The sequence below is a fragment of the Clostridium sp. YIM B02506 genome, from assembly GCF_022324845.1.
Taxonomy (GTDB): Bacteria; Bacillota; Clostridia; order Clostridiales; family Clostridiaceae; genus Clostridium_T; species Clostridium_T intestinale.
In genome coordinates, this window is the sequence record NZ_JAKGTG010000001.1 from 57672 (window position 1) to 173014 (window position 115343).

The following is a 115343-nucleotide window of genomic DNA, read 5'->3' on the forward strand; positions in this document are numbered from 1 at the left end:
CTTCTCTATTTCTCCCTCATATTTCCCAAAATGCATTTCTCTAAGTCCTGGGACCTCTACAAGTTCTAAGTCTTTACTTGCTTTATTTTCTCTTATAACAATTTTAGCGGTTTTAATAGCACGTCCTAAATCACTACTGTAAATAGCTTTAAATTCTATATCTCTAAGCCCTAAAGCAGTACTTGTAACTATCTCTTCTCCCTCTTTAGTTAATACTCCATCACACCAACCTTGAACACGTTTAGCTTTATTTATTATAGTTTGTCCATGTCTCATTAAATATAGTACAACTTTATTATTATCCACAATCATTTATAAATTCCTCACAATCTTTATTAAAATTACCCTTATTACACTAACTTTTTCTTATAACAAAGTTTATATACTATTAATTATATATCAATTTTTCTTTTATAAATTTCTTTTTTTGTAAAAGTACCATTAAAATCACTTAACCTCTATTAAGCTTTTTTTATCCTCGTACATATTTTTATCTGCTACTTTAATTAAATCAGTAAGATATTTCCCATCTCTAGGAAAAATTGAATAACCCACACTAATTCCAAGATTTTTGTTAGAATAAATATCGCTTACCCTCTTTTTTATATTTTTAATCATATCGTTTAAAGCATCTATAGTTGTATATGATAAAAGAATTACAAACTCATCCCCACCAATTCTAGATACATGACCTCTTAATCCAACCACATTAGCTATTATCTTAGTGCTTTCATCTATATAATAATCTCCTTCTATATGCCCATATGTATCATTAACCATCTTGGTTCCATCTAAATCACATACTATAACAAAAAAAGGATTTTTCTCTCTTGCAACAGAATCATATATCTTTTCGATTCCATTTCTATTTAAAATACCAGTCATATGATCCGTCATAGCTGACTTTTCTAATTTATTCATCATAGTTTTAGTGAAGTTGCTCCATAGTATAACCCCGATTATGTATATAATTGCCCCTAAGGTAAATCCTCCTTTTACTATCTTATCAATAAGTTCATCGTCAAATATCTTTCTAATAAGATCCAAGAATGTTGCTAATGTTATTAAACTTATCCCTCCTATTAATATTACAAAGGTATAAGACTCAAGCGGCCATTTTTTCTTAGTAAAATATAGCAACTTAATCATATAAAAAAGAAGTATAGCTACAGCCAAAAATATCAATAACTTTCGAAACTCAAACATGATAATTCTCCTAAAATATTAATATACTAAATATTATATATTACCTTCTAATATTATTCATCATATATTATGTTAAGAATTTATCATACTGATTTTATTTTCATCTGTATAAGTCTGCTATCACTTAAACTTAATAGATTTCTTCTATGACATCTTTGCAGTAAATTTTAACTCCCTCCACTCCACTAAGATTATATGCTTTATTTAAATCACTCCCTATTCCAGTACAATCAGCTCCAACCCTGAACCATTCATTTATATTTTCTTTATTAACCCCGCCTGTAGGCATTACTTTTAGGTGAGGAAAGATTGATTTCACCGCCTCAACAAAAGATTTTCCAACAACATTTCCCGGGAATACTTTTATAAACTCTAAACCAAGTTTTCTTGCTTTATTTACCTCTGACATAGTCATAAGTCCAGGTATTATTAAAGTCTTTTTCTCTTTGCAATATTCTATTATCTCCTCATCAAAACATGGCGATACTATAAAGTCAGCTCTATTTTCTATACATACATCAACCTCGTCTTTAGATAAAACAGTTCCTGCTCCTATACATAAATCATTGTATTTTTCTTTTAATTCTCCTATAAGCTTTGGAGCATCTGGTACACTCATAGTTATCTCAATTACTTTAAATCCACCTAAAATAGCACCTTCACTTATTTCTTTTGCTTCTTCATAACTATTAGTTCTTACTACTGCAACCACTTTATTTCCTATTAAAGTTTCATATATTTTATTAAACATGTCTTCCTCCTTAACGTTCTACCTTTTTATTTTTTCCTATGTGAACAAGAACATCTTCATAATATGGTAGTCCTTCATTATCACCTTCAACTCCTACTACCAAAGATCCTACTGCATTTCCGAATCTTATGCTATCCTCAAAAGATTCGCCCTTTATTGTTGAAGTTAAAAATCCTGCAGCAAATCCATCTCCAGCTCCAACTGTATCTACTAAAGCTTTTGGTGCTATTCCATCAACATAAAACAAGTTCTCTCCATCATACCCCATAGCCCCTTTATCTCCTCTTTTTATTACCACCTTAGATATTCCATAACCATAAAATGCCTTTATAGCTTGTTCTAAATCTGTAGTATTTAACAGAAGTTCTACTTCTTCATCACCAACTAAAAGTATATCGACATCGGATAGAATTGAATTTATAAATTCCTTTGCTTCTTCTTTTGTCCACATTTTCAACCTTATATTTGGATCAAAAGATATTAATAGTCCATTCTTTTTAGCTAACCTTATAGCTTCTAAAACTATATTTTGATTGCTTTTCAATATTGAAGGAAAAACTCCTGTTATATGCAGTACTTTACCCTTTTTAAAGTATTCTTCATTTAAATCTTCTGGTTTCATAGTACTTGTAGGAGAATTTTCTCTATAATAAAAGGATCTGCTTGATCCATCTGATAAAACCTCTCTAAAATACACAGAGGTTGGATGTCCATCTACAAGTTTAACCTCTGAAGTATCTACATTATCGGCTCTTACACTTCTTAATATAAACTTCCCAAAATCATCATTGCCAAGACTACTTATCCATCCTGATTTTAACCCTAATCTAGCACATCCTATTGCTACATTTAGCTCCGCTCCTCCAACCTTTTTTTCAAAGGTATTTGTAAATATTATTGGTCCCTTTTTCTCAGGACACATTGCTACCATTCCATCGCCTATTGTTATAATATCCAAAATGATTTTCTCCTTTTTCTCTTATAATATTAACTAAAGAGTGCCAATAAAATTGACACTCTTTAGTTCACTATATTACTTGTCTATTATTCTTCTATCTTTTTCATAAACATATAACTTAATGCAAAAGATGAAGCTAAAGCAATTATCATTCCTAAAACAGCATATATAAAGTATGGTCCTATATAAGCTGGGATACTGAATACACTTGATAAAATATATCCATATAATCTTACTCCAAAGAAGCTTATAAATGCAGATGATATTGAGCTTCCTATTGTTGCAGCTAAAAAGGCTTTTTTGTATTTAGCTAAAACTCCGAATAAAGCAGGCTCAGTAATCCCTAAAAGCCCTGATATACCAGCTGAAACAATAACTGACTTTTCATTATTATTTCTTATTTTAAAGTAAACTGCTAGAGTTGCTCCAACTATAGATAGGTTGGCCATAAACATCATCGGCATTAACATATCATATCCTTGAGTTGCAAAGTTTTTAAGAGCAATTGGTGTCATAGCATGATGCATACCAGTCATAATTGCTATTGGACGAATTGCTCCAACTACAATACCTGCTAATACTGGTGAAATTGCAAATAAACCTTGAACTATCCAAGCTAAGAAATTCCCTAAATGAATACCTATTGGTCCTATTACAGATAAAGCTAAAAATCCTGAAATAAATAATGTTAATGTTGGAGTTACTACAGTTTTTAAAACCGAAGGCATATATTTATCAACATACCTATGAACATAACTCATTACTAAAACAGAGAAAATAATTGGTATAACTGTTCCTGTATAATTGAAAACTGGAATTGGTATTATTCCCATAAAATAAAATGCTGCTATTTCTTTAGCTTTTGCTGCTTCTACCATTGTTGGGAACATTACTGTTGAAGCAATTGCAATTCCTAAATATTGATTTGTTTTAAACATTTTTGCAGCTGAAGCTGCTAAGAAGAATGGTAAAAATGTAAACACTCCACTAGCCATCATATCTATAATTTGAACAGTTGGTGTAGTACCTGAAATAATCTTAAGAGCTACAAGTCCTGCTATAAGACCTTTGATCATACCTGCACCTGCTATCGCTGGAACAATTGGTCCAAAAACTCCAGATACAGTGTTCATAAATACTGTAACTAAATCCTTTTTAACTTTTGGTTCATCTCCAGAGCTTTTTTCATTAGAGGATACTCCTAAGTTATTAGCTAGGATATTATAATACTCATTAACTTTAGTCCCAATTACTATTTGAAATTGTTCCTTATTAAATTGAGCTCCTACAACTCCATCCAATTTTTTGATTTCTTCCACGTTAACCTTACTTCTATCTTTTAGATCGAATCTAAGACGTGTCATACAATGCCATGTATTAATAATATTCTCTTTTCCGCCAACATTAGAAATAATTGCGTTTATTACTTGTTCTTTTTCCATTAAGCATTCTCCTATTCATAGTTTTATAATCTCGTTTACAAGATGAATAATATCACAATTATTTTTAAAAATAAATCAGTCCAAAAAACTATTGCTTTGCACTTAAATCCTTGCAAATACAGACTTTAGGATATATTATTAATTTAATTGGACTGGTTTATTTTTGATAGCATTGATTTTATCAAACCAAATTGACTTTACCTTCTCAGCCATGTTTCAATAGTATTAAAGTATTAATGAAAAGAGGAATTTTAATGACACCAACAATTATTATGAATGTGGAATGTTTTACTTTAAAACCAGATAGACATAATTTAGTAGTGGTTAAAGTTACTACAGATAAAGGAATAACTGGCTATGGTTGTGCAACTTTTCAGCAACGACCAAAAGTAGTTCAACTGATGGTTGAAGAATATCTTAAGCCTATCTTAGTTGGAAAAGATGCAAATAACATTGAAGATTTATGGCATATGATGATGGTTAATTCTTATTGGAGGAATGGACCTGTAACAAACAATGCTGTCTCTGGTGTTGATATGGCACTATGGGATATCAAAGGTAAAATTGCAAATATGCCTTTATATCAACTCTTTGGTGGAAAATCCAGAGATGCTATTCCAGCATATACTCACGCTGTAGCTGACAACATTGAAGATTTATATAAAGAAGTAGACTCTATATTAGCGGAAGGTTATAAGCATATTCGCTGTCAATTAGGTTTTTATGGTGGAAACCCTACTAATCTTCACTGCCCTGAAAATCCTACTCCTGGTTCTTATTATGACCAAGATGATTATATGGATACTACTTTAAAGATGTTTTCTTTATTAAGAGAAAAATATGGAAATAAATTTCACATACTTCATGATATTCATGAAAGACTTTTCCCAAATCAAGCTGTCCAATTTGCTAAAGATGTGGAGAAATTCAAACCATATTTCATTGAGGATATTTTAGCTCCAGATCAAAATGAGTGGCTAGGTCAAATACGTTCTCAAACATCAACACCAATTGCTAGCGGCGAATTATTTAATAACCCAATGGAATGGAAGCATCTAATTGCAGAAAGAAAGATTGACTTTTTAAGATGTCATGTTTCTCAAATTGGAGGAATTACTCCAGCTTTAAAATTAGGTGCATTGTGTGAATCCTTTGGAATAAGAATCGCATGGCATACTCCATCAGACATAACACCAATTGGAATTGCTGTTAATACTCACTTAAATATTCATTTATATAGTGCAGCTATTCAAGAAAATATTCCAATAAACCCGAACACTAGAAGTGTATTCTCAAACATTGTTGAAGCTAGAAATGGATATATTTATCCTCTAGAAACTTCTGGAATTGGAGTAGAATTTAATGAAGAAAATGCAGCGAAATTCCCTATAGAATATAGAATGCATGAATGGACTCAAGCAAGAATTCCTGACGGATCAATTATGACTCCTTAGCAAAAATTAAGACAGCTTTTTATAGCTGTCTTAATGAATGATGTTCTTTATTAAAAGCTGTTATATATGTACATTTATAATCTAAAGCAATATTTTCACTGGCTACAAAAGCTTTCCCATCTGTTAGGATTCCTCTGCTAGAAATTTTCATAGCAGGGGATTTCTTTTTTTGTTGTAGAAGTTCTGCCTGTTCTTTATCTAGAAGAATAGATTCGTAGGTATTAAAGTAGTGAGAAATCTGTAGCTTTTGGTTTTTTACATAGGATTGTATAGATTTTTCAATATCACCTTTAGATAAATTAGGAAACAAGTGCACTGGTAATTTAGAATACTCAATCTGCATTATCTGAAAGTTTATTATTCTAAGACGACAAAAAGACCATATCTCATCACTAGCTTTTAAATCAAAAATCTGCTGATATTCTTTAGTTGGAAGCTGCCTTTCAAAAGAAATAACTTTTGAAGTTATCTTTGAATAATGCGTTTCTGTCAGAGAATTATAGACTAATGGACTGGTTTTAATATTCTTTCCTATAAAAATTCCTGAACCTTGCACAACCTTAACTATCCCCATATTTCTTAAACGATTAATAGCTTCATGAATTGTGTATCTTGAAACATTATACTGTAAAGCTAATTCTCTTTCTGTAGGCAACTTTTTTGTTACAAATTGATCTTGATAAATTTTACTTAGTAAGTCATGTACAATAAACTCTCTCTTATTCATTCTAAGTATTCTCCTAAAAGATATATAAGATTAACCATAATAAAATTATTATAGCCTTTCTGAACTAAAATCTCTATTGCTTCTTTGGTTATCTTAAGATTATTAATTCTTACTTAATTAAAAAGGTCTGTATCAAAATGGTTTTGACTCAGACCTTTTTCTATTTAACTTTTAATTATATTACTTTGCTAAATTATATATATTTATAATATCAGCTTTGTTTAACTTAACAAATTTACCAGTAGTTTCTGTATCTGAGTTAGTACATTTATCTGCCATTTCTTCAATTCTATCATAAGGAATATTCGCATCACTTAAGGTTACTGGTAATCCTATCTTTTTAAAGAATTCAGTCATTCTTCTAATTCCTTCTAATGCAATAGCTTCTGGTGAATCAAATGATAGATCCACATCCCATACTCTTACAGCAAATTGTACGAATTTATTAACATTATGTTTATATACATATTTCATCCATGCTGGGAAAATAATTGATAATCCAGCTCCATGTGCTATATCATATATTGCACTTAGTTCATGTTCAATAGCGTGAGATCCCCAATCTCCTATTCTTCCTGTACTTAACAATCCATTATGAGCAATAGTACCGGCCCACATAATCTCTGCTCTAGCATCATAATTATTTGGATTCTCAAGAACTATTGGTACATTATAAATAATACTTTTTAGTGATGCTTCAATCATTCTATCAGTAAAATCTACATTTTTTACATTAGTAAAATATCTTTCCATCAAATGTGCCATTATATCAGAAGCTCCACTAGCAGTTTGATATGCTGGTAAAGTAAATGTAAGTTCTGGATTTAATATGGAGAACACAGGTCTTAAAAGCTCTGATCCCACTCCCTTTTTGTATAATCCATCTTCATTTGTTATAACAGAACTAGTACTTGATTCTGTTCCTGTTGCAGGTAAAGTTAAAATAATACCCACTGGCAAAGTCTCTTTTACCTTACTTTTACCTAAATAAAAATCCCATACATCTCCTTCATATGGAACTCCAATTGCAATGGCTTTAGCAGTATCTCCAGCACTTCCGCCCCCCACAGATAAAATAAACTTAATATCATTATCTCTACATAATTTTATTCCTTCTCTTACAAGATCCAATCTTGGATTAGGCTTAACTCCAGATAGTTCAACAAACCCTATATCGTTTTCTTTTAAAGAATTTACCACTTTATCGTATAATCCACTTTTCTTTATGCTTCCGCCACCATAAACAAATAAAACATTATCTGCATATTTTTTAATTTCAGCTCCTACAGTATCCTCTGTTTCCCTACCAAATATAATTTTAGTATCATTTTTAAAAGTAAAGTTTTGCATAGTATAAAACCTCCAGCTAAATATTTTATTGTATCTAAGTTTATATTAAGTATATTTGCTTTTTTTATACTGAACAAGAACGCACTTTCCTGTTAGATAGTAACATTTATGATACTTGTAATTTTTAAGTTCCAAGTTTCACTTGATAAAATATAAAAAGATCTATGAATGTTTAAGGGATTGTCAGACTAATAATTAGAATGACAACCCCTTAAAACAATACTATTTATAAGCTTTTTTATAAATCTCTAATATCTCACTTACATTTGTATCTCTTGGATTACCTGGAGTACATGCATCTACAAATGCTGATTCTGAAAGTGCTTTTAAATCCTCTTCTTTAACTCCTATTTCACTTAATACTTTAGGAATTCCTACATCTTCTGAAAGCTTTTTAACTGCATCAATAGCAGCTTTTCTATATTCTTCTTGGGACATAGAATCTACATCCTTAACTCCCATAACTTTAGCTATATCTCTATATTTTTCTCCTGTTGCTTCTGCATTGTATTCCATAACGTATGGAAGTAATACTGCATTGGCAATTCCATGTGGTGTATCATAGAAAGCTCCTAAAGGATGTGCCATTGAGTGAACAATTCCAAGTCCTACGTTACTGAAGCCCATACCTGCTACATATTGACCAAGAGCCATATCTTCTCTACCCTTAGGTTCATTTGCTACAGCACTTCTAAGAGAACGTCCTATTATTTCTATAGCTTTTAAATGAAGAGTATCAGTTAATTCCCAAGCTCCCTTAGTTATATATCCTTCAATAGCATGAGTCAAGGCATCCATACCTGTTGCTGCTGTAAGTCCTTTTGGCATTGATGACATCATTTCAGAATCAACTACAGCTATTACAGGAATATCATGTGGGTCTACACAAACAAATTTACGTTTCTTTTCTTCATCTGTAATAACATAGTTTATTGTAACCTCTGCTGCAGTTCCAGCTGTTGTTGGTACAGCTATAATATCAACACATTTATTTTTAGTTTGAATTGCACCTTCGAGACTTCTTACATCTGCATGCTCAGGATTATTTATAATAATTCCAATTGCCTTTGCAGTATCAATTGAGGAACCTCCACCTATTGCTATTAAATAGTCTGCGCCACTTTCTTTGTACTTTTCTATACCTGTTTTTACAACATTTATAGTTGGATTTGCTTTTACTTCATCAAAGATTTCAAAGTCTAAAGCATTTTCCTTTAATAAGTCAGTTACCTTAGTAGCTACATTAAATTTTATTAAATCCTTATCTGTAACTACCAATGCCTTCTTATAACCTCTTACTTTAACTTCTGTAACAATATTTTCTATTGCTCCTGCTCCTAAGTAGCTTGTCTCGTTTAAGATCATTCTATTTGCCATAAAAATCAATCTCCTCTTATAATTATATTTTTGTTAAATAATTAACTTTTTATATTAAAAAAATCAGGTATTACCCTCAATTAGAATTGAGGGTAATTTAATTATTTAAGATAATCTTCTGAAATACTTACATTAAAATCTCTAGCTAAATCTCTGAAGTTTTGCGAACTTATAGTTTGTCTCTTTCCACCCATAGATAAAACTTTTACTAATATTTCAGCTGATTTTTCTACAGTATCCATAAGCCCAAAAGTCAAGTCTAAATCTTCTCCAGAACAGAATACTCCATGGTGAGCCCATATTACTATATCGTGTTTCTTCATTAATTCACTTGTAGCTTCTGCAATTTCAGCTCCACCTGGAACCATCCATGGCACAACTCCTATTCCACTTGGGAATACTACTGGACACTCTGTAGCCATTTCCCATAGTTCTCTTGTAAATACTACTCCATCAAGAGGTAATACAAATGTCAATGCTATTAAATTTGTAGCATGAGAATGCATTATAACTCTATGTTTACCATTTGTCTCTGCATATTTAACCGAGTGACTCATAAGGTGTGATGGCAATTCACTAGTTGGTCTAGCTCCATTTACAAGTCCCCAAACTATTTTATAGTTTTCTCCAGTTTCATCTATCTTAACTATTCCAACATTAGCTTCTAAATCAATAGCTATGTTTCTTATGAATTTTCCACTTCCAGTTACTAAGAAATATTCATTGGCAAGATTCTTAACTGTTACTCCTATAGGCTTATAAGGTGCATTTTCATCTATAAATCCACTTACACATAAAGCTTCATCCTTAGTTAATCTATAAGTGATGTTTCCACCATTTCTTTCATGCCATCCTTTAAGCCAGGCATCATCTGTTATCTTTTGAAATTCTTTAATAAAGTGCATATCTGATATCCCCATTTTGCATCCCTACTTTCTTTTTGATAGTTCAGTTTGTTCATATTCTTTAACTTCTTTTATCCAGCTTTCAGCTACTGGAACTCCATTTTTCTCACAGTAGTAGTTCCATATATCACCCATTGGATAAGTCTTTATCTCCTCCATTAAAGCTAATCTTTCAGTGAAGTTTCCTTCATCTTGGTATTTCTTTAATAATTCATTAGGTGTAAGCATTGCTGATAATAAGGCTTTTATCATATTTCTTGTACCTATAGTCCATGCTGCAATTCTATTAATACTTGCATCAAAGAAATCAAGACCTATTATTACTCTATCTAAAGCATCGTTTCTCACTATTTCCTTGGCAATTTCTTTTAGTTCATCATCTAAAATTATTACATGGTCACTGTCCCATCTAACTGGTCTGCTTACATGAAGTGCCACTTTTTCATTAAATAAAAGCATAGCTGATAATTTATCTGAAACTACCTCTGTTGGGTGATAGTGTCCTGTATCCATTAAAGACATTATGTTATTTCTAGCTGCAAAGTTTAGATAAAATTCACTTGAACCTACTGTATAAGATTCTGCACCTATTCCAAATACCTTTGATTCAACACAATCTAAATTATATTTTTTATCTACATCTACTCCATAAATCTGCTCCAAAGAATCCTTAAGTCTTGCTCTTGGTCCTAATCTATCACTTGGGATATCCTTGTATCCATCTGGAATCCAAAGATTAGTTAAGCAAGTTTGTCCAAGTTCTTTTCCAAAATACTCTCCTATTTTTCTTGAGGCGATTGAATGTCTTATCCAAAAATCTCTTATTTCTTTATTAGGATGTGATAAAGTTAATCCATCTGAAGCCTTAGGATGAGAGAATATTGTTGGATTAAAATCTAATCCTAATTCTTTTTCTTTAGCCCATTTTACCCAGTTTTCAAAATGCTCTGGTTTAATTTCGTCTCTCTCTACAACTTCTCCATTAGTTTCTGCATATATTGCATGTAAATTAACCTTATGCTTTCCTGGAATTAAAGATAGAGCCTTATCTAAATCAGCTCTTAATTCTTCAGCATTTCTAGCTTTACCTGGATAATTTCCTGTAGCTGCTATTCCTCCAGAAAGTTCACTTTGTGAAACCTCAAAACCAGTTACGTCATCTCCCTGCCAGCAGTGGATAGAAATCTTAACTTTTTCAAGATCTTCTAATACTTTATCAACATTAATACCAAACTTCTCGTAATCCTTTTTTGCTTCTAAATATCTTTCTTTTATATTCATGATATCCTCCTTAAAATTTAACTAGGTTTATATACTTTTATTTCAAATGACTTTAGTATAAGGTCTCTTGCTTCTCCAAGATTATTAACTTTATTAAAACTTAATAATTGAGCTACAATATTTCCTATAGCTGTTGCCTCTACTGGTCCTGCTAGAACTTCTTTATTAGTTTTATCTGCTATCAGTTGATTAAGCAGTTCATTTTGACATCCACCACCAAAAACATTAACCCTTTTATATTGCTTTTCAAATATCTCTTCAAGTTCCTCAATAGATTCTCCATAGCTGACACCTAAACTATTAAATACACAATAAGCTATTTCACCAGGAGTTTTAGGTATCTCTTGATTAGTTTCCTTGCAATACGTTTGTATCTCTGTAATCATATTTTCTGGATTTAAGAATCTATCGTGATTTACATCTATAACTGATTTAAACCTATCAGTTTCCTTAGCTTTTACAACTAACTCTGGGAAAGAATACTCATCTTTGTACATCCTCTTAACTTCTTGAATAATCCAAAGACCCATAATATTTTTTAAGAATCTAAAGCGATAATCAATTCCACCTTCATTTGTAAAATTGTAATTCATAGACTGTGGAACACATATTGGGAATCTGTTCTCAACACCCATAAGTGACCAAGTTCCTGAGCTTAAATAAACACTATCCTCATCATTACATACAGAGGATATAAAAGCAGAACCCGTATCATGAGTTGCAGGTAAAACTACTTCCATATCAAATCCAAATTCCTCAACTAACTCACTTCTTAAATTTCCAAGATTAGTTTTAGGAAGTTTTATCTCTTGGAACATGTCTCTATTTATTCCTAAAGTATCTAATATATTTTCATCCCAGGTTCTATCAAAGGAGTTTACAAGCTGAGTTGAAGTCGCATTTGTATACTCATTAACTTTCTTTCCTGTTAGAAGAAAGTTGAAATAATCAGGTACCATTAAAAATGCTTTAGCCTTTTTAAGATACTCAGGATTTTTCTTTTTAATTGCTATCAGCTGATATATTGTATTAAATCTCTGAAACTGAATTCCTGTATAAAGATAAAGCATGTCCTGAGGAATTACTTTAAAAACCTCTTCCATAATCCCTTCTGTTCTATCATCTCTATAGGCAACTGTATTTCCTAAAATATCTTCATTTTCATCTAACAATACAAAATCCACTGCCCAAGTATCTATTCCTATACTCTTAGGAATTTTTCCTATTTCTTTGCATCTCTTTATTCCGTTTTTTATTTCTAAAAATAACTTTTTTAAATCCCAACAATATTCATCATTAACCTTTTTTATCCCATTGTTAAATCTATAAACTTCTTCTAATTTAAGTTGTCCATCTTCTATAAATCCTAGTATATGCCTTCCACTAGAAGCTCCAATATCAATGGCTAGATGGTATTCCATGAGTTGTCCTCCTTACCTAGTAATCATTTTCACAACTTGATTATATTATTTATGAGAGCTATATTTAATAACTCTATTTGTATAAATTATTAACCTGGTGTGCACATCTATCCTGTAGAAGCGTTCCTCAGCTTCATTAGATTCCTTTTAACTACTACCTGTAGGAGCTTCTTCACAAGCTCCATCAAATCCTTTTAACTTCTAGCAAAAGATTAGATTGACGCTGAAAATCGCGTCCACCGAACAGCAGTGCACCGCTGCGCTTTTCCAATGTTCCACTGCACCTGTGCTTTTGCATAACGATGGTGCGCTTTTTCAACATTGGCAAATAGGACTGCTGGAATGCTTCATTAAATTCCTTTTCTATAAACTCAAAACAAGAAAAATAAACTGTTGCTAGCGGATTTTATCCACTGATGCAACAGTCATTTTACTTTCTATCTCTATATTCTTTTGGGGTAACTCCTCACTTATACTCGAAAATTTTATTTAAATATTGTAAGATTTAATTAATTTACTATATTAATTTTAAATTTATTTCTTTATTAATCAACGATATATCTATATAAATATAGTTATCATCTTCTTTTTCAATTTTATATCCTTTAAGACAATCTTTATATTTCTTATCCAAGATTAGTAAACTTGACTTCAAGTTTTTAGGTGTTTTAACTTGTAATGAAATATATTTTTCATTTCTACTCCAATTACTCATTATATCACCTTTTATAGAACTATATTTACATTCAACAAATCCTATCTCCTCTTCAAAATATGGTTTTATAAATACTTTATCTGCTCCAAAAGCATCTTGAGAAATATTTATTCCACCCAGCCCTTCATAAAACCATTGTATATAAGAACTGTACATTCCATGATTATCTGATCCTTCAGACCAATTTCTATGAACATGTTCACTTAATACACTTTGTCCATCTTTAAGCATACTATAAAAACTATTTTCATCTTTTTTATTTAACCATCTATAAATAATATTTTGATAGTCATACCTCATAAGAACTTCATAAGTCATAAACATTCCAAAAATTCCACAAGTTATATAGTAATTATTATTTATTATTTTATCTACAAACTCCTTTGCAAGTTTTGTTGGTTCATTATCTAAATCAAAAAATAAAGCAAAAACATAACTAGTTTGACTTCTATCCGAATAAGAGCCATCTTCATTCTTATATGTGTCAACAATATATTTCTTTAGTTCATCAACTTTATTAATATATTTAGTATAATCGACTTCATTTCCAAGCAGCTTTGCAAATTTAGCTAGTAGTTCTATATGATGATAATAGAAACAACATGTTGTAAATTCAACTGCTGGTGTAACTTTCCTATAAGAACCTTCTTTCGCTTCTGCACTTCCCCAGTCTCCTAAGCAGCACTTAGACAAGTTTTCTATACCTAAATTACTTAAGTATTCTACTTGCTTCTTTATATAATCATATTCATTTTCTACAATTTTTATATTTCCATAATATTGATATAATTTATCAATTAAATATGAATATGCTAATTGCCATCCTAATGGGCCTGCCCCATCACCTGTTCCATTACTCTTTATTCCCATATACGGAGCTGTTTCTGTAATTCCCCCATTATCTCTTATGTCGTATCTAAAATCTTTTATTATTTTTTCATATAGTGTTTCAGTATCAAACATAAATATCTGAGATGCGGCTAAACATACCATGTCTCCACCATAACCAAATCTTTCTCTTGCGCAATCTTCAAAAACTGACCGTATATTGTTAATTTTTGTATTTTTAGCTGTAGTATATAATTTATTTAAAAACTCACTTGAACATTTAAATGAACCTGATTCTTCTAAGTTAGTATGAACATATATTGCTTTAATATCATTAATATTTTCTTTTTCTATTCCTTTAATTTCTACATATCTAAAAGAATGATAAGTAAACTTATTTACATAGCGAGTTTCATCATCTCCTAACATAACTATGTCCATTTGTATCGCATTTTTAGGCGATGTTGCTCCCCCATCTATCTTAAATTCGTTATTAATTAGTCTTCCTACACCTCCTGCTAAGGTTGTGTCAGCATTTATTGTTCCATCCCCATTTATATTTTCGCCATATATTAATTCAACTTCTTGTCCAATCTTACCGTTCATGCTTATATCAATGAATCCTTCTACAGTTTCTCCAAAGTCTACTAATAGATTATTGCTCTCATTAACTACTATGCTTTTTGCTCTAACTGTTTTTGTAGCTTCAACCTTATTGATAAAACTTGCCTCTAGCTTCCCTCCTGGTGATTTGGTTAAAGTTGCTTTTTTCCATTCTACATTCCCTGAATTTATATTTCTCCAATTCTCATCAAACAATTTATAATCAAATTTTTCTCCCAGATATATATTATTAAATAAGTATGGTCCCTTAGCTACTTCCCAAGTATCATCTGTATATATAACTACTTTTTCATTATCTTTTGTATTTATGTTCAAATCAGCTATTAATTTGGGTTCTCCTATGTCTAATACGTCTCTTAAATTGTATTTACCAAATAACTTCAATGGAGAAGGATTATACCATCCATTGCCTAATTCTACTGAAATTACATTCTCACCTTTATTTAAATAACTGCTAACATCATACACATCATAATAAATACATTTAGAATAGTTAGTCCAATCAGTATTTAGTTCAGCTTTTCCTACTTTCTCTCCATTTAAATAAACATTGTAATACCCTAAGCCTACAATATATAAATAAGCATCATTTACTACATTATTAATAGTAAAGTTCTTTTTTAACAAACAATTTCTATTATCATTATAATATTCAAGTTCATTTATTAATCTTTCTCCATTTGATATCCAGTTACCATTAAACTTACCAAAAATTGCTGTTCTAAAGTTTTTACTGTCACTAAATTTTTCACATTCATTCCACACATTAACTATTACTCTATATTCTGTCTCTGGTTTTAAATCTAGACCTTTTATATATACTACATTATTAAAGGAGTTTACTTTATAACTTTCGTAAATAGTAACCTCATCTTTTTTAATCTTTACTTCATATTCAGTTTGATTTGTATCAACTTCCCAACTTACTATTAGTGAATTTGTATCTATACTTATACATTCATACTGATAATTTATTTTAATATTACTTACTTTCATGTTACCCTCCTCCTTTAAGTCTCTATAAATTTTAATAAGTTCTTGCCTTATATGAATTTAAAATATCACTAAGACAAGAACTATATAGTTTTTTGACTTATATTAAACTTCAATATACTACCTAATAATTTTAAATTTTATTTTCGTATTAATGTATATTATTTATTCTTTAAATCTTTATGCATCTCTATTATTTCAATTGCTAAGTCCTTTATAGTTTCTGCACTAATCAACTGATCCTCAGCATGCATTATTATTAGAGAAAATTCCACCTTTTCTCCGTTTGCTTCTTTTTGAATTAAATCAGCATGTGCATGATGTCCTTGAAGTAAAAATTCTTTTGCTTCCTCTATTTTACTATCCGCTACTTCGTAGTTCTCTTTTCTTGCTTCTCTTATTGCTTCTATAGCCAAAGATTTTCCCATTCCTACATTGCTTATTATTTCAAATGCTACTAATTCCATATTGTTCATTTAATTCTTCCTCCCATTAACATCAAGTACATACTTATAAGCCTATTTTATTAACTGTATCGCTCTTTCTAATACGGCCTCACCGTTCATTGTTCCATAATGCTTCATATCTATTACCTCAACAGGAATTCTTCCATTTACCAAAGACTCAACCTGAGACTTTTGAAATCTAACCTGCGGTCCTAGTAAAACAATATCTACTGTATCTACCACTTTTGAACATTCCGAAACTGATAGAGCATCAATATTTACTTCTATGTCTTTTTTCTTCGCTGCATCTTTCATTTTATTTACTAGAAGGCTTGTTGACATACCTGCTGCGCATACTAATAATATATTTTTCACTACTTTTCCTCCTTAATACCTAGCTGTTGCTATTACGCAACAGCTTTTTTCTTCTTTGTTTTATTTAATAAAAATTAAATTCCCTGTTTCAATATCTCTTCTATAACTTTTAAAAAATCTCCATATATATTCTGCTTCTGGCTTGTAATTCCAGTGGGCTAAATCCTTAATAGCAGCTAATTCCATGACTACTCCATTTTTGTTTGATAAGGTTCCAGTATACATATCCTTATCCCCTAACTTAATCCAACCTTGATTATCTAGCTTAATTCCATAATATTCATTCTCAGTCATATTCATTTCATTTACATTTAGTCCATTTATTTTTTGATAAGATTGTAGTGCACTAAAAATGTGTACATTTTTATCTTCATTCCAAACCTGATTTCCAAATAAATATGCTGTTCCATATTTACTACTTCCATCAACAGGAATCATTTGAAAGAAATCATGATCTCCACACATATATAGTAATGGTACTTCGCCCCCAGAATAGTTATTAGCGACTTCTGTAACCTGATCTGCAAATACATTAACTCCAGAAGCCACTCCTACTCCTGCAAATATTTTGCTATGCTTTAACCCCAATAAGAAGGATTCTGCACCACCAATTGAAAGTCCATTTACATAAATCCTAGATGGATCAATTTGAGGATATTTAACTTGTAAATCTTTAACTAAATTTATAACACCCTCTTCTTCTAGACCATCAACCTTAAAGAAATTAACATCTTTTTGCTGCCATTCAGGAGCTACAACTATAAAGTTTTCTTTTGCAGCTAATTCAGGCCATCCTGTTGTATCACCTTGTAGTCTTGGATCATTTTGGTTTCCATGTAAAGAAACTACTAAAGGAACACTATTATTTTCGCTAGATTTAACAGTGTTAGGTACATACTCAAACCAAGTATATTTTCCATCCATTCCTGATACACTTTTGTCAATTTCTTGGTTATACGTTATTCCTAACTCTTCAAAAATAGGCGCTTCAATTAAATCATAATTTTCTGTAGCACTTCTAGCACTAACCATATAAAACTCTGCCGTAGTATTATGTTGGCGGTAATTTTTTGAGAAAATGCTTTCCCATGCATTATCAAAGGCCTCAGCTAAATTCTCATTCTTCTTAGAAGCAACTGCAACAGCTTGTAAAGTTTTATCATTATTTGTATATAATTCATAACCAGTTTTCTTACTCTTATTTTTAGCGTTATTTACCTTCATATAGTAATCTACAATCGTATCACTTGTTTTACTCAAGTACACTGGTACTACATCCCCTGTTTCTAAGCTTCCATCAATATCTCCACCATAAATCATCATTCCAGCTATAAAATAACATGATTGTGAAAGATAATTATTAACAAATGTTGCACCCTCATCAATTCCTATTACTTTTACATTACTGATTGCGCTTCCAACTAAGTCTATAAATGCTTCTTTATCATCATTACTGTATTCTTTTCCATTGATAGGATTAATAACATAAACTTGTCCAGCCCATTCCTGAACATTGTCTAACATTTCAAGTTTCCCAATTAAATCATTAGCTGTATCTTCAGTTTTACTCCCAGCAAAAATATAGTATTTAGGTGTTAAAACATCACTTCTTATTGATTTATAACCATCCTTTGTAGCATCATAACTATAGTAGTTATAGTTTTCTATTCTTTCACTTTTAACTGGACTTAATTTCTTTTCAACGTCTGAATGTTTTTCTTTTTTATTTTGTTCACATCCAACAAATAGTCCAGCCATCATAACTGCTATCACATAAACTATCAATAATTTTTTCACTACTAACTGCCCTCTCATAAATCCCCCTAGATTTAAGCTTCTATTCCCTTACTATATTGAGCTTCTTCTTTATATATTTGTTTATCAGCCATCTTAACAAAAGGAATCCATATTAAAGTTGTAACAATTAATAATACAATTTGTAATATTGCTCCTCTGATGCTTCCAGTTACCAAATATCCACTGATTATTGGAGGTGTTGTCCATGGCAATTGAGCTAAACCTGTTGGTATTGGAACTAATTTTGTTGCAAGCGCAATATATGCTATTACTGCTGACACTGATGGAGTTATTACTAAAGGTATAAAGTATAATGGATTTAACATAAGAGGTATACCAAATAATACAGGTTCTCCTATATTAAAGATATATGGTACAAGTCCTACTTTCCCAACTTCTTTGTATTGCTTGCTTTTTGCAACTATAACTATTGCAATTATTGCCCCAACTACACCAATGCTTGCAAATGAATTTCTAAAACTTAAACTTATAATATTTTTAGGCACTTCTCCAGCAATTGATGAAAGTCTATTTGCATCATCCAACATAGTCCAGATAGGATTCATAGCTCCAGATGATACAATTGAACCTCCATGAATACCAAAAAACCATAAAAGTTGTTCAAATAGTAATGCTACAACAAAACCACCTAAGCTTCCTCCCAATAGTAATAATGGCTTTCCTATTACCAGATTTATTATTGTAAATAAGTCAGAATTGAACCCAATATCAAATATTAATCTTATTGCCCAGAAAAATACTACTGTTAAAAAAGCTGGTATTAAAGATGCAAATGGTTTAGCCACTGCTGGTGGAACTGCATCTGGCATTTTAATTACAATACCCTTTTGTTCCATCTTTCTATATATCTCAACAGCAACCATTGCTACAATAAAAGCTACAAACATTGCTTTAGCTCCAATTTTATCTACCGGAATACTACTTCCAGCATCACCTATAATATAAGGCGTTACTAATATAAATGATGCCAAGGCTGTTAGTGAAGATTGTAATTTATCAATATTATATGATTTAGCTAAACTATATGCAGTTCCTATTAAAACAAATAATCCACCAACATCCATAGTTGAGTTTGCTACATAGATTAATCTTCCTTGCCAAGCTCCTCCGTCATTTAATAAATTAGTTATGAATTCTGTATATCCTGGAATAGGTATAAATGCTAATATTAAAAATACAGATGCAATTATAGTAAATGGCAAGTATGCAAGCATTCCATCTCTTAAAGCAGTCAAATGACGTTGTCTACTAACCTTATCAGCTATTGGAAGTAACTTATTATCAATAAAATTCCCTATAGTTTCTTTCATGATTTAATTCCCCTTTATTCTTATTTTTTATTTTCGAAAACAAATATTTTATTTGAAAAGCTTTTCTTTTGACAATGTAATTATAAATGATTTTAAAGTTAAGAGACAATGCTAATAAATGTTTTTAAGACTATCAAATTTAGACTTTATATTATATACTTAATTCAAAGGAGTGATTGTTTTGAATTACAGTGCGTTAGAAAACATGCTAAATAGTGATGTAACTTTAGATACTACAAGTGAACAAGAAATAATATCACATTTCCAAACTAAGCATAAAACTGTACCGTTTAATGATGATTTTTTATTTGTTTTTAATCACGATAGGCAGTTCCAAGGCAAAAATCACATAATATCCTTTCATAAACGAAATGCTGGTAAAGTACCTATGCATATTTATCATTACATAGTTATTACTTATGTTTATTCTGGTACACTATCAATAATTGTTGAAGATGAAGAGATTGTTTTACATAAAGGAGATTTAATTATCTTTGATAAACATGTACCTCATAGTGTGAAAAGAACAAGCGAAAATGATTTAGGTATAAATATAGTTTTAAATGAAGCTTATTTCTCTAAAAAATTTATTAATCACCTACCTAATGATAAGCTAATATCTCAATTTATGTTTGAACTTATGAATAACAAAAATAACCATAATCATTATTTATTATTTTTTACACAAAATGATGAATTGACTCATAATTGTATACAAAACATTCTTTGCGAATATTTAGATTCAACTATATGCTCAGATGACTTAATTGACAACTTTATTATGATATTAATTACACATTTAGTTAGAAAATTTCAATACCAAACTAATTTATCTATAGATATGTTTAGAAATCAACAATTAATGGAAGATATATTAGTTTATATACGTAGTCACTATATAGAAGGAAACTTAAAGAATATGTGTACTCATTTTGGATATGATCCTTCTTATACAAGTAAACTTATTAAAAAATTTTCAGGAAAAACCTTTAAACAACTAGTAAATGATGAGAGGATGAAAAAAGCAATCATACTTTTACATAATAAAAGATTACCTATTTATGAAATAGCCGAAACTATTGGTATTAATAATTTGACTGCTTTTTATAAAAGATTCTATGAATATGCTGGTTGTAGTCCTCAGGAGTATCGAGATAGATATAAAAAATAAACTGTTACTAGCGGATTTTATCCACTTATGCAACAGTCATTTTACTTTCTATCTCTATATTCTTTTGGGGTGACCCCATATTTCTCTTTAAATATCTTATAAAAATAAGTAAGATTTTCATATCCAACGAGTTCTATAACTTCAACTATAGAATACTCAGTGACCTTTAATAATTCTACAGCCTTACTAAGTTTTTTCTCCTGTAGCAATTCTTTAAAAGTCATCTTAGTATGTTTTTTAATCAACTTACTAAGCTTATAATGAGGTTGATTTAATTTATTAGCTATTTCAAATAGGTTCCCTTTTTGATAAAAATCATCTATATATTTTAAACATTGAATTATTATCATCTTTTCATAATTGTCTACAGAATAAGTCTCAATATTATGAGAATTCTTCACAAGCTCTACTATCAAAAGTCCTACTAATAGCTTTATTGTAGCTTTACTCATTATAGATGGAGTATAAAGTTCAGTTATTATTCTTTCTACTAGGCTTTGTATCTCCTTATTGTCTGAAACTTTAAAGTAGAGATACTCTCCTTTTTCATAATTGGTATATAGAGTTGTTATTAGGAAGCTACTAATTATATTATCTTTTTCTAATAATCCTAAAATATAATCGAAGAATTCTGGCCTTATTATGAAGTTTATTATTATGTCTTCTTCACTAGATGGCTCTATTTCATGAGTGATATATTGATTTAGAAAAATTAACTCTCCTTTTTTAAGAGTTACTTCTTCTTCATCAATTGTTTCTGTCAGGCTTCCCTGATAAACATAGTTAAACTCAATATAATTATGTTTATGTTTAGGAAAATGAATAAATCTTGTATGTTTTCTTATATCTATTAGCTCTTCTTTTCTTAAAAGCTTATTACTATCTATTATAAATTGTCCATTATCAGTATATAGACTTTTATTAACCTCATCCTCTCCATTTAAAATTTTCTGCTCTTCATCTGTTAAAGCCATTAATTTATCATGAATATCTTTATTCATACAGATTCTCCTAATTATACTTATTTTCCTTTATATTTATTTTAGCATAAGTTATATTATAAAAGAAAAAACACTGAAACTTTTATCTCAGTGTTTTATATATATTCTTTATAAAATCTCTCCGTTAGATTCAATGACTTTCTTATACCAATTGAAACTCTTCTTTTTAGATCTCTTTAAGGTTCCATTTCCTTCATTGTCTTTATCTACATAGATAAAACCATATCTCTTTTTCATTTCACCAGTAGATGCACTTACTAAGTCTATACATCCCCATGGAGTGTACCCAATAAGTTCAACCCCATCTTCATTTACTGCATCTTTCATAGCTTTTATGTGTTCTCTTAGATATTCTATTCTATAATCATCTTCTACATATCCATTTTCATCTGGATTATCCACAGCACCTAATCCATTTTCCACAATAAATAGTGGCTTTTGATATCTATCATACATAGCATTCATAGTTATTCTAAGACCTAGTGGATCAATTTGCCATCCCCATTCACTGGCTTTTAAATATGGGTTCTTTAAAGTTGCAAATACATTTCCTTCTGTTTGTGCATTTATCTTAGGATCTGCACTAGTTAACCTTGAAGAGTAGTAACTAAAGGAAATAAAATCAACTGTATGTTCTTTTAAAAGCTCAAGATCTCCATCTTCCATCTTTATATTAATATTAAGCTTCTCAAGCATTTTCTTAGCATAGTTAGGATATTCTCCACGAGATTGAACATCAATAAAGAAATAATTTTCTCTATCCTTCTCCATCGACTTCCATACATCTTCTGGTGAACATGTATTAGCATAAGTATTTCCAGCTGCTAACATACAACCAACTTTAAAGTTTGGATTAATTTCATGAGCAATCTTAGTTGCTTTTGCACTTGCTATTAATTGGTGGTGTGCAGCTTGATATTTTATAGCTTCTACATCATCACCTTCTTCAAATACAAGTCCTGCTCCCATAAAAGGTAAATGTAATAACATATTTATTTCATTAAATGTTAGCCAGTATTTAACCTTATCTTTATAACGCGTAAAAATAGCAGTGCATAATCTTTCATAATATCCTACCATTTTACGACTTCTCCATGAACCAACTGTCTTAACTAAGTTCATAGGTACGTCAAAATGAGTAATTGTTACTAATGGCTCTATACCATACTTTAGACATTCATCAAATACATCCTCATAAAACTTTAAACCTTCTTCATTTGGTGTCTCATCATCTCCGTTTGGAAATATACGTGACCAAGCAAGAGATAGTCTAAAAGTTTTAAAACCCATTTCTCCAAATAGTGCTATATCTTCTTTATAATTATGATAAAAATCAATTGCCTCATGACTTGGATAATAATGATTTTCATCACATTCAAACATCTTCATTTTTCCAAGTGCCACAGGGAAACGATCTTTTCCTGCTGGAACTACATCAACTGTAGATAATCCCTTTCCACCTTCTAAGTATGCACCTTCTAATTGGTTAGCAGCGGTAGCTCCTCCCCATAAAAATCCTTCTGGTAATCTACTCATTTAATTTTCTCCCTTCGTAAAACATATTTAGATATATTTTTAATTTATTTTAATCCACATTAAGTATGAACTTTTCCACAACTTCTGCAACCGCATTGTTATCATTATCATTTTCTGTTATATAATCTGCAACATCTTTAGCCTTTGGATTAGAATTTTTAACAGCTATCCCAAGTCCAGCCTCTTGTATCATCTCAACATCATTTTCATCATTACCAACAGCTATACATTCCTCTAAAGAATATCCATAGTGTTTTGCTAATACTTCAAGAGCTTTACCTTTATTAATTCCTTTCCTAACTATTTCTAATGAACCAAAACCAGAAGTCACTACTTCCACATTTGGTATAGTTTCAATTCTTCTTCTTATTTCATTAAATAGATTATTATCATCTTCATGAATTTCTATTTTTAAAGCTTTCACCCTATGTTCATCAATATAGGTTACTAAGTCTGGAACTAGACGAAATTCCATTCTATGTTTTCTAGGAAGTGATAGGTTTAATTTAAACAAAAAGTCTTGTACTATTCTTCCAATACCTTCTGAATACACAACATATGGATCCATAACATGATAATATACATGGTCATACTCATTTCTAAGCATTGAAATAATATCGCCTACAGTATCTGGATCTATGTATTCTTTATAAATCTCATTTAAATCACCATCGTACACTATACTTCCATTACCTGCTATAATAGGTTGATTCTTCGGCATATCATCTGTAAATAATTTAAGTGCTGCTGGAATTCTTCCTGAGCATATTACAACCTTTATTCCTAATTCAGCAGCTTTCTTTATTGCAATATAATTTTCTTCTAGCGGCTTATGTTCAGCATCTAAAAAAGTACCATCCATATCAATAGCTAATAATTTATATTTCATTCTCTAAATCCCCCTATTTAAAAATTCACAATTACTTTTTTATTATAACCTAATATTCATCATTAAGACTTTCTATTTTTGTAAAAAGAAATTTCTATGCCATAAGCCTTGATTTTCTTTCTAATTTTACACATAATATAGGTAAGAATATTAATTATAAGTTAACAATTAATAATTATAGATTAAGGAGAAAATATGTTAATAACAGATAGTTGTGTAGATTTTAATAATGAAGTCCTTGGGGATGATACTGAAATAAAAAGAGTTCCTTTTATAGTTACAATTGATGGTAACGATATAATAGACAAAAACTTAGATACTTCTGACTTATTGTCAAAGATGAAAGAAACTAAAAACAGAATTCTAACAGCATGTCCTTCACCTAATGACTTTCTTGAAAGCTTTAAAAAGAATGCTGAAAATTATGTTGTTACTATATCATCAAAGCTAAGTGGATCTCACAATAGTGCAATAGCAGCAAAAGACATGTTTGAGGAAATGGAACCAGGAAGTGAGGTTCATGTTTTTGATTCAAAATCAGCATCTGCTGGAGAATCTCTAGTTGCGTTGAAGGTAAAAGAATTATTGGCTCAAAACCTTAGTTCTCTAGATATAGTGGAAAAAGTTAATAGCTACATATCTCAATTAAAGACTTTATTCGTGCTTAACTCTTTAGATAATCTAGCTAAAAACGGAAGAATAAGCAATTATCAAGCTATAATAGGAAATCTACTTAATATAGTTCCTATTATGGGTGAAAATGGTCAAGGTGAAATAGTTTTAAAAGAAAAAGTTAGAGGAAAGAAAAAAGCTTTCTCAAGACTTGTAGATATGATAGGTGAGGCTCCTATTGACTTTAAAAATACAGTTTTAGCCATAACACACGTACATGCATTAGAAAAAGCCACTGAACTTAAAGCAGTTATAGAAAGTAAATACCCATTTAAAGATATCATTATTTTTGAAGCTAGTGGATTAAGTACTGTCTATGCTGATAATGGTGGAATAGTAATCGCGTATTAACTGAATTAAATTTATCACTATTTAAGAGTGTCGACAAAGTCGACACTTTATTTTTAATGTAAATAATCCAAACTAAAAAACTATATAATTTAAAAATGAAATTAGACTATTGGTCTAAGCAAAGCTCTATAAAATCTTTTGCAGAATTGGTTAAAAATTTATTTTTATGATTAATAATTGAAAAGTTTTGTGTCAATGTTATATTTTTTATTGATACCTCTACGACCTCTCCCCTATCTAAGTTTTCCTTAACTAAAAGATATGGTAATGCAGATATACCCAAATTTTTACTAACCGCTTTTATTATAGCTTGTGTACTTAGGCTTTGCCATCTTTGATTTATATTTATTCTATGCATTTCAAAAATATTATCTATTATTTCTCGACCAGCGCTTCCATTTTCCCTTAAAATAAATTCTGAATTATTTAAATCAGATATTTCTATTTCTTTTACTTTAGACCAATCATGATCAGGTGAGCATATAAGAACCATTCTATCTGTCATAAAAATCTTACTTTCAATAAATTCACTATGAGAGAATCCCTCTATTAGTCCTAAATCAATTTCATTGCTTAATACTAAATCTTCAATATTCTTTGAATTATCAATTATAGCATTAATTTTTATATTTCTATGAGTATCTTGAAACTTTTTTACAAAGTTAGGGAGTAGATAATTTCCTATAGTTATACTTGTTCCTACTCTCAAAATTCCAATACTATCTAAGTTTCTAATACTTTTTTCTGCCTCATCAAACAAAGATACTATATGTGTAGCATAAGAAAGTAATTGTTGCCCCATTTCAGTTATATGTAATCTTTTTGAAATTCTATCAAATAACCTTACTCCATAATAATTCTCTAGTTCAGTAATTGCGAGACTGGCAGCAGGTTGTGTTATAAATAGTTTTTTTGCAGCCGCAGTAACGCTTTTACATTCACATACTGCAACAAAAATTTTCATATGTCTCAATGTCATATATACTCCACCTTAAATAATATATTTTTTTCTTATGATATTTATATTATTATATTATTTTACATATGAACCTTCAAGGAGTAGAATTTATATTGCGGAGGGATGCTTTATGCGTAAAAATATTAATACTTATATTACACTATTCACGTCAACTTTTTATCTAAGCACTGTAACTTTTGGTGGTGGATTCGTTATTATACCTTTGATGAAAAAAAAATTCTCGGATGATTTAAAGTGGATTGAAAAAGACGAGCTTCTAAATTTAGTTGCAATAGCTCAATCAGCACCTGGTTCTGTAGCAGTAAATGCCTCCATATTAATAGGTTATCAAATTTGTGGAATAATGGGCGCATTAATAACTATATTAGGAACTGTTTTACCCCCACTTTTAATTTTATCTACTATTTCTTTATTTTATAAATCTTTTATCCAAAATTTAATTGTTTCAACTATACTAGATGGAATGCAGGCTGGTGTTGCTGCTATCATTATTGATGTTGTTCTCAATATGGGTCAAGATATGTTTAAAGAGAAGGAAAAACTATCTATATTCCTAATGATTATAACCTTTATATTATCTCATTTCTTTAAAATTAGTGTAATTTATCTACTTATTATATGTATAGCAATTGGCTCATTAAAAACTTATTTAAAAACTAAAGGTAAGGAGAAAAAATAATTTATGATTCTATTTAATCTTTTTTGGAGTTTTTTTAAAATAGGTCTATTTAGCTTTGGAGGTGGATATGCTGTTATCCCACTAATTCAAACGCAAGTAGTTTATAATAATAACTGGCTTACACAAAGTGAATTTAGCGATTTAATTACAATTTCTCAAATGACCCCAGGTCCTATAGCTATAAATTCATCAACATTTGTAGGAATACGAGTTGCTGGATTAAGTGGAGCTATAATTGCAACATTAGGCTGTGTATTACCATCATGCATTATTATGTCTTTATTAGCTTGGCTATACTTTAAATATAAACATGTAGATATGGTTCAAGGAATTCTTAAAAGTCTTCGCCCACTAATCATAGCCTTAATAGCTTCAGCTGGTATATCTATTTTTACACTATCTATATGGGGAGAAAGAAATATATCTCTAAATCCTTCTGATATTGATTTTGTTTCTATTATTCTTTTTTCATTAGCTTTAATAAGTTTAAGAAAAACAAAATTCAATCCAATTTTAATTATGCTAAGTTGTGGTTTAATTAGATTTTTTCTATATATAGCTCTATAAGTCTTTAATAAGTTATATTAATCTTATAGACGTATTAGATGTATCTAAGACTTGTGCACCACTTATTAAATCTAATTATTTAAACAAAATTAAACACTCAAAACCTCTCTCTCCTATCCATAAGATCTTTACTATTCGAATCCACCCCGATCTATTATATATTCATGATAATGTCTTATAGCATTATCTATTAATACGTTTAATCTTATATTTACATTTGGGTGTAAAAACTTAAGCTCATTTAACATTTGTGCAGTTGATTCTCTAATACTAAAACTCTTTCTAATAGAGAACTCTTCTTTTTCTTCTAAACTCATTACTCTACTTATCATCTTATTACTCTCTATATTTATATTTCCTTTATTAGAAATCGTACTAACACCTCTACTTTTTAACTCTTCTTCTATATGAAATTCCTTTATTACATTTTCATTAAGCACCTCCCCATCTGTCCATATAGCACCCTTAGCATATTCTTGCTTTTTAGGTGTTAGCTCTTCTATATTTCCCTTTACTTCCTTTTCACTTTTATTCATCATTCTTCTCCTATAAGCAATTTTTACTAATATTCTATTCATACCACTGCTCCTATATTCAAACATTACAACATTCCACTGCTCCGCTGTTCCTCTTTTCCAACAGTCCGCTTTTGCACTGTTCTTATGTTTCCCTTTTCCAATGCTCCACTGTTCCGCTGTTTCACTGTTCCAACATAACACTGTTCCACTGTTTCTCTTCTCCCACATTTCACTGTTCCGCTGTTTTTATGCACTTATATTCTGTAAAAGTTCCAAGAACTTCATTAGATTCCTTTTAACTTCTGCACTTCTGCCCTGTAGGAGATTCCGTAGGAATTCTCCATTAGATTCCTTCACTGTAGAAGCTTCTTCTCAAGCTTCATTAGATTCCTTCCCTGTAGAAGCTTCTTCTCAAGCTTCATCAAATTCCTTACCCTAAACTTAAAAAGAGCTTAACAATCTGCTAAGCTCTTTCTACTATTCTCTTTATCTTATTTTAATTACTCCGCCTTCCATACCAGAAGTGGCTAAACTTGTGTACATGCCAAGTACTCCTCTAGTATATTTAGGAGGTTTTGGTGTCCATTTTTCTTTTCTTTCTTTTAGTATTTTCTCTATTTCTTCTTTTGTTTTTTCTTCTCCATTTATTCCTACTATGTTTATTCCTCTATTTTCTATATCTATGTGGATTATATCTCCATCTTTAACTAAGGCTATTGGTCCTCCATTACTTGCTTCTGGAGATACGTGTCCTATAGCAGGTCCTCTTGTTGCTCCTGAGAATCTTCCATCTGTTATAAGAGCTACTGTTGAGTTTAGTTTTTCGTCTGAAGCTATAGCTTCTGTTGTGTAGAACATTTCTGGCATTCCAGAACCTCTTGGTCCTTCATATCTTATTATTATTGCATCTCCTGGTTTTATGCTTCCATTTATAGTTGCTTCAAAGGCTTCTTCTTCTGAATCAAAAGCTCTAGCACTTAGTTTTATATCTCTCATTCCTTTAGGTAAACTTGAGTGTTTAACTACACATCCTTCTGGTGCTAAGTTTCCTTTAAGTACTGATACTGCTCCTATTTCACTTATTGGGCTTTCAGCGTCGTAGATAACTTCTTTATAGTCCATCTTAGGAGCTGAATTTAAGTATTTACCGTAAGCTTCTTCTTTATTGAATTCCTCTAAGTTCTCACCTAAGGTTTTACCTGTAACTGTCATAACATCTAAGTGAAGGTATTGCTTTATTTTATTCATTATTGCAGGTACTCCTCCTGCATAGAATACGTAGTTTGCTGGCCAATGTCCACTCGGTCTTACATTTAGTATAAATGGTATGTTTCTATGGATTTTATCAAAATCTTCTGGACGTATTTCTATATCAAGTTCCTTTGCTATAGCTGGTATATGAAGAAGTGCATTAGTTGATCCACCTATAGCTGCATGTACCATTATTGCATTTTCTATAGATTTTCTGTTTACTATGTCTGATACCTTTATTCCTTTTTCTACTAAGTTCTTTACTGCTCTTGAAGCTTTTCTTGTGTATTCTTTTAATATTTCTGAAGTTGAAGGTAAGAGCGCTGCTCCCGGTAGAGCAAGTCCTAAAGCTTCACCTAATACCTGCATAGTTGCAGCTGTTCCCATAAAAGAACAAGCTCCACAGCTTGGGCATGCATTTTCTTTATAGAAATCATATTGAGCTGTCGTTATCTCTCCTCTTTTATGCATAGCGCTGTAGGTTCCTACTTGATTTAGGGTTAAAAGATTAGGGCCTGCATTCATAATTCCACCAGGGATTACTACTGAAGGTATATTTACTCTACACATAGCTACTAGATTTCCTGGCATCCCTTTATCACAACTTGCTACAAATAGTCCTCCATCAAAACCTGTAGCATTTGCATGAATTTCTATCATATCTGCTATTATTTCTCTAGATACTAGAGAATAGTTCATACCATCATGACCTTGGGCTTGACCATCACATATATCTGTTGCATAATAGTCTGCTGCTTTTATGTTTAAACTTGTAAGCTCCTCCATAGCTTCATTTACTACTACATCTAAATGAACACTTCCTGGATGACTTTTACCATAGGTACTTTCTACTATTATCTGCATCTTTTCTAAATCTTCTGTAGTCCAGCCCATTCCTCTTTTTAGAGAATCCATTTCTGGAGCTATTTTTCTTACCTTTTGAGAATATAACATAGTTTTCACCTTACCTCTCTATAGAATTTTTTTCTCCTATTATCTTTTCTATATCCTTTGGATTTACTAGCATACTATCGCCTTTAATTGTGCATTTTAAAGTTGCTGCTGCTACTCCAAAGTCTATGGCTTCTTTTAAAGTTTTCTCTTTCATAATTGAGTAGATTACTCCTGATACAAAAGCATCTCCACTTCCTACTCTTTCAACCATTTTAGTTGTAAGTTTAACTGACTCTGCTTTTTCTTCTTCGCCTAAGGCGTAAGCGTAGTAGGTGTTATTATCTTCTTTATCATTTTCTCTTTCTGTGTGGAAGACATACTTAAAGCCAAACTTTTCTTTAAGTTCTTTCATTCGTTTAAATATATCTTCCTTTGTAGAAGTTTCTCTATCAAACATAGTTATATCTTTATCGTCTACCATTATTGGTTCTATTCCAAGACATATATCTGCAAAAGGAGCTAATTCAGTTGCATAGTTTTTAGCTTCCATAAAAGTTGCCATCTTGCTTCTAAAGTTTAAGTCCATGCTTATAAATATGTTTCTTCTTTTAGCTTCTTTTACTACTTCTCTTACTATTTCTCTAGATTTTTCTCCAACTGCTAAGGTTATTCCACTAAAGTGAAGCCAGGTTACCCCTTCCAACACCTCATTTATATCTATATCATCTATAGATAACTCTGAAAAACTGCTGTGTTTTCTATCATAAATAACACTGCTGTTTCTAACTCCTGAGCTTCTTTCTAAGAAGTAGTAGCCTATCTTTTCTCCCTTAGTTAGAATATTCTTTATGTCTACTCCAATTCCTCTAAAATACCTTTTTACTGTTTTAGCTATATCATTATCTGGAAGTGCTGATAGGATAGAAGTTTCTATATCCCAAGCTGAAAGCATTGAGGATATATTGGCTTCTGAACCACCATAAAAACACTCAAACTCATTAGAGTTTCCATATACATCAAAGTTTTTTGGAGTAAATCTTATAAGTATTTCACCTATTGAAAGAAATTTTTCCATGTTATTTCCCTACCTTCTCCATAAATCTTCTTGCATTTTCGGCTATTTTTTCTTTATCTCCATTTGTTCCTGCGGCTAATATACTTCCTATTCCTACTGAATCTGCTCCACTATTTAACCATTCATTTAGGTTCTCAAGGTTAACGCCGCCTGTTACCATTATCTTAACATTTTTAATTGGTGCTTTTATTGCCTTTATGTAACTTGGGCCTAAAGCTTCCCCAGGAAATAATTTAATAACCTTAACACCTGAGTTTAGGGCATTTACTATTTCTGTTGGTGTAAAGCAGCCTGGAATATATTCTACATTCTTTTCTGTACAGTAATCGCCTATAAGTTCATCAAAGTTTGGTCCTACTATAAATTCTGAGCCCGCTTTTATAGCTTCTCTAGCTGTGTCTACATTTAGAACACTTCCTGCTCCTATAACTACATCTTTGTATTTTCCAACTAAACTTTTTATGATTTCTGAGGCATCTTTGTTTGTGTAAGTTACTTCTATAAGTTTTATACCGCCCTCTATTGCTCCCTCTATTATGTTTAGTGCTTCTTCCTTGTCGTTTCCTCTTATTACTGCAACTATTTTGTTCTCCATTATATTTTCAACTATGCTCATTTAAAACTCCTCCTAAAGGAACAAGCCCCACCTTAAGTGAAGCTTATTCTTTTTCTTTTATTATCTGATGTCTAGCCACTGTAACACTCCATCCGTATTAAAGTTGGAGTTAACATTGGCACGACCCTAGATAAGTTCAACTAAGATTCAGATAGGGATCAAACCCTTATCTGAATCAAGTTTCACTTTATATCATTTTATTTCCAATAAAATACTTTCACTTGCTTTCATAGTTTCCCCAACATGGTATTTTTTTATTTCATGACCGTTAGCTTCTGCAAGTATTAGCATTATGGTGTCATCTAAGTTTTCTCTTTTAAGAACTTCGCTATCAAAGCTTAAAAGTAAGTTACCTTTTTTAACTTGTTGTTTTTCTTTGCAGTGGATACTAAAACCTTCACCCTTTAGGTTTACTGTATCTATTCCTACATGTATTAGTATCTCAATTCCCTCTTTAGTTCTAAGTCCTACTGCATGTTTACTTTCCATCATGATTGTAACTACTTCTGAGTCGCAAGGAGCATATACTTTAGTATCGCTTGGTTTTATTGCGATTCCATCTCCCATCATTTTTTGAGAAAAGACTTCATCATTAACCTTACTTAGGTCTAGACTTTCTCCATCACAAAAAGCATACAGTAGATTTTCATCTTTCTTTTTGAATAAATTTTTAAACATATATTTGCACCTTCTACTTAAGTTCTGGCCAGTAGCCTTTGTTTGCTGCAATAAGATCATCTAACAAGTCCTTAGCAACCTTAGCACTAGGTACTGTTTTAGATAATGTAAGCGCCTGCCATAATTTTTGATAAGATCCTTCTATCCAAGCTTCAACTACTAGTTTTTCAACTGAAAGTTGTTGCTGCATTAAAGCTTTTTGGAATTCTGGAATTTCTCCTTGAGCTAGTGGCTCTGGTCCATCGATGCCAACTATACATGGAACTTCAACCATAGCTGTTGGATCAAAGTTTGAAATAGCACCTTTATTTTCTACAATACATAACATTCTTTCATGTGTATTGTAGGCAATAGCTCTTGCTAAATCTACTATAAATGTTGCATGAGCATCTATGTGGAACTCTCCACCCTTAGCTGTTCCAGCTTCAACTATAGCTTTTGCTGCTCCAAATACATCTTTTTCTCTTCCATCCATAACCTCATTTGCTCTAGAATATTCTGCATTAGAATGTTCCACAACATAGTCTGGATATAGATAATATTTAAGATACGTGTTTGGTAAGAAACGTGGATCTATTGCTAATAAATCTTTTGCTTTCTTGTGTGTTTCTTGCCAGCTTGGATCTGTGTGTTGAGTTTCAACCTCTTTAACTGTAAGATATCCGTTTTCTGCAACGTAGTCTTTTATTCTTTGAGTATAGTCATTTCCAGCCTTATCTTTTACGCTAGTCCACCATCCAAAGTGGTTTAATCCAAAGTATTTAACCTCTAAATCTTGTGGCTCTAAATCTACTATTCCTGCCATACGACGAAGAGTTCCAACAGGCATATCACATATGTTTAATACCTTTGAGTTTGGTCTTAGTCTACGACAAGCTTCTGCAACTATAGCTGCTGGATTTGAGTAGTTTAACATCCAGCAATCTGGAGAGTATTTTTCCATGTAGTCTATTAACTCTAGCATACCGCCTATACTTCTCATACCATAAGCTATTCCTCCTGGTCCACAAGTTTCTTGACCAAGAACTCCATGCTTTAAAGGAACCTTTTCATCCTTTTCACGCATTTCATATTTACCTACACGGATGTGAGCCATACAAAAATCTACATCTGTAAATGCTTCTTCTGGATCTGTTGTATATGAAAATTCAATCTCTGGTGCATTTTCTTTTAATACTATTTTTAGTGCTTCTCCAATTATGCCTTGACGTTCTCCATCATTATCATATAACTTTAATTTTCTTATTGGAAAACGATGTACGTTGTCTAACATCATCATAACTATCCCTGGTGTAAATGTACTTCCTCCGCCTGCAATAACTATAGAATGTTTTTTCATATAAATTACCTTCCTTCTAAGTTTCTTTTTATTCTCCTACTATTCCTAAAGCATTATCTACCATAGATCTAATGCTTGTTACATTTAGTCCATATATTACTTGAACATTTTCTCCTTTGATTACAACACCAGCTGCTCCTGTACCTTTTAAAGTTTTTTCGTCAACCTTAGTTGAATCCTCAAGGATAAGTCTTAATCTTGTATAACAATTATCTACTTTTTTGATATTTTCTTTTCCACCTAAAGCTTCTATTATAACTAATGCTTTATCATCAGAAGCTATAGATTTATTACCTTCTGCTTTTGCTTTATAATCGCTTTTTGTATAAAGCTGAACATCATCCTTATCATCTTCTCTACCAGTAGTTTTTAAGTTTAATTTAACTATTAAGAATCTGAATAAACCGTAGTATATTGCAAATTGAACAATTCCTACTAATACAAACATTGGCCATGATGTTTTTTCTATACCTAATGGTAAGTTATATAATAAGAAGTCTATAAGTCCATTAGGTCCTATTGCTCTTACGTTTAATATATTTAAAGCTACCATTCCAAGTCCACTTAATACTGCATGTATTCCAAAAAGAATAGGTGCTGTGAATAAGAATGAGAACTCAATAGGCTCTGTTACACCTGCTATTACTGATGTTACTGCTGCTGGTATAAGTATAGCTTTTGCTTTCTTTTTCTTATCATCATCTGCTGTATGATAAAGGGCTAAACAAGCTCCTACTAAACCAAACATTTTTGATACTCCTCTGGCATCCCATATAACGCTACCAGATAATACTTTTACTGCTGGATCTGCAATCTCAGCAAAGTATATGTTTCTTGCTCCTTCTATAACCTGACCGCCTATAGTCTCTACCCCTCCAAGTTGAGTATATAAGAATGGAGTATAAACTAAGTGATGAAGTCCCGTAGGTATAAGAAGTCTTTCTAACATACCATATATAAATATTCCAAAGTTACCACTCTTTTGAATGTAATATCCTAAACTAGATATTCCCCATTGTACTGATGGCCAAACATAAGAAAGTATAACTGCTAGTACTACTACTATTGGGATTAATATTAAGAATACTAATCTTGAACCACCATATACTTGAAAAGCTCCATTGAACTCTTTTTTACAATATCTATTATGAATATAAGCAACTACAATACCTAAAATTATTCCTAAGAAAACACCCATATCTAAAACTTGTGTTCCTAAAACTACTGCTTGACCAGATCCTCTTAATTGATCAGCTGGCACTAATTTACCTGATAGATTAAGGAAGATGTTCATAGCATTAATAAATACAAAATAAACTAATACTGATGTAAATCCTGATTCTGCTTTCTTTTCTTTAGCTAAACCTACTGCTAAACCTACACAAAATATAATTCCTAAATTTGATAATATAGGTACTAAAGATCCTGAAAGTATTTTGCCGAAACCAAATATTAATGTGTTTTTTAAAAACGGCGCGTATTCTGCTAATCTAGCATTTGTTAATATATTTCCAAAAGCAATAAGTATACCTACTATTGGAAGTATTAGAACTGGAATGAACATTGCTTTTGAAAATCTTTGCATGGCATTCATAATCTTTTCTTTCATAATTTCCACCTCTTAATATATTTTTATCTCTTTCACAGTTTTTATTATAATTACGTTTTCAGATTTAAGAAATAGTTTTCAGGCAGTAAGAAACCTGTTAACTAAAAAGATAACAGGTTTCTTAAAAAGGTCTATTTTTCTGTATTTATTTAACATTATGTTCTTTTTCTCCCTGGTGATATCTGTGAATTAAGTACTCCATAAACATAAGCATATTAGGGAAAAATGAATTCGCCATAACATTACTATCATCTAACTTATGCATATCAAATATCTTAAAAGATATATCTGAAAGCTTTGAAATACTATTTTCAACTTCTTTGGTAAAAGAAACTACAAGCTTATTTTTATCTTTTGCAACCTTAACCTTATCTAATACTTCCTTAGTTTCTCCTGATTTAGATATGACTATAAGCATCTCCATATCCTCAACATTGTTTTCAAAGCTTCCTATAGAATCTATTAATATACTTTTAATCCCCACGCCTAGCATTTTCTTATTAAAGTAATCTGCTGCTATATTTGAATATCCCCTAGCATAAATAAATATATATCTATTTGATTTATTTATTAATAACTGTATAAATCTATCAACATGTTCTTCTTCAACATATTTTGATAAGAAGTTTATATCTGTTCCTATTAAAGTATCTTCCTCTTCAACTATCCCTGTGCTTTTACTATCTACTAAAGGTGTTATATTATAAACCATATCTATAAACCCAGTGAAACCTAACTTTTTAGAAAGCCTCATGATTGTAGAAGTTGAAGTATAGTTTGCTGCGGCTACTCCTCTAACCCCTATATCCATAACGTTATCAATATTTTCAATAATATATTCAAGCACCTGCTCTTCTAAAACTGTTATCTTCTTATTTTTAACTATCTTACTCAAATCAATCTTCATTTATATCACCCCTCTTATAATAAAGATTATGTAATTAAGTATAATATTATCAATATTTTAAAGTTAAGAAAAGGCTAAGATTAAATAATCCTAGCCTTTGACCTTATTATCCTTCATAAAAGACATCAATATTCCTATAACTGAAACTATCAAAAATATCAAAAATGCAAACTTATATTCACTTAAACTATATGACTTTATCCCATCTATAGTTTCTCCATTCCATTTTAAGTCTAAAAAATAACCAATTAATATGCTCATTGCTGAACTTCCCACAAACTCTCCTGAGTTTACTATGCTTGTTCCTATTCCACCATAACTTTTATTTACCTTGTCTTTAATATCTGTAAAACTTAATATATGTGCCATAGCCAGTGTTCCCATAACTAATAAAATAACTGGGTACACTACTAGCGGAGGTTTTCCTCCTTCAATTATAAGTATGTATATCCATATTAATGTATTTATAATTAAAGCTATTCTTGGATACCACTTTATAGAATCTTTTAAAAATCTATCTACTTGTCCTACTACCAATGAGCCTATTACTAATCCATAAATTATAAAAGAAGTATAAAAAGCTGCTGAAGTTTTAGTTAAACCATAAACATAAGTAAAATAAGAAACTCCCCAAAGTCCTGTTAAGGTTGTAGTACATCCAACTAAAGAAAATAATATAAAGAAATTTCTCCAAGTTGCTTTATTTGTTGCTACTTCTTTTAACGCTTTAAATAGGTTAAACTTCTCTCCATTTTGGTCTACTCCTAAAGGTGCAAATCCTACTTCCTTTGGAGAAGATATTACATACTTGTACACTAAAAATCCAACAATAAAGCAAGCTACTCCCATTACATAAAAGGAGTTTCTCCATCCCATAAATATAACCATGGCTGCAAGTGGAAAGGTAGCTATTACCCCTCCCATGTTACCTATAAAAGATAGCTTTGATGATGCCTTTGAGAACTCATCTTTTGAAAACCAAATAGCCTGAGCCTTAAGTACTGATATAAATATAACGGAAGTTCCAACTCCTACAAGAAGTCTTGCTCCATAGGCAAGCCATACATTTGAAGCAGCTCCAAGTAGCATAGAACCCACTCCTGTAGTTATAACGCCTAGGTAACTTATCTTCTTATATCCAAATACATCTAAAAGAATTCCTGCTGGAATCTGCATAATGGCATAACTATAAAAGGTTACAGATGCAATATTACCAATCTGAGCTGCCGATAAGTTAAGGGTTTTCGAAAGTTCTTCTGATACTACCCCTAATGCACTTCTATGAAATAATGACATAACAAAGGACAAAGATAATATTGTCCAAATTCTCCATTTATAAAAATTATAAGTCTTTTTCATGCTGTCACTCCTAATAAAAAAATCTACTAATAATTATCCCTCACTATTAGTAGATTGTACATAAAAATATTATTCTTTTATACCTCAAATCTATATCCTATTCCCCAGATAGTCTCAATATATTGTGGTTTTGAAGAATCAGACTCAATTTTTTCTCTTATTTTTCTTATGTGAACTGTTACTGTTGCAATTTCCCCTGCGGAATCCATACCCCATATTCTTTCAAATAACTCTTCTTTTGAAAAAACTCTATTTGGGTTACTAGCTAGTAATAGTAATAAATCAAATTCCTTAGTTGTAAAATTTATTTCTTTATCATTTATGAATATTCTTCTAGAGGTTTTATCTATGGTAATTCCTCTAATCTGTATTATATCCTGTTCTTTTTTACCGCTTCCATTTACTAAACGCTCGTATCTTAAAATATGTGCTTTAACCCTTGCAACTAATTCATTGGGACTAAATGGCTTAGTCATATAATCATCTGCACCAAGCCCTAAAGCCCTAATTTTATCTATATCTTCTTTTTTAGCTGACACCATAAGAATAGGTATATCTTTTTCAATACGAATTCTTTTACATATCTCAAAGCCATCCATAGTTGGAAGCATAACATCTAATATAACTAAATCATAATCTTCATGTTGAACTTTATAAAACCCTTTATCTCCACTACTTTCTATATCAACACTGAAGCCATTAATCTCCAAATAATCTCTCTCTAACTCTGCAATGCTAATATCATCTTCTATTATTAGAACTCTCTTCATATTTCCCCTCCCAACCTATATTTTTTTAACTTAAAGAAAATACTAGTTCCTTTATTTAATTCACTTTCAGCCCATATTTCGCCTTGATGTTCCTCTATTATTTTTTTTACTATAGCAAGACCTAACCCACTTCCTCCTCCTATAGTTTCTCTAGCTACATCTCCTCTATAAAATCTCTCAAATATATTTGGTAATATTTCTTTATCTATTCCTTTTCCATTATCTTTTATTTCAACTATTACCTCATCATTTTTCTCGACTATATTTATGTCTATTTTTAAAGCCTTATCATCTTTATATTTCATAGAATTCTCAATTATATTTAATATAACTCTCTTAAGCTTTTGAACATCCGCTTTAACCATGATTGTAGATTTTGGAATATGCGATGTTAATTCTATATTGTTTTTAGCAATATCAAAAGAAAGCTCTTCTATACAGTCCTTCATAAATTCTGTAAAATCAACTTGTTGATAATGAAACTGTAATTTATTAATATCAAGTTTGGAGAATAAAAATAAATCATCTATTAAGACATCCATGTATTTTGCTTTGGCATGTATGGTGTTTATGTATTTGTTCATTTTTTCTGGAGTATCTGCTATTCCATCTTTTATTCCTTCAACATATCCTTTAATAGACGTTATAGGCGTTTTTAAATCATGAGATATATTAGAAATTAATTCTTTTCTATTATCTTCATATTGTTGCTGTAATTCTATAGACTCCTTAAGTCTCATCCTCATATTCTCAAAAGAATTTCCTACTTGAGCTATTTCATCCTTTGAGTCAATATTTATTTTATAATCTAAATTTCCTTGTTTAATCTCATTAGCTGCATTTTCTAATTCCTTTAAGGGTTTTATTATGCTCTTATAGACTAAATAAGTTAATATCCCATGAGTACTAACTAAAATTAGACAAATCCCTATAAGAAGCCAGCTTATATTCCTTTTAAATAATTGAGCTAAGTGTGATTTATCTAGTATATAAAATACACTTCCTTCACTTCCATCTTTAAAATAAAAATCTTGTTGCCCTAATGTAATTTGTTTTTTCTCTTCGTAAAGCTCTTCCATTGTGACTTCTTCTAAGTTAAACTTTGGTAGCTTTGAGGTATCAAGATTAGTTTTTATTTCTTCCGATACGTAAACTATATCTTCGTTTTTTCTTATCACTAAGCCAGTATATTCTAATTGTCTATTATTTTCTAACGACTCCATAAAATCATTATCTAAAAACTTATCAGAATTCTGAATACTTTGATTGTTTACAAATTTCATTACTCTATTAGTTGAAGCTACTACCTGAGTATAAAAATCCAACTTATCTATAGGCCCTTTTGCACCAATACTATATTTTGTACTACCTTCCAATAAAGAAGTAAATATATGACTCAAAGCTAATATTAGAATAAATGGAATCACTAGCATTGCTATATAGGAAAATCTTAATCTTACTTTAATAGACATCTTCTATCTCCTTAAATATCATTATAGTGGACAAGAATTTCTTGCCCACTATAATGTAACTATTATTCATATCTAAGTGCATCTATTGGATCTAAGTTAGCTGCCTTTTTAGCTGGATATATTCCAAAGAACATTCCTATAGAGGATGAGAATATTATTACTCCTAATACCATTCCAATAGATATTGATGGAGCTATTCCTGCTGCTAGACCTATAAGTTCCGCTCCTATATAGCCTAGTGTCATGCCGATTAACCCTCCAATTAATGAAACTATAGAAGATTCAGTTAAGAATTGAATAAGTATAGTTTTTGTTGTAGCGCCTATTGCTTTTCTTATACCTATTTCTCTAGTTCTTTCAGTTACTGATACTAGCATTATATTCATAACTCCTATACCTCCTACTAAAAGAGATATTCCAGCAACCGCAGCAACAAAAGTTGTAAATATGCCTAACACATTATCAACTTGAGATAGTATGTCTAACATGCTTTGTGCCTTATATACTTCCTTACCAGAATTATTGTGTCTACTTTCAAGTATACTGATCGCACTGTTTGCCGCATCATTTACATCATCTTTTGAAGTTGATGTTACAGTTATTGAATATATCTTACTTGTTGTTGGATAAAGATTTTGTACAAAAGTAATAGGTGTTACTATAGTAGCTCTATCTGAGCCCTGTGGTCCCATGTTTTGTGATTCTGTAACTCCTATTATGGTTACACTTTTACTGGTTCCTTCCGCCCCTATTTTAACTGATTCTCCAACTACATCTGAAAATCCAAAAAGCTCTTTAGCAGAATTTTCATCAATTAAAGCAACTGCTTTACTATTTAACACATCATTTTCGCTAAAAAATCTTCCATATAGTATAGTTGTATTATTTATAAGAGCATAGTCTTCATTAGCCCCATTAATAGTAGCATCTCTTTTTTTGTCATTTGAGCTTACCTTTCCTCTTTGAGAAACTGTAGGCGTTACATATTTTACTGTATCAACCTTCGTTCTTACAGCTTCTATATCTTTTAAGGTTATGTTATCTCCTTCTGCTGATTTATTAGTATCTACACTAACAGTTACATTGTTAGTTCCAATTTTCTCAAACTCTCCTACAATACTATTTTTACCACCAGCCCCTAAGGATAAAATAATTATAACTGAACTTATTCCTATAATTATCCCAAGCATAGTAAGGAAGGATCTCATCTTATTGGATTTTATGCTATCTATTGCCATTTTAAAATTTTCTATAAAATTCATTATTAGCCCTCCTATAATCTAGTTCTGTCTTCTACAGGCTTATCTTCTACTATTACTCCATCTTTAAACCTTACTATTCTCTTAGTATACTTAGCTACATCTGGCTCGTGAGTAACCATTATTACAGTTGCTCCCTCATCATTTATATCTTGAAATATTTTCATGATATCAAATGTAGATTTTGTATCCAAATTTCCTGTAGGTTCATCTGCCATTATTATAGTAGGTTCATTAACTATAGCTCTAGCTATTGCAACTCTTTGCTTTTGTCCACCTGATATTTCTGTAGACTTATTATGAAGTTTATCTCCTAAGCCAACTTTTTCTAAAGCTTTTATAGCCCTTTCTCTTCTGACTTTAGGTGAAACCCCTGCATAAATCATAGGAAGCTCAACATTTTCTAATACAGTCATTCTAGGAAGAAGGTTAAATGCTTGAAATACAAATCCTATTTCTTTATTTCTTATAAATGCTAACTCATCATCTTTAAGCATGGAAATGTTTTTACCATTTAAGTAATACTCACCTTCGCTCATTTTATCAAGACATCCTAATATATTCATAAGGGTTGATTTACCTGAACCTGATGCTCCCATTATGGATGTAAATTCTCCCTTTGTAATTTTTAAATCTACTCCTTTTAATGCTTTAAAGGTTACTGACCCAGTCTCATATATCTTTACTATATTTTTAATTTCAACAACATTTACATCACTCAATTTAATATCCTCCTACTTTACTAAAGTTCCATCTTTAATTGTATCTGTAGGATTAAGGATTACTTTAGCACCAGTTGTTACTCCCTCTACTTGAACTTCAGTATCAGACTGAATTCCCTTAGTAACTTCCTTCTCTACCGCCTTATTATCTTCAACTATATAAATAACGCTCTTTCCTGTTTTATCTGTTTTAAGACTTTCTGTTGGTACTTTAATTACATTTTTTGCTTCATTTAATAAGATATCAACATCTGCTTCAAATCCTATTTTAAGTTCTGGATTTACATCCGTTATATTAATATCAACACTAAGATTAGCTTCTCCACTTGTAGAAGTCTTTGCAACTTCAGCTGTAGGAGATATATAAGAAACCTTACCCTTATACTCTTTTCCATTATTCTTAATTACTGCATCTTGACCAATAGTAACTTTAGCTGCATCATATCTACTTAAAGATAAAGTAACTTTTAAATTTGCTACATTCTGAACTGTTACAGCAGCTTGTTGTATAGTTCCCATAGCTCCTTCTGCCACATTTAAAGCTGTGACTACTCCATCTATATCTGCTGTTATACTACTTACTCCTTTAGATAAATTGCTGTTTGCATTATCTAAAGTTAGTTTAGCAGAATTTATGCTATTGTCCGCTTGTTGAAGCTTTGTATCTGATATTGGTGTTAAAGCAGACTTACTTTTCTCTAAACTTTCCTTCTTCGAATTTAAAGTAGGTAATAAATCTATATCAAATGGATCATTTTGTGCTTTTTCTATTTGATTGTTTACTTCTTTAATTTCTTTATCATATTCAGCTATCTTATTTTTAATATCATTATTTTGATTTACTAAATCCTGTTTTTGAAGTAAAGCATTATTATATTGTATTTCTGCTTGTTTTACTTGAGTATTTAAATCTTGTTGATCATACGTTACTAATACATCACCTTTTTTAACTGTATCTCCAACTTTAACATTTACTTTGGTTACTTTTGCTTGTGCACCATAATAATCTTTAACCTCTTGTGATTTAACTAAAGCTGTACTAGATAAATATACCTGCAAGTCTCCTTGAGTAACTTCTGATGTTTTAACTGTACTTCCTTGATTTCTAGCTCTATTTATTCTATTTAAACCAAATACTCCTCCAACAACTACTACAGCTATAATTATTGCTATTACTTTCTTTTTCATTTATGTAACCCCCATGATTTTTTAATTTATGTAATTATCTTATATAGTAAGTATAAACTAATATTAAATAAGTTATTATCTATGTATAAAATAAGTATTAAATTTTTCTAAAGTTAATTTTTTACATTTAAATAAGATGTATAAATTATAACAATTCATACATCTTATTTACTACAAAATTAAATTCTCTACAACAATATTTTTTTCTTTTTTTATGTCTATAAACTTATCTTCACATAATAAAAGAGGTTCGGAGATATTGTTTATATCAATTTGAATTATTTTACCTACATTGCCATCACTCAATAAAACATTTTCTCCCATATAGTAATTAATTATATGTTTTAAAAAAATATCACAATACTCATAGTTTAACTTTCTTAAACCCTCTTCTTTTATTATTTCTAAAGCTTCTAATGCACCCTTTTTCTTCTTATAACCTCTATTAGAATTAACAACATCAAATACATCAGCTATAGCTATTATTTTTGAAAAAATATGTATTTTATCACCTTTAATTCCTAATGGATATCCTGATCCATCTTCTCTTTCATGATGCATTAATACACCATAACTTACAGAACTATCAAGAAAAGAAATTTCCTTTATATAATTATATGTTATTGTAGGATGTTTTTCTATTTCTTTAATCTCATCTTTTCTTAATTTTCCTTTTTTATTTAATATTTGGGGATTTATTTGAGTTTTTCCAAAGTCATGTAATATAGCTGAATAGGTTAATAGATTTATTTTTACTTCATCTAATCCAATCCATTTCCCTAAAATAGCGCTTAATGCCGCAACATTTACACTATGTCTATATATTGCATCATCTCCGCTTCCCTTTATTACAATATTTTTAATTACTGAGCTTGTTGATTTTAATTCTTCTTGAATTTTTTTAGCAAATTTTCTGACTTCCTCAATTCCATTACTCTGTATGCTGTATATACCTTCAAATATTTCTTTCATATTATCAGTTAACTTTTGAAAACTTTCCTCAATTTCTTCTATGGATTTTTCTTTTTCAGAAAACATATTTTCATATAGTTGTGATTTATCATCGTAGATCTCTATTTTATCTAAAATATATTGATTTTTTAGTTTATATATAATATTTTCTGTAAGAGATGTATCTTGAACTAATAACACTCTTCCATTAATCTCTAAGTCTTTTGATAATACCATTCCATCCTTCAAGTCTTCAATATATATATGCTTTACTCTTCTTTCCAAAACCTCTCCCCCTTATTATCCCGATATAAATTCCTATATCTTCTATATCGTTCCAAATATAAATATCTAAACATCTTAGCATAATAAAAGGAGCATCATTATAATGCCCCTGGGTTATATTTCTTTATACCATACATTCATGCTTTCTATTCTACCAGATATGTTAGTGTTATTTATTAAGGTTCCTGAAAACTTAAAACCTATTTTGGAGAAGAGTATATTTGCATCAAAAGATTTTGCTCTAACTACAGAATATAAAGTTTTTATTCCTATTTTCTTCATTTCTTCTTCCATAGAGATTACTAAATAACGTGCTAAACCTTTCCCTCTAAAATTCTCATCACCAGCAAAATTAGTCATTTCAGCATATAAATTTTCTCTATCTACTTCACACGCAACAGCCGCTATGATTTTTTCTTTCTTACATATAGCTCCATACACTGTATTATTATTAATAAAATCTTCTATATATTTATACTCAAATACTGAAAGAAGTCTTGATTTTATATTTTTTCTATAGAAGTCCACTAATTCATCTAACTCTTTTTCTCTCACTAATCTATACATTAAATCTTCTCTTAATAAAAGTCTACAATATTTATTCTTATTTTTATTTTTAGCAGCCTCATGTATAACTTTATTAAGAATCTCTTTGTATCTCACTGTTTCTCTTTCTACAGAAAAATACTTTGCTAAAAATAGTCCATCTTCATTCCCTCTATACAGGTTAGGTATTCTAGCCTCTATAATATATCCTTTTTTTAAAAAAGATTCTCTATTTCTATATGCAATCTTAGCAGAAATTTTACTATATCTTCTTACTTTAACTGCCTTTTCTAATATGTCTATGATGTAGTCACTTTCTTCATCATTAAGTTTTATTAAATCTATTCTATCACTGTATCTGTCATAAGATATAACTGATTTTCTTTCATTTATATCATAAAGCACTTGCTATTCTCCTCTTTTCTAATTTTATAAACAACTTCATTATAACACTTAAGTTGTCAAATTTAAAGTTAATCCTCAAGTAAATACATCCAAATCAATATTCTCTATTTAATAAGATAAATTAATCAGCTTACCTATAGCTATACTTTTACTATTTTGCCCATGACCAAGCTCATTTGTTTTTATTATTGGTAGATCTAAATCCCCTAAGATATCTAACAAAATCTCTTCAGTTTTTGGTGTATAATTTTTCTCCTCCATCTCGCTAAAGCTACCTAATATTATTCCCTTTATATTTTTAAAAACATCTAGCTGTTCATATTGAGTTAAGTAGGTTGTTATTTTGGAAACATCTCCACCTAGGCTCTCTAAAAATAAAATCTTATCTTTAAAGTCTACCATATATTTTGTTCCTGCTAGCTTCAAAAAACATCGGATATTTCCCCCAACTACTTCTCCACTCATCTTATTTCCTCTAATCCATTTATAGTTAAAATTCAATAAATCAGTACTTCCCTCAAAAAAGAAACCTTTAAACAGCTTTAACTGTTCTTCTTTATACTCCCCAACAAGATTTCTAAGTTGATAATAATACGTATCTATTCCACTTAAGTCATGGAGTGGATTTAATAAAACGGATAAATCGCTATACCCAAGGAATGGTTTCTTATTATTCCCTATCTCATTAAAATCTAAATAATTTAAAACTCCATTGGCTAAATCTCCTCCAGATATATCAAATATGGCTTTAACTGACTTATCTTTAAAAAGCTTCATAAGTCCTTCAGCCTTCTCTTTTGGAGTTCCATTATAGACATCTTTACTTCTGTAAATTTCATTTCCATAAACAAACTTCAGCCCTAAACTTACCAAAACTTCTTCAAGTTTCTTTATTTTCTTATTACTTTCAATAGCCAGCCCATTTGAACAGGCTATTAACCCAATAGTATCACCAATTTCAATCATATTTCTCATATAAATCAACGTCTCCTTTTTTACTTTTTATAATTGTATCAACTAACATAAAAAGCATTCAACCCTTAATTGAATGCTTTTATTCACATGTTAGTATTTATCTTTTTAAGTACACTTTCTAAGTCCCTAACATGCTCTTCTTCTTGGCTTATTATTACTGTCAACAGCTTATAATTATTAGTTTCCATATCATTAGGTTCACTAACAAATAATCCCCTTATCCTTTTAACTAAAGCCAAATAATCTTTTTCAAAGCCTATAGCCAAATCTAATAAGTCTTTGACTTCATGTATTTCTTTACTCACACTTAAATGCATAAACTCATATACTAACTTACTTGCTTTATCGTATATATCAAATTCAACATCTATATCCTCACAGTTCAGTATGTTGTCTCTAAAGTCTTCATAAATCTTTACATGTTTTCTTTCTTGGTTAGCTAATGCTTTAGCTAATACTTTTATATTCTCTTGACCTTCAAGTCCTTCTGATTTTTTTATATAAAGCTCGGCACCAAGCTCCTCTATCTTAATTATTTTATCTATCAAGTCTGTTAGTTTATACATTACGCCTTCATCTCCCTATTAAATTTACCCTGTATAATCTTACACCTGAATTTAGTATATTACAATATATTAAATTATATCTAAGTAATCAAAAAAGCCTATGTGCATTAATAAACACATAAACTTTTTAATCTACCTCTTCTACTATTTAACTAATACTAAATAATCCTGAAAAGCCAGCTATTAGAATCATTATTCCAAATACCATTCTATATATAACAAATACCTTCATAGGCTTTTTCTTTAAGTACTCTATAAACTTTTTTATTACAATTAATGCAACTATAAACGATACTAGAAAGCCTACTACTAATGACATTATTTCAATTGAAGTCAATGTAGAAACTCCTCCAATTTTGATAAATTTTAAAAGACTCATTCCCATCATTACTGGTATAGCCAAGAAGAATGAAAACTCCGCTGCTGCTACTGTAGATAATCCAGCTATCCATCCACCTATTATTGTAGAGGCAGATCTAGACATCCCTGGTATTATAGCTAAACATTGAAATAAACCTATAATTATTGCTTGTTTAGGGTTAATATTTATTTCTTTAGCACCTGAAACATTTCTAAATCTATTTTCAGCGTAAAGCATCCATACAGCACCTAAAACTAAAGTAATAGCAACAGATACGGTATTAAATAAATACTTATCTGCTAAATCGTCTAAAGTTAATTGAACTACAGCACCTGGAATACATGCTATAACTATCATAAACCAAAACTTAAAACCAGACTTTTCATAACCAACTTTTCCTGGGAAAAAGTTTAGTAGAGTTTCTTTTATTTTTCTCCAATATAAAACTACAACTGCAAGTATTGCTCCTAACTGTATAACATATGCATACATATTTACATAGGTTTCATTATCACCTTGAAACCCTAATAGATTCTGAAATATTATTATGTGACCTGTTGAAGATATAGGAAGAAACTCTGTTATCCCTTCAACCACACCTATTATAGCTGATTTTATTAAAAAAATTAAATTATCCATTACTTATCCTTTCCAAACTCTTATTTGTTTAATATACATGGTTTTGGCAAATTTATAATATGCTAGTTGAATAAGGGCGAAAATTAATGTTGTAACTACAAAATATGCTGATAGGTTATCATTTAATAAATTGCTTAATGCTTTTATAGCAAAAAATGTATGAGAAATAGAAACTATAAAAGGAATAAAAAATATTATAAAAATCTGGCCCTCTACTGTCTTCTCTATTTCTTCATTTGTTATTCCTATTTTCTTTAATGCTATAAATTCATATCTGTCCTTTTGAACTTCATTGAATATTTTAAAATATAATATACTATTAGTTGAAATAAAAAATATTATGGATATAAAACTTCCTATGAAGAAAAGCAAGGACATAGTTTTAATAAGGGGCGAATACCTTTGTATCCTCTCAATAAAAGACTTTCCTATATCATTACTAAATAAATTTCCAACCTCATTCATAGAATTAAAATCTTTATTAAAGTTGTTAAAATTATATCCGTAATATATAACCTTATTATTTTCACTAGTGTAACTTAGTATTTTGTTATACAATCCATCTTCTAAAACAGCTGTATTAGCATTGGTATTTTCATAGTCATCATTTATTATTCCACCACTAATCTCATTTTTTATATTCAATTCCACAATTGATTTATCTACACCTAAATTTATCCTATCTTTCTCATCTATAAAATAATGACTTCCAATCCCCCCCATAACATTATAAGTACGTATTATAACCTCATCATCCTTTAAGTTTACTGCTTCTCTTCCCTGCTTTAAAGCCAACTTATTGTAATCATAATTAGACATTAAGTAAAAGTCCTTTTTGTTATTAATCGTATTAAGATTACCCTTTTTAGGCTCTACTGCATCTAAATTCTCAGCTTTTATTAATGTTATACTTATTTTATCCTCTATATCATATCCATTTGAAACTAATATATCAGACACTAATTTCTCATTATTTTCTCCAGTTCTCCCAATAAAGTCAAAATCCTGTGGAAAATTAAGCCTTATACTGTTTAATACATTCTTTTGTACCGAATAGACACTTATTATAGCTGTTAAACTAATAGCACTAAATATTGAAACAATAAATAGAATTATAATATTATCTTTTATTTTATAAATTAACTGAGATATACTTATTAAGTTTATACCTTTGTAATACTTCTTTTTATTTTTCTTTAGTCTATCTGTTAAAAATATACTTAACTGAGCGTACAATAGATAAGTTCCTAGTATAGTTATAACTAAGATAGGTACCATTGTAACTTCTATTGCTCTTCCCGAAAATAAAGCTAATCCATAACCTAAGCCTAAAAGGACTAAACATAATATAGCTTTTCCTGTAGAAAATTCTGTTTCATATCTAGACTCTTGTTCTTCTTTCAAAAGTTTAATAACACTACTCTTCTTTATTCTGTAACTACATATATAATTTATTACCTGAGATAAAATTACAAATCCTACCAAAGTTAATAAGGTTACTCTTTTAGATATATGAAATTTTATTACCTCATCTAAATCTAAAATTACAGTTATAATTAAGAAAAATAATCTTGAAAATAGCATACCCACTATAATTCCAGTAATTATAGAAATAAGTGAAAACAACAAATTTTCTATAGATGTATATAAAGTTATATTAGAATTAGTAAATCCAAGAGTTTTTAAAAGCGCAAATTCTCTTTTACGTATTTTCAAAAAATTAGAAATAGAATAACTAGAAAAAATCAAGGTAAACACTACTATAGTAATTTCACAAAAATATATTATAATTTTTATAACCCTATCCATATTGTTTAGTTCTTGAATATTACCTACCTCTAAATTATAGAGAAAGTTTCCAAACATAAAAAATATCATTATTATAATTACATTACTTAAATAGTACATAATATATTTGTTTAAGTTTTCTCTCATATTCTTATATACAACATCACTTAAGGTCATTATAACTCCTCCTTATATCTCCCAAAAGTGAAAGTGAGTCTATAATTTCCTTAAAAAAAGTTTCCCTACTATTCCGCTTCACTATATCAAGAAAAAATCTTCCATCTTTTATCATGATAACTTTATTACAAAAACTTGCTACAAAAGGATCATGAGTAACCATTAAGATAGTAGATTTTTTCTCTTTATTCAATTTACTTAACCCATCCATTATATCGTAAGCTGATTTTGAATCTAAACTTCCTGTAGGTTCGTCTGCAAAAATAATAGAAGGATTATTGATTAAAGCTCTTGCACAAGCTACCTTCTGCCTCTGACCACCAGAAATTTCATAAACTCTTTTACCTAATATACTTCTTATGTCCAAAAATTCAGTTATACTTCTAAGTCTTTGTTCTATTTCTAAAACTTCAACCTTCTCCAAAGCTAATGGTAAAAGTATATTCTCTTCAATAGATAGCGACTCTAATAGATTAAAATCTTGAAATATAAATCCTATTTCTCTACGTCTAAATAAAGATATCTCCTTGTCATTTAAGGTGGAAGGGGTAATATTACTAATAAGTATTTCTCCTGAGGATGGATAATCTAATGTGGCTAGGATATTAAGAAGTGTTGTTTTTCCACTTCCTGAAGGTCCCATAACACCTATAAACTCCCCCTCTTCTACAGTAACACTAAAATTATTTAGAGCTTTAACTTTCATGCTACCTCTCTTAGAGGTGTACACTTTAGTTATATTTTTTGCTTCTAGTATACTCATTACCCTTCCTCCAAATTAAGTATCTCTACTCATATATTTAATAACTGCAAATCCAACAATAAATGTGATTATACAGTATATTATATCAAATCCTTCAGGTATTCCTGGAAATACTTCTAATAAAGACCCTATTACAAAACCCAATATAAGTAAATAAGTTTTACTCGGATACTTTTCAAGTAAATTTTCTATAGCCTTTGTAGTAGATAAAGTTCCTATTATAGCCCCTATTCCTATTGGAACTAAATACGCAAGGTTAAAAGTATTTATAGCTTCTAAAGTAATACTATATAATCCTAAAGTTAAAAGCATAAATGAAGTACTTATTCCTGGAAGAATAAGAGCTACAGCTATTATAAAACCAGCTATTACAAGAAATATTGTACTCTTAACACCAGTATCTGTAGCTAAAGTAAGCACTGCACTTGGCTGTAAAGTCATTATAAATACAATTATAAAACCTATAACTAAAAACATTAAGTCTGCTTTTTTTCTTTCAGAACTCAATGACTTTTTATATAAAACAGGAATCCCCCCACATATTATACCTAAAAACAGATAAATCATTGGATTCTCATACTTAACTAGTGCCTGTTCTATAATTTTACTAAACGCACCCATACCTACAACAGCACCTATTCCAATTTGAACTAAAAATAAACTATTCTTTTTCCAATCTTTAAAAAAAGAACTAATAGAATGAATTAAATCATCATACACACCTAATATTATTGCCATAGTTCCCCCACTAACTCCTGGAACTAAAGTTGCCAAACCTATAACTACACCTTTTATAACAGTAACTATATTTCCCATTCTATCCTCCTAAATTAAAAAGTATATTTATATTATAAAAAAAATAGAGAAACCTACCTATCGATTTCTCTTTCAACTTAACTTACATTTCTTTCAATTTTGTAAGACTACATATTGAATATACTCTTTTCTTTATTAAATGCTACATAAAACTTGCTTCCTACTCCCTCTTCAGACTCAACCCAAATTCTATGTCCAAGCTCATCACACACTTTTTTAGATAGATATAATCCCATTCCTGTTGATTCATTTATTTTTCTTCCATTTTTGCCTGTAAAAAAAGCTCTAAAAACCCTTCCTACATCCTCTTTAGCTATACCTATTCCATTATCTTCAATAACCAATATATTTTCTTTCTCTTCCTCTTTTATAATAAAATCTATGCTTCTTTTCTCACCATCTTTTGAATATTTTACACCGTTGATAAGCAATTGATTTATTACAAAATATAAAGATTTTCTATCACTTCTTACTATTAAATTTTCTTTTCCTTTAATCTTTGGATAAACTCTATTTTTTATAATAAGCTTCTTATTATCATTTATAACTTCTCTAAGTAACTCATTAAGGTGTATATTTTCTACTACAAAATCTAAATTAAACTTATTCAATCTAGCATTATAAAGAACCATCTCTAATCCATGGTATAACTTATCATTTTCTTCCCCTATACTTTCAAAGGCTTCATTACCCTCATTATTAACAGCTTCTTGCACAAGAAGATTGATAACAGATACCGGCGTTTTCATCTGATGTACCCATTGATTTATAAATTCCAAATACTCGTTATGTATATCTTCATATCTAGTTATTTCCTGTTTGTAATTTCTATATAGCTTTGTTAGAATAACTTGAAAAATTTCCTGTTCTCTTGTTACTCCTTGTACATCGTAGAGTAAATCATCTAAATCTATATCAGAATTTACTAAGGTACTTAATTGTTTATAGAAATCTCTATTTTTTCTATAATCATAGACTAAAAAAACACTAAGCAAAATAACTGATATCAATAAAGAATATACTATATTCTCAAAAAATACTTCTTTTAAAGCTATTATTAAAGTGAGATGCATGGTCAATATAACCAATAAAATAGCTACAAAATAAATAACTATGTATCCTATCCTATCTTTAAGGTATTGAAAAAAATTTATTTCCTTATTCATAGATTAATTATCTCCAATTATTTATAAGTTTATATCCTTGTCCTCGTTTGGTTTCAATAGAATCTTTAATACCTATATCTTCAAGTTTTTTTCTTAACCTAGTTATATTAACTGAAAGAGTATTATCATCTACAAAATCGATATCACTCCATAAAGCTTCAAGCAGCATATCTCTATTTACAATCTTATTTATGTTCTTTACAAGAGTAAATAAGAGCACAAACTCATTTTTACTTAAGTCAATCTTTTTATCTCTAAATTCTATAATATTTTTATCAGTATAAATAAATAATCCTTCTACATCAAAGACCTCTTGGGATACTCCCTCTGAATAACTCCCATAAACTCTTCTTATTACCCCTTTTATCTTTGCAAGCAATACCTCATATGAGAAAGGCTTAGTTATATAATCATCTCCACCATTTTCTATAGCTCTAACTTGATCTATATCTGAATCTCTTGCAGATATAAATACAATAGGAACATTTGACACAGTTCTTATATCCCTACACCAATAGAACCCGTCATAAAAAGGAAGATTAATATCCATAAGTACTAAACTTGGATTATTTTTTATAAACTCACTTTTTATATTAGAGAAATTCTCAACCTCTTGAATGTTATATCCGTATTTTTCAAGATGATTTTTAATAAGTTCCCGTAACTTTTTATCATCTTCTATAAGCATAATACTGTACATAAAATCTCACCTAACCTATAAATTATTCCTCAAATAGTATCCTATAAGGTTTTGCATGCTCATTATCTGAATCTTCAACAAGTTCATTGAAGTGTTTATTGTTTATATTTATTTTAACATTATTATCTTTAACTATCTCAGTTATATCCAACAAATCATATATTGACCCAAAGGTAGCTAAATTTATTTTGTATCCATCCTTAAAATAAACTTTGTAATATAAACTTCCACCAGATTTATGTTCTTTAACATAGATAGAAACCTCTTCAATATCTTTATAGCTGTAGGTTTTATCCTTAAAATTTAATAAACTATGCTTCTCTATCCTATCTTCAAATACTGCGTAATAATTATTTATTCCATATAAACATGCTACTAATAAGACAGTAAACAAACCAGCAAAAACTAAATTATACCGTAATTTGTTACTCCTGTTCTTTTTATATATACCACTATAAACAGGTGTATATTCTAAAGGCTCATATGCATCCTTTCTAAATTTAAAATATATATACAATAATATAACTAAAAGTATAGGTATAACCATAAGCATAATATAATTTAACACTGAAGTATCAAACAACATATACCCCTTAGAATTTCTGCTAATTACCTTAAATGTTAAAGTCCCCATTCCTCCAACATAACCAAAAAAAATGATAATTACTATAATTATTATTCCTAATCTTCTAAAAAATCCTCCTATAGAGTCTACTCCTTGAAATAAGTCATTATACAAAATAAAATTCCCCCAACCTACTATTAAAGCCCTCTATCTAAGAGGGCTTATGATGATTATATTATAATTTGCTATTTTTTTCAAATAAATAGTCTTGTTACATATTTATATTAGCTCTTAAATCAGAAACTATCTTCAATATGGATTCTAATGCATTTTCCACTGGTACATTTACAGAAAAGCTCTTATCTCTAGCAACAACTTCTACAATATTTTGTTTTAAATTTCTTGGACTAACAACTACTCTTACTGGAATTCCTAATAGGTCAGCATCTGAAAACATAACTCCTGCACTTACAGAACGATCATCATAAATAACCTCTACACCTTGTTGTTGTAATTTTTTATATAAATTATCTGCACATTCCTTTATTTCAGTATTATCAGAGCGTACCGCACATAAATGAACATGCCATGGAGCAATTGATATTGGCCACATTGGACCAAATTCATCATGATTCGCCTCACATACTGCAGCTGCAAGTCTCCCTAATCCAATACCATAACAACCCATTATAGGATTTTGTAAATTACCCTCTTGGTCAAGGTAAGTCATGTTCATAGATTTAGTATATTTGTCGCCAAGTTGAAAAATATTGCCTACTTCTACCCCACGTGAAATTGTAATAGCTGGCTTTCCGCAATTAGGGCATATACCACCTTCAATAACTTTCCCAAAGTCATGATACTCAACCACTCCAATATCACGACTAATGTCTAATCCAGTATAGTGATACTCCTCCTTGTTTGCACCACAAGAAAGATTGTTAGTGTTTTTAAGTGAAGAGTCAAAAAGCAGGATAAAATCGCCTTCTAAATTATATGGGCCTATATAGCCTGGTATAAGTCCGCTATCTTCAGTAATTATTGCTGGATGAATTTCTTCACCTAAATAATTCGATAATTTAGTTTCATTTACCTCTATATCTCCACGTATAAATAGCACAACATACTTATCATCCGAATTTCTTTGATATACAACAGCTTTACAAGAAAGGCTTTCTTTACTATTTAAAAACTTACAAACCTCTTCAATGGTATGAATATTTGGTGTATGAACAAGTGTCAGTTTTTCTGAAACTTCATCTTTATTATTATGAATTATACTCTCAGCAGCTTCTATATTTGCACGATAATCACATTCTTTGCATATAGCTATTGAATCCTCTCCAATAGGAGTTAATAACATAAATTCATGTGATATACTTCCCCCCATCATACCAGAATCAGAGGCTACGGATATTACTTCTGGTATCCCTGTTCTTTTATAGATTCTTTCATAAGCTTCATAACAACTAGTATAATATTCTTCCAAATCCTCTTTACTTGTATGGAAAGAATATGCATCCTTCATAGTGAATTCACGAACACGAATTAATCCTGCTCTTGGACGAGCTTCATCTCTAAATTTAGTTTGTATTTGATAAATCATAAATGGGTATTTTAAATAACTCTTCCCATATTCACGTACAAGTTGAACAGCCGCCTCCTCATGTGTCATACCAAGAACTAGAGGGCTTTTATTTCTATCACTAAATCTAACAAGTTCGTTACCTATACTTTCATATCTCCCAGATTCTTCCCATAAGCTTGCAGGCATAACTACTGGAAACTGTACTTCCTGTCCTTCAATCCCATCCATTTCTTCACGCATAATCTGTTCTATTTTTCTTGTGATTCTTTTCAGTGGAGTATATGAAGAATAGATTCCATTGGAAACACCTTTTATATATCCTCCTCTAACCATTAATGCATGACTATCAACTACGCAATCAGATGGTCTTTCTTTAAAACGATCACCAATTAATTTTTCAAGTTTCATATTGATACCTCCATTTTTGTTTTTAAATACAAAAAAATCGCCCTAGATTGAAAAATCAATCTAGGGCGAACTATAACCAAGTCCACGGTACCACCTAAATACGGAATAAATCCGTTCTCATTAAGTACAAGATAATTATCTGATACTTTATCTCTGTTACGGGAGAACCCGGTGGAACTTACTGAAAAAAGATATCTTTTTCCGTTCGGCACACAGCTCAAAGATTGGTTGGGTATCTATTCATTAAAGGCTCACACCAATGCCTTCTCTCTGATAAATCCAAGATACTTACTATTTCTCATCATAGCCTTTTGTATTCACTTTTAATCTTACTATAGATTCAAAGCATAGTCAATTAACCTGTTTAGATAGGTATTATCATTTCATCCTACAAGAACAGCACCGCTTCTAAATAAAGACTTTTCCAAATATCTCTCCCATTAATAATTACTTAATTAAATAAGTATCTAATTAAGTAATTAAGTAATTAGGTACTTAGATACTTAGATATGGGTATACGGTGATACTTAAATGCATAGATAATTAAGTAATTAAGTAATTACCTAATTATCTATGCATTAAAAATAGTTAAAATAAATCTAATAAAGCCCCCTAAAGAGGCTTTATTAGATTTATTTATCAGTACTAAAAGTTATTTTAATGGCTTTCTTAGGGCAAGAGTCTACACATTCCCCACATAATATACACTCTAGGTTGTGCATTTTTTCTTTCTTAACCATTGAGTTTACATCTAAACTCATAGGGCATTTTTTGTTGCAAATACTACAGCTTATGCATTTATCCTTTTCTCCTTCTAAATGAAGTGATGGATATTTAAAAATATTTTTTATCTTAGCTCCTATGATCATAAATGGAGCCATCCAGCAAACATAATGACAAAAACTGCGTCTACCTAAAGTTAATGCTAATATGGTAACTAATGCTATTACACCATAATATACTACATAAGCTTGTATACTTATTGTTGATATTCCATACTGAGTTTGATAAAAAAAGTCAGTTCTTTTTATTCCCCCAGCTAAGAAAAACATGGTAATTATCGAAGCTATCCAAGGAATCCAGATAAAGAACTTTACCCAATTCAATACACCTCCCTTTGCCTTTTTATCTACTACCATTGAACAACATTCTTGAAGACCTCCAGCTGGACAAAGCCATCCGCAGAAACCTCTTCCAAATAATAATGAGAATATAAACATTAGTATAAACACTACAGCACTACCTGTAATTATTCCTTCTGAAGCTCCCATAACAATTAGATAAGGTGAAAAATAATATAGAGTTATAGGGAATAATAAAAATGACATTAATATCATTGTTTTTCTTATTTTTTGCCTTTTCACCATCACTTCCTCCTACTATCTAACTTTAAGTTAATATTTTTAATATATATCTTCATTTGAATATAACAAAAAATCCATATTATAAAATACATTCCTATGAAAATTATAGAAGTGGATATAATACTGTTAATATCATCAACAAACCATCTAGCTTTAATTGCACAAGGAAAATAAACAATAGCAACTCCCATACAGTGAATTATAGTTGCAGTTAACATACTTAATCTATTTGATTGAAATAACATGTTAAGAGCGCCAAAAGCAAATCCAACTATGGCTGAGGAAATATACTGTGTGATTAAAAAATCACTAGTAAAAGTGGCTGTTTCTCCATTTAACAACATCATAATAACTCCGATGGTATGAATAATAAAAATTCCTATGACACTTCCCTGAATTCCTCTTGCTAACATTTCTTTTAGATTTTTTAAACTCATATAAATCTCTCCTTCCTATAGTCCTAAATATTCTTTTATTTTTTTTACATATCTTCGAGATGAATACTCCACATCACCGTTCATAAATCTTATACATAAGGTTCCATTAAAAGACATCTCTAAATTTTTTATCTTATCTATATTTGCTATTACTGAATTAGATATTCTTATAAAGTTTGTTCCTTCTAATTGTTCTTCAAGTTCATATAACTTTGACTTTATCTGTAATGAGTGTTTCTCAATCTTAGCCAATACCTTTTGGTTCTCAGCGTAAAAATAATAAATTTCATTAGGATTAACTAAATATATTTTTTCATCTTTAATTCCTTTAAAAACTTTACCTTGGGTTTTATTTATCTTATTAATAATTTCTTTTATCTCTTCAGTGACTTCACTTGTAAAAATCACTATTTTAATTTCTTTAATATCTGGTTCTATTTTAATTTCTAACTTTAAACTCATAATTTACGCCCCTTTCTCTCCTTCTATGGTAAGTATAAAATATATTTTTTACTTTAACTACAATTAATATATAGATGGTAGAAAATCATATATACATGGTATCAATTAAGTGCAAAGATCAGATAAAATTAAAAGAAGTCACTACAAAACCAAATTAACTTTAGCTTTGTGGTAACTTCTTTTTTATTAATCAAAATATACATTTGAAAATTCTACATTAACAGTCCTAACTAAACCATCATCCATTAAATTACCTTTAAGGATATCTTCTTCCTCTACTATTTCTATAGGTAGTATAACTTTAAAAGCACTTCCTTGACCAAGCTTACTTTCTAAATTTATCTCTCCTCTTAGTGCATTCACTAGAAGATTAACTATATATAGACCTATTCCTGTACCTTCTGATTCTCTTGTAAGGCTATTATTAACTTGTCCAAATCTTTCAAAAATCACTTTTTGTTTATCTTCTGGTATCCCAGGGCCCTCATCCTTCACCGTAATAGATACTAGTCCATTATTTTCTTCTATGTCCACATATATATTCCCTTTAATAGGTGAAAACTTTATAGCATTAGATAATAAATTTAGTAATATTCTTTCGTATTTTTCATCATCTATTCCTAGATATATTTCTTTTGAAGAAGGGTTACACTCTATGTTCACATTCTTCTCATTAGCATATACTAAAATAGATTTTATAATTAGCTTAGTCATCCTTACAATGTCCATATTTTTTTTATTTACTTTTAGATATCCAGCATCAGCTCTTGTTATATCAAGTAAATTATTAACCAATCTCACTTGTTGTAGTGAGCTTTGATATATCTTTTTAATATATTTTTTTGCAATATCACTTAACTCATTTTTACATATTAATTCTATAGCTTGTACAGCTGACATTGTAACTGTAAGAGGGGTTTTAAACTCATGTGATATAAAGGAAAAGAACTTTTCTTGATTACTTAAAGTCCTCTCTAATTCATCATTTTCCTCTAATACTATATGGGATTGTTCCTCAATCAACATCTCAGTTAAGTATCTTTCAGTTATTTCTTCTGTCATCTCTGTAACATACTTCATTTCTCCATCTTCATGTATAGGTATAAGCGTTCCCTTCCAAAAAGTTCTTCCTCTTTTGAAATTGTCACATGCATATTCATTTACATGTACTATTTTCTTTTGGGATAATACTTCTCTCCATAGTTGCTCTGATGGGCTTCCTTTCCATCCAGTTACAAACTCATGTATTTTTCTTCCATATGTATTTTCTCTTACATCAAAAGGGGTATCAAAAAAATCTAGATACGTTTGATTAGCCTTAAGTAATCTAATATCTGGAACTGAAAAAATAGCCATACCTAATCTATTTTCATTATATAATTCCTCAAAAAATAAAAACTTATCTTTTAACTTAGTTCCCCTATTTACTTTAAACATAATCAAGTTATCTTCTAATTCTATATTAACTTCTATTGCTTCATAATCTTTTGTAAATATAAAGTGATTTTTTTCTTTCTCTATTTCTTTTATATCAAAAGTAGCTTTTAAAAGGCTCAAAACTTCTGATATATGTTTATTAACTATATCTTCTCTTAAGTATTGAATTAAATCTAAAAACTCATTAGTTACCTTAATTACTATGTAATCTCTTAAGTGCAACATATAATAAATTTCTTCTCTCATGTCTTCCCCTTTATATCTATCTACTCTTACTAATTAATACTACCACAATATTCATTTATTATCTATATATGGTATAATTTAAATAAAATAAAAGACTTACCTTTTACTTAGATAAGTCTTAATAACTTCTATTGATTAGATTTTCTTTTATTAAACATTAGAAGAGCTTGAAAAATCATCATCCAGGTAATCGTATTGCTCACTACTTCTAATCTATAAAATATAAGTCCTATTATTATAAATACTGAACTTAACATAATTCCAATGTTCCTATTTTTAATTAATAAATCTTCTCTAGTTATTGGCATAGCTGAATTCACTATTGGCGCTTGATTCCATATACAATATAAAGATACCATTCCTAATATTAGTTTGCCCAAGAGATTAATATCTACTTTGTAACTTAGGTAGACTACACTTCCTATTATAAATACAGTACTAAAAAAACATTTTATCTGGCTATCTTCATGATACCCACCTATAAATGGTTTTGTGGTTATCATTGTTATTATAGCAACTAAGGCATATATTGGTTTGCCTAATACAAAAAATATAGCAAAAGTTCCCATAGTTTTTAAGGCTTCAAAAACAAAAACTTTTAAAGCATATTCTACCTGTTGCTCTTGATCTTTAGTATAATTATTTACTTTAGATATGTACTGTGCAGTAATAGATATAAGCTTCCTCATATATCATTACCTCCCAAAATATTTACTAAATCCTTATTATACTACCTTATTTGGAATCAAAAATCTAAAGGTTGTCCATTCTTTATCACTTTCAATAGCTATTTCGCCATTACAACTATTAATTATATCCTTAACTATGCTAAGTCCATATCCCCTATCCCCATTTTGGTTATCTTTTGTGGTAAATCCAGAGCTAAATATTTTTTCTTTTATATCATTTGGTATTTTAGGTCCATTATTAGATATAGCTATACTAACTCCATTATGCCCATTATAACTTTTTAATTTTATTATGGGATTATCTATGTCCTTAAGTATGTCCATAGAATTTTTAACAATATTAGATAAAAGTTTTAATAAATCATTATCTGATATTGATATATTTTCATATTCTGCGCTATCAAAAGCTATCACATTTATACCAGCAGATGAAGCTGGATGTAATACTGAAGCTATCAAAGGTGTTGTTTGTTCACTTACACTTACAGCATCACTTAAATTTTGATATCTCTCTACAATGCTTTTTAATAAAAGCCCTACTCTATCATATTTACCTAATTGATATAGTCCATAAAGACCACTTATTTCACTACCATAATCATGTTTTATTTTTTTAAGTTCTATTATTTTTTCGTTTAATGCCTTATTAAGCATTTCTACTTCTTTTGATTTATCATTTATTTTAGCAAAATATAATGCAGCGTAAATTAAACTTATAAATGCAAATAGATACATAATAGCTTTTAACATTAAACCTACTGGCTGATTAGTCCAATCCATACGAACAGTATCTAAAAATATTATAAAATAATCAACAATAAACACAAATCCTAACAAATTTTTAGTATTTTTTAAAGCTATGATTGCATTAAAAATATATTTTCTAACTTTATATACAGTAAAATATACTACCCAAGCTGGAATATATACAAAGACAATTAGTTGCATTTCTTGTGAAAGTCCTAAATTTAAATTTGCAAATATACTCTTGTAAATAGTAAGTAAAAAATATGATGTCATTGCAACTATAGCATAGGCAACTCCAAATCCTAGAAAAACATCAACTAGTGACTTTCTAAAAAACACTCCTACTATTATTATAATTCCAATTACCATTAACAAATTAGAAATCGATATATTACTCCCAGCATGAGTAAGTATAAAAACTTCTGTAAATACAAGGGCTACAGCCAAACAAAATTTCTTTCTTGAGATTTTATTATAGCTATAAGCTATGTTATTTGGCATCCAAATGAATAAAATTGCTTGAAAAATTGTAGTTATTGTATCAAATACATTTAATAACATTTATTATCTCCTTTTATTTAGGGGGATTTTTAAATCTGGAGGTGGGACACACCTCCAATTTTGGACATGAAAGGTTATCTTTGGTTTTTCATTGACTCAGGCATTTCTTCTACTGCTATACCACTTACTGAGACAGGTCCTACAATAGTGATTATTGCAGCTAAGCTTAAACAAACTGTTCCAAGGAATTGAAATAATTTTTTCATAAAAAACACCTCTCCCTATTAAATTATTAATTGGTTGTCCAACTTTTATTATACATGGATTATTCATTTTTTTAAATACATTTAACTCAAAAAACGACAAATTATGATATATTTTTCCTGTATTTATATCATATTATATAAAAACACAGGAAAATACTTGTCGAAAAAAGAAACTCAGAAGCTAAATATAATATAACTTCTGAGCTCTATAATTACAATGAGTATATTGTTGGTAAAAATAAACCTAATTTATCTTAAATTTTATCTTCTCTTCTTCTTTTAAAACTTCATTCATACTTCCAGTTCTATACCCAGCTATATCTAATGTGGTATATATAAAACCTATTTCTTTAAACTTAGACGATATCTTGTCCATAAATTCTATATTAAAGAACTTTTCTCTCTCTTCTGGTGCAACTTCAATTCTAGCTATTTCTCCATGATGTCTTACTCTAACCTGTCTTATTCCCATATCAAGTAGAAATTGTTCTGCTTGATCTATCATTTTTAGTTTAGGTAAGGTTATTTTATTTCCATAGGGAAATCTTGATGATAAACAAGCGAAAGCAGGCTTGTTCCATGTTTCAAGTCCATATTCCTTTGATAAATCTCTAATATCTTTTTTGCTTAATCCAGCTTCTTTTAACGGACTAATTACTAACAATTCTTTTGCTGCCAACATTCCTGGTCTATAATCCCCATTATCATCTAAATTCGATCCATCAAAAACATATTCAACCCCATTTTCTAAAGCAACTTCTTTAACTTTGGTAAAAAGCTCTTTTTTACAGTAATAACATCTATTTTTAGGATTGCTCGCAAATCCTTCTATATCAAGCTCCTCTGAGGAAATTATTATATGTTTAACCCCAAAATCTTTTGCATACTTAATTGCTTCATTAAGTTCTCTTTCTGGATACGTTGATGAAGTAGCTGTAACTGCTATAAGTTTATCCCCTAAAACTTCTTTAGCTACCCTTATAAGAAATGTGCTATCAACACCACCTGAAAAAGCTACTGCAGCACTTCCTTTTTTCCTAATTATATCTTTAAGTAATTCTAATTTCTCATCTAGCAACATATTATCCTCCTAATCATCTCTAAAGTTTATTAATTATACTGGCATTATACGCAGCTCCAAATCCATTATCTATATTTACAACACTAACCCCACTTGCACAACTATTAAGCATTGATAAAAGTGCAGCAACACCACCAAAGTTAGCTCCATATCCCACACTTGTTGGTACTGCTATAACTGGCTTATCTACAAGTCCACCAATAACACTAGCTAATGCTCCCTCCATACCAGCAATTACTATAACCACCTTTGCCCCCTTAATTATGTCTAGTTTAGCAAAAAGTCTATGAATACCAGCCACACCTACATCAGTAATTTTCTCAACCCTATTTCCAAATATTTTTGCTGTTTCTACAGCCTCTTCAACTACATATAAATCAGAAGTTCCTGCCGAAACAACTGCAATGTAACTTTCTGTAACTTCTTCTTTTCTCAATTCTACAGTTATAGTTTTTCCTATACTGTTATACCTAGCTTCTGGACATATTTCTTTTACAGCCATATACATTTCTTCTGTAGCTCTAGTTCCCAATATGTTTGTGTTCTTTGTAAGCATAAATTTAACTATATCTCTAACTTGCTCTACAGTTTTTCCTTGGCAATAAATTACCTCTGGATATCCAACTCTAAGCTCTCTATGATTATCAATTAAAGCAAAATCCAAGTCCTTAAAAGGTAAATCCTCTAACTTTTCTAAAGCCTCATCTACTTCTATTTCACTGTCTTTTACTAGTTTAAGAAGGTGTTTTATATCTTCTTTATTCATAATTCTTAGCTCCTATAAATTTCTTCATATACCTGTTTTAGTGGTATACTATTTTCTTTAGCTATAATCTTGCACTCTTCATATTCAGGTTTAGATTTTATTAATTCACCTTTATAATAGGAATTTTTAAGTGTAACATCTCCGTAAGCCGTTTTCACCTTAGAGAAATTCCTCTCTAACATTATTTTTTCAACTTTATATTTTCTTACCCCTATTGAAGTGGTTTCTTTAAAAATTATCTTTAAAACTTCTTCTTCTTTATCTGCACTTACCAGTACGCTTAACTTTATAGCTGGTCTTCCTTTTTTCATAATAATAGCTGTTTTATAAACATCTAAAGCACCATTTGAAAAAAGTCTTTCTTCAATATATTCATAAAACTCTGGATTCATATCATCTATATTTGTCTCAATAATGTACTGTACTTCTGTCTTTTCTGACTCTTTTATTGTCCCTAGATATACTCTTAATACATTAGGTATTTCTAGTTCTCTATGACCTAATCCATAGGCAACTTTGTCTATTTGAAAATCTATTTTTTCTGTATATTCTTGAACATTTGCAGCTAATATAGCAGCTCCTGTAGGGGTTGTTGTTTCAAATTCTACTACTCCAGTTTTTACTGGAATACCCTTTAATATCTCAACAGTTGCTGGTGCTGGCACTGGTATCATCCCATGAGCACATTTAACAAATCCTCCACCTAACTGAATACTTGATGCAATAATCTTATCTACCTTTAAATAATCTAATGTTATAGCCGAAGCTACTATATCTATAATCGAATCTACAGCTCCAACTTCATGAAAATGAACTTCATATAAATCTTTTCCATGAACCTTCGCCTCTGCCTCTGCAACCTTCATGAAAGTTTTAATACTTAACTTCTTTACATTATCACTTAAGTCACTTGAGTTGATTATCTCTTCTATTTCCTTTAACCCTCTATGATGATGCTCCATATTATGTTCATTGTCCTCATGATGGTGATGTGTATGAGGATGTTCATCAATGTTTGTATGGCTATGATGATTATGTTGGTGATCATCATTACTGGCATGTCCATTTTTCAATATAACATCAACTCTTGTACCTGTTATTCCTTTTTTTATAGTTTTTTGTATCTTTATTTCATACTCAGAATCTATTTTAAGTTTTGATATTTCTTTTAATAAATATTCCTGCGGTACACCTAAGTCTAGCATAGCTGCAATGTGCATATCTCCACTTGTTCCACAAAAACAGTCATAATATAATACTTTCATAATTTCCTCTCCAATGCTACTTATATAATGTTATGCTCTTCTAGAAATTGCTTATCTTTTATAATATTCTCATACCTATCATCCCTTATAATGTTATGATTCTCTGAAAACACTATTCCTCGTTTAAATATTCCCTCTACATATTCAAAGTCATGAGTTGCACATATTATTGTCTTGCCACTTTTATTTAACATTATCAATAATTCTTTTAAAAACTTTTTACCTTTAGGGTCTATTCCGTTCATAGGTTCGTCCAAAACTAAAACTTCTGGATTCAAGGCTAAAACACTAGCTATAGAAACCCTTTTTTTCTCTCCTCCACTTAAGTTATAGGGATGCTCATCTTTAACTTTTTCTATATTAAGCATCCTTAAACAACTACTAACTCTCTTTTCTATATCCTCATTACTCAACCCCATTTGAATAGGACCAAAAGCGATTTCTTCAAATACTGTAGAACAAAAAAGTTGGGTATCAGAATTTTGAAAAACAAAACCAATCTTTTTATGAAAGGACTTTGAAAATTTATTATTTTTAATTGTTTCTTCACTAATCTCAGTTTCATCAAAAAAGTATTTTCCTTGGCTAGCAAAAATAATTCCGTTTAACAATTTTAGAAGAGTAGATTTTCCACTTCCATTAGGTCCAATAATAGCAATAGATTCTCCTTCTTCTATATTTATGTCAATCTTATTTAGAGCCACTTTATTTTTATATTTAAACGAAACATCTTCGAGCCTTATCATAAACTACTCTCCTTAGTTTTAAACGAATTTAATTATAAATAAAATAAATAAACCTAAATTTATAATTACATATATATAATCATATTTCTTAAATGTTAAATTTTTAGATATACTATATTCTCCTACAAAACCTCTACACTCCATTGCACTAGACATCTCTTCACTCATTTTATAGGATTTTAAAAAAACATTTCCCACTATACTTGAAATAAATTTATTTTTATTTTTCGAACTTCCTACTGATCTAAGTTTTAACGCAAATAAAAGATCAATAGAATATTCGGCTAATAGTACAATATATTTTATCGTTATATCCATAATCCAAATAAATATATCCGGTATAAACATTAGTTTTAAAGCTTTATTAATATCACTCCATCTGGTTGTATGAGATAAAATACTCATCAATACTATTGTACTTAATACCTTTTGTAATATTAATAAACTGTTGTATATATTCCCCATTAAAATAGCTGGTATTAATGCTATGAAAGTTATAATAGGAAAAATTAAGCTCATTTTGATTATCCTTATCCTGTCTCTTTTATTCATCATAAAAAGGCTAGATAATAAATATATATCAAAAATACCTACATATATAAAACTTCTGGTTATTGCTATAGCTATTAAGCTTAAGATACTAATAACTACTTTTACTAATGGATTTATGTGATAAATTATTCCCTCTTTAATCTTATTCTCTCTTATAATAGAAACTGTTTTTACCATAGAAAAAATACTTTTCTCAATGTACGAGTTTTTTTCATCTTTAGGTATATAGCTATCTTTTTCTAAAAGCCACTCATCAATCATTTTGCACCTTTTGACTATTTTTATATGATACTTTTCCCCAAAGCTTTATTATTAAAAATATTACAGCTATTCCTAATAAAGCTGAAAGAATATATGCAAAATATTCTTTTAAACCTTCTAATCCATAATCAGGCATTGGTGCTGAGAAATTAAAACCATTTTTCATTCCATTAGGAATAAAACCTACAAGTTCTTGAACTTCTTCTGCTCCCCATTCCCCCCAAGCTGTACCAGTTGCCAAAAGTCCTAATGGTGTTGCTAAAACCAATATTCCTATTAAAAAATATAGTGGTTTTATTTTATTATTAGATTGCTTATATATTATTTCTGGTGTTAATTTCTTTACATAGCTATACACACCAGTAGTTATAATTCCTTCTAAAACTCCTGCTACTAATAAATGAGGTATCATCATAGCTGGGATTGCTATAGCTAATCCATAGGGACTATATATAGGTAATCCAGCTCCATCTTTAAAAAGTATTGGTTGAATACCAAATTCAATAGCTGTAAATAAAGCAGCTATATTTAAAGATACATATCCTGCTATAAAAACTCCTATATATTCTCCTTTTTTATTTTTAATAAATCTTTTTATAAAATTGAACACATAGTGAGCAGTAAAGGGCATAATAAATGCCATATTAAAGCAGTTAACTGCTAAAGCTAAAACCCCACCATCTCCAAAAAACAAGGCTTGTACAGTCAATGCTATAGTAACTGAAATAACCGCGCAATAAGGACCTAATAAAATTGCTGCAAGGGCTGCTCCAACAGCATGTCCAGTAGTTCCTCCTGGAAGTGGAATGTTAAACATCATAACTAAAAAAGAAAAAGCAGCACACACTCCAAGCAAAGGCATTTTTTGTCTAGTTACTTCCTGTTTTATTTTTATAACAGCTCTCCTCCATACAGGTACCATTGCTACTCCAAAGGTAGCACAAGTAGAAGGACTTAGATAATTATCTGGTATATGCATTTTAACCCCTCCAAATTCTTTAAACACAAATATTGTCATAAAATCTTTTCTGATTTCATGACAATACCTTATTATTTAAACAAATAATTCTGTAACATTTTTTAACTCTTCACGAATTTTAATAGCTTGTGGACAATGAGTTTCACATTTACCACATTCAACACATTTTGACGCTCTTTCCTCTTCTCTTACAGAACTATATCTTGCTTTAAGTTCTTTTTCTGTATCAGGTGTTGCAAATAAACTAAATTCATTATAATAAGTGAAGTTTTTAGGAATATTTACTCCTGCTGGGCAAGGCATGCAATATTCGCAAGCTGTACAGTTAACTTTTATCCTTTGTTTAAATACAGTTTTAACTTTATCCATTATTTCTAATTCTTTATCTGTTAATGAGTTTGGCTCTGCTTGGCTAGCAACTCTTAAATTTTCTGTAACATTCTCCATAGTATTCATTCCACTTAAAACAACCGATACTTCTGGATGATTCCATACCCATCTTAGTGCCCACTCAGCTGGAGTTCTTTTTACATCTGCTTCATCAAATGTATTCATAACAGCTTCTGGCAGATTTTTAACTATTTTTCCACCTCTAAGAGGTTCCATAATAGCAACACCTAAACCTCTATTGGCAGCATATTCTAGCCCTTCTTTTCCTGCTTGATAATCCTCATCTAAGTAATTAAATTGTATTTGGCAAAATGACCAGTCATAATAATCCACAATTCCCTTAAATACTTCTAACTTATCATGGAAAGAGAATCCAGCATATCTTATTCTTCCATCTTTTATAGCTGAATCTAAAAATTCATCTATACCTAATTCTTTTAAGTTTTCCCATGTTGCTGCACTAAGTGCATGCACTAAATAGAAATCTATTCTATCTGTTTGCAAACGCTCTAATTGTTCGTTAAGGTATTTGTCCATGTCTTCTCTAGTTTTTATTAACCAACTAGGAAGTTTTGTTGCTATATTAACTTTATCTCTATAACCATCTTTTAATGCTCTTGCAACAAAAGGCTCACTTTCTCCTCCTCTTCCCATTCCTGTGCCGTGGTAGGGGTAAGCAGTATCAACATAATTAAGTCCCTCGTCAATTGCATGACGAAGCATCTTTATAGCCTTTTCATCATCTATTTTTGTTGTATCTCCGTTTATGATTGGTAATCTCATACATCCAAATCCTAATGCCGAAACCTTCTCGTTAGTTTTTCCATAAGTTCTATATAACATAGTAATTCCTCCTCTTAAACTTCTATTTATCTATTCATAAGGATTTTGGGCTTAATCCTTATATGTTTTATTTATATGCTTTAGTCATAATTTCTATGGTTTCTTCTAAAGATAATTTATATGGATCTAATCTAAAAAGTCCTCCCATAGTTTCTCTTGCATTATTAGCTAGTGCTGGTATCTCTTCCTTTGTTATTCCATAGTCAGACATCTTTAGATTATCAACTCCACACTCTTTTTGTAACTTTAATAAGGCATCTACAAACATCATAGGACGTTCTTCTTTAGGTACTGAATGGAAATCAACCCCCATAGCTTTAGCCATAGATACGAATCTTTCGGGAGCCTTATCTGCAAAAAACTTATAATATTCTTCTGAAAGCATAATTAACCCAGCTCCATGAGGAAGCTCTGGATGATGTGCACTTAGCGCATGTTCCATTGAATGTTCTGATGTACAGCTAGATGTAGACTCAACTAATCCTGAAAGAGTATTAGCTAAAGCCACTTGTGTACGAGCCTCAAGATTATCACCTTCATTAACACATATAGGAAGATATTTTGCTATTAACTTTATACTTTTTAAAGCATAGGCATCACTTATAGGTGTTGAAATATTTGCTATATATCCTTCTGTTGCATGAAACAATGCATCAAACCCTTGATAGGCTGTTAAATTTTTAGGAACTGTTAGCATAAGTTCTGGATCAACTACTGATAAGGTTGGAAATGTATCTTCATTACCGAAACCTATTTTTTCATTTGTTTCTTCTTTTGTTATAACAGTCCATGGATCAGCTTCTGTTCCTGTCCCTGCTGTAGTTGTTATTGCAACTATAGGAAGTGCACCATTTTTAACTTGAAGTCCTTTCCCAGTTCCACCAGATATATAATCCCAGTAGTCTCCTGGATTTTTTGCCATTACTGCAATGCTTTTTGATGAGTCGATACTGCTTCCCCCTCCAAGTCCTATTACAAAATCACAGTTCTCTTTTTTTGCAATATCTGCACCTTCCATTACATGAGCTTTAATAGGATTAGGTAATATCTTATCAAATAAAACGTATTCAATTCCTCTACTAGATAAGATCTTCTTTAACCTATCTAAATATCCGTATTTCTTTACTGATTTTCCTGCTGTAGTTACAATTAATGCTTTTGTTCCAGGAAGTTTTTCCCTTGATAATTCATCTAACTTTCCAGGCCCAAATAAAATTTTTGTAGGTATATGATAATTAAAGTCCATAAATCCACCTCCAAATAAATATTTTATTTATTTCATTAAATACAGTATAGACATATAGTTGAGGTTAAACAAGAATGTACTTTATTGATAGATAGTATCCTTTATGATACCTATATTATGTTAAATTTAGTTTTTATAGTATAATAATATTATACATTATCATTAAATCTTTAGGAGGTGCTTATGCCCAACAATCTAAATAAAACTAAAAATGCTACCTGTGAATTTGAAGTAGCTTTTGAGGTTATAGGTGGTAAATGGAAACCCCTAATCTTATGGTTTTTATCTAAATCCGGAACTTTAAGATTTACTCAAATTCAACATTTTATTCCTGATATTACACATAAAATATTAACTAAACAATTAAGAGAATTAGAGGAAAATCACTTAATCGTGAGAAAGATTTATCCTGAAGTTCCTCCAAAGGTTGAGTACTCCATAACGAATAGTGGCAAAGAGGTTATCCCTATTCTTGGAATGATGTGTGATTGGGCCTATAAAAATGATTATTTCGATTATGATATCAAATATAATATTTGTGATGAGGACTGTTCTAATTCTTAAATTATTTTTGTAATTATATATTATTTAATTATACTCAAAAGGGGCCATAGCAAAACTAGCATATTTAGTTTTGCTATGGCTCCAAAATTATCTTTTATTATATAAATCTTAAGCTATCTTTCCTGCTATTTTGAATCATTAATTACCTGACTTCCTTCTATATCTATATTTATGTCTAAATTAAAATCTACTTTATCCATTATGTTTTCAATATTAAGCCCATGATATTCAACTTCTAGCTCTCTTTGTATATTTAAGATGTCTATATTTTCTTCCTTACATTTTCTTAATAGATTTTCACACCTATCCTTTACAGTTTTTTCTGCTGATTCTTTTACCTGCTTTCTAATATTATCATTTGTTAATGTTATACCCTTTTGCGCCTCCTCTAAAGATGACCTAACATTAATTTTAAAGTCACATTCTATTCTATCTCCATTATACTTAAGAGATTTCTTAGTGGAGCCTTTTAATATATCTAGTGATATAACCTTACCTTCATTCATAGGATTTTTAGTTATTATAGCTCCAAGTTTAATATCATTCATAAGAAATTTATATGCCTCTACTTCCTCTTTTTCCAGTCTTCCTATCATTTTATCATCACTTATAATAGCTGCACCACTAAATTCAAGTCGATCTCTTTTACTCTCCTCACTTGTTTTTATAATAGGCATTATATTGACTCGGCTTCCCATGAGCCTATTATTTGAATATTCATCAAGTCTAAGTCTTGCTATATTCAATAACTTACCTTGATATATCATACTATTATCAAGAAATAATCCTATAAAGTTTTCATCCCTTATTTGGATATCTACTAGATCTTCTGGATTACCGCAATATATGAACATAAACTCTCTTAATGTTGGTCTTTGATTTCTTAATGAAGAATCTACCAAGATATCCATACCAGCCCTTGCAGCTCTCTCAGTATATATTAGAACTCTATTAACATCGTAGGCCACAGGAGAACCTGTAAGTGTATTTATATCATAAAAAGCATCTAAAAGGGTTTCTCCCCTTCCCTTAATTATAACTCTATCTTCTCTTCCCATTTTTTCTTCTCCATACCTATGGGTTTTAAAAAACTCTCCATATAAAATTATATCTCCAGAAGTATCCACATCTAATATAGTTGCTAATGAAAATAATAATTTATTCATGTCTCTATAATTAAAACATCCTACATTTAAAGTTGTAGCTATTACCATAAAAATGCATATTAACTTCTTCATATTCTAATCCTCCTCAGAGAATATATTAGATGATATTTTATCTAAATCCCCTCTAAATATAACATCTTTATATTTAAAGCTTTTTAATGTTCCTAATGGATACAGATACGGATACCCGCAACTAGTTAAACTAGCTAAATGAGACACAAATAATACAAAGCTTATGTAAAATCCTGGTAATCCCAAAGAAGCTGAAAATATTATTATCAAAATATTCCAAGTGAAGATTGCTACATAAACCTTAGGAACCAAATATGATGCTATAGAAGTAATCGCTACAACAACAACTGTAACTTGTGATGCTAATCCAGAATTCACTGCCGCATCTCCTAATATAAGTGCTCCTACTATACTTAATGTGGGCCCTATTGGTTGAGGAAGTCTGACACCGGCCTCTCTTATAATTTGAAAGAATATAATCATATACAGTAGTTCTACCACTGTTGGGACTGGTACTCCAGCTCTAAATACAGCCATTCTAAGTAAAAATGTTGAGGGTACAAGTTTAAAGTGATAGGTAACTAAGGCTATATATATTCCTGGAAGTAAAGTAGATATCCCAAATGAAAACCACCTTAAAAATCTTGCTATATTCGCCATAAATTTATTTAGTGTATAGTCATCAGTGGTTTGGAAGTTTTCTATAAAAAAGTACGGTGCGGTTATTGCAAAACTACCCCCATCTGCCATTACTAAAACTCTTCCTTCTGATATCTTTGATGCTGCAACATCTGGCTTCTCAGTGTAGCCAATAGTATCAAAAGGAGTTCCTTTATTCCTCAACCCTTCTTCTATAGAAGAAATATCAAAAATAAACTCATCTTTAAAATTTCTGCTTATATCATTTATTTTGTCTCTTACTGTCTTTATAAGTTCTTCTGGCGTTTTATCTTCCATATAAAAAATTGCAACAGTAGTTTTTGATTCCTTTCCAAGAATAACACTTTCTATTTTCAAGTTAGCGCTTTTAATCCTTCTTCTTATAGCTGATATATTATCTTGGATATTCTCTGAAAAACCTTCTCTTGGTCCTTTTATTACTGTTTCTGTAATGGGAATATCAATAGATCTTTTAGGAAAACCTTTAACCTCACAGCATAAACATCTATTAATATCATCAAAAATTATTACAGCATTAGCAGTTAAAATACTAGTTATAATCTCTTCTTTACCTTTTACCTCTGCTATTGAATTGGATACTATAACTCTTCCCTTTATGTCATCTACATTGTGGTATTCTTCTCCTCTTGTCATAATTGGTGCAATTATATATTCACTTATAAACTTGGAATCACATAAGCTTTCTATATAAACAATGTAGATATTATTATCATGCCACTTAATTTCTCTATATTTTACATCAAAGGTATTGTTCAAGCGTTCTCTTACATATTCAATATATGAAACTCCCATAGTTCATCACCTTTTAAACTTTTCTATTTAATATGTAATAATATTCCCTATTTCGAAGATAATAAGTATATGTAATTATTTCTAGGTTAACCATAATTTTAGGAGGATGCTCTTTTATGGATAAATTTTCGCCAAAACATTTTATTTTCTTAATACTAGGAGTATCAATAGTCTCTTTAAAAACTTATCCTACAACTTTTATACGCGACGGATTAAGGGATACATGGATAGGTGTAATAATATCATCTATTATAATTTTTATAGTTTTTTTATATATAATCAAGATATGGAAAAAGAAATCAGACTATAATTTAATTAAGATATATAGAGAAGCTCTAGGTACTAATCTAGGTAATATAGTAATTATTTTATTTATGTTTACACTTTTTTTTACATTGATTGAAAGTGCTTCTATTGAAGCAGACTCAATGCACCAAAACATGCTCCTTGAAACTCCAAAATGGTACTTATTATTGTTTTTTGTTATCCCAGCTATATACACAATAAAAAAGGATTTAGTTTCTATTGTCACTATATCTATAATAGGAATTTTACTTATAATTATTGCTGGAATAAATCTTTCAATATTAACTACAAAATATAAAGATGTAAAGCTTCTATTTCCTATATTTGAACATGGTCTCACCTCTGGTTTTTTTATTTCTATTCTTAAATCCTTAGGGCTATATGGTTCAGTCTGCATAACCCTTCCATATTTAAATAAAATAAGTGATAGAAAAAGTAGAATGACTAGATATGTTGTGGTAGCTTTACTATTTGTTATACAAATGCAGATATTGGCTATCTCAGGTATATTAATGACCTTTACTCCTGATTTAGCAATTACTATGAATTATCCTAAGCTCCTACAAACTCAACAGGTGAGCTATCTGCAATTTTTAGAATTTGGAGAACTTTATGTAATGCTTCAAATAGTTGGTGGATGGCTTCTTAAATATATCATCACCTTTTATTCATTAGTACTGCTTTTAAGAAACTTTAATATAAGGGAAAAATACGTATCTTATTCTATCTACGCTATTAGTTTCCTAGTGTTTATATGCGCTTATATTTCTTCTAAAAATTCTTTCATACTTTTTAAACTTCTTAATTATTATGAATTTGTAGCACTTATAAACTTTGTTATTATTCCTTTAATTGTATTTATGCGTTTTAATAGCAAACTCAAAGTTCAAAAGAGCTCTTGATATAATTCACTAAAGCCTTTAAACTTAACTAGACCCATAAAATATAAAGGGAGAATGAATTATGAACTTTAAAGACTTAGGAATTAATGATGATATTATAAAGGTATTAAGAAAAAATGGTATTACAGAACCTACCGAAATTCAAAAAAGCAGCATAGCTTATATAAAACAAGGTAGGGACGTAATAGGTGAAGCTCAAACTGGCACTGGAAAAACTCTCGCTTTTTTACTGCCTATATTAGAGAATATATCCCCTGAATTACAGTCAACTCAAGCTTTAATACTTACGCCTACTAGAGAATTAGCTATACAGATAGCTGAAGAAGTTAATAAGCTAAAAGAGGTTAAAAATATAAATGTTTTATCTGCCTATGGCGGTAAAGACATTGGATCTCAACTAAAAAAATTGAAAAAGAATATTCATTTAATTATAGCAACTCCTGGTAGGCTCCTTGATCACATTGAGAGAAAAAGTATTGATCTTAGTAAACTTAAGACTTTTATCTTAGATGAAGCAGATCAAATGCTTTTAATGGGATTTAAGAACGAAGTTGAAACTATAATTAAAGAAACGCCTAAAAAACGTCAAACTATCTGCTTCTCTGCTACTATAAACTCTGATGTTAAAAAACTGGCATATAGATATATGATTGACCCATTAATAATTTCAGTACAGAAAAAAGATGTTACTCTAGATTCTATTAAGCAGTTTGTTGTTAAAACCGTAGATAGAAGAAAAAAAGATGCTCTATGCAAAGTTCTTGATGAAGATAATCCGTTTATGGCTATAATCTTTTGCAGAACTAAAAGAAGAGTTGATGAACTTGAGCTGGCTCTACACCAACGTGGATATAATTGCGTAAAATTACATAGTGATATATTACAATCAAAACGTGAGAGAATCATGAAATCTTTTAGAAATGCTGATATTCAATACCTAATTGCTACAGATGTAGCTGCTAGAGGATTAGATATAAGCGGGGTTTCCCACATATATAATTATGATATTCCTGAAACTCCTGAGAGCTATATACATAGAATAGGAAGAACTGGAAGAGCTGGCGAAAGCGGTTATACCTGTTTATTTATTGATCCAAAGGATAACAGAGCCTTAGAAGAAATTGAAAAAGCCATAAAATCTAAGATCCCTGAGAGAGAAGTTAATATATAGAAAAAACAGGACTGTAGTACTAAATAATTAGCCCTACAGTCCCATAAATATGCCTTATTTTAACTTTCCACCCTCTACAACAAGCTCATCTGGACTAACTGAATCACCATAAACTGGTTTTAAAGTTTCTTCATATGCCTTGTGTATAAAGTTCTCTTTTCCTATAGTTTCAAGTTCTGAGTTTATCCAATTTAATAACTCTGTATCACCTTTTTTAACAGCTGGAGCTATTGAATCTATCCCACCTAAAGATGGAAGAGCCACTGTGAATCCTGGATTTGATTTCGCCCAAGCAAGAACTTCTGTATTATCATGTGCTAAACCTGCTCCACGTTTATCTTTCATAGCTTCAAAAGTTTCTGTGTTTTGGTCAAACTTTAATAATTCTATTTCTGGATGATTTTTTGTGAAATAATCCTCTGCTGTAGTTCCTTTGTTGACAATAAGTTTTTTACCTTTTAATTGATCAACAGATGTTATAGGTGCATCATCTGGAGATACAATTCCTAGAGAAACCTTCATATAAGGGTTAGCAAAATCTACTTTTTGTTTTCTTTCATCTGTAACTGTGAAGTTAGCCATTATTATATCTACTTTATTTGATTCTAAGTATGCAACTCTGTTAGCTGCTTCAACTAAAACAAATTCAACCTTTGATTCATCTCCTAAAAGATCTTTTGCAAATCTTTTAGCTATTACTACGTCGAATCCTTGGTTTTTACCATTAGAATCTACATAACCAAATGGTGGCTTATCACTAAATACACCTATTCTTATTTTTCCGTTTGCTTTTATTTGTTCTATAGAAGATTTATTTGAATCATTTGCTGGCGCTGATTTGCTGCAACCTGCAAAAGCCCCCAATAAAACAGTTCCAGTAATTACAGCTGCTAAAATTTTTTTAATACTTTTCATTATTATTCATCCCCTCTTTTATTTAATATTGAAATATATTTAGAAAGCGCTTTGCGCGTTCAGTCTTTGGATTTGTGAAAAACTCTTCTGGAGTAGTTTCTTCACGAATATTCCCTTTATCAATAAATACAATCTTATCAGCAACAGCTTTAGCAAATCCCATTTCATGAGTTACTATAACCATGGTCATACCTTGTTTTGCAAGCCCTAACATAACATCTAAAACTTCTCTAACCATTTCTGGATCTAAAGATGCTGTTACCTCATCAAAAAGCATTATTTCAGGATTCATACATAAGGCTCTTACAATAGCTATTCTTTGCTTTTGTCCACCTGAAAGCTGTCTTGGATAAGAATTCATTCTATCAGCTAATCCAACTCTCTCTAATAACTGCTTAGCTTGCTCTAAAACCTCGTTTTTATCTCTTTTTTGTACCTTTGTAGGTCCTAGTAATATATTTTCTATAACTGTCATATTAGGAAATAGTTCGTAATTTTGAAATACCATACCTATCTTTTGACGAACTTCTCCCCAATTAACATTTTTATCTATAAGGTTATTACCATCTAACCTTATTTCCCCGCCTTGTATTTCCTCAAGACCGTTAATACATCTTAATAGTGTACTTTTTCCACATCCTGATGGTCCTAAAATAACCACTACTTCACCTTTTGTTATCTCAAGATCAATATCCTTCAATATTTGTTTCCCATCATATCCTTTATTTAATTTACTTATTTCTAGTAATATCTCTTTACTATCTTTAACCACTTTAATTCCCCCTAGTTATTCCACTTGGCTTCTAACTTTTTAGATAATATGGATAATGGGTAGCATATTATAAAATATAATATGAATATAAATCCATAAACCCAAAAAGATGCTGTTGGAACTTTGAACCTTGAAACTTCTATGACCTGTTGTCCTATTTTTACTACTTCAATAACACCTATAAGTACTACTAAAGAAGTAGTTTTAACCATTCTTGTAGCTAAATTTATAGCACCCGGAAGCATTCTTCTTACAGCTTGAGGTATAAGAACATATCTATATAACATAAAGAAGTTAAGCCCTAATGCCTTAGCCGATTCTGTCTGATGTTTAGGTAGAGATTCTAACGCACCCCTAACAATATCCCCCATCTCTGCTGCTCCCCATAAGCTAAAAACAATTATTGAAATAAGTTCACCCTCTAAATGTATATTTAATACGCTTGTTACTCCAAAATAAAATATAAATAACCAAACAAGGATTGGAATTACCCTAAAAAGTTCTAAATAAAACCTGCAAATAACTCTAACAACCTTAGATTTTGAAGTCATAACTAATCCATAAATTATTCCTAATACAGAACCTATAACTATTGATATAAATGCAATTCTTGCTGTAACTAATAATCCACCAAGTAATCTTGTAAAGTTCATTCCATCAAAAATAACACTAAGACCCGAATTCAGCATATCTTACCTTCCTTTCTAGCCAGGTTAAAAATAAAGATAATGGTAAGAGTATTATTAGGTAAGATACTACTAACATTAGTAGTGATTCTACAGTTTGATAATACATTCCGATTAAATCTTTAGTAACGTTCATTAGATCAACTATAGCTATAGCTCCTAAAATAGATGTTTCCTTAAGTAAAAATATACAATTTGCTCCTATAGCTGGTATGCTTACAGAAAAAGCTTGAGGAAGTATAACATATCTTGCAAGTTGAAACTTAGAAAGTCCTATACTCATACCCGATTCAAGTTGCGTTTTACTTACTGCTTCTATTCCACCTCTAAAAGCTTCCGCCATATAACTTCCCCCTAAGAAAGAAAGTCCTATTATTCCACAGGTATTTTCACTTAAAACTAATCCTAATTTTGTTAATCCGTAATATAAGAAAAATAATTGGATTAACAACGGTGTATTACGTGAAAGCTCTATATATGCTTTTACTACTATATTTAAACCCTTAACCTTGTAATAATTTATAGCGCTACATATTATCCCAATGATAAATGAGCCTAATATTCCCCAAAAAGCAAGCTTTAAAGTCAATATCGCTGCTTGTTGGTACAATGGTATTTTTTCAACAATAAAATTCCAGTTAATAACCATGAATTTACCACCTTTTCACAGTCTAGTATTAATTAATAATTCCTATAGACTTAATATGATATATAGTTATATTATTCACAACTTATTCAATTGTCAATAAACACTAATTATTACTATAATTTATTTACTTAAACTTTGTTAAATATATATTAATATTTCATTCTATTTGGTAGTATTTCATTAATTTTTATCCACTTTTTGTATCAATTAAATAATTCAATTCTTGTCCTATTAAATATTTTTATTATTCAGTAGCATAAAAAGGTGGCTACGCCACTTCGCTAGGGAACCCTATGTCCTTTCAGGCCTGGGTAGACCCGTTAAAGACCATTTAGGTCTTTAACCCTTCGACGACACTGCGTGTCTGAGACCTCTTAACTTGGCTCTGTAGCACATAAAGATTATTAATCTTTATGCCCTCCTTAAGAGGCGGGGAGCACAACCTCCCCTGCACCCCTTGCATTTTTTATTGCATAGGAAGAATACACTTTCCTATACAATAAAAAATAGAGCATAAAAATATGCTCTACCTAACTAATTATTTACATTCTCATAATTTTTTCTTTTTACTGAATACATTTCCCTATCTGCATTCTTTAATAAATCATCTACGCTTGTACCATCATCAGGGAAAACACTTATCCCCATACTAGCTCTTATATTTAATTTATTACCGTTTATCTTCATTGGAATTTGTAGTCTTCCATTTATTTTATATATATACTTTTCTGCATCCATATAATTTTCTATATTAAATAATATTATTGCAAACTCATCTCCACCTAACCTAGCAACAATTCCTTCACCTTTAATACAATCTTTAATTCTGTTTCCAACTTCACACAAAACAAAATCCCCAGCACCATGTCCAAAAGTATCATTAATATATTTAAATTCATCTAAATCACAAAATATAAGTGCTAATTTTTTGGGATCATTAACTTGAAGTCTTAGCTCTTCCTCTAGGGTTTCAACAAAATACTTTCTATTTACTAATCCTGTTAGTGCGTCATGGTACGCTAGGTAAGTTATATATTCTTCTGCTTTTTTTCTTTCTGTAATATCATGGATAATTGCAAAAACCATAATCTTATCTCCGCCCTTAATTGGAGACGGGTGAACCTCTACATTTCTCATTTCCCCGTTAGATAGTCTATGTGTTGTCTCAATTACAGTTACACTTTTGTCTAATATATTTTTAAGATTATTACCTATATCTGAGTTACCTAAATTCTCAGCTCCATTTAGATCAGTAATTTTCATTTTTTCAAAATCTTCCTGATCATATCCATAAAACCTTTGAGCTGAAGCATTAGCGGAAAAAATATTTAAATTTTCAGGATCTATTAAAAGCATTATAGCTGAGTGTTCACTAAACATTACACGAAATTTTTCTTCACTTACTTTTAGTTTTTCTTCTATTTCCTCATGTACATGTAACTCATATTCAAGTTCCTTAGTAAGGGTTATATCATGTCCAATAATAACAGTACTTATTACTTTTTTACTTTTTTCATCAATTATTTTTTTACAAGAAACATCCATAGGAATTTGTTTTCCTAATGCTGTTATGCAATTAAGTTCCAGATATATATGTTTGTCATAGGGTGACTCTAGAACTATCTTTTTAACTGTGTCCTTTTCGCTAAATAAATCTTCTATTCTCATATTCAAAATTTCACGCTCAGAATAACCAAGTAAACTAACAGTTCTTTTATTTATTTCTATTATTTCACCTGAAGGCGATACAAGAAAAAATAAATCCATCATTTCAGCTAAGATTTCATCAAACAAAATATCTGAAGGTATTTTTAAAAGATTGTATTTAATTATTGCATAATAAATTCCTAAAACCATTATTAAAGCATAAAATTGTCCCATAGCTGGCAGTATTCCAGCCTCGGACAAAAAATTAATTCCAAAAGATGCTGCACTACTAGAAACTACAATAACAGCTTGTCTCTTTTTATTAAGTTCCAATTGTCTTTTACCCCATATAGCTATCACAATCAGTGAAAGAGATTGATAAGATATATTATAAATAGTATTAACTAACGAAAAAATAACATAAATAGAGTCAGTTGAACTTATACCTTCCCAATGTAAAAATACTCTAACGTATATTAGGAAAATAGATGGTACATATAAAAGTACTTGTAGAAGTTTATTCTTAAAAAGCTTATTATTAGTAAATCTTAATGCAATATGAAGAACAAATGTTGTAAAAGTACACCACCCTATAGCAGCTAGCTTCATTAGCGGTTCTGATGCAAAAAAGGTTGGAATATTTCCTAAAAAATATCCTAGGGACCATATAGATAAACTTAAGCATAACAATAAAAACAGCTTAGTTTCTGCTGAACTAGTGCTTGACTTAAAGGTATGCACGCCTATAAATACATATATTATGAAAGTTAATAATGATAACGCAGCCACAAGATCCATTGACAATCCTCCCCAGTAAGTATACGAAATCCTATTATGTAACATCTTTTATTCTTATTCCCTAAATTATACCATTGGGCATATATTTTTTCTATATACCTTTTTATTTTAATATAAATTTTTTTTAAATATAAATTATTAATTAAAATGAACACTTCAAAGTCCATAAAAACCTCACTTTCATTATATTTATTTTAGAAAAAATAAAATACTGCTAAAACAAAATTTTAACAGTATCTTACTACTTATGTTAACAGATTTGATTTAATGAACTTTTTAAATCCTCTTCTGCTGTACTTATTGGTTTTATATTAAATGTATCAACTAAGTATTGTAGAACATTAGGAGATAAAAATGCTGGTAAACTTGGTCCAAGGTACATTCCCTTTATACCTAAAGATAATAATGCTAAAAGATCAGCAACAGCCTTTTGTTCATACCAAGAAAGTACAATAGTTAAAGGGAGTGAGTTTACATCTGTATCAAAAGCATCTGCTAAAGCTGTAGCTATTCTAACAGCCGAATATGCATCATTACATTGACCTACATCTAGTAGTCTTGGAAGTCCTGAAACTGTACCAAAATCTAATTTATTAAATCTATATTTGCCACAAGCTAAAGTAAGAATTATGCAATCATTTGGTACCATCTTAGCAAAATCAGTATAGTAGTTTCTTCCTGGTCTTGCTCCATCGCATCCACCAATCAAGAAGAAATGTCTTATATTTCCCGCCTTAACTTCCTCAACTATCTTCTCTGCATGAGATAAGGTTGCATGGTGTCCAAAGCCTACTAATATTTCTTTCTTCTCTTCATCTTCTTTAAATCCGCCTAACTCTAAGCTTTTCTCTATTATTTCACTAAAGTCTTTTGTTTCATCATCCTTAGTCGGAATAAATTTTATACCATCCCATCCAACTACATTTGTTGTAAATATTCTATCTTTGTAAGTTTCTCTTGGTCTCATTAAACAGTTAGTAGTCATCAAAATACATCCTGGTATATTATCAAACTCTTTTTGTTGATTCTGCCATGCTCCACCAAAATTACCTACTAAATGTTTATATTTTTTTAATGAAGGATATCCATGAGCTGGTATCATTTCCCCATGAGTGTATATATTTATTCCTTTTCCTTCAGTTTGTTCTAATAACATCTCTAAATCTTTTAAATCATGTCCTGAAACAATAATAAATGGTCCTTTAACCTTATTTACATTTACCTTATGTGGTGATGGATTCTTATAAGTAGTAGTATTAGCTTCATCTAAAGTTCTCATTACTTCTACACTTATCTCTCCAGTTCTCATAGCCATTCTGATCAAGTCTTCAAGACTTAGATTATCATTTGTCGTTGCCTCTAATCCCTTAAAATAAAACTCATCAACCTGATCACTGTGATAACCTAAATATCTTGCTTGATGGCCATAAGCACTTACGCCTTTTAATCCATATAATATAGTGGATCTTAATGATCTTATATCTGCATCAAGACTTTGATCATACATAATGCCTGCCTTTACAGAATCTTTTAACATCTCTTCTTTTGTTTCACTTAAATTATAAGTACATTGATCAGGATATTCCCCCTCTGGAGCTTCATCCCTAAGTCTTTCCTTTATACTTTGTGATTCTTGTAACAGTTTTACATGAACTTCTGCATCAAAATTAACATTAGTTAAAGTTGTAAACAATCCATTCTCAACAAAAGAAACTATACTCTTATCTATCTTTTTTTCTTGCTCCATGATTTTCTTAGCATAACAAGATATTCCCTTTAACTGATAGATAAGTAGATCTTGAAGATTAGCTATCTCTGGAGTTTTACCACAAACCCCTGACTTAGTACAGCCTTTACCACCCATAGTTTGCTCACACTGATAACAAAACATTGTATTCTCCATAAAAATCCTCCTAATAGTATTATTTAGAACCACCTATATTATACCCTAAAATTAGGTAACTATACATCACCATTTTGTTAATTATTTGGAAAAATCTCACCCAAAATTACTGTAGATGCCGTTTCTCAGGCTTCATCAGAATCATTCTTTTTAAGATTATGTTTAATAAAAAGTTAAACACCTTATTGCTGTAGGAGATTCCGCAGGAATGCTCCATTAAATTCATTAAAAGATTATGTTTAATAAAAAGTTAAACACCTTATTACTGTAGAGGCTTCTTCTCAAGCCTCATTAGATTCATTGATTGACAATTATGTTTATTAAGAAGTTAAGCTCTTCTGACCTGTAGAAGGTGTTCCTCAGCCTTCATCAAAGTCATTTTATCCTAATTCATTAAAGAAGGATTAGACTGACGCTTAGAACCGCGTCCACCGAATAGAAGTGCACATTATTGCTGTAGGAGATTCCGCAGGAATGCTCCATTAAATTCATTAAAAGATTATGTTTAATAAAAAGTTAAACACCTTAATCCTGTAGAGGCTTCTTCCCAAGCCTCATTAAAGTCATTCTTGTTAAGATTATGTTTAATAAAAAGTTAAATGCTTAAAAAGTTAAAAAGTTAAAAAGTTAAACATTTAAACATTTAAACATTTAAAAAGAAAAACATTTAAAAAGAAAAAAAGTTAATTGTTTTTATAAAAAAACAAGGCACCACTTGCGCCTTGTAGAATTCATTTTTAATTAATGCGGTTATTTAGGTAGTCCTCTAACAGGTTTACTCATATCTTTATCTTCATCTGTGTTTACAGGGTTTGCTGCTGATTTATTATTTTTATTTCTATAATAAGATTTTTCTCCAGTTTTATTATTTTTACCAAGTTTTTGAGTCATTAAAATCACCTCCTTATCTATCTTTTGAAAAGCTTATGAAACTATCCCTGTTAAGTTTTGCTATAGATAATATTTTTATGGTATACAATTTAAATTTAAGAAAAAAATAAAAAAATATATAGATTTTTTAACAATACTTTGTTAAAATATTATTTATAGAGAATGATTATTTGTAAATAAAATATATTTATTGTTTTGGAGGTAATTTTATATGAAGGTAGCAGTTATAGGTTGTACTCATGCAGGTACAGCTGCAATAGTGAATACAGCAAAAAAACATCCTGATGCAGAAATAACAGTATACGAAAGAAATGACAACATCTCTTTTCTATCTTGTGGAATAGCATTATATGTAGGTGGAGTGGTTAAAGATCCTCAAGGATTATTTTATAGTTCACCAGAGGCTTTAGCGGAACTTGGAGTTAAAACTAAGATGTCTCATGATGTTTTAGATATTGATGTAGATAATAAAATCTTAAAAGTTAAGGATTTAACTTCTGGAGAAGAGTTTGAGGATAATTTTGATAAATTAATAATTACTACAGGCTCATGGCCAATAGTACCTAATATTGAAGGAATAGATTTAGACAATATACTTCTTTCAAAAAATTATGCTCATTCAAATACAATTATAGAAAAAGCTAAATCAGCTAATAGAATAGTTGTTGTAGGAGCTGGTTATATAGGTGTAGAGCTTGTAGAAGCTTTCGAAATGAACGGTAAAGAAGTTACTTTAATAGATGGTATGGATAGAGTTTTAAGCAAATATCTTGATAAAGAATTTACAGATACTGCTGAAGATGAATTTAGAAACCATGGAATTAAACTAGCTTTAGGAGAAACTGTAAGTAAATTTGAAGGAAAAGATGGTAAAGTAACTAAAGTTATAACTAATAAAGGTGAATATGAAGCTGATCTTGTAATTCTGTGTATTGGATTTAGACCAAGTACAGCCCTATTTAAAGATAAGTTAGATATGCTTCCAAACGGAGCAATAATAGTAGATGAATATATGAGAACAAGTAAAGAAGGTATATTTGCTGCTGGAGACTGTGCTTCAATAGTTTATAACCCAACAGGAAAAAGAGAATATATCCCTCTTGCTACAAATGCAGTTAGAATGGGTACTTTAATAGGTAGAAATTTAGTAGAACCTACTACTAAATATATGGGCACTCAAGGAACTTCAGGAATAAAAATCTATGACTATAATATAGCTTCAACTGGTCTTACAGAAGCTTCAGCTAAAGCTGCTGGACTAAAAGTAAAAACAGTATCAGCTACAGATAACTATAGACCTGAGTTTATGCCTACATTTGACTCAGCAACTGTAAAAGTTGTTTATGACGAGGAATCAGAAGTAATACTTGGTGCTCAAATCATATCTAAAACAGATTTAACTCAATTAATGAATACAATGTCTGTTGTTATTCAAAACAAAATGACTATAGATGAGTTAGCATTTGTTGATTTCTTCTTCCAACCACACTTTAACAAACCTTGGAGCTTATTAAATATAGTTGCTTTAAGTGCAAAATAGATAAAGATTATGCTGTCATACTAGTTTTACCAAATAGTTAGTGTGACAGCTTTTTTATCTATTAAATCATACTATCAAAAGCTTCCGACTTTTCTCCAAGGGAATAAATATATAACTTATGGAGTGCTCTGGTCATCCCAACATATAATAGTTTAGCATCTAATTCTTCCGTCTTATATGACTCCTTATTAGCATTAGCTATAATTACTACATCGAATTCAAGACCTTTTGATAAATATGAAGGAACTATAACTACTCCACCATTGTACTCTTCTTCATTTCCTGTTATTAATCCGCACTCTAAAGAATAATTTTTCAACTCCTGCTCCATCACCCTACACTCCTCTATAGTTTTACATATGATAGCAGCTGATTTAAATACCTTTAGTTCATTTGATAACTTATAATGTATATCCTCTATGACTTTATTCATGCAATTTATCTCAATTATAGCTATTTTCTCTCCATGCCTAATAACAGGTTTAGCTAATGGAAGCGTTATATCCTTTAACGATTTTATTACTGAAGTGGCACCTTCCATTATCTCGATTGTTGTCCTATAACTCTGTTCTAATGTTAGCATTGAATAGCTATCTTCCCCAAAAATCTTATCAGAGACGTTCTGCCAGTTACTAATTCCCCTATAGGAATAAATTCCTTGGCATAAATCCCCCAATATAGTGAATGAACTTCCCCCTATAATTTCTCTTATTAAATCTAACTGAAACTCACTGTAATCCTGTGCTTCATCTATTACTACATGCCTTATATCTAACTTTTCATCAAGCCCGCTTACTTTGTACTTAATATACATAACTGGTGAAAGATCTTCTATTTCTATATGATCTTTACTTAAATTCTTTAAAGTCTCTAGTCTAGTATTTTCAGCTAAGTTCTCATCCACATATTTACTACATAACTGGTTAAATAATTCTTTATCATTAATAAGTTTTTTGTAATAATCTATTGGGGAATTCCTTTTAATCTTTGATATATACTCTTTAACTATAGTTTTGGACTTAATATTTATATCACATAGTATAGAATCCCTTTCATCTGCTAACTCAATGATAATTTTTCTTCTTTTTTGTGAATCCTCCATATTCATTCTTACTCTATCTATTTTCTTATCATATTCAGCCTCAATACTTTCAAGAATTGAATTTTTTTTACTCTTAATACTGTTGGTAAGAGTTTTTCTAATTTCTTTTACTCTTTTATCTAATGGCAAATTAGAGTAGCTGTTAATAAATAAGTTTCTGATTTCTTCATGTTTTAATAGTACAAATGATTTAATCTTAAAATCCTCATTCGGCATAAAGTTTTTCTCAATAATCTCTATATAGTCTTTTATGATTTTCTTAAATGTTAAAGAAGATTTAAAAGCTGACAAACTTTTTATTAAGTTATTTCTATCATTTAAATTTTTATTGTTTATAAGATCTGCTAATTTCTCATTATAATTATTTATCTTTATTTTTCTACCTATAATTTTTAATGCAAAATCCTCAAAGGTAGTTTGATAAACATTCTCTACTCCTAACTCTGGTAGTACTTCAGATATATAGCTTAGAAAAAATCTACTTGGTGCCATAATCATAAAACTACTTGGATCCAAAGTTTTCTCATTGTTATATAAAAGATATGCTATTCTATGAAGTGCCAAAGTGGTTTTTCCTCCACCAGCTGCTCCTTGAACTATAAGCGGTTTCCACATATCTGCTCTTATCACTTTGTTTTGTTCAGCTTGTATAGTTGAAACTATATCCTTAAGCCTGCTATCCTTACTTCCTCCTAAAGCTGCTTGAAGAAAGTCATCGCTTGTTGTTATGTCACTATCATAAATCTCTTTTAGCTTCCCCTCTTCTATGGTGTATTGCCTCTTTAAACTTATATTTCCGCTTATATATTCATCATCACTTGAGTAGCCAGCTTCTCCTAATCTTCCTTCATAATACAAAGTAGCTATAGGAGCTCTCCAATCTACAATTATAGGTTCTTGGTCCTCTTCTCTAAGAAGTGAAACTTTACCAATGTATAAACTCTGCATTTCTCTACTGCCATTTTCTCTAAAGTTTACTCTTGCAAAATAGGGTTTACTGAGACTTTTATCTAAATTTCTTAGCTTTTGTTCTAAATTACCTTTGAGAATTTTATTAGTTACTAATGCATTAAACTGGTCTGGATTATCCATATTAAAGTTTTTCCAACCATAACTAACTTCTTTATCTACTCTTTCTTTTTCATTCTTAATATTGCTATTATAATTATTTAAATATTCCAGTGTATAGTTAAGTCTAGTTAACTCCTCATTATAGTCGGGATGTTCTATAGCTGCCATATTACACACTCCATTTCTAATATACTTATTTGCCTTTGGATACTATATTTTAAATAAATATTCATTAAAAATAAAACCTCATTTTTAAGTTTTAAGCAGTTCCCTATACTCCCATATAGAATCTATGGTATAAACTTAACTCTTTCACACTGTTTTTAGCTTTTCCTTTACAAGTTAATGCTTTTAGTTTATGATAAATATATAAAGTAACTATTATAAATACAATGGGTATCATGTATAAAAATTTACTTATAACGCATTTAAAGCATATCTAAACATAGATATGCTTTTATTATTTATTTTTCTCTATTGCTTTCTGTAAATATCTATACAATTCTCCTGTCATACCAAAGCTTATAGGACTGTCTGGATTTTCACCGTGAAAGTTTTCAGCTGCTTTTACTATTTCCTTATCTTTATTTGTAATCTTATCCACAGCATTTCTCCAAATATGCACAAGTTTTTTAACTTCTTCATCCTCAAACTGTGTATTATTATCATAACATCTTTGAAGCCTATTTATAAAATCAGTCCATTCTTTTTGCATTTTTTCCTGTTCTTCATCTGTGAAGCTTCTTCGTATATTTTTCATCTTCCCTATTTGTTCTTCCGTAAAATGATTATACACTCCTACTTGCATCAATTGTATTACTTCTATAAACTTTTCTAAATCTACATCCTTATTGCCCTTAAGAAACTTATATAGTATTTCAAGTTCCTCACATAATTCCTGCTCTATTTTAATTTTTTCTTTAACTTTATCTAATTGATATTTAATTACTCCTGCAGGATTATAATTAGGTCTTTCAATAATATCTTTTACATCTTCTAATCTTAATCCCAACTCTTTAAGGAATATTATCTGCTGAAGCTTTAATATATCTTCTTTTGTATATATTCTATGCTTTGAATCTGTAAACTCTGAGGGAGTAAGTAAACCTATATGATGATAATGATGTAGTGCTCTTACTGTCATCCCTGTCCTTTTTGCTAACTCACCTATCTTTAAGCCTTCCTTTTCCATGCAAATTCCTCCTTCTATATAATTAGTATATATCCTAACCTTACGTCAGTTACAATCAAATTCTTAAAATTACCACTTGAACCTAACCTAACGTCAGGTTATAGAATTAAGTTAGAGAAAGGAGCGTTGTTATGAAAGCAACTATTACTAAACTAATTACTAATGACAAACAAGCAAGAATCTATATTTTAGATAATACTGATTTAATTCATGAATTAGTTTCTTTAGAAAACTTCAATATAATTTCAAAGGAAGCTTTATCTACAACTTTTACCTTATCCAGCTTATTATGTGGATTATTAAAAGACAAACAAAGAGTAAGTATCCAGATTAATACTTCTACTCCTTCTAAATATATACGATGCGATGTAGATTCCTATGGAAATGTTAGAGGATATGCAAGTGAGGATTTAATAGATAATAAAGAAAAATTTAATTCTATCCCTGAGCTTATTGGAAATAAGGGTATTATAAAGATGACTAAGGATATAGGTATGGGCTCCTTATTTACAGGAATTGTAGATATGCCCTATAAAAATATAGTTGATGACTTCTCCAATTACTTTTTAAAAAGTGATCAGGTAGAAACTGCTTTTAGGTATTATTATAAGGAGGAAAATTCTAAAACCCTATATAGTAGAGGCATACTCCTTCAACCACTCCCTTTTTGCAATCCCGATTTATTGTCTAACTGGCTGGGTTATATAGATAGAAATAAGTGTCTTTTTGATAACTCTTATTTTAATCCAAACACTATCTTACCTAATACTAAAGTAGTTGGGACTCAAGAAATACAATTATTCTGCGGCTGCTCACGAGAAATGTTTTTTGGGTTGTTATATTCTCTTGGTAATGAAGAATTAACCAGAGCTTTAAATGAAAAACAAAGTATAGAAACTGTCTGCAATATATGTGGGAAAAAGTATGTCTATAATGAAAATGATATTTCCTTACTTGTCAATGGATAAAGTCAGTAGGTTACACTAAGTGCTCAGTGTAGCCTACTATTTATTTTATTACTTATCATCATATCCAACAACAGTCCATATTCCAGTGGAATCCTTTTTTATTAGCCTCTTTAAATATACTTTTTTAATATTAGTCTTATTTGAATTTACTTCAACTATAGTTTCGACTCCACTGCTTAGTATAATTTTTAATTCTTTATCTTTGATTGGGTAGTCTCCTGTAATACCTTCTGGTGAAACTTGCAAACTTACAAAAACCTGAGCTACAAAAACAGGATCAAGTTTCCATGGCGAATGACCTTCTTCAACGCTCTTTTGAGCTTCTTTTTCAATCTCTAGATTAATGGGAACCTTTATCTGTTGTTCAATTCTATCATCTTTGTAATTTATTGAAATACTGTAAGTTGTGATTTCACTTGCTATTGCTTCACTATTTATATTAAATAATACACCCAAAGCTACCACACAAATTAACCAATTTCTTTTTAACAATTTTATAACCATACTTGTATCCTCCATAGATAAATCTATTTTTATAGCTATGTCTTTAAAATAGTATTCTCTATGATATAAAAGCTTATGCTGATTACTAAAGCAAAAAAGCCATCATATTAATTTTTAATTAATATAATAGCTTAACTTGTTATTAGATGTTCATAAACAATACTCACATCTGATTTATTTAGTTTTATATCGATTTTTAGCTTTATTCTTCAATTTCACACCAATAGTCGAATTTATGAATAATGTAATCATAGATTCTTTTGTTGCTTTATCATCAACGAAAATATTATGTCTTTTACATAACTTACTTAAATCTGATTTAGTAAGTTCGCTATTTTTCATATATGAAGTAGCACTTTTTACGCTATCCATAACCATTATACGTTTATATATTTCATCAGTGTTCATGATTTTACCTCTACATTCTTAAATTGTTCTTATTTACTTGAATTAGTATATCATTTAACCTTATTATTTTTCAACATCATATTTATCACTATAAGCACTTAGACTTTCAATAAATACCTTTGAAATCATTGACAGAGATATGTCTTTGGATATTAGATATGAAAAATGTCTTTTAAAACTATTATCTACTTCTATTATTGATACTTCTTTATTTTTATATGCTTCTTTTGCTACATAGTTAGAAATAAGAGTTACACCTAACCCATTTTTCACAGCTTCCTTTATTGCATAGTTACTTCCAAGTACCATAATATTTCTTGGAACTATCTCATTAGTTGTTAGAAATATATCTAAATATTCTCTAGTTCCTGACCCAAATTCTCTACTTATCCATCTTAAGTTTTGAAGTTTGTCATATGTAAATTCATCTTTTGTTAGAGGATGATCGTAAGGCACCATTAAAACCATATTATCCTCTAAAAAATATTCTTGCTTAAAATCATGTGAAGAAACAATTCCCTCAATAAGTCCAAAATCTAACTTTAGATTTCTAACCCCCTCACATATACTTGCAGTATTTTCAATTATAACTTCTATCTCAATATCTGGATAATCCATGGAAAACTGTTTTAAAAAATTAGGAAGAAAATACTCACCTATGGTAAGACTTGATCCTATCTTTATGTGCCCCTTTAGTGAACTAGATATATTTTTAAGTTCATTTGTTGTATTCTCAACTAATCTAAAAATTTCTTTTGCTCTTCTATAAAGCAACCTTCCACTTTCAGTTATTATAATATTTTTCTGCCTTGAGGATCTAGTAATGAGTGTTGTATTAAAATATTTTTCTAGATTTTTTATATGTAAACTTACGCTTGGCTGAGATAATTTTATCATTTCTCCTGCCTTAGTGAAGTTCTCTTGTTCTACTACAACCATAAAAGTTTTTAGCTCTTCTAACATCCTACCCCCTACATCCTTTCATAATATTAAATTCCTTTTAAGTAATTGCATTATAGCATTTTCTCCTAATATAAACTACAAAAAAGCTATCGCTAACAAATTTAATCTGTTAATGCGATAGCTTATTTAAAATATATGTTTTTATCTTACAAAACTAGTAAATATCTTACCTTCTTTTTCTGGTTCTTGAACATTATCTTTACCATTCTCAACTAACTTCATTAACCAAGCCATGTTCTTCCCTAATGTTCTCATTATTTGAGTTCCTTCTCCATCTTCAACTACATCTCCTGGTTTAGTTCCATGAATTACATTCCAATAGCTTGAAGTAGGTACCAGCATTTCTGAATAGTTTATAAAGTTATTTAATTGTTGGAAAGTTGGAAGTCCACCTGAACGTCTAACTGCAACAACAGCTGCTCCAACCTTATGTCTAAATAAATTTCCATTACTGCTTGCAACATAGAAAGCTCTATCTAAAAATGATTTCATAGTTCCAGCTATTCCTGAATAATGTACTGGTGAGCCAAGTAATATACCATCAGCTTCTTTCATTTTTTGAACCCAGACATTTAAGAAGTCACCTTGCAAAACACATTTTTCATCCTTATTTCTTCCACAACCACCACAAGCCATACATCCTCTTATAACTTGATTTCCCACGTGGACAATCTCTACTTCTATACCTTCTTTTTCTAATTCATCAGCAACTAATTTAAGTGCTTGATAAGTGTTTCCTTCTTTTTTTGGGCTTCCATTAAAAGCAACAACTTTCATTAAAACTCCTCCTAATAACTTAATATAGTTTTTAGTTTACTCCAATATAATTTTATGGACAAGTACGCACTTTTAGGTAAGTCTCATATTTATTTTTTCTTCTTGCTATTTTTTTCTTTCTAAATGATTTCTTCTTTGATACAATATTTATAATTTCTAATCTTTACGATTAATTTTTAAGGGGGCTAAAAAAAATGAGTGAAAGAAAATTAAGTTTTGAAACCTTACAGGTTCATGCAGGACAAGTTCCTGATCCTACTACTGGAGCTAGGGCTGTTCCAATTTATCAAACGACTTCTTATGTATTTAATAACGCAGATCACGCTGCTAATCTATTTCAGCTAAAGGAATCAGGAAATGTTTATACAAGAATAATGAATCCTACAACTGATGTATTTGAAAAAAGAGTTGCAGAACTTGAAGGTGGGGTTGCTGGGCTTGCAACTGCTTCTGGTCAATCTGCCATACTTTATTCTATTCTAAATGTTGCAAGTGCTGGAGATGAAATAGTTGCTGCCGCTACTTTATATGGCGGAACCTATGAATTATTTTCAGTTACTTTAAAGAAACTAGGAATCAATGTTGTATTTGTAAATCCAGATGATCCAGAAAACTTCAGAAAAGCTATTACAGATAAAACTAAAGCTCTTTATGGTGAAACTATAGGAAATCCTAAAATTAATGTCTTAGATATCGAAGCTGTAGCTAATATAGCACATGAAAACAAGATTCCACTTATAATAGACAATACTTTTGGAACTCCATATTTAGTTAGACCTATAGAATATGGTGCTGACGTAGTAGTTCATTCTGCTACAAAGTTTATAGGGGGACATGGAACTACACTTGGAGGAATTATTGTTGATGGAGGAAACTTTGATTGGGCTGCTAGTGGCAAATTCCCTGACTTTACAACTCCAGATAAAAGCTATAACAATCTAGTTTATGCATCTTTAGGTGCACCTGCTTTTGCTTTAAAGGCAAGAGTTCAATTATTAAGAAATACAGGTGCTGCACTTAGTCCACAAAGCGCTTTCTATTTACTTCAGGGACTAGAAACTTTATCTTTAAGAGTTGAGAGACATGTATCTAATACAAGAAAAATAGTTGAGTACTTAGGTAATCACCCTAAAGTTTCTTGGATTAATTATCCTGAACTTGAATCTAGTCCATATAAAACACTTGCAGATAAATACTTACCAAAAGGGTCTGGTTCAATATTCACTTTTGGAATTCACGGTGGTCTTGAAGCTGGAAAGAAATTTATTAATAGCTTAGAATTATTCTCTTTACTTGCAAATGTTGCAGATGCTAAGTCATTAGTAATTCATCCATCAAGCACAACTCATTCAGAACTTACTGAAGAAGAGCAAATAGCTGCAGGAGTTACTCCAGATCTTATAAGACTTTCAATCGGTATCGAAGGTGTTGATGACTTAATTTACGATCTAGAACAAGCTCTTTCAAAAATATAGGTAAAAAAGCAAGAAGTTTATCTTTATAAATAGAAAACTTCTTGCTTTATTTTTTATAGTTCTTTTTTACATTTTATCACTAGATTCTTCAATTTCATCCTGTTTTATATCTGTTTTTCTGCCAAAAGGATTATGATGATTTTCCTCATTGCAATGATGATTAAAGCCTCTTCTTCTATCACAATGCTCTAAAAATCCTCTTCTACCCATATGAGGGTGATTATGATGGTGCATTTCATGTTCAATCTCATCAGCATCACCAAGCTCTTTCTCTAATTCTACAATTATTCGTCCTAAATAGTCTTTAAGATTATTTTGCTCAGACTCATTTAAACATTTAAATAAATCTTTAGTATTATCCTCTTGTTCTTTTTCATTGGTTGCTGCTTTTCCTTCTTCTGTTAAACGAATAATCATTGCACGACGATCTTCTTCTGAAGGTGTTCTAGTTATATATCCGTTTCTCTCTAATTTTGCTAAAAGCTCACCTAATGACTGTGATCTTATGTCCAAAATATTTGCTAATTCCTTCTGAGTAATTTCTGGTTTTAATTTTAATAATGCTAATACTCTTCCTTGACCTCTGTGAATATCCGCCATAGGTCCATGATTTTTGTGATTTTTAAAATGATGTTTATGCATTAACCACTGAAGTCTAGCTAACTGTTTAATTAAATCATTATTACTTTTTTCCATGCTTTTATCTCCTTTAATAAACATACTAAGGTACCTTAGTATGTTGTCAATACTCCTTATTAAATTAAAGTGAAAAAGTCCACTGCACTTCTGCAATGGACTTTTAACTATTTCATTATCTTACATATATTATTAGTAAATTCTACAGGATCATTTATAGATAATCCTTCTATAAGTAAAGCTTGATTATATAATAAATCTGTAAATAAACTTAATTTATCTTTATCATTTTCAAAAGCTTGCTTTAAAGAATTAAATACATCATGATGTACATTAATTTCTAAAACTTTGTCTGCCTTAACATTTTCATTATTAGGCATAGAGTTTAATATTTTTTCCATTTCAATTGAGAGCTCACCATCATTTGATAAACATACTGGATGATTTTTTAGCCTTTTTGAAGCTCTAACATCTTTAACTTTACCAGCTAAAGCAGTTTTCATATATTCAAATAAATCATTATTATCTTTTTCTTCTGCTTCATTAGCTTCTTTATTTTCTTCTGATTCTATTCCTAAATCTCCACTTGATATAGATTTAAATTCTTTTTCCTTATAGTTCATAAGCATTCTTATAGCAAATTCATCTATATCATCTGTGAAATATAATACTTCATAATCCTTATCTAATAGAAGTTCTATTTGTGGAAGTTTTTCTATTCTTTCTTTTGATTCTCCAGCAGCATAATAAATATATTTTTGATCTTCTTTCATTCTTCCAACATACTCAGCTAAAGTTACCATTTTTTTCTCTTTTGAAGAATAGAACATTAGTAAATCTTGTAGAACATCCTTATTACTTCCAAAATCGCTGTAAACTCCAAACTTTAATTGTCTTCCAAAAGATTCATAGAACTTATCATAATCTTCTCTTTTATTTTTTAATAAGCTTTCTAACTCACCTTTTATCTTAGACTTAATATTTTTAGCTATTAGTTTAAGTTGTCTATCATGTTGTAAAATTTCTCTTGATATATTAAGAGATAAATCTTCTGAGTCAACTATACCTTTTACAAAGCTAAAATAGTCAGGTAAAAGGTCAGCACATTTATTCATTATCATTACGCCATTTGAATATAATTCTAAACCTTTTTCATATTCTTTTGTATAAAAGTCAAATGGTGTTTTTTCAGGAATATATAATATAGCATTATAGCTTATAGCTCCATCAACGCTAGTGTGTATATATTTTAAAGGTTTATCAAAACCATAGTGTTTTTCTGAATAGAAATTATCATAATCTTCTTTAGTAAGTTCATTTTTATTTTTTCTCCATATAGGAACCATACTATTTATAGTTTGTTCTTCTATATATTCATCAAACTCATTTTCTGTACCCTCTTTTGGTTTTCTACCTGTTATATCCATCTTAATAGGGTATCTAATGAAGTCAGAGTATTTTTTGATTATTGATTTTAATTTATACTCCTCTAAATATTCATCAAAGTTTTCATCTTCTGAGTTTTCTTTAATCTTAAGAGTAATTTCTGTACCATAAGAATCTTTTTCAGCAGGTTCAATAGTATATCCATCTACCCCTTTTGACTCCCATTTATAAGCTTCATCACTACCAAAGGCTTTACTTATAACAGTAACTTCATCAGCTACTAAAAATGCTGAATAAAATCCAACACCAAACTGACCTATAATATCATATCCATCTTTAAGCTCATTTTCTTTTTTAAAATTTAGGGAACCACTTTTAGCTATAACTCCAAGGTTATCATCAAGCTCTTCCTTTGTCATTCCTATACCTGTATCAGTAAGTGTGATTGTTCTGCTTTCTTTATCAGCAGTTACCTTGATAAAGTAATTATCCTTATCAAAGGTTATGGAGTCATCTGTTAGTGCCTTATAATAAATTTTATCAATGGCGTCACTAGCATTAGAAATAAGCTCCCTTAAAAATATCTCCCTATGAGTATAAATAGAGTTAATCATAAGGTCCAAAAGTCTTTTGGATTCTGCTTTAAATTGTTTTGTTTCCAACGCAAATCTCTCCTCTCGCTATAAAACTACGCTTCATACGCGTAGTTAGTTGAATTTTGTTAGCACTCTATATACTAGAGTGCTAATCCCTACTTTTTATATACCACTTTTTGAATTTTATGTCAAGAGTTCGCTTATATACTTAATTATTATTGGAAATAAAGCTATTACACTTATTACTCTAACAAGCTGTAAAACTGCTACCTTAGGGGTATCCGCTCCAAGTTCATCAGCTATTAGTGTCATATCTGACATTCCACCTGGTGCACTAGAAAATAATGCTGTTGTTATTTCTAAATTACTATTTCTACTTATTAAAAATCCTAAAGCTAAGTTTGTAACTATTATTCCCACAAGTATCATAAGTGCTGGAAATAGAATATCCCCCATACCTGTTAGATCATTAAAGGTCATCCGTTCTCCTATTAATGCTCCTGCACACATTTGAGTTATTCTCCTAAGCGTAAGGGGCATATATCCTCTGCTTGAAAGTATATTAAAAACTCCCACTGATATCATAGAAAAAGTCATAGCTCCAGCAGGAATTTTTAGAAGATAACCTATTGTTCCAAAAATTCCTCCTACAGCTAATGTCATAAATAGATTCTGTATATTACTATTGTTCATATTTTCTTCTTTTTCAACTTTAGTTTTATCTTTTACTATACATACTCCGAGTTTATTACATATCAACTTTAACAAGGATGGCAATATAAGCATTACCCCCATAAGCCTAACTAATTGTAATATTGCAACCTTGGATGTATCAGCTCCTAAATCACTACTTATAATCGACATATCTACAATTCCACCTGGAGCGCAAGCAAAAAGAGATGTAACTAAATCAATTCCAGTAAGTTTATGCATTAAATATCCCATAATGAGATTTATTGATATCATACCTAACGTTATTATTACAGCAGGCTTTATTATTGATTTCAGACTTATAATATCTCTATAAGTTATCCCAGCTCCAACAAAAGCTCCGGCTGCTATCTGTGTAACTATTTTCGCATTTACTGGGAAATAAGCCTTTCCTAAAACTATATTAAAAATTGCTACTGAAATCATAGCTCCTATCATTGCTCCAGCTGGAACTTTTAATTTTAGTGCTAGTGTTCCTCCTACTATTGCTACTAATAGTGTTAATAATAAATTCTGCAATTCTATATCCCCCTTATAAATTTTATTGAACTAACCCCCTTATCATAATACCTATCCTATTACTGTACGTCAAACTTATAAAAAATAAAACCCTTGAAAATCAAGGGTTTTTAATATTAATTTAAAGTCCTTTTTAAGAACTCTCTAGTACGTTCTTGTTTTGGATTATTAAATATTTCTTCTGGTAGACCTTCTTCTGCTATAACGCCTTTATCCATAAACACTACACGATCAGATACCTCTTTAGCAAATCCCATTTCATGAGTTACTACCATCATAGTAAGTCCTGATTCTGCAAGTTCTTTCATAACCTTTAGAACTTCGCCTACCATTTCTGGATCAAGAGCTGATGTTGGTTCATCAAAAAGAATAACATCTGGCTCCATAGAAAGAGCCCTAGCAATAGCAACTCTCTGTTTTTGTCCACCAGATAATTGTCTTGGTTTTGCATTTATAAAACGTTCCATGCCTACAACTTGTAAATACTTCATGGCAACTTTCTCAGCCTCTTCTTTACTTCTTTTTAAAACCTTCATTTGTCCTACAGTACAGTTACTTAGAACATCATGATTGTTAAATAGATTAAACTGTTGAAATACCATGCCTAGCTTTGTACGATATGCACGTGTATCATGTTCATCATGTAAAATATCTTTTCCTTTATATATTATCTCACCACCACTTGGTTTCTCCAAAAGGTTAACGCAGCGAAGAAGAGTAGACTTACCTGAACCCGATGATCCTATGATACAAACAACTTCTCCTTTATTTACTGAAAAATCAATATCTTTTAAAACTTCATGAGTTCCAAAGGATTTATTTAAATGTTTAATATCAATTATTTTTTCCATACTTATCTCCTTTGTCCTTAAATCCTTAACCTAATTATTTTGGTTTCTGCGTAACATATCTTCTGGTGTTTCAACTTGCATTTGGTTTGCATACATAATATAGTTGTCCGGACCATCTATTTTTCTCTCGATAAATCTTAGTATTCTTGTTACTGCAAAGGTCATTATAAAATACATAACACTAGCAATAAAAAACGTTGCAAAAAACTTATAATTGATTCCTGCTACAGATTTTGCTTGGAAAAATAACTCTGTTACAGATATTACACTAAGTACAGATGTATCCTTTATATTTATAACAAACTCATTACCTGTGGCTGGTAATATATTTCTAATAACCTGTGGTAATACTACATTAAGCATAGTTTGAACATGGCTCATACCTATAGCATGTGCTGCTTCAAACTGTCCCTTATCAATAGAAACTATTCCTCCACGGACAATTTCTGACATGTACGCTCCTGTATTTATAGATACTATAAATATACCTGCATATATTCTATTCATATCTATCCCAAAAGCTAAAGCTGATCCATAATAAATTACCATCGCTTGTACTATCATAGGGGTTCCACGGAATACTTCTATGTAAATAGATAATATAGCATTAATAATTTTTAGAACTGCCTTTTTTATACCTCTTTCAGGTACAGGAATAGTTCTAACCATTCCTACTAACAATCCTATAATAGATCCTAAGATTGTACCAATAATAGAAATTAATAAAGTCATACCAGCCCCACGTAAAAACATAGGCCAGTTATTTGAAAAGATTTTTACAATATCCTCAAAAGTCATTTTTTCACTCCTTTAATTTATCTGACGTCTAGCCACTGTAATACCTCTGGTGGGAGATAACATTGGCACGACTCTAGATAGGTTCAACTAAAATTCAGCTGGGGATAAAACCCCATCTGAATCAAGTTTCACTTGACAAAACCGAATGTTATTTAAATACACTCGGCTTTATATATACCTTGCTATTATTCAGCAGCAGGTTGGTTTTTTATAGCATTATCCATTATAGTCTTACGATCTGATTCAGAAATTTTTGATAATGTAGAATTGATCTTAGCTGTTAAATCACTGCCTTTTTTCACTCCTACTGCTATTGCAACATCTTCTTCAGATGCCTTAAATCCATCCTTAAGCTCTATCATCTTGAAATTATTGCTATTAGATTCAGCACTAATTCCTTCTGGACGTTCTGAAACATATGCATCAATTACACCTGACTCAAGGGCAACTCTCATAGCAGAGAAATTATCCATAGCTGTTTGTTTTTGAACTCCTGATATTTGATCTATTACTGAATAGTGAAAAGTGTTTAATTGTGCAGTTACTTTAGCTCCACTAAAATCTTTTAACGAAGTAGCTCCATTATATTTTCCACCTTTCTTAACTACCATAACTAACTCTGATTTATAGTAATTATCTGAAAAGTCTATTGTTTCTTTACGTTCTGCTGTTGGAGACATACCTGCTATAACTGCATCTATCTTTCCAGATTCTAGTGCTGGTATTAATCCATCCCATTCTGTTTTAACTATAACTAACTTTTTACCTAAATCTTCAGCAATCTTTTTAGCTATTTCTACATCATAGCCTCCTGCATATTCTGCAGCCCCATCAATTTTAACTCCACCATTAGAATCATCCTTTTGAGTCCAGTTAAAAGGAGCGTACCCAGCTTCCATTCCAACTTTAAAAGTATCTTCAGTTTTTGATGTATCAGAAGCCTTTGAGCCACATCCTGTAAGTAAAAGTGTTGCTGATAAAACAGCTGTTACTATTAATGATAATTTTTTCATTTTTTGTTCCCCCTCATATTTTTAGCTTGTATTATCTTTTTAAGTTATAAAAAAAGATCTGAGCTGAACTCAGATCGCAATAAACATAGTTGCTACTAGTTTCCCTCCACTTTTCCCTAAATGAGATAGCACAACTCAATAAACTGGGTGGCTTATTGAGACAGTCCTGCAGCTCTTAACTACAGACCCAGCAAATAATAATGAGATTATTATTTACTTCGGCGATATTTCCTTCTCTATAGCATCATTGCTTCTCAAACTCTTCTAAAGACTAATAAATATCGCGCCTCTACCCCACCATTAAAAGTGAGGTTTATTAAATTACATTATAAATGTACAATAATATATTATATATGTCAACAAAAGTGTTATATTTTTTTTAATTTTTTAGTGGAAATTCTAAAACGATTTTACATTATAAGAAAAGTATAGCTGAAAAAATATAAATTTTATCTCTAAATGATTTTTTATTCTTATAAATATATAACCCTACTAAATCAATGACATTAATTTAGTAGGGTAAATTTATAAACTATAATATTCTATATTTCTTTATCTCTGATCACTTATTACTGCGGAACTGTTATAGGTTGATAATGCTGAAGTAGGATCATATGGTGCACCAGTAGGAGTCCCAACTAGCAATGCAATATCAACGGCATTCTGTGGAATTCCCCATGAGTTTCCTGAGAAAACAAATATTGCTCTATCTACAACAAATCCTCTAGTATTATAAGTCACATTATCTACAATATATCCTGTAGAATTTGGATTTAAATATGCTGGTTGTCTCATAAAGTAGAATATATTATTTTGAACTATCAGGTTAACTACATTTCCCTGGGTTAAAAATCCACGATTTACTACCCAACCTGTAGATGGTCCTGCCTGAGGTGGTCCATATATATAGTTATTTGTTAGCTTGTGATTAGTTCCTGCAAATTGTATAAACTCAACTGTATACGCCAAATCGCTTGTAATAGTAAATCCATCTATTGTAACTCCGCTTCCAGTAACAAGGAAAGGAATCACAGCTGCTTGTAATAAAACTATTGTATTAGGATATCCTTGTAATGTTACTCCAGATTTATTAACTGTAATTGTTGCAGTAACTGAATAAGTTCCTCCTAGAACATGAACTACACCTGTAGGCGATACTGCTGTAACACCTTGTTGAATAGTTCCAAATGGGCTTGCCTGAGTTCCATCTCCACCAACCGCACCAGCTTGAACATATACTTCAAACGGATTTGGTTGAACAGTTCCTGTTGCTCCAGTTGCTCCAGTTGCTCCTGTTGCTCCGGTTGCTCCAGTTGCTCCAGTTGCTCCAGTTGCTCCTGTTGCTCCGGTTGCTCCTGTTGCTCCTGTTGCTCCTGTTGCTCCGGTTGCTCCTGTTGCTCCGGTTGCTCCAGTTGCTCCGGTATCCCCAGTTGCTCCTCCAGCAGGCCCTGTTTCACCTATAGCTCCAGTTGGCCCCGTTGATCCTGTTACTCCGGTTTCACCTATAGCTCCAGTTGGACCTGTTGCTCCGGTTGCTCCAGTTTCACCTGTTACTCCTCCAGGTTCGCCTGTTGCTCCTGTTACTCCGGTTGCCCCGGTTTCACCTGTTGCTCCTGTTACCCCAGTTACTCCTGTTTCACCTGTTGCTCCTGTTACTCCTGTTGTTCCTGTTACGCCTGTTGCTCCAGTTGTTCCAGTTACTCCTGTCACTCCAGTTGCTCCTGTTACTCCTGTTACTCCTGTTACTCCTGTTACTCCTGTTGCTCCTGTTACTCCTGTTGCTCCGGTTATTCCAGTACCACCTGTTGGACTAACAATATCATCTTCTACTATAACCATAGTTGCTTTTACTGGAACAGTAGAAGCTAAAATTGCTGTACCTGATCCAATATAGTCTAATGTCAGAGCAACAGGTGCTGCACTAACCTCTATAATGCCAAACCCTACTACTTCTCCCGTTTTAGTAGGCATATTACCTTCTAAAATATCTCCCTGTGAAGATACAGCTGCAAATATAACTGAATTTGGAGCAGTTGCAGTTTGAACTGCTACCCACCAATTAAGAACGTACCTTCCTGCTTCATTGAATGTTATTACTCCTGTTACTGTGTTATAACTAACATTTCCTGCTGAGTAAACAGTATTATCAAAAATAATGTTTGAGCCAGATGCTATATTTTCTGCTACTAAAAGCTCTATCTGTAAAGCTATATTACTCATAAATTTCCTCCTTACATATAAAATTTAGCTTATGGTCTTATTTAACCTAAAGCTTGTCATTTTATAATATGTTTACAGCAAGAGCATAGTTACAATTGATGTATTTCAGTGTATTTTTATATACTTTTATGTGTATCAATGTAAAAATATAGTAATTATAACAAACATAACAGCTTTTATATTCCAAAAATTATTATAAAAATTATAAACTTCATTTTCATATAAAAATGCCCTCTGGTCTAAATTATGAAATATATACCAGAGGGCAAAACGCTATTTTTTGTTAATTTTTAAGTCAAACGATTTATACTCCATATAGTCCCTGGAGCTCCTCCTCCAAGATCCAAAGGAATTGTTAATCCATCTGCTTCATAGAATAATCCCACAGTATCTCCTGCAACCAACTCGACTTCTCCTGATAATGTTACTGTACCACTTCCTAATATAGCTCTTAAAGTTAATACTAAAGCAACATTAACATTAAGAAGTGGGAATAATCCACTTATTAAGTCAGTTGTAGTTGGCGCAATTCTACGAACTGTGAGGGCTGGATCAATGCCAGCTCCTAAAGATATAGTTATAGCTGCAGTTGTTGCAAAATTAATTGTAGCTTCTATATTATATCTTCCAGTAGCAGGTACTGTATAAATACCAGTCGTTGGATCAAAGCTAGCACTTGTAAAGTATGGAGTGGTAACCGTCCATCCAGTTAACTGAGTACTTGCTGCTGTTGTAAATGTTGGTAAGAAAGCTGCAAATCCTTCTGTCAAAACAGACGTTCCAGTCGCTCCTGTTGCTCCTGGTAATGCTAATGGTGTATAATCTGGTGATGTGTCTGGTGTTCCTGTAGGCGGAGCAGTATTAACTATAAAGGTTCCTCCATTATAAGTTACTACTTGCCCTACTGGATAACCGGGTGCCGCTGCTGGATCAAATACTACTAATCCAGTAAGTCCAGCTCCGGTTGCTCCTGTCGCTCCAGTTTCACCAGTTGCTCCTGTTTCCCCAGTTACTCCTGTTACTCCTGTTACTCCGGTTGCCCCAGTTGCTCCAGTCACTCCTGTTACTCCGGTTTCACCTGTCGCTCCAGTTGCTCCTGGTAATGCTAATGGTGTATAATCTGGTGATGTGTCTGGTGTTCCTGTAGGCGGAGCAGTATTAACTATATAGGTTCCTCCATTATAAGTTACTACTTGCCCTACTGGATAACCGGGTGCCGCTGCTGGATCAAATACTACTAATCCAGTAAGTCCAGCCCCTGTTACTCCAGTTGCTCCTGTTGCTCCAGTTTCACCGGTTACTCCTGTCGCTCCGGTTACTCCAGTTTCTCCTGTTACTCCTGTTACTCCTGTCGCTCCGGTTACTCCAGTTTCACCAGTTGTTCCTGTTACTCCAGTTGCTCCAGTTGGACCTATTCCTCCTGTAGGACTAACTATATCATCCTCTATTATCACCATAGTAGCCTTTACAGGTACAGTAGATGCAAAAATAGCTGTTCCTGCTCCAATATAATTTAAATTTAAAGTAACTGGCGCTACAGTAACATCTACTATCCCTACACCTACTACTTCTCCCGTTTTAATTGGCATATTGCCTTCCAATATATCGCCTTGAGAAGATACTGCTGCAAATATAACTGAATTTGGAGTTGTAGCTGTCTGTACCGCTATCCACCAATCAAGCACATATCTTCCTACTTCATTAAATGTTATTACCCCAGTTGCCGCATTATAACTAATATTTCCTGACGAATATACTACACTATCAAAGATAACACTTGATCCAGATGCTACATTTCCATCTGCCAAACGTTCTATCTGTAAAGCTATATTACTCATCAATTTCCTCCTAAGATAAAATTTATTAAGTTATTAGCTAGTTTAATAACTTATCATTCTATAGTATGGATTTAAACTATTTATCGTGATAATTTTTTTGACTTTTTATGTCTATTAATATCATTTTAGTAAGGAAAAATGTCTTAATATATTTCCAATTTAGAAATATACTAAGACATATTAATTTTATTAGTTATAATTTAAAAGTAGTTTTAAAAAGCTTGAACATTCTTTTCCTTGTTTTTTGTATAGTTTATATTTATTAGTTAGGTTTCTATATTGATCTAAATACCCATCTATTATTGATTGTTCTACTTTATCATAATATTTGAGATTCTCACTATAATCTTCTTTTAAAATTGCAATCTGTAATTTGCTTTCTTCATAAAATTTATCTAGTTTCTCTAAGTTTGAATGAAAATTATAATGAGTTATTATTTTAATGTTGTTACTATATGCATATTTCTTTTTATACTTTAATAAGTTGTCCTTGATTCTTTCACATATTTTATTCTTAGTCCCGAGATCAAAATTTACATATACACTTATATCTCTATTTACTATTACTTTTATTATTTCATCAGTTAATAGAAATCCATTTGTTATTATATTTACATGATAATTTCTCCCTAGATTATCATATATGTAAAGTATCTTGTTAAAATCCACTAATGGATCTCCTCCATAGAAAACCAAATCACATTTTTCTATTTGATTTGAATAATACTCTAATATATTTTTAACATTCTTAAAAATCTCTTTTTCGTCTACATTTATTTTTATGTGATTACCATCAATGTTACAATTATTACAACTCAAACTACACCTATCTGTAATATTAATCATAATTATAATATTATTATCATTTAGAAAAACCTGTATTTTATTATCGAATTGAAAAAAATCCTTTGTTTTACTTTTAGGTTTAAATATCAAATTTTTAATATCTGTTATATACCTCTCTAAATGACTACAAATATTCAAATTAACTTCTTTATTGTTATAAGCACATTGATTATAATCTCCTTCATAATATGCATTAGAATTATTATATATCATTTTACCTCTAAACCCTCTTAACATTATACTTTAAACTTCTGTGCTAGTTCACTTAAGTCTTGAGAAACTTCTGCCTGAGCCTGTGAAGTTTTTGCTACATCTATTACTGCATCTGTTACTTCATTAATGCTTAAAAGTATATCCTCAGAACTATTAGCTGATTCTTCAGCAGTTGCTGATACATTCTGAATAGCTCTGTTTACTTGTTCTATAACTTCATTTATTTGATTTGCTGATATTGATATTTCTTTTGTAATATTATTTATATGTTCTGCATCTTTTTCATACTGTATTCCTGTTTCTAGTAATAAGTCATAATTAGGGCCTACAGTTTCTTCCATGTATGTTAAAAAGCTTTGTCCACTTTTAGATAAATTCTCAAAAGCATCTTGAACCTGCTTTACCATACTTTGAATTCCACTTACGGCTTCTCCAGATTGTTCTGCTAACTTTCTAACCTCGTCAGCAACTACAGCAAAGCCTTTTCCTTTTTCTCCTGCTCTAGCTGCTTCAATTGCAGCATTCAAAGCTAACAAATTAGTTTGTTCTGCTATTGCACCTATAGAGTCAGCCATTATTTTTACATCTTCAACTACCTTACCATCAGCTATAGCTTTTAATACATTATTTCGATTTTCATTAAATATTATTTTTCCATCATCAATATTTTTTTCAGCTCTTTGTTTTATCTTTTCAGCTCTTTGTTTTATTTGCTCAACAGCTTTAAATGCCTCATTACTTTTGTTTGCTAATTCATTAGTTGTTGCACCAATTTCTTCAGCTGAGGCACTAACTTCTTCGGTAGTTGCGCTAAGATCTTGTATTCCATTAGATATCTGATTTGTGGCTTCATTTACTACTTCCATCTTACTGGATACCTCTTCTGTAGTTGCAGATAATTCTTCACTTCCTGCACTTATCTCTGATGATCCATTTATAATTTCACTTATAAGAGTCTTCACATTATCTTTTGCTTTATTCAACTCCATAGTTAAAATACCTATTTCATCCTTAGAATCCACATTCATATTTTTAGTTAAATCACCTTCACCTAATGCTTTAGCGAAATCTACTACTTTAGAAAGCTTTTTAGCTATTGATAAGGATATTAATAAACCTAATATACTAGCTAAAACAAATCCTATTACAGTTATAACTATAGCCGTAATTTTTGAAACATTAAAAATTCTTAGATTTTCATTGTTTGCACTTTCAGCTTCATTTTTATTCATTTCTATTATTTGCTCAAACGCATTCTGTATTTCAGATCTTGTTTTACTCATTTCTGTAACTGCTTTAGAGGCTTCGCCATAATTCCCTAATTCTACATATCCTATTGCCTTTTTAACTCCATTTTTATAAATCTTCATATCAGATTGTATTTTATCAACACTTTCTTTTTCATTAGGATTCATTAAATTATTTACATAGTAATCCAGTAACTCATCATTTTTACTGAATAATGTGTTTATTTGTATCTCAAGTTCCTCATTAGTTTCTTTTTTATCATTTTGGTATACCATTTTTAATAAATTAGTTCTAATACTAGAGAAATTTGAGTCTGCATCTGTAATTTTTAAAATTGAATTAATATTATAGCTATACATACGTATTGAATTATCATTTATTTTCCCCATACTGTTTATTCCCATGGCCCCTACTATACCTATAAATAATGCCACAGTGATAAACAATGATACTATTTTGGGTGCGATTTTTAAATTGTTAAACCTCTTCATTACTATTCCTCCCCAATTTACATTTAATCCTTTAGTTCATTTTTAATATCATATATACAAAATAAATATTTTGTACTGAAATGTTGAATATTATTAAAAAAGATTTAATATAATTAAACTTTTTTTCGTTTTGAAAAATAATTATTATGAATTTTTTTAATAATTAATATATTTTTTTATAAAAGTTTGTATTGTATGTCATATTATGTTAAAATAAATCGTACAAAATATTTATAAAGTTGTATTTTCTTGTCGCAGGAAAATTAATATAAAAAGAAATAGATTATAAACCAAATATTGGCCTATAATCTATTTCTTTTTATCAATATTTATAAAAATCTACTTTGAAATTTCGTTATGCATATACTCTATGTACTTATTCCCAAACACCTCAAATTGTTTTAATACATAAATAAATTCTCTTCCTATTTTTGTAAGAGAATATTCTACTTTGGGAGGCACCTCCGGATATACATGCCTATTAACTAGTCCATAATTCTCAAGCATTCTTAGCTGTTTTGTAAGTGTTGCCTGAGTTACTTCTGGTATCCTTCGTTTTAATTCTCCAAATCTTAATGTATTTTCATATAGGTGATAAATAATCAACACTGCCCATTTCCCCGAAAATATCTTTTGCGCAGTTACATAAGGGCACTTTCCAAATAAATCGATATTGTTTTCCATCGTCTCCTCCTTAATTTTTCAATAGTATCACAAAAGATACTAACTATACTAAAACAATGTACTTGTTTTTATTAATGAAACAACCTAATATAAAGATATGTTAATTTTATAACATTTATTTGGAGGGAGCAACTATTATGAATAAGGCAATTCAATTTTTATCAGAGGCTAAAACCTTTTATCTAGCAACTACTGAAAAAGATCAACCACGTGTACGTCCTTTTGGGGCAGTATCAGAATTTGAAGGAAAATTATATATATGTACAAATAATAAAAAACCAGTATTTGCACAAATACTAGAGAACCCAAAGGTTGAAATTAGTGCTATGGACAATACAGGTAGATGGATTCGTATTTCTGGAAGTTTAGCTGTAGACTCTAGAAAAGAAGCAAGAGAAGCTATGATAGAAACTAATCCTGCATTAAAAAATATGTACAAAGCAGATGACGGCATTTTTGAAGTTCTTTATTTTACAGAAGGAACTGCATCTATTTGTTCCTTTAATGGAGAAACTGAAGAAGTAACTTTATAGGATATAAATAAAAGAACTAAGGCATACTTAGTTCTTTTATTTATATAATTATTTAATTGTACTCTCTAAGTCTTCAGCTTTTTTAAGTACCATACTTTCTAAATCCTTTTTATATTTATCAACCGCATTATAAACTTTTTCATCTACAGTACCTAAAATTTGAGCTGCCAAAATCCCTGCATTTTTTGCTCCATTAATTGCAACAGTTGCAACTGGAACTCCTGGAGGCATTTGAACAACTGAATATAAAGAATCTACTCCATTTAATGTACTAGTTTTAACTGGAACTCCTACTACTGGTAGAGCTGTCATAGCTGCAACCATTCCTGGTAAGTGTGCTGCTCCACCTGCTCCTGCAATAATTACCTTTATTCCTCTGTCTTTTGCTTCTTTAGAATAACTGTATAATTTATCTGGAGTTCTATGAGCAGAAACTATTGTCATTTCATAAGGTACTTCAAATTGTGTTAAAATTTCAGCTGCTTCCCTCATTACTGGTAGGTCTGAATCACTCCCCATTATTATACCTACTATTGGTTTCATAACTTTTCCCCTCTTTTCTAATACTTTGTCTGATGTCTAGCCACTGTAACACTTCCACTTCTTCTTCAAGTGGAAGATAACAGTGGCACGACCCTAGATAAGTTCAACTAAGATTCAGATGGGAATCAAACCCCACCTGAATCAAGTTTCACTTTATTTAGAAATAACTTTTATGTATTTACTTGCTTCTAGAGCTCTTTCCTTAGCTTGCTCTACAGTTTCCCCAACTGCTGTTAAATGCCCCATCTTTCTATGTGGCTTAGTCTCTGACTTGCCATATACATGAAGATAGGTTCCCCCAACTTTTAAAGCTTCATAAGCTCCCTCTACAAAAGTTTTTCCACTGTAACCTGGTTCTCCTAATATGTTTCTCATCACAGTTGGTATTATTAAATCAGTTTTTCCTAAAGGAAGCCCAACTATTGCTCTTATATGATTTTCAAACTGCGATGTTATACATCCCTCTATTGTATAATGACCTGAGTTGTGGGGTCTTGGCGCAACCTCATTTACCAGTACCTCTTCATCCTCTGTTAAAAACATTTCAATACACAAGATGCCTGCAGTATCAAAAATCTTACACACTTCTCTAGCTATATTTTTAGCTTTTTCTTCCACACTACTACTTATAGCAGCTGGTACTGAAGTTTCAAATAATATGCTGTCTTTATGTACATTTTCTGCTACTGGATATATAGCTATTTCTTTATCTCTACCTATACAACATAAAACTGATATTTCTTTTACGTATGGAATATATTTTTCAAGATATAGTGGCATAATATCGCCCTTTAATTCTGTAAATGCTTTAATGATGTCCTCTTTTGTTTTTATAAGACTATTTCCTTTACCATCATACCCTCCCAATGCACTTTTCAGCATAGCTGGATATCCAAACTTTTCTATTGCTAATTCTATATCATGAGCTTTTTTAATTTCTATAAAATCCCCTAATGGAATATTGTATTTTTCAAGTTCTTTTTTCTGATTGTATTTGTTTTGAATTATTTTCAAACTGCTAGATTTAGGATAAACATCATGCCCTTTTTCTTCTAGCTCTCTTAAAGCTTCTGTTGATATGTGTTCAAACTCACAGGTTAAAACATCTACCTTTTTTGCCAGTTCTAATAGTGCCTCTTTATCATCAAAACTTGCTACAATCTTTTCATTTGCTAAACAACTAGCAGGACAGTCTTCTGATGGGTCAAGTATAGCTGTGAAAATCCCCATTTTAGCGGCTTCATTTATCATCATCTTTCCTAATTGACCACCGCCTATTATTCCAACTCTTTTTGAAATAAAATCTTCGTTAATCATAAACTATTCCTTTCATATTTAAACATAATTAATAAATCCCGTTATAATTCATCTTAATTTTAACACGAAAAATTAATTAATACAATAATTATAGGAATTTTATAAAATAACATTCGTGTATATACGAATGTTATCAAGGATTCTACGCATCATAATTCTTGATTAAATGTATTTTATTTCTCCCACTTTCTTTAGCCTGATATAGAGCCTCATCTGCAAATCTGTAGGCTTTTTCAAAACTCAATTCTCCAGCTCCATCAAGAATAGATATCCCAAAACTTGAGGTTATCTTAATTATAGTATCCCCTACCTTAAACTCATTTTTCTCAATAACTTTTCTCAATGAATCTACTCTTTCTTCAATCCGGATGTCCATATTTATCATTTATCTTTTTAAAAAAATCAATATCCATAACAACTATGTATGACTTAAAAGTATTATATTTATCTATTAGTACCTTTTCTAATTGTTCTTTAAAATATCTCCTATTAGGTATTTCTGTTAATAAATCATAATTAGATAAATATTGAAGTTTTTTGTTACTTTCTTCAAGTTTCATATTTTTATGTAAGTGAGAAACTTGATTGTTGTATACAAACTTAGCTAGAAAATATGCAGAAACAAAGAAAAACGCTCCATTCATTAGGTGAGAAAATAATATGTCTTTATTTTTCTGAAATACTATCATCTCTATGATAAAGGTTAAAAAACATGTTATGTACATTATATTATTGTAAGGTTTTTTAATAATAATAACTAATCCACTATAGATTATATTCACCCCAAAGGCCACTATCTGCCCAGTAGTAAATTGATCTAAGCCAGTAATCAAAGTTATACTAAGCAAAATAATGCCTAAAATAAAGTAGACACAATTTTCATAAAAACTTATACTTCTAGCTAGTTCTCTTTTAGTTACTATTCTAAAATATACTGCAAAATATAATCCCAGCACTGAAATAATTCCATGCAATATTAAATATGAAATATATATCCATTTATCTGCACTTTCTGAAGATCTTATTCCTGGTAAATCATGAAATATAATTATAAATATCTCCATAAGAGCTGTTATAGTTAGTCCTATCACAAGCCTCTTCATATTAGTAATCGCTATTGATTTTCTAATTTCTAGTTCTTCTTTTTGACTTAAATCCATGGCTATATTCATTCGCAATTATTCTCCATTTTATGTATTTTAATTACTATTATATTACTATGAATTTTTTAATACAATGGAAACTCCTTAATGCAAAAAACATCTAAGCCCCTCCCTAAGAACCTAGATGTTTTTATGTTTTCTTATTCTATTTGTTTTTATCTATTTCAGTTACTATCTTTTCTAAAAGATCTTTCGTTTCGAAGTCCCCTCTTTGAGCTATCATTTCTATTGTTGCCATTGAAGACATTGTTTTAAAAAGTATTGGATTCTTAAGTTTACTGAATTTAGGAGAAAGATTAACTAAAAAATTCTTTATATATGGATACTTCTTTACTATCTCCCCTATATTACTATCTTTGGTTATTCCATATTCATTCTCCGGAAGTTCTTCTCCCTTAACATCAGATTCACTATCTTCCTTTTTCTTTGTGCCTTCATTAGTCCAAGATAAAAGTCTTTGAGTTCCAGTTAAGCTTCTTATCTTAGTAACATCCTGCATCATTTCTAATACGCCTCTGAAGTTACCTTCTTCATCTCTTACTGCATTATAAATAATGTATATGAACTTTCCATTAATCTCTAGCCAGAATTCAGCTTCATCCTGTTCCCCTTCTCTAAAGGCTCTTATGATCTCCTCAACCATATGAACACTTTCTCTAGGATGACAGTTCTGTACCTCTCTACCTATGACCCCTGCACTTCTTGGGAATACTCTATGTTTAGTATCACTATAGAATTTAACTATTTCATTTTCATCAACATAAGATAAATCAACTTGAAGATGTTTAAAAATTAAATTTATCTGACTAAGAGTAAGTTTTCCTTGAGCAACATCTAAAACATCATTTTTAGATGAAGAATTAAGCATGCCATGCTTTTGAAGTACTGCCGCCATATCCTTCATAAAGTCATTTTCATTACTTCCATTTAGATTACTCATAACATTACCCTCCTTATTTCCATAAGGTGCTGGTGTTTTAATTAGACAATATCCAATCTCATCATCACCTTTTCTCATCTTCACAAAGTCTTCATCTGAAAGTAAGTCCATTGAAGTTGGAAGTAATATCTCTTCTTCCTTAACCATCATGTCCTCAACCATTTCCATTACTTCTTCTTGAAGCTTTAAGAATTCCTGATCCTTATCTCCCTCTAAAAGTCCTCTAGATTTTCTTATTATTTCTTTAGTATTATTATCTAAAGTCCACATTACTTTTGATGGTTTATCAAATCCCTTACTTTCTAATGCTGGGAATAATTGATTTTGTTTTCTAGAAAAGTGAATACTTATTTGCCCTAATTTATCATATAACTCTAACCATTGATTTTTGATAAACTTCTTGTCTAACTGTTTTTTCATTTTGCTTAAAACTTCTCTAATAGCTGAAATCTCATCTAGATAAGTTTTAACAGGATGACCTGATGGTAAATCAAGTTTTTCACTTACTAATATTCCATCAAAAATCTCTAATATCTCATCCATTCTTTCTGCTAATAAATCATCTGATATTCCATACTTTTGAAGATATTGCTCACATATAGCAAACTCTTGAGCAGTAATCTTTTCAAAAGAATCTTTCATAGTTTTCTTCGCTTCTTCTATAGATATATTTCCCTTTATATAATCTAATTTTATCTCAATTATTTTATTAATCTTATCTTCATCTATATCTAGATTCTCTGTCATCTTTATCTTTTCTAATTTATCAATAGGATAAAAATAAGCATGGTACTCATCATCACTTACTTTTTCTACAAACTTATCAAACCCTTTTTCCTCCATCATTTTATACATAGGAAAAGGTTCAAAATCCTTAATTACATGTATTCCTTCATTTGGTTTTAATTCCTTAATAGCTTTAGTTACACAATCTCTAAAAGAATCATGTTCTCCTCTGCCGTCTATAGTTACATAGTTAATATCTTTTTTCATGGTGTACCTCCCATTATATAAACTCTAATTGATAATCAATATCATTAATATAATAATAGCACTTCCTTAAACTTAACTCTGTAACCATTGTTACGCTTATAGGAAATATTTTAAAAAAGTTTTAGCTGCTATAGATAATGGTATGCTTTTATGATAAGCCATTCCTATACTTCTTTTAGGTATAGGAGGAGTTATTGGAATCTCCACAAGTTCTCCACTTCCTAATTCCTTAAGAGTAAAATCTTTTATAACAGCCGTTATACCTAAACCTATTTTAGAAAACTCCACTAATAAATCCATATTACTTATCTCAATTTCTGGTTGAACAAAAATATTATTATTACTTAGATATTTATCTATAAATTTTCTTGTTATATTATCTTTTTCCAAAAACATTAAGGTTCCAACATTAAAAATATCATTTATATTTTCAATATTTAATGAATCTAGGTATTCCTTGTTAGCTACAAATATATCTTGAATTTCTACTAAATTTATATAATTAAAGAAATCTTCTTCTGGAGGTTCACTTACAAAACAAATATCAACTTCTCCATATTTAAGAAGCTTCAAAGTTTCCAAAGTAGTTTTATTTATAAACTTTATCTCTATATTAGGGTATTCTTTTATAAAATTTTTAAGCTTAGGTATAACAAAATGCTTACATATAGTAGTACTTACCCCTATTTTTATGCTTCCTTGTTCCTTCATCTTAAATTTATCCAAAACAGTTTCCCCTAAAGAAATTTCATTTAAAGCTCTTTCTACATATTTATAGAAGACTTCTCCTTCTTTTGTAAGCTTAACCCCTCTAGAATTTCTGGAGAACATAGTTATTCCTAACACATCTTCTAACTTTTTTATAGATTTACTTACTGCTGGCTGACTTATAAATAGTTCTTCAGCTGCTAAAGATATGTTTCCACACTTTGCTACCTTATAAAAAACTCTATATAATTCTAAATTACTTTCCATTATATAACCTCCAGTTATATCAAACATAATTAATATATATTTCAATTATAAACCTAAATGTTATAAAATTACTATAAGCAATAAGTCAGATAAAAAAAGGGGGCTTTTTTAATGGCTAAAAAAACATTATACGAAAAAATTTGGGATAAGCATTTAGTTAGTCTTGGGGAAGGCGGACAAAGCTTAATCTATATAGACCTTCATTTAATTCATGAGGTAACTTCACCTCAAGCCTTTGAAGGTTTAAGACTTGCAGGTAGAAAAATAAGAAGACCTGATTTGTCATTTGCTACTATGGACCATAATGTACCTACTTTAGATAGATACAACATTAAAGATCCTATTTCTAAACAGCAAATGGATACACTTAGTAAAAACTGTGAAGATTTTAAAGTTACATTATTTGATTTAAATAGTCCTAATCAGGGAGTTGTTCATGTTATGGGGCCAGAGATTGGACTTACTTTACCTGGTAATACTATTGTTTGTGGTGATAGTCATACTGCAACTCATG

106 protein-coding genes, 1 riboswitch and 1 other annotated feature (2 of these 108 cut by a window edge) are annotated in these 115343 nt (G+C 30.4%); of the genes, 13 read left to right on the top strand and 93 right to left on the bottom strand.

The genetic code is table 11. The features are described from left to right. From L1S49_RS00235 to L1S49_RS00255, 5 genes are all read right to left on the bottom strand, one after another. Positions 1-312, bottom strand: the start of a protein-coding gene (locus tag L1S49_RS00235) for a histidine phosphatase family protein (RefSeq protein WP_238902051.1). Its footprint begins 405 nt before the window's first position; 312 of the gene's 717 nt are visible here — the first part of the coding sequence; it begins with the start codon at positions 310-312; the stop codon falls past the left edge of the window. A gap of 135 nt (positions 313-447) precedes the next feature. After that, a complete protein-coding gene (locus L1S49_RS00240; RefSeq protein WP_238902052.1) occupies positions 448-1206 on the bottom strand; it encodes a GGDEF domain-containing protein in 759 nt (252 codons plus the stop codon). A 130-nt stretch (positions 1207-1336) separates the two neighbouring features. Further along, a complete protein-coding gene (locus L1S49_RS00245; protein WP_238902053.1) occupies positions 1337-1957 on the bottom strand; it encodes a bifunctional 4-hydroxy-2-oxoglutarate aldolase/2-dehydro-3-deoxy-phosphogluconate aldolase in 621 nt (206 codons plus the stop codon). A 10-nt stretch (positions 1958-1967) separates the two neighbouring features. Then, entirely contained in the window at positions 1968-2915 is a 948-nt protein-coding gene (locus tag L1S49_RS00250; protein WP_238902054.1) for a sugar kinase, read from the bottom strand. Between the two features lie 86 nt (positions 2916-3001). Next, the gene (locus tag L1S49_RS00255) at positions 3002-4357 is read right to left on the bottom strand and encodes a PTS transporter subunit EIIC (protein WP_238902055.1); all 1356 of its coding nucleotides are present in this window, start codon (positions 4355-4357) and stop codon (positions 3002-3004) included. A gap of 254 nt (positions 4358-4611) precedes the next feature. Between L1S49_RS00255 and L1S49_RS00260 the strand changes: the two genes are divergently transcribed. Next, positions 4612-5811 carry an enolase C-terminal domain-like protein gene (locus tag L1S49_RS00260; protein WP_238902056.1) on the top strand — a complete coding sequence of 400 codons (1200 nt, stop codon included), beginning with the start codon at positions 4612-4614 and terminating at the stop codon, positions 5809-5811. Between the two features lie 19 nt (positions 5812-5830). Here L1S49_RS00260 and L1S49_RS00265 read toward each other — a convergent pair whose 3' ends face one another. The 11 genes from L1S49_RS00265 to L1S49_RS00315 all read right to left on the bottom strand — a co-directional run bounded on the left by L1S49_RS00265 (position 5831) and on the right by L1S49_RS00315 (position 19981). Next, positions 5831-6538, bottom strand: a complete 708-nt coding sequence (locus L1S49_RS00265) for a GntR family transcriptional regulator (RefSeq protein WP_238902057.1) — start codon at positions 6536-6538, stop codon at positions 5831-5833. Between the two features lie 180 nt (positions 6539-6718). Then, complete coding sequence (locus L1S49_RS00270) at positions 6719-7888, bottom strand: iron-containing alcohol dehydrogenase (protein ID WP_238902058.1); 1170 nt, start codon at positions 7886-7888, stop codon at positions 6719-6721. 222 nt (positions 7889-8110) lie between these two features. Then, the gene (gene fucO, locus L1S49_RS00275; RefSeq protein WP_238902059.1) at positions 8111-9265 is read right to left on the bottom strand and encodes a lactaldehyde reductase; all 1155 of its coding nucleotides are present in this window, start codon (positions 9263-9265) and stop codon (positions 8111-8113) included. Between the two features lie 101 nt (positions 9266-9366). Then, complete coding sequence (gene rhaD / locus L1S49_RS00280) at positions 9367-10185, bottom strand: rhamnulose-1-phosphate aldolase (protein WP_238902060.1); 819 nt, start codon at positions 10183-10185, stop codon at positions 9367-9369. A gap of 9 nt (positions 10186-10194) precedes the next feature. Further along, positions 10195-11451, bottom strand: coding sequence for an L-rhamnose isomerase (gene rhaA, locus L1S49_RS00285; RefSeq protein WP_238902061.1), 1257 nt, complete (start codon positions 11449-11451; stop codon positions 10195-10197). A gap of 17 nt (positions 11452-11468) precedes the next feature. Beyond that, positions 11469-12872 carry a rhamnulokinase gene (gene rhaB / locus L1S49_RS00290; RefSeq protein ID WP_238902062.1) on the bottom strand — a complete coding sequence of 468 codons (1404 nt, stop codon included), beginning with the start codon at positions 12870-12872 and terminating at the stop codon, positions 11469-11471. 517 nt (positions 12873-13389) lie between these two features. Further along, a complete protein-coding gene (locus L1S49_RS00295) occupies positions 13390-16035 on the bottom strand; it encodes a family 78 glycoside hydrolase catalytic domain (protein WP_238902063.1) in 2646 nt (881 codons plus the stop codon). Positions 16036-16193: 158 nt separating this feature from the next. After that, the gene (locus L1S49_RS00300; RefSeq protein WP_238902064.1) at positions 16194-16508 is read right to left on the bottom strand and encodes a PTS lactose/cellobiose transporter subunit IIA; all 315 of its coding nucleotides are present in this window, start codon (positions 16506-16508) and stop codon (positions 16194-16196) included. A 42-nt stretch (positions 16509-16550) separates the two neighbouring features. Then, positions 16551-16853: a PTS sugar transporter subunit IIB gene (locus L1S49_RS00305; RefSeq protein ID WP_238902065.1), complete on the bottom strand. Its 303-nt coding sequence runs from the start codon at positions 16851-16853 to the stop codon at positions 16551-16553. A 60-nt stretch (positions 16854-16913) separates the two neighbouring features. Further along, entirely contained in the window at positions 16914-18668 is a 1755-nt protein-coding gene (locus L1S49_RS00310; protein ID WP_238902066.1) for a PHB depolymerase family esterase, read from the bottom strand. 14 nt (positions 18669-18682) lie between these two features. After that, positions 18683-19981, bottom strand: a complete 1299-nt coding sequence (locus tag L1S49_RS00315) for a PTS transporter subunit EIIC (protein WP_238902067.1) — start codon at positions 19979-19981, stop codon at positions 18683-18685. A gap of 181 nt (positions 19982-20162) precedes the next feature. On the opposite strand from L1S49_RS00315, the gene L1S49_RS00320 reads away from it, so the two are divergent. Further along, positions 20163-21152: a helix-turn-helix domain-containing protein gene (locus L1S49_RS00320; protein WP_238902068.1), complete on the top strand. Its 990-nt coding sequence runs from the start codon at positions 20163-20165 to the stop codon at positions 21150-21152. Positions 21153-21193: 41 nt separating this feature from the next. On the opposite strand, the gene L1S49_RS00325 is transcribed toward L1S49_RS00320, so the two are convergent. The 3 genes from L1S49_RS00325 to L1S49_RS00335 all read right to left on the bottom strand — a co-directional run bounded on the left by L1S49_RS00325 (position 21194) and on the right by L1S49_RS00335 (position 24578). Further along, complete coding sequence (locus tag L1S49_RS00325) at positions 21194-22153, bottom strand: helix-turn-helix domain-containing protein (protein WP_238902069.1); 960 nt, start codon at positions 22151-22153, stop codon at positions 21194-21196. Positions 22154-22261: 108 nt separating this feature from the next. Next, entirely contained in the window at positions 22262-23689 is a 1428-nt protein-coding gene (locus L1S49_RS00330; protein ID WP_238902070.1) for a 6-phospho-beta-glucosidase, read from the bottom strand. Between the two features lie 49 nt (positions 23690-23738). Further along, complete coding sequence (locus L1S49_RS00335) at positions 23739-24578, bottom strand: Cof-type HAD-IIB family hydrolase (RefSeq protein ID WP_238902071.1); 840 nt, start codon at positions 24576-24578, stop codon at positions 23739-23741. Positions 24579-24773: 195 nt separating this feature from the next. On the opposite strand from L1S49_RS00335, the gene L1S49_RS00340 reads away from it, so the two are divergent. Then, positions 24774-25601, top strand: coding sequence for a DegV family protein (locus L1S49_RS00340; protein ID WP_238902072.1), 828 nt, complete (start codon positions 24774-24776; stop codon positions 25599-25601). Positions 25602-25707: 106 nt separating this feature from the next. Here the strand turns inward: L1S49_RS00340 and L1S49_RS00345 are convergent, their stop codons facing one another. Continuing rightward, positions 25708-26580, bottom strand: coding sequence for a LysR family transcriptional regulator (locus L1S49_RS00345; RefSeq protein WP_238902073.1), 873 nt, complete (start codon positions 26578-26580; stop codon positions 25708-25710). 109 nt (positions 26581-26689) lie between these two features. Between L1S49_RS00345 and L1S49_RS00350 the strand changes: the two genes are divergently transcribed. Together L1S49_RS00350 and L1S49_RS00355 are read left to right on the top strand one after the other, a co-directional pair. Beyond that, complete coding sequence (locus L1S49_RS00350; protein WP_238902074.1) at positions 26690-27259, top strand: chromate transporter; 570 nt, start codon at positions 26690-26692, stop codon at positions 27257-27259. Between the two features lie 3 nt (positions 27260-27262). After that, positions 27263-27826, top strand: a complete 564-nt coding sequence (locus tag L1S49_RS00355; protein ID WP_238902075.1) for a chromate transporter — start codon at positions 27263-27265, stop codon at positions 27824-27826. Between the two features lie 131 nt (positions 27827-27957). Here L1S49_RS00355 and L1S49_RS00360 read toward each other — a convergent pair whose 3' ends face one another. From L1S49_RS00360 to L1S49_RS00555, 41 genes are all read right to left on the bottom strand, one after another. Then, positions 27958-28572 (bottom strand): hypothetical protein, encoded by a 615-nt coding sequence (locus tag L1S49_RS00360; protein ID WP_238902076.1) that lies wholly within the window; start codon positions 28570-28572, stop codon positions 27958-27960. Between the two features lie 258 nt (positions 28573-28830). Then, positions 28831-30549, bottom strand: a complete 1719-nt coding sequence (gene ilvD / locus L1S49_RS00365) for a dihydroxy-acid dehydratase (RefSeq protein WP_238902077.1) — start codon at positions 30547-30549, stop codon at positions 28831-28833. 10 nt (positions 30550-30559) lie between these two features. Beyond that, complete coding sequence (locus L1S49_RS00370) at positions 30560-31564, bottom strand: sugar kinase (RefSeq protein ID WP_238902078.1); 1005 nt, start codon at positions 31562-31564, stop codon at positions 30560-30562. A gap of 1 nt (position 31565) precedes the next feature. Further along, positions 31566-32180, bottom strand: coding sequence for a bifunctional 2-keto-4-hydroxyglutarate aldolase/2-keto-3-deoxy-6-phosphogluconate aldolase (locus L1S49_RS00375; protein WP_238902079.1), 615 nt, complete (start codon positions 32178-32180; stop codon positions 31566-31568). A 192-nt stretch (positions 32181-32372) separates the two neighbouring features. Continuing rightward, positions 32373-32858: a PTS glucose transporter subunit IIA gene (locus tag L1S49_RS00380; RefSeq protein WP_238902080.1), complete on the bottom strand. Its 486-nt coding sequence runs from the start codon at positions 32856-32858 to the stop codon at positions 32373-32375. 13 nt (positions 32859-32871) lie between these two features. Then, positions 32872-34197, bottom strand: a complete 1326-nt coding sequence (locus tag L1S49_RS00385; RefSeq protein WP_238902081.1) for a 6-phospho-alpha-glucosidase — start codon at positions 34195-34197, stop codon at positions 32872-32874. 28 nt (positions 34198-34225) lie between these two features. Continuing rightward, positions 34226-35806 carry a PTS transporter subunit EIIC gene (locus L1S49_RS00390; protein WP_238902082.1) on the bottom strand — a complete coding sequence of 527 codons (1581 nt, stop codon included), beginning with the start codon at positions 35804-35806 and terminating at the stop codon, positions 34226-34228. A gap of 145 nt (positions 35807-35951) precedes the next feature. Continuing rightward, a complete protein-coding gene (locus L1S49_RS00395) occupies positions 35952-36713 on the bottom strand; it encodes a MurR/RpiR family transcriptional regulator (protein WP_238902083.1) in 762 nt (253 codons plus the stop codon). 90 nt (positions 36714-36803) lie between these two features. Beyond that, entirely contained in the window at positions 36804-38072 is a 1269-nt protein-coding gene (locus L1S49_RS00400; RefSeq protein WP_238902084.1) for an MFS transporter, read from the bottom strand. A 77-nt stretch (positions 38073-38149) separates the two neighbouring features. Continuing rightward, positions 38150-38842: a response regulator transcription factor gene (locus tag L1S49_RS00405; protein WP_238902085.1), complete on the bottom strand. Its 693-nt coding sequence runs from the start codon at positions 38840-38842 to the stop codon at positions 38150-38152. Next, positions 38839-40314 (bottom strand): HAMP domain-containing sensor histidine kinase, encoded by a 1476-nt coding sequence (locus tag L1S49_RS00410; protein ID WP_238902086.1) that lies wholly within the window; start codon positions 40312-40314, stop codon positions 38839-38841. Before L1S49_RS00410 ends, L1S49_RS00405 begins: the two co-directional genes overlap by 4 nt. A 62-nt stretch (positions 40315-40376) precedes the next feature. Further along, positions 40377-41576, bottom strand: coding sequence for an ABC transporter permease (locus tag L1S49_RS00415; protein ID WP_021803376.1), 1200 nt, complete (start codon positions 41574-41576; stop codon positions 40377-40379). Positions 41577-41587: 11 nt separating this feature from the next. Next, positions 41588-42295: an ABC transporter ATP-binding protein gene (locus L1S49_RS00420; protein ID WP_021803377.1), complete on the bottom strand. Its 708-nt coding sequence runs from the start codon at positions 42293-42295 to the stop codon at positions 41588-41590. A gap of 12 nt (positions 42296-42307) precedes the next feature. Further along, on the bottom strand, positions 42308-43483 hold the full coding sequence (locus L1S49_RS00425) for a biotin/lipoyl-binding protein (RefSeq protein WP_238902087.1): 1176 nt from the start codon (positions 43481-43483) through the stop codon (positions 42308-42310). A 171-nt stretch (positions 43484-43654) separates the two neighbouring features. Continuing rightward, the gene (locus L1S49_RS00430; RefSeq protein ID WP_238902088.1) at positions 43655-44719 is read right to left on the bottom strand and encodes an HD-GYP domain-containing protein; all 1065 of its coding nucleotides are present in this window, start codon (positions 44717-44719) and stop codon (positions 43655-43657) included. A 114-nt stretch (positions 44720-44833) separates the two neighbouring features. Continuing rightward, positions 44834-45670: a putative beta-lysine N-acetyltransferase gene (gene ablB, locus L1S49_RS00435; RefSeq protein WP_238902089.1), complete on the bottom strand. Its 837-nt coding sequence runs from the start codon at positions 45668-45670 to the stop codon at positions 44834-44836. 108 nt (positions 45671-45778) lie between these two features. Continuing rightward, entirely contained in the window at positions 45779-46645 is an 867-nt protein-coding gene (locus tag L1S49_RS00440; RefSeq protein ID WP_238902090.1) for a S66 peptidase family protein, read from the bottom strand. 83 nt (positions 46646-46728) lie between these two features. Then, entirely contained in the window at positions 46729-47211 is a 483-nt protein-coding gene (locus tag L1S49_RS00445; protein WP_238902091.1) for a hypothetical protein, read from the bottom strand. Positions 47212-47359: 148 nt separating this feature from the next. Continuing rightward, complete coding sequence (locus L1S49_RS00450; protein WP_238902092.1) at positions 47360-48211, bottom strand: undecaprenyl-diphosphate phosphatase; 852 nt, start codon at positions 48209-48211, stop codon at positions 47360-47362. A 3-nt stretch (positions 48212-48214) separates the two neighbouring features. Next, positions 48215-50176, bottom strand: coding sequence for an ABC transporter permease (locus L1S49_RS00455; protein ID WP_238902093.1), 1962 nt, complete (start codon positions 50174-50176; stop codon positions 48215-48217). Next, positions 50163-50939: an ABC transporter ATP-binding protein gene (locus L1S49_RS00460; protein ID WP_238902094.1), complete on the bottom strand. Its 777-nt coding sequence runs from the start codon at positions 50937-50939 to the stop codon at positions 50163-50165. The genes L1S49_RS00455 and L1S49_RS00460 overlap by 14 nt, the downstream gene beginning before the upstream one ends. A 15-nt stretch (positions 50940-50954) precedes the next feature. After that, positions 50955-51755 carry a DUF368 domain-containing protein gene (locus tag L1S49_RS00465; protein WP_238902095.1) on the bottom strand — a complete coding sequence of 267 codons (801 nt, stop codon included), beginning with the start codon at positions 51753-51755 and terminating at the stop codon, positions 50955-50957. A 107-nt stretch (positions 51756-51862) separates the two neighbouring features. Further along, on the bottom strand, positions 51863-52909 hold the full coding sequence (locus L1S49_RS00470; protein ID WP_238902305.1) for a sensor histidine kinase: 1047 nt from the start codon (positions 52907-52909) through the stop codon (positions 51863-51865). Positions 52910-52928: 19 nt separating this feature from the next. Then, positions 52929-53621, bottom strand: coding sequence for a response regulator transcription factor (locus L1S49_RS00475; RefSeq protein WP_238902096.1), 693 nt, complete (start codon positions 53619-53621; stop codon positions 52929-52931). Between the two features lie 22 nt (positions 53622-53643). Further along, entirely contained in the window at positions 53644-54360 is a 717-nt protein-coding gene (locus tag L1S49_RS00480) for a hypothetical protein (RefSeq protein WP_238902097.1), read from the bottom strand. Positions 54361-54457: 97 nt separating this feature from the next. Beyond that, on the bottom strand, positions 54458-56182 hold the full coding sequence (locus L1S49_RS00485) for a proline--tRNA ligase (protein ID WP_238902098.1): 1725 nt from the start codon (positions 56180-56182) through the stop codon (positions 54458-54460). Between the two features lie 58 nt (positions 56183-56240). Continuing rightward, positions 56241-56496: a binding site (T-box leader), on the bottom strand. Between the two features lie 318 nt (positions 56497-56814). Beyond that, positions 56815-57549 (bottom strand): 4Fe-4S binding protein, encoded by a 735-nt coding sequence (locus tag L1S49_RS00490; RefSeq protein ID WP_275299481.1) that lies wholly within the window; start codon positions 57547-57549, stop codon positions 56815-56817. Next, entirely contained in the window at positions 57549-57983 is a 435-nt protein-coding gene (locus tag L1S49_RS00495; protein WP_021803390.1) for a DUF3021 domain-containing protein, read from the bottom strand. The genes L1S49_RS00490 and L1S49_RS00495 overlap by 1 nt, the downstream gene beginning before the upstream one ends. Positions 57984-57998: 15 nt before the next feature. Beyond that, positions 57999-58445: a LytTR family DNA-binding domain-containing protein gene (locus tag L1S49_RS00500; RefSeq protein WP_238902100.1), complete on the bottom strand. Its 447-nt coding sequence runs from the start codon at positions 58443-58445 to the stop codon at positions 57999-58001. Positions 58446-58631: 186 nt separating this feature from the next. Continuing rightward, the gene (locus L1S49_RS00505; protein ID WP_238902101.1) at positions 58632-60128 is read right to left on the bottom strand and encodes a PAS domain-containing sensor histidine kinase; all 1497 of its coding nucleotides are present in this window, start codon (positions 60126-60128) and stop codon (positions 58632-58634) included. A gap of 128 nt (positions 60129-60256) precedes the next feature. Continuing rightward, positions 60257-60817, bottom strand: coding sequence for an accessory gene regulator B family protein (locus L1S49_RS00510; RefSeq protein WP_238902102.1), 561 nt, complete (start codon positions 60815-60817; stop codon positions 60257-60259). Positions 60818-60853: 36 nt separating this feature from the next. Then, positions 60854-62125 (bottom strand): ATP-binding protein, encoded by a 1272-nt coding sequence (locus tag L1S49_RS00515; protein WP_238902103.1) that lies wholly within the window; start codon positions 62123-62125, stop codon positions 60854-60856. Positions 62126-62199: 74 nt separating this feature from the next. Next, positions 62200-62331: a hypothetical protein gene (locus L1S49_RS23115; protein ID WP_275299482.1), complete on the bottom strand. Its 132-nt coding sequence runs from the start codon at positions 62329-62331 to the stop codon at positions 62200-62202. A gap of 244 nt (positions 62332-62575) precedes the next feature. After that, on the bottom strand, positions 62576-63412 hold the full coding sequence (gene larE, locus L1S49_RS00520) for an ATP-dependent sacrificial sulfur transferase LarE (RefSeq protein ID WP_238902104.1): 837 nt from the start codon (positions 63410-63412) through the stop codon (positions 62576-62578). Positions 63413-63431: 19 nt separating this feature from the next. Beyond that, positions 63432-64178 carry a nickel pincer cofactor biosynthesis protein LarB gene (gene larB, locus L1S49_RS00525; RefSeq protein WP_238902105.1) on the bottom strand — a complete coding sequence of 249 codons (747 nt, stop codon included), beginning with the start codon at positions 64176-64178 and terminating at the stop codon, positions 63432-63434. 5 nt (positions 64179-64183) lie between these two features. Further along, complete coding sequence (gene larC, locus L1S49_RS00530) at positions 64184-65443, bottom strand: nickel pincer cofactor biosynthesis protein LarC (RefSeq protein ID WP_238902106.1); 1260 nt, start codon at positions 65441-65443, stop codon at positions 64184-64186. A 20-nt stretch (positions 65444-65463) separates the two neighbouring features. Then, positions 65464-66189, bottom strand: coding sequence for an ABC transporter ATP-binding protein (locus tag L1S49_RS00535; protein WP_238902107.1), 726 nt, complete (start codon positions 66187-66189; stop codon positions 65464-65466). Between the two features lie 18 nt (positions 66190-66207). After that, positions 66208-67002 (bottom strand): energy-coupling factor transporter transmembrane component T, encoded by a 795-nt coding sequence (locus L1S49_RS00540; protein ID WP_238902108.1) that lies wholly within the window; start codon positions 67000-67002, stop codon positions 66208-66210. After that, positions 66995-67981, bottom strand: coding sequence for a cobalt transporter CbiM (gene cbiM, locus L1S49_RS00545; RefSeq protein ID WP_238902306.1), 987 nt, complete (start codon positions 67979-67981; stop codon positions 66995-66997). The genes L1S49_RS00540 and cbiM overlap by 8 nt, the downstream gene beginning before the upstream one ends. Positions 67982-68056: 75 nt before the next feature. After that, positions 68057-69214 (bottom strand): aldo/keto reductase, encoded by a 1158-nt coding sequence (locus tag L1S49_RS00550; protein ID WP_238902109.1) that lies wholly within the window; start codon positions 69212-69214, stop codon positions 68057-68059. A 67-nt stretch (positions 69215-69281) separates the two neighbouring features. Next, positions 69282-70460: an iron-containing alcohol dehydrogenase gene (locus L1S49_RS00555; RefSeq protein ID WP_073019403.1), complete on the bottom strand. Its 1179-nt coding sequence runs from the start codon at positions 70458-70460 to the stop codon at positions 69282-69284. Between the two features lie 183 nt (positions 70461-70643). On the opposite strand from L1S49_RS00555, the gene L1S49_RS00560 reads away from it, so the two are divergent. Further along, the gene (locus L1S49_RS00560; protein WP_021803402.1) at positions 70644-71024 is read left to right on the top strand and encodes a helix-turn-helix domain-containing protein; all 381 of its coding nucleotides are present in this window, start codon (positions 70644-70646) and stop codon (positions 71022-71024) included. 125 nt (positions 71025-71149) lie between these two features. On the opposite strand, the gene L1S49_RS00565 is transcribed toward L1S49_RS00560, so the two are convergent. Both L1S49_RS00565 and L1S49_RS00570 read right to left on the bottom strand, forming a co-directional pair. After that, a complete protein-coding gene (locus tag L1S49_RS00565) occupies positions 71150-72262 on the bottom strand; it encodes a Ger(x)C family spore germination protein (RefSeq protein ID WP_238902110.1) in 1113 nt (370 codons plus the stop codon). 3 nt (positions 72263-72265) lie between these two features. Then, a complete protein-coding gene (locus L1S49_RS00570) occupies positions 72266-73675 on the bottom strand; it encodes a spore germination protein (RefSeq protein ID WP_238902111.1) in 1410 nt (469 codons plus the stop codon). A gap of 116 nt (positions 73676-73791) precedes the next feature. Here L1S49_RS00570 and L1S49_RS00575 point away from each other — a divergent pair, with 116 nt between their 5' ends. After that, the gene (locus L1S49_RS00575) at positions 73792-74883 is read left to right on the top strand and encodes an endospore germination permease (RefSeq protein ID WP_238902112.1); all 1092 of its coding nucleotides are present in this window, start codon (positions 73792-73794) and stop codon (positions 74881-74883) included. A gap of 61 nt (positions 74884-74944) precedes the next feature. Continuing rightward, positions 74945-76054, top strand: a complete 1110-nt coding sequence (locus L1S49_RS00580; protein ID WP_238902113.1) for a DEAD/DEAH box helicase — start codon at positions 74945-74947, stop codon at positions 76052-76054. Positions 76055-76108: 54 nt separating this feature from the next. On the opposite strand, the gene L1S49_RS00585 is transcribed toward L1S49_RS00580, so the two are convergent. The 7 genes from L1S49_RS00585 to L1S49_RS00615 form a co-directional block, all read right to left on the bottom strand. Then, positions 76109-76969, bottom strand: coding sequence for a cysteine ABC transporter substrate-binding protein (locus L1S49_RS00585; protein ID WP_238902114.1), 861 nt, complete (start codon positions 76967-76969; stop codon positions 76109-76111). 22 nt (positions 76970-76991) lie between these two features. After that, positions 76992-77741, bottom strand: a complete 750-nt coding sequence (locus L1S49_RS00590) for an amino acid ABC transporter ATP-binding protein (RefSeq protein WP_238902115.1) — start codon at positions 77739-77741, stop codon at positions 76992-76994. Between the two features lie 11 nt (positions 77742-77752). Further along, positions 77753-78430, bottom strand: a complete 678-nt coding sequence (locus tag L1S49_RS00595) for an amino acid ABC transporter permease (RefSeq protein WP_073019392.1) — start codon at positions 78428-78430, stop codon at positions 77753-77755. Then, positions 78411-79076, bottom strand: coding sequence for an amino acid ABC transporter permease (locus L1S49_RS00600; RefSeq protein WP_238902116.1), 666 nt, complete (start codon positions 79074-79076; stop codon positions 78411-78413). Before L1S49_RS00600 ends, L1S49_RS00595 begins: the two co-directional genes overlap by 20 nt. A 534-nt stretch (positions 79077-79610) precedes the next feature. After that, positions 79611-81521, bottom strand: coding sequence for a diguanylate cyclase (locus tag L1S49_RS00605; protein WP_238902117.1), 1911 nt, complete (start codon positions 81519-81521; stop codon positions 79611-79613). Positions 81522-81771: 250 nt separating this feature from the next. Further along, entirely contained in the window at positions 81772-83424 is a 1653-nt protein-coding gene (gene hcp / locus L1S49_RS00610; protein ID WP_238902118.1) for a hydroxylamine reductase, read from the bottom strand. A gap of 750 nt (positions 83425-84174) precedes the next feature. Next, positions 84175-84315 carry a hypothetical protein gene (locus L1S49_RS00615; protein WP_181602396.1) on the bottom strand — a complete coding sequence of 47 codons (141 nt, stop codon included), beginning with the start codon at positions 84313-84315 and terminating at the stop codon, positions 84175-84177. A 211-nt stretch (positions 84316-84526) separates the two neighbouring features. Between L1S49_RS00615 and L1S49_RS00620 the strand changes: the two genes are divergently transcribed. Continuing rightward, a complete protein-coding gene (locus tag L1S49_RS00620) occupies positions 84527-85855 on the top strand; it encodes an FAD-dependent oxidoreductase (protein ID WP_238902119.1) in 1329 nt (442 codons plus the stop codon). Positions 85856-85916: 61 nt separating this feature from the next. On the opposite strand, the gene helD is transcribed toward L1S49_RS00620, so the two are convergent. Both helD and L1S49_RS00630 read right to left on the bottom strand, forming a co-directional pair. Further along, positions 85917-88196 carry an RNA polymerase recycling motor HelD gene (helD, locus tag L1S49_RS00625; protein ID WP_238902120.1) on the bottom strand — a complete coding sequence of 760 codons (2280 nt, stop codon included), beginning with the start codon at positions 88194-88196 and terminating at the stop codon, positions 85917-85919. 292 nt (positions 88197-88488) lie between these two features. Next, positions 88489-89220 (bottom strand): MerR family transcriptional regulator, encoded by a 732-nt coding sequence (locus tag L1S49_RS00630; protein ID WP_238902121.1) that lies wholly within the window; start codon positions 89218-89220, stop codon positions 88489-88491. Positions 89221-89351: 131 nt separating this feature from the next. Here L1S49_RS00630 and L1S49_RS00635 point away from each other — a divergent pair, with 131 nt between their 5' ends. Next, positions 89352-90188 (top strand): Hsp33 family molecular chaperone HslO, encoded by an 837-nt coding sequence (locus tag L1S49_RS00635; protein WP_238902122.1) that lies wholly within the window; start codon positions 89352-89354, stop codon positions 90186-90188. A 48-nt stretch (positions 90189-90236) separates the two neighbouring features. Here L1S49_RS00635 and L1S49_RS00640 read toward each other — a convergent pair whose 3' ends face one another. From L1S49_RS00640 to L1S49_RS00655, 4 genes are all read right to left on the bottom strand, one after another. Next, positions 90237-90692 carry a hypothetical protein gene (locus tag L1S49_RS00640; protein WP_238902123.1) on the bottom strand — a complete coding sequence of 152 codons (456 nt, stop codon included), beginning with the start codon at positions 90690-90692 and terminating at the stop codon, positions 90237-90239. 174 nt (positions 90693-90866) lie between these two features. After that, positions 90867-91100, bottom strand: a complete 234-nt coding sequence (locus L1S49_RS00645; RefSeq protein WP_073019385.1) for a hypothetical protein — start codon at positions 91098-91100, stop codon at positions 90867-90869. A gap of 63 nt (positions 91101-91163) precedes the next feature. After that, positions 91164-92063, bottom strand: coding sequence for a LysR family transcriptional regulator (locus tag L1S49_RS00650; protein ID WP_238902124.1), 900 nt, complete (start codon positions 92061-92063; stop codon positions 91164-91166). 141 nt (positions 92064-92204) lie between these two features. Then, positions 92205-92840, bottom strand: coding sequence for a flavodoxin family protein (locus tag L1S49_RS00655; RefSeq protein ID WP_073019381.1), 636 nt, complete (start codon positions 92838-92840; stop codon positions 92205-92207). 194 nt (positions 92841-93034) lie between these two features. Between L1S49_RS00655 and L1S49_RS00660 the strand changes: the two genes are divergently transcribed. Further along, positions 93035-94315: an O-acetylhomoserine aminocarboxypropyltransferase/cysteine synthase family protein gene (locus tag L1S49_RS00660; protein ID WP_238902125.1), complete on the top strand. Its 1281-nt coding sequence runs from the start codon at positions 93035-93037 to the stop codon at positions 94313-94315. Positions 94316-94381: 66 nt separating this feature from the next. Here L1S49_RS00660 and L1S49_RS00665 read toward each other — a convergent pair whose 3' ends face one another. From L1S49_RS00665 to L1S49_RS00715, 11 genes are all read right to left on the bottom strand, one after another. After that, a complete protein-coding gene (locus L1S49_RS00665; protein ID WP_238902126.1) occupies positions 94382-95011 on the bottom strand; it encodes a MarR family transcriptional regulator in 630 nt (209 codons plus the stop codon). Between the two features lie 107 nt (positions 95012-95118). Continuing rightward, a complete protein-coding gene (htpG, locus tag L1S49_RS00670) occupies positions 95119-96999 on the bottom strand; it encodes a molecular chaperone HtpG (RefSeq protein WP_238902127.1) in 1881 nt (626 codons plus the stop codon). Positions 97000-97116: 117 nt separating this feature from the next. Further along, positions 97117-98163, bottom strand: coding sequence for an AbrB family transcriptional regulator (locus L1S49_RS00675; RefSeq protein WP_238902128.1), 1047 nt, complete (start codon positions 98161-98163; stop codon positions 97117-97119). A gap of 116 nt (positions 98164-98279) precedes the next feature. Further along, positions 98280-99014: an amino acid ABC transporter ATP-binding protein gene (locus L1S49_RS00680; protein WP_021803422.1), complete on the bottom strand. Its 735-nt coding sequence runs from the start codon at positions 99012-99014 to the stop codon at positions 98280-98282. Positions 99015-99044: 30 nt separating this feature from the next. Then, entirely contained in the window at positions 99045-99812 is a 768-nt protein-coding gene (locus L1S49_RS00685) for an amino acid ABC transporter permease (protein WP_021803423.1), read from the bottom strand. Positions 99813-99997: 185 nt separating this feature from the next. Then, a complete protein-coding gene (locus L1S49_RS00690; protein ID WP_238902129.1) occupies positions 99998-100825 on the bottom strand; it encodes a transporter substrate-binding domain-containing protein in 828 nt (275 codons plus the stop codon). 118 nt (positions 100826-100943) lie between these two features. Next, positions 100944-101125: riboswitch (Lysine riboswitch) on the bottom strand. 252 nt (positions 101126-101377) lie between these two features. Further along, entirely contained in the window at positions 101378-103045 is a 1668-nt protein-coding gene (locus tag L1S49_RS00695; RefSeq protein ID WP_238902130.1) for a collagen-like protein, read from the bottom strand. 290 nt (positions 103046-103335) lie between these two features. After that, positions 103336-104883, bottom strand: coding sequence for a hypothetical protein (locus L1S49_RS00700; protein WP_238902131.1), 1548 nt, complete (start codon positions 104881-104883; stop codon positions 103336-103338). A gap of 189 nt (positions 104884-105072) precedes the next feature. Beyond that, positions 105073-105942, bottom strand: a complete 870-nt coding sequence (locus tag L1S49_RS00705; protein ID WP_238902132.1) for a radical SAM protein — start codon at positions 105940-105942, stop codon at positions 105073-105075. Positions 105943-105965: 23 nt separating this feature from the next. Then, positions 105966-107681, bottom strand: a complete 1716-nt coding sequence (locus L1S49_RS00710) for a methyl-accepting chemotaxis protein (RefSeq protein ID WP_238902133.1) — start codon at positions 107679-107681, stop codon at positions 105966-105968. Positions 107682-108020: 339 nt separating this feature from the next. Next, positions 108021-108365, bottom strand: coding sequence for a helix-turn-helix domain-containing protein (locus L1S49_RS00715; protein ID WP_238902134.1), 345 nt, complete (start codon positions 108363-108365; stop codon positions 108021-108023). A gap of 137 nt (positions 108366-108502) precedes the next feature. Between L1S49_RS00715 and L1S49_RS00720 the strand changes: the two genes are divergently transcribed. Then, entirely contained in the window at positions 108503-108898 is a 396-nt protein-coding gene (locus tag L1S49_RS00720) for a pyridoxamine 5'-phosphate oxidase family protein (protein ID WP_238902135.1), read from the top strand. A 48-nt stretch (positions 108899-108946) separates the two neighbouring features. Here the strand turns inward: L1S49_RS00720 and purE are convergent, their stop codons facing one another. The 6 genes from purE to L1S49_RS00745 form a co-directional block, all read right to left on the bottom strand. Then, positions 108947-109441 (bottom strand): 5-(carboxyamino)imidazole ribonucleotide mutase, encoded by a 495-nt coding sequence (purE, locus tag L1S49_RS00725; protein ID WP_238902136.1) that lies wholly within the window; start codon positions 109439-109441, stop codon positions 108947-108949. 153 nt (positions 109442-109594) lie between these two features. Then, on the bottom strand, positions 109595-110758 hold the full coding sequence (locus tag L1S49_RS00730) for a 5-(carboxyamino)imidazole ribonucleotide synthase (RefSeq protein ID WP_238902137.1): 1164 nt from the start codon (positions 110756-110758) through the stop codon (positions 109595-109597). A 142-nt stretch (positions 110759-110900) separates the two neighbouring features. Then, a complete protein-coding gene (locus L1S49_RS23120; RefSeq protein WP_275299485.1) occupies positions 110901-111134 on the bottom strand; it encodes a diguanylate cyclase in 234 nt (77 codons plus the stop codon). After that, positions 111118-111930 (bottom strand): diguanylate cyclase, encoded by an 813-nt coding sequence (locus L1S49_RS23125; protein ID WP_275299486.1) that lies wholly within the window; start codon positions 111928-111930, stop codon positions 111118-111120. Before L1S49_RS23125 ends, L1S49_RS23120 begins: the two co-directional genes overlap by 17 nt. 136 nt (positions 111931-112066) lie before the next feature. Further along, positions 112067-113854, bottom strand: a complete 1788-nt coding sequence (locus L1S49_RS00740; protein ID WP_238902138.1) for a PAS domain-containing protein — start codon at positions 113852-113854, stop codon at positions 112067-112069. A 96-nt stretch (positions 113855-113950) separates the two neighbouring features. After that, the gene (locus tag L1S49_RS00745) at positions 113951-114829 is read right to left on the bottom strand and encodes a LysR family transcriptional regulator (RefSeq protein WP_073019351.1); all 879 of its coding nucleotides are present in this window, start codon (positions 114827-114829) and stop codon (positions 113951-113953) included. A gap of 111 nt (positions 114830-114940) precedes the next feature. Here L1S49_RS00745 and leuC point away from each other — a divergent pair, with 111 nt between their 5' ends. Beyond that, a protein-coding gene (gene leuC / locus L1S49_RS00750) for a 3-isopropylmalate dehydratase large subunit (RefSeq protein WP_238902139.1) crosses the window boundary here: on the top strand, positions 114941-115343 show its 5' portion. It continues 998 nt past the right edge of the window; 403 of the gene's 1401 nt are visible here — the first part of the coding sequence; the start codon lies at positions 114941-114943; its stop codon lies off the right edge, out of view.

Bases quoted from the DNA above. Each gene is read 5' to 3' on its own strand.
- L1S49_RS00460 (WP_238902094.1), bottom strand. From the start codon at position 50,939: ATGAGTATACTAGAAGCAAAAAATATAACTAAAGTGTACACCTCTAAG.
- L1S49_RS00580 (WP_238902113.1), top strand. From the start codon at position 74,945: ATGAACTTTAAAGACTTAGGAATTAATGATGATATTATAAAGGTATTA.
- L1S49_RS00560 (WP_021803402.1), top strand. From the start codon at position 70,644: ATGCCCAACAATCTAAATAAAACTAAAAATGCTACCTGTGAATTTGAA.
- L1S49_RS00605 (WP_238902117.1), bottom strand. From the start codon at position 81,521: ATGGATCTTGTGGCTGCGTTATCATTATTAACTTTCATAATATATGTA.
- L1S49_RS00345 (WP_238902073.1), bottom strand. From the start codon at position 26,580: ATGACATTGAGACATATGAAAATTTTTGTTGCAGTATGTGAATGTAAA.
- L1S49_RS00450 (WP_238902092.1), bottom strand. From the start codon at position 48,211: ATGGATAATTTAATTTTTTTAATAAAATCAGCTATAATAGGTGTGGTT.
- larB (WP_238902105.1), bottom strand. From the start codon at position 64,178: ATGAATAAAGAAGATATAAAACACCTTCTTAAACTAGTAAAAGACAGT.
- L1S49_RS00575 (WP_238902112.1), top strand. From the start codon at position 73,792: ATGGATAAATTTTCGCCAAAACATTTTATTTTCTTAATACTAGGAGTA.
- L1S49_RS00565 (WP_238902110.1), bottom strand. From the start codon at position 72,262: ATGAAGAAGTTAATATGCATTTTTATGGTAATAGCTACAACTTTAAAT.
- L1S49_RS00440 (WP_238902090.1), bottom strand. From the start codon at position 46,645: ATGAGAAATATGATTGAAATTGGTGATACTATTGGGTTAATAGCCTGT.
- fucO (WP_238902059.1), bottom strand. From the start codon at position 9,265: ATGGCAAATAGAATGATCTTAAACGAGACAAGCTACTTAGGAGCAGGA.
- cbiM (WP_238902306.1), bottom strand. From the start codon at position 67,981: ATGCATATACCAGATAATTATCTAAGTCCTTCTACTTGTGCTACCTTT.
- L1S49_RS00295 (WP_238902063.1), bottom strand. From the start codon at position 16,035: ATGAAAGTAAGTAATATTAAAATAAATTATCAGTATGAATGTATAAGT.
- L1S49_RS00535 (WP_238902107.1), bottom strand. From the start codon at position 66,189: ATGATAAGGCTCGAAGATGTTTCGTTTAAATATAAAAATAAAGTGGCT.
- L1S49_RS00740 (WP_238902138.1), bottom strand. From the start codon at position 113,854: ATGAAAAAAGATATTAACTATGTAACTATAGACGGCAGAGGAGAACAT.
- L1S49_RS00325 (WP_238902069.1), bottom strand. From the start codon at position 22,153: ATGAATAAAGATATTCATGATAAATTAATGGCTTTAACAGATGAAGAG.
- L1S49_RS00600 (WP_238902116.1), bottom strand. From the start codon at position 79,076: ATGGTTATTAACTGGAATTTTATTGTTGAAAAAATACCATTGTACCAA.
- rhaA (WP_238902061.1), bottom strand. From the start codon at position 11,451: ATGAATATAAAAGAAAGATATTTAGAAGCAAAAAAGGATTACGAGAAG.
- L1S49_RS00400 (WP_238902084.1), bottom strand. From the start codon at position 38,072: ATGAAAAAGACTTATAATTTTTATAAATGGAGAATTTGGACAATATTA.
- L1S49_RS23125 (WP_275299486.1), bottom strand. From the start codon at position 111,930: ATGAATATAGCCATGGATTTAAGTCAAAAAGAAGAACTAGAAATTAGA.
- L1S49_RS00595 (WP_073019392.1), bottom strand. From the start codon at position 78,430: ATGCTGAATTCGGGTCTTAGTGTTATTTTTGATGGAATGAACTTTACA.
- L1S49_RS00700 (WP_238902131.1), bottom strand. From the start codon at position 104,883: ATGAGTAATATAGCTTTACAGATAGAACGTTTGGCAGATGGAAATGTA.
- L1S49_RS00380 (WP_238902080.1), bottom strand. From the start codon at position 32,858: ATGTTTAAAAATTTATTCAAAAAGAAAGATGAAAATCTACTGTATGCT.
- L1S49_RS00685 (WP_021803423.1), bottom strand. From the start codon at position 99,812: ATGACTTTTGAGGATATTGTAAAAATCTTTTCAAATAACTGGCCTATG.
- L1S49_RS00255 (WP_238902055.1), bottom strand. From the start codon at position 4,357: ATGGAAAAAGAACAAGTAATAAACGCAATTATTTCTAATGTTGGCGGA.
- L1S49_RS00350 (WP_238902074.1), top strand. From the start codon at position 26,690: ATGCGTAAAAATATTAATACTTATATTACACTATTCACGTCAACTTTT.
- rhaB (WP_238902062.1), bottom strand. From the start codon at position 12,872: ATGGAATACCATCTAGCCATTGATATTGGAGCTTCTAGTGGAAGGCAT.
- L1S49_RS00630 (WP_238902121.1), bottom strand. From the start codon at position 89,220: ATGGAAAAGGAAGGCTTAAAGATAGGTGAGTTAGCAAAAAGGACAGGG.
- L1S49_RS00655 (WP_073019381.1), bottom strand. From the start codon at position 92,840: ATGAAAGTTGTTGCTTTTAATGGAAGCCCAAAAAAAGAAGGAAACACT.
- L1S49_RS00270 (WP_238902058.1), bottom strand. From the start codon at position 7,888: ATGCAAAACTTTACTTTTAAAAATGATACTAAAATTATATTTGGTAGG.
- L1S49_RS00615 (WP_181602396.1), bottom strand. From the start codon at position 84,315: ATGACTCAAAAACTTGGTAAAAATAATAAAACTGGAGAAAAATCTTAT.
- L1S49_RS00500 (WP_238902100.1), bottom strand. From the start codon at position 58,445: ATGAGTTTAAAGTTAGAAATTAAAATAGAACCAGATATTAAAGAAATT.
- L1S49_RS00695 (WP_238902130.1), bottom strand. From the start codon at position 103,045: ATGAGTAATATAGCTTTACAGATAGAGCTTTTAGTAGCAGAAAATATA.
- L1S49_RS00310 (WP_238902066.1), bottom strand. From the start codon at position 18,668: ATGAGAGGGCAGTTAGTAGTGAAAAAATTATTGATAGTTTATGTGATA.
- L1S49_RS00710 (WP_238902133.1), bottom strand. From the start codon at position 107,681: ATGAAGAGGTTTAACAATTTAAAAATCGCACCCAAAATAGTATCATTG.
- L1S49_RS00410 (WP_238902086.1), bottom strand. From the start codon at position 40,314: ATGTCTATTAAAGTAAGATTAAGATTTTCCTATATAGCAATGCTAGTG.
- hcp (WP_238902118.1), bottom strand. From the start codon at position 83,424: ATGGAGAATACAATGTTTTGTTATCAGTGTGAGCAAACTATGGGTGGT.
- L1S49_RS00585 (WP_238902114.1), bottom strand. From the start codon at position 76,969: ATGAAAAGTATTAAAAAAATTTTAGCAGCTGTAATTACTGGAACTGTT.
- L1S49_RS00370 (WP_238902078.1), bottom strand. From the start codon at position 31,564: ATGGAAAAATTTCTTTCAATAGGTGAAATACTTATAAGATTTACTCCA.
- L1S49_RS00405 (WP_238902085.1), bottom strand. From the start codon at position 38,842: ATGAAGAGAGTTCTAATAATAGAAGATGATATTAGCATTGCAGAGTTA.
- L1S49_RS23115 (WP_275299482.1), bottom strand. From the start codon at position 62,331: ATGAAAAAATTATTTCAATTCCTTGGAACAGTTTGTTTAAGCTTAGCT.
- L1S49_RS00505 (WP_238902101.1), bottom strand. From the start codon at position 60,128: ATGAGAGAAGAAATTTATTATATGTTGCACTTAAGAGATTACATAGTA.
- L1S49_RS00650 (WP_238902124.1), bottom strand. From the start codon at position 92,063: ATGTTAGAAGAGCTAAAAACTTTTATGGTTGTAGTAGAACAAGAGAAC.
- helD (WP_238902120.1), bottom strand. From the start codon at position 88,196: ATGGCAGCTATAGAACATCCCGACTATAATGAGGAGTTAACTAGACTT.
- L1S49_RS00425 (WP_238902087.1), bottom strand. From the start codon at position 43,483: ATGAAAAAGAAAGTAATAGCAATAATTATAGCTGTAGTAGTTGTTGGA.
- L1S49_RS00260 (WP_238902056.1), top strand. From the start codon at position 4,612: ATGACACCAACAATTATTATGAATGTGGAATGTTTTACTTTAAAACCA.
- L1S49_RS00720 (WP_238902135.1), top strand. From the start codon at position 108,503: ATGAATAAGGCAATTCAATTTTTATCAGAGGCTAAAACCTTTTATCTA.
- L1S49_RS00265 (WP_238902057.1), bottom strand. From the start codon at position 6,538: ATGAATAAGAGAGAGTTTATTGTACATGACTTACTAAGTAAAATTTAT.
- L1S49_RS00340 (WP_238902072.1), top strand. From the start codon at position 24,774: ATGTTAATAACAGATAGTTGTGTAGATTTTAATAATGAAGTCCTTGGG.
- L1S49_RS00660 (WP_238902125.1), top strand. From the start codon at position 93,035: ATGAGTGAAAGAAAATTAAGTTTTGAAACCTTACAGGTTCATGCAGGA.
- L1S49_RS00640 (WP_238902123.1), bottom strand. From the start codon at position 90,692: ATGGTTATAAAATTGTTAAAAAGAAATTGGTTAATTTGTGTGGTAGCT.
- L1S49_RS00515 (WP_238902103.1), bottom strand. From the start codon at position 62,125: ATGTTATTAAATGTATTTGATACAATAACTACAATTTTTCAAGCAATT.
- L1S49_RS00680 (WP_021803422.1), bottom strand. From the start codon at position 99,014: ATGGAAAAAATAATTGATATTAAACATTTAAATAAATCCTTTGGAACT.
- L1S49_RS00730 (WP_238902137.1), bottom strand. From the start codon at position 110,758: ATGATTAACGAAGATTTTATTTCAAAAAGAGTTGGAATAATAGGCGGT.
- L1S49_RS00360 (WP_238902076.1), bottom strand. From the start codon at position 28,572: ATGTGGGAGAAGAGAAACAGTGGAACAGTGTTATGTTGGAACAGTGAA.
- L1S49_RS00645 (WP_073019385.1), bottom strand. From the start codon at position 91,100: ATGAACACTGATGAAATATATAAACGTATAATGGTTATGGATAGCGTA.
- L1S49_RS00705 (WP_238902132.1), bottom strand. From the start codon at position 105,942: ATGATATATAATAATTCTAATGCATATTATGAAGGAGATTATAATCAA.
- L1S49_RS00445 (WP_238902091.1), bottom strand. From the start codon at position 47,211: ATGTATAAACTAACAGACTTGATAGATAAAATAATTAAGATAGAGGAG.
- larE (WP_238902104.1), bottom strand. From the start codon at position 63,412: ATGTTGCTAGATGAGAAATTAGAATTACTTAAAGATATAATTAGGAAA.
- L1S49_RS00390 (WP_238902082.1), bottom strand. From the start codon at position 35,806: ATGAAAGAAAAGATTATGAATGCCATGCAAAGATTTTCAAAAGCAATG.
- L1S49_RS00455 (WP_238902093.1), bottom strand. From the start codon at position 50,176: ATGACCTTAAGTGATGTTGTATATAAGAATATGAGAGAAAACTTAAAC.
- L1S49_RS00550 (WP_238902109.1), bottom strand. From the start codon at position 69,214: ATGTTATATAGAACTTATGGAAAAACTAACGAGAAGGTTTCGGCATTA.
- L1S49_RS00355 (WP_238902075.1), top strand. From the start codon at position 27,263: ATGATTCTATTTAATCTTTTTTGGAGTTTTTTTAAAATAGGTCTATTT.
- L1S49_RS00570 (WP_238902111.1), bottom strand. From the start codon at position 73,675: ATGGGAGTTTCATATATTGAATATGTAAGAGAACGCTTGAACAATACC.
- L1S49_RS00540 (WP_238902108.1), bottom strand. From the start codon at position 67,002: ATGATTGATGAGTGGCTTTTAGAAAAAGATAGCTATATACCTAAAGAT.
- L1S49_RS00240 (WP_238902052.1), bottom strand. From the start codon at position 1,206: ATGTTTGAGTTTCGAAAGTTATTGATATTTTTGGCTGTAGCTATACTT.
- ilvD (WP_238902077.1), bottom strand. From the start codon at position 30,549: ATGTTATATTCTCAAAAGGTAAGAAAAATAGCTCCAGAAATGGATTCT.
- L1S49_RS00555 (WP_073019403.1), bottom strand. From the start codon at position 70,460: ATGGACTTTAATTATCATATACCTACAAAAATTTTATTTGGGCCTGGA.
- L1S49_RS00385 (WP_238902081.1), bottom strand. From the start codon at position 34,197: ATGAAAAAACATTCTATAGTTATTGCAGGCGGAGGAAGTACATTTACA.
- L1S49_RS00510 (WP_238902102.1), bottom strand. From the start codon at position 60,817: ATGAGGAAGCTTATATCTATTACTGCACAGTACATATCTAAAGTAAAT.
- larC (WP_238902106.1), bottom strand. From the start codon at position 65,443: ATGAAAGTATTATATTATGACTGTTTTTGTGGAACAAGTGGAGATATG.
- L1S49_RS00490 (WP_275299481.1), bottom strand. From the start codon at position 57,549: ATGGTGAAAAGGCAAAAAATAAGAAAAACAATGATATTAATGTCATTT.
- L1S49_RS00665 (WP_238902126.1), bottom strand. From the start codon at position 95,011: ATGGAAAAAAGTAATAATGATTTAATTAAACAGTTAGCTAGACTTCAG.
- L1S49_RS00395 (WP_238902083.1), bottom strand. From the start codon at position 36,713: ATGAAGATTGATTTGAGTAAGATAGTTAAAAATAAGAAGATAACAGTT.
- L1S49_RS00315 (WP_238902067.1), bottom strand. From the start codon at position 19,981: ATGAAAGAAACTATAGGGAATTTTATTGATAATAAGTTACTTCCAATA.
- L1S49_RS00375 (WP_238902079.1), bottom strand. From the start codon at position 32,180: ATGAGCATAGTTGAAAATATAATGGAGAACAAAATAGTTGCAGTAATA.
- L1S49_RS00485 (WP_238902098.1), bottom strand. From the start codon at position 56,182: ATGAAACTTGAAAAATTAATTGGTGATCGTTTTAAAGAAAGACCATCT.
- L1S49_RS00715 (WP_238902134.1), bottom strand. From the start codon at position 108,365: ATGGAAAACAATATCGATTTATTTGGAAAGTGCCCTTATGTAACTGCG.
- L1S49_RS23120 (WP_275299485.1), bottom strand. From the start codon at position 111,134: ATGGACATCCGGATTGAAGAAAGAGTAGATTCATTGAGAAAAGTTATT.
- L1S49_RS00745 (WP_073019351.1), bottom strand. From the start codon at position 114,829: ATGGAAAGTAATTTAGAATTATATAGAGTTTTTTATAAGGTAGCAAAG.
- L1S49_RS00620 (WP_238902119.1), top strand. From the start codon at position 84,527: ATGAAGGTAGCAGTTATAGGTTGTACTCATGCAGGTACAGCTGCAATA.
- rhaD (WP_238902060.1), bottom strand. From the start codon at position 10,185: ATGGGGATATCAGATATGCACTTTATTAAAGAATTTCAAAAGATAACA.
- L1S49_RS00300 (WP_238902064.1), bottom strand. From the start codon at position 16,508: ATGAACAATATGGAATTAGTAGCATTTGAAATAATAAGCAATGTAGGA.
- L1S49_RS00690 (WP_238902129.1), bottom strand. From the start codon at position 100,825: ATGAAAAAATTATCATTAATAGTAACAGCTGTTTTATCAGCAACACTT.
- purE (WP_238902136.1), bottom strand. From the start codon at position 109,441: ATGAAACCAATAGTAGGTATAATAATGGGGAGTGATTCAGACCTACCA.
- L1S49_RS00335 (WP_238902071.1), bottom strand. From the start codon at position 24,578: ATGAAATATAAATTATTAGCTATTGATATGGATGGTACTTTTTTAGAT.
- L1S49_RS00415 (WP_021803376.1), bottom strand. From the start codon at position 41,576: ATGAATTTTATAGAAAATTTTAAAATGGCAATAGATAGCATAAAATCC.
- L1S49_RS00330 (WP_238902070.1), bottom strand. From the start codon at position 23,689: ATGAGTAGATTACCAGAAGGATTTTTATGGGGAGGAGCTACCGCTGCT.
- L1S49_RS00495 (WP_021803390.1), bottom strand. From the start codon at position 57,983: ATGAGTTTAAAAAATCTAAAAGAAATGTTAGCAAGAGGAATTCAGGGA.
- L1S49_RS00245 (WP_238902053.1), bottom strand. From the start codon at position 1,957: ATGTTTAATAAAATATATGAAACTTTAATAGGAAATAAAGTGGTTGCA.
- L1S49_RS00635 (WP_238902122.1), top strand. From the start codon at position 89,352: ATGAAAGCAACTATTACTAAACTAATTACTAATGACAAACAAGCAAGA.
- L1S49_RS00475 (WP_238902096.1), bottom strand. From the start codon at position 53,621: ATGTACAGTATTATGCTTATAGAAGATGATAAAAAGTTACGGGAACTT.
- L1S49_RS00465 (WP_238902095.1), bottom strand. From the start codon at position 51,755: ATGGGAAATATAGTTACTGTTATAAAAGGTGTAGTTATAGGTTTGGCA.